Raw genomic sequence first — 114,423 nt, 5'->3', positions numbered from 1 at the left:
GTTGAGCAGCAGGTCGAACGGGCCCTCGAAGTTGTCCAGCCGCACCAGGAACCCGCCGCGCTCGGCAGCGGCTGCGGCCTCGGGCGGCGCTCCGGCGTCGGCCGGGGCGCCGGCGGGGGCCGGGGCTGCAGGGGCGGCGGCCGGCACGGGGGGCTCGGGCGCACTCGTCATGACCGGACCATCTTCACCCGGATCCGGTGCGTCCGGTGCCCCGGGCGCCCGACACGCCCGTGCCGGCCGCAGGGCGCCGTCGGCCGGCGCGGGCGGGCCGGGGGGCCGGGCTGCGCCCGGCGGGCCCGTCAGGGGCCCTGGGGGCCGCTCAGCGGCCGCGCAGCCGCCGGACCAGGATGCTCGCCTCGCCGCGCTGCTCGAGGTCGGCCAGGACCACGGAGATGGCCTCCCGGACGACGCGGCCGCGGTCGACCGCGAGTCCGTGTTCGCCGCGCAGGACGAGGCGGGCGTGCTCGAGGTCCATCAGCTCCTCGGCGGAGACGTAGACCGTGATCTTCTCGTCGTGCCGTTCCCGGCCGGAGGGGCGGCGCGCGGCGCGGCCGCGCGGCCGGGGCCGGCGGGCGGCGTCGGCCTGCTCCTCGGCGGCGGCGTGCCGGCGCGCGGCCTCGGCGGCCGCCTGCTGCTGGGCGGCCTCGGCGCCGGCGGGGGCCGCTTCGCCGTCCGCTGCGGGCTGTTCGGCGGGCCGGGCGGTCTCCGGTCTGGGCGCCTCGGCCGGCCCCAGCGAGGGCGACAGGGCCATCCCCCCGGTGGTCCGGAACAGCTCGTCGGCTCCCGGGAGACTCACTCGGCGGGGCGGCACCGGTCGAGCACCTCCCTGGCGAGCTGGCGGTAGGCGGCGGCGCCGACCGAGTTGGTCGCGTACGTGGTGATCGGCTCGCCGGCCACGGTGGTCTCCGGGAACCTGACGGTCCGTCCGATGACGGTGTGGAAGACGTGGTCCCCGAACGCCTCGACGACCCGGGCCAGCACCTCGCGGCTGTGCACGGTGCGGGAGTCGTACATGGTGGCGAGGATGCCGTCCAGGCGGAGCTCGGGGTTGAGCCGCTCGCAGACCTTCTCGATGGTCTCGGTGAGCAGCGCGACGCCGCGCAGGGCGAAGAACTCGCACTCCAGCGGGACGATGACGCTGTGAGCCGCCGTCAGGGCGTTGACGGTGAGCAGGCCGAGCGAGGGCTGGCAGTCGATGATGACGTAGTCGTAGTCGGGCAGCAGCGGCTTGAGGGCCCGGGCGAGTGCGGACTCGCGGGCGACCTCGCTGACCAGCTGCACCTCGGCGGCCGACAGGTCGATGTTGGAGGGCAGCAGGTCCATGCCGGGGACGGCGGTCTTCAGCAGCACCTCATCGGCCGTCAGGCCCCGCTCCATGAGCAGGTTGTAGACGGTGACGTCGAGCTCCATCGGGTTCACCCCGAGGCCGACGGAGAGGGCACCCTGCGGGTCGAAGTCCACCAGCAGCACCCGGCGGCCGTACTCGGCCAGCGCGGCACCCAGGTTGATGGTCGACGTGGTCTTGCCGACGCCGCCCTTCTGGTTGCACATGGCGATGATCTGCGCGGGGCCGTGCTCGGCCACCGGCGCGGGGATCGGGAAGTACGGCAGCGGACGGCCGGTCGGGCCGACCCGCTCGCGGCGCTGCCGGGCGGCGTCGGGGGCCAGGGTGGCGGCGTACTCCGGGTCCGGCTCGTACTCGGCGTCCGGGTCGTCGTAGGGGCCGTACGCGAGGTCGGCGTAGGCCAGGCCGTACGCGCCGAGCTCGGCGTCGAAGTCCGCGCCCGCCACGGCGCTGCTCTGGCGGGCCTCGAAGGTGCGGACCGCGACCGAGCCGACCTCCGCCGTGCCCACCGTCGCCTGCCGCGCGTACTCGTCGTTCGGCTGTCCGGTGGCGAGCTCCGCCAGTCCTGGCTGACCACCCCCGGGAGCAAATGTCGACTCATTCACAAGTCGTCTTACCTCCTTGGGCTTCCAGGACTCTATGTCGATACGTCAGCGTGGCAGCTTGCCGACGGTTTGCGACTCTAGGCCGTTCCAGGCGTTCGCAGCAACACAATCCACGGTAGTGGGCATGATGTGTCGGCTCCCGGACCGCGCGCTGTCAAGGCTTGCGAGGGCCCGGAACCCTCACGATTCCGGGGTGGTCGCGCCCCGCGGCGGCGTCACCCGGGGTGACCGGGTCCGCAGGGCGGGTGACACGTCGCACATGAATTGACATCAGCTGTCCACCGGCTGGTCACCCGTCTGCGGGGCCCACCGCTCCCGACCTGCGGGTCCGTCGCGGGCCGCCTGCGCGCGGGCACGCCGAAGCCCCCGGCCCGGGGGGAGAGGGCCGGGGGCGTTCGGCGGGTGCCGGAGCGTCAGGCGAGGACGCTGTCCAGGGACACGGCCTCCAGGTCGAAGGCGTCGGCGACGGCCTTGTAGGTGATCTGGCCCTCGTGCACGTTCAGGCCCTTGGCCAGGGCCGCGTCACGGCGCAGCGCCTCCTTCCAACCGCGGTTGGCCAGCTCGACGATGTACGGCAGCGTCGCGTTGGTCAGCGCGTAGGTGGAGGTGTTCGGGACGGCGCCCGGCATGTTGGCCACGCAGTAGAAGACCGAGTTGTGGACCTGGAAGGTCGGCTCGGCGTGCGTGGTCGGACGGGAGTCCTCGAAGCAGCCGCCCTGGTCGATGGCGATGTCGACGAGCACGGAGCCCGGCTTCATGCGGGAGACCAGCTCGTTGGTGACGAGCTTCGGGGCCTTGGCGCCCGGGATCAGCACGGCGCCGATCACCAGGTCGGCCTCGATGACGGCCTTCTCCAGCTCGAAGGAGTTGGAGGCGATGGCCTTCACCTTGGTGCCGAAGATGCGGTCGGCCTCGCGCAGCTTGTTGATGTCGCGGTCGAGCAGGGTGACCTCGTAGCCCATGCCGATGGCGATGGTCGCCGCGTGCCAGCCCGAGACGCCGCCGCCGATGACGACGCACTTGGCCGGGTGGGTGCCGGGGACGCCGCCGGGGAGCACGCCGCGGCCGCCGGCCGGGCGCATCAGGTGGTAGGAGCCGACCTGCGGGGCCAGCCGGCCCGCGACCTCGGACATCGGGGCGAGCAGCGGGAGGGCGCCGTTGGCGAGCTGCACGGTCTCGTAGGCGATCGCGGTGGTGCCGGAGGCCACCAGGGCCTCGGTGCCGGCGCGGTCGGCCGCCAGGTGCAGGTAGGTGAAGAGGGTCTGGCCCTTGCGGAGGCGGTGGTACTCCTCGGCGATGGGCTCCTTGACCTTCAGCAGGAGGTCCGCGGTCGCCCACACCTCGTCTGCCGTGGGGAGGATGGTGGCGCCGGCGGCCACGTACTCCTCGTTGGGGATCGAGGAGCCGACACCGGCGTTGTCCTCGATGAAGACCTCGTGTCCGTTGCGGACCAGCTCATGCACGCCGGCAGGCGTGATGGCCACGCGGTACTCGTGGTTCTTGACCTCGCGGGGGATGCCGACCTTCACGGCTAAACACGTCCCTCTTGCCTGGGGGTCCCGGCCGGGGAAAGACCGGCGGGCGGCGCGCACGGGGAAGTCCTCCGGGGAACGCCGGGGCACGTATCGCTGCGCGACTGGTGTCGAGTGTAATGAAGCCCAGCGCTTCCGTCAGCCTTCCAAAGTGAATAAATAAGCTGGACTCATTGGCAGGTTCGTAGGCTTGCACCTCGTTCTCGTGGCCAAAGGCCAACGACTGCCGCATATCAGACACTACTCCGCAATAGGGTGATTCCACTCCGCTGCGAGCTGCCGCTGGAGGCGGTCCAGGGCCCCGCCGACCAGTGCCGCACCGCGCTCGTCGCCGAGCCGCCGGAGCATCCCGAGCGCCGCCCGGTACTCACGCAGCGCCTCCTCGAAGCGGCGCTGCGCGATGTGTGCCTCGGCCACCCGGGCGAGCAGCCGGGCCTCGGCCGCGGCGTCGCCGGACTGCTGGCGCAGGGCCAGCGCGCGGCCGTACGAATCTCCGGCGCGCACCGCGTCCCCGAGCGCCCGGTAGCACCCCGCCGCGCTCTCCAGCGCGCGGGCGCAGCCCGCCTCGTCGCCCGCCGCCCGGGCCCGGTCGAGGGCTGCCCGGTACCGCTCCGCGGCCTGTTCCCAGCGGCCGGCGGCGGCCTGCAGGTCGCCCAGGTTCAGCAGTGCGGCCGCGGCGCGCCGGGCCGCGCCACCGCGTTCGGCGACCTCCAGCACGAGCTCGTGCAGCCGGTGCAGGTCGGCGGGTGCGGTGCCGGGCGCCAGCGGCAGGGCGCGCAGCAGGGCGGTCACCAGCCGGCCGGCCGAGCCGTCCAGGTCGCCCTGGCCGATGGCGTCGCCGACGGCGGTGAGCAGCTGGTCGCGCTCCTCGTCCAGCCAGCCGGCGGCCTGGGCGGCGGTGCGCAGCCGCAGCGGGCCCGGCAGCGGGTCGGGCACGGGGCCGGCGCCGGGCGCCAGCAGGGCCTGCGCGGAGTCGACCAGGCGGACGAGCCGTTCCAGCAGGCGGGCGCGGCCGAGTTCGGTCTCCGAGGGGCGGTCGGCCTCGTCGCGGAGTTCGACGAGGCGGGGGTACAGCCAGCCGGGCACCCGGTAGCGGGGGGTGCCGTCGTCGGCCGGGACCTCGACGGACAGCAGTTCCCGCTCGGCGAGGTCGGCGAGCAGGCCGGCCGCCTCCGGGGCCGGGCGGCCCACCAGGGCGGAGGCGGTGCGCAGGTCGGCGAGCTGCGCGGGGGCCAGGGTGAGCATGCGCAGCATCCGGGACTGCGCGGGGCTCAGCGTGCGGTAGAGGAGTTCGAAGGCGCCGCCCAGCGGGTCGCCCTCCGGCACCGGGACGGGGGCGTCGTCCGCCTGCGGGGGGCGGGCCTCCGCGGCCGGGGCGTCCTTCCCCTCGGTACGGCGCCGGGCGGGCCGGGCGGCGCGGGCCGGCCGCTCCGCGGGGGCGTTCTGGTCGGTGCCGGCGGCGGGGCGGCCGGTGGCGGCGGCGAGTTCGGCGGCCGCGTCGGTGACGGCCGCCCCGGCGTTGGCGCGCAGCCGGACGGCGGTGAGCCGCAGGGCCGCCGGGCGGCAGGCGCAGGCTTCGGCGAGGTCGGCGGCGCCGACCGGGTCGCAGCTGATCCGCGTGCCGCCGACCAGGTCGCCGAGGAGGGTCACGGCGGAGGCCTGGTCGAGTCCGCCGAGGATGACCGGGTCGACGTCCTCGATGCCGGTGAGCGGCCCGGCGGTGACGGCGAGCAGCAGGGTGCCGGGGCCGGCCCCCAGCAGGGGCCGCAGCTGGGCCGCGTCCCGGACGTCGTCGAGCAGCAGCAGCACGCTGCGGTCGGCGAGGGCCTCGCGCAGTGCGGTGCAGGCCGGGTCCTCGGCGTCCGGTGCGGCGGGCGGCAGCAGGCCGGGCGGGACGGCGTCGAGCTGCTCCAGCAGCCGGCGGGCGGTGCGGCCCGGCGGGACGCGGGTGCCGTCCGGCGCGGAGAGCCGGGCGTGGAGGACGCCGTCCGGGTACTGGCCGGCGACCGAACGGGCGTACCGGAGGGCGAGGGCCGTCCGGCCGGAGCCGGGGCGGCCGGCGAGGACGACCAGTCGGGCGGTGGTGGTGCCGGTGGCGCGGGCCGCGGCGGCGAGGGCGGCGAGTTCGGTGCGGCGCCCGGCGAAGGCGGCCGGGCCGGCGGGCAGGCGGCCTTCCGCGGGTCCGGCCGTTCCGGGGCCGGCCGACCGCTCGTCGATGGTCGCCGTCTTCCTCGCCACCCGTGCCCACTTCCGTCGGTCGCCCCGCACCGGGGCCGGTACAGGCCCCTGCGCGAAGCGTAGTTCCGCCACCGGCCCCCGCCGAGAGACACCCGCCCCACCCGCCCCCGGATCACCCCCGCGGGCCAACCCTCCGGGACGCAGGGTGACCCCCGAGGGGCATGGGGAACTGCGCAATACGGAAGCGGGTCACCGTACGGACCAGGGCCGGCCCCGTCGGCCGCGAGCACCGCCTCTGGGTCGCGCAGTTCCCCGCGCCCCTGGTGGTTCATCCCGCCGGCTGTGAGCACCGCTCCCGGATTGCGCAGTTCCCCGCGCCCCCGAGGGGTCGACCCGTCCCGGGTGGGTTCCTAGTCCTGGCGGAAGGGGCGGGCGGGCCAGGGGGAGTCGGCGGGGCGGAGGGCGTCCAGGCCGGGGCCGGTGAGGGCGGCGTGGAGGGCGAGGGTGCCGGTGATCAGGGTGGGGTTGTGGAGTTCACCGGCGAGGACCAGGCGGATGAGCTCCTCCAGCGGCACCCGGGCGGTCTCGATCTCCAGTTCCTCGCCGTGGGCGGCGTAGCGGTCCCCCTCGGCCTCGGAGAGGTCGGTGGCGAGGAAGAGGCGCAGGGCCTCGTCGGTGCCGCCGGGCGAGGTGTAGAAGTCGACGAGCACCCGCCACTCGCCGGCCTTGCAGTGCGCCTCCTCGAAGAGCTCCCGCTGGGCGGCGTGCAGCGGGTTCTCGCCGGGCACGTCCAGCAGGCCCGCGGGCAGCTCCCACAGCCGCTGGCGGACCGGGTGGCGGTACTGCCGCAGGATCAGGACGCGCTGCTGGTCGTCGACGGCCAGGACGGAGACCGAGCCCGGGTGGGTCTGGTAGTCGCGGCGGGCCCAGGTGCCGTCCGGCATCTGCACCTCCTCGGTGCGGACTCCGGTGACCCGGCCCTTGAAGGGCGTCTCGCCCGCGCGGACGGGCCACTGCTCGGCGGCGTCCCTGATCTGCTGCTGAAAGTCCATCGCACTCCCCTTTTCGTCAGTATGACACAATCTAACCCGGCGCACCCTCAGCCTGCGGCCACATTCGTCCGCGAACAGCCGGACGGCGGCCGTGCGGGGGAATCCGCACGACCGCCGTCCGGTCACCGAGAGGACACCGGGGGTGTCCGCCGCGTCACTGCGCCTCGGTCTTGATCTTGATGGCCGCGGCGACCAGGCCCGCGAACAGCGGGTGCGGGCGGGTCGGGCGGGACTTCAGCTCCGGGTGCGCCTGGGTGGCGACCAGGTAGGGGTGCACCTCGCGCGGGTACTCGACGTACTCGACGAGGTCGCCCTTCGGGGAGAGGCCGGAGAACTGCAGGCCGGTCTTCTCGAGGTCGGCGCGGTAGGCGTTGTTGACCTCGTAGCGGTGGCGGTGGCGCTCCTCGACGTACTGCTCGCCGCCGTAGACCTCGCGGACGATCGAGCCCTCGGCGAGCTTCGCCGGGTAGAGGCCCAGGCGCATGGTGCCGCCCAGGTCGCCCTTGCCGTCGACGATGGCGAGCTGCTCGGCCATCGTCGAGATGACCGGGTACTTGGCGGCCGCGTCGAACTCGGTCGAGTTCGCATCGGGCAGGCCGGCCAGGTTCCGGGCGGCCTCGATCACGACGCACTGCAGGCCCAGGCACAGGCCCAGCAGCGGGATCCTGTTCTCGCGGCCGTAGGTGATGGCGGCGACCTTGCCGTCCACGCCGCGGTCGCCGAAGCCGCCGGGGATGCAGATCGCGTCCACGTCGCCCAGGTGCTCCTGTGCGCCCTCCGGCGTCAGGCAGTCGTCCGAGGTGACCCACTTGATCTCGACGCGGGCGTTGTTGGCGAAGCCGCCGGCGCGCAGCGCCTCGGTCACCGACAGGTAGGCGTCGGGCAGGTCGATGTACTTGCCGACCAGGGCGACCTTGACGATGTGCTGCGGCTCGTGGACGCGGCGCAGCAGGTCGTCCCAGGTGGTCCAGTCGACGTCGCGGAACGGCAGGTCGAGGCGGCGCACCACGTAGGCGTCCAGGCCCTCGCCGTGCAGCACCTTCGGGATGTCGTAGATCGACTTGGCGTCGATGGCCGCGACCACGGCCTCCTCGTCGACGTCGCACATCAGCGAGATCTTGCGCTTGATGGCCTGCGGGACCTCGCGGTCGGCGCGCAGCACGATCGCGTCGGGCTGGATGCCGATGTTGCGCAGTGCGGCGACGGAGTGCTGGGTCGGCTTGGTCTTCAGCTCGCCCGAGGGGCCGATGTACGGCAGCAGGGAGACGTGCACGAAGAAGACGTTGTCCCGGCCGACCTCGTGGCGGACCTGGCGGACGGCCTCCAGGAACGGCAGCGACTCGATGTCGCCGACGGTGCCGCCGACCTCGGTGATGACGACGTCGACGTCCTCGGTCGCCATCCGGCGGATCCGGGACTTGATCTCGTTGGTGATGTGCGGGATGACCTGGACGGTGTCGCCCAGGTACTCGCCGCGGCGCTCCTTGGCGATGACCGTCGAGTACACCTGGCCGGTGGTGACGTTCGCCGAGCCGTGCAGGTTGGTGTCCAGGAACCGCTCGTAGTGGCCGATGTCGAGGTCGGTCTCGGCGCCGTCGTCGGTGACGAAGACCTCGCCGTGCTGGAACGGGTTCATGGTGCCCGGGTCCACGTTGAGGTACGGGTCGAGCTTCTGCATCGTCACGCGCAGGCCGCGCGCCTTGAGCAGCGCGCCGAGGCTGGAGGCGGTGAGGCCCTTGCCGAGCGAGGAGGCGACACCCCCGGTGACGAAGAGGTGCTTGGTCGTCACGGCGCGGCCGGCGGCCGACTTACCGGAATGGGGCTGTGCCAAGAGGGGGCTCCCGTGGGTCGCGGTGTCGAGGGTGACTCCCGGTGGCCGGACCTCCCGCTCGTCCGCGCGCCGACGTATCTGCACGCCGGGGCTCCGGCGGGGTCGTCGAATCGGCGGATCGGGGGTGGCCCTCAGCTGTGTGCTGCCCACCAGTCCACGGGATACCAGGGTATCAGCGCACCGGGCGGGACGCGGTCCGGGCCGGTGCGGCGCGCCTGCGCGGGGCCCTGCGACCGCGGTGGAAGGATCAGCTCCGGATGGCTCGGACGGATCACCGGTGATCACCCGGGCGGGTCAGCCCGCCTGGTCAGTTCGGTGCGAGTACGCCAAAGGGCCACCCCTGCGCGTGCCTCCGGGCCTGCTCCGGACGTATTCTTCTCGGACGCATCGCCGACAGCAGAGCACGCGGAGGGCGAGGGGGTCCGGTCGACTCCGCTCGGTCCCGGTGCGCGACCCGGAGGCCCCCCGTCCCACCCCGGCGCCCGGCCCACGGCCAGGGGCCCATCGGCCCCGTCCGGGCACTCCACGAGCCTCCCGCCACCCCAACGGACCTCGCGAGTGCCCCGGCCCCAGGCCCTCCGGCGGGCGGCTCCGGCCCTGCCGTGCCCGCCGTCGACGCAGCCACATCGCGAACTGGAGACCCACGTGGCCGGCCGTATCGAGGACTACGCACTCATCGGGGACATGCAGACCGCCGCCCTGGTCAGCAGGGACGGGGCGGTCGACTGGCTGTGCCTGCCCCGCTTCGACTCGCCGGCCGTCTTCGCCGGCCTGCTGGGCACCGACGAGCACGGCTTCTGGCGGATCGGGCCCGCCGAGGCGGTGGAGGGCGCACCGGCCCCCGCCGAGCACCTGGACCACACCTTCCACGCCGACCACTCGGTCGCCGCCGGCCAGGACACCGGCGAGCTGCGGCTCCCGCCGGCCACCGCCGCCGCCCCCGCGCTGCCCGCCGACCGCCGCACCTACCGCGGCGAATCGCTGATCCTCGAACAGGAGTGGGACACCCAGGGCGGCACCGTCCGGGTGATCGACTTCATGCCGCCCCGCCACCTGCTCGGCACCCCGGACGTCCCCCAGATGATCCGCATCGTCGAGGGCGTCGCCGGCCGCGTCCGGATGCGCTCCGCGGTGCGGATGCGGTTCAGCTACGGCAAGGTCGTGCCCTGGGTCCACCGGATGGAGCAGCCCGACGGCGGCCACCGCACCGTCGCCGTCGCCGGCCCCGACTCGGTCTGGCTGGACGGCGAGGCCGAGACGTACGGCCGCGACCTCACCACCTACGCCGACTTCACCGTCACCGCCGGCGAGCGGATCGCCTTCGCGCTCACCTGGCAGGCCTCGCACCTGCCCGCGCCGACCCCGCCCGACGCGGAGGGCGCGCTGGAGGCCACCGAGCGGTTCTGGCAGGAGTGGGTCGGCCACTGCACCCACCAGGGCCCCTACCGGGAGGCCGTGGTCCGCTCCCTGATCACCCTCAAGGCGCTCACCTACGCCCCCACCGGCGGCATCGTCGCCGCCCCCACCACCTCGCTGCCCGAGGACATCGGCGGCGAACGCAACTGGGACTACCGCTACACCTGGCTGCGCGACGCCGCGATCACCCTCTCCTCGCTGCTGCGCACCGGCTACCGCGAGGAGGCCCGCGCCTGGCGCGAGTGGCTGCTGCGCGCCGTCGCCGGCGACCCGGAGAACCTGCAGATCATGTACGGCATCGCCGGCGAGCGCGAGCTCACCGAGTCCACCCTGGACTGGCTGCCCGGCTACGAGGGCTCACTGCCCGTCCGGGTCGGCAACGGCGCCGCCGGCCAGCTGCAGCTCGACGTCTACGGCGAGGTGGTCGAGGCCCTGCACCTGGCCCACATGACCGGCCTGGTCCGCAACGACCACGCCCACCAGCTGCAGCTCAAGCTCATCAGCTACCTGGAGAAGCACTGGCGCGAGCCGGACGAGGGCATCTGGGAGGTCCGCGGGCCGCGCCGGCACTTCGTGCACTCCAAGGTGATGGCCTGGGTCGCCGTCGACCGCACCATCCGGCTGCTGGAGGACACCGGCACCGAGGGCCCGCTGGAGCGGTGGAAGGCGCTGCGCGAGGAGATCCACGCCGACGTCTGCGAGAGGGGCTACGACGAGGAGCGCAACACCTTCACCCAGTACTACGGCGGCCGCGAGCTCGACGCCTCCCTGCTGCTCATCCCGCAGGTCGGTTTCCTCCCCGCCGACGACAAGCGGGTGATCGGCACCATCGAGGCCATCCAGCGCGAACTGTCCACCGAGGACGGCTTCGTGCTCCGCTACCCGACCCACGACGCCGAGGGCGACAACGTCGACGGTCTCTCCGGCCACGAGGGCGCCTTCCTCGCCTGCTCCTTCTGGCTGGCCGACGACCTGGCGATGATCGGCCGGGTCTCCGAGGCCCGCGAACTGTTCGACCGGCTGCTCGCGCTGCGCAACGACGTCGGCCTGCTCGCCGAGGAGTGGGACCCGCGCGCCAAGCGCCAGGTCGGGAACTTCCCGCAGGCGTTCAGCCACGTGCCGCTGATCGACACCGCGCTGCGCCTCACCGCCTGCGGCGGCGCGTACGGCGCCGGCCAGCCGGAGCAGCACCGGCTCTGAGACGCCCGACGGCGGAGCCGCCGCGGCCAGGTGCCGCGGCGGCTCCGCCGTTGTGTCCTGCTTGCGGTCGAACGTCAGCCGCGCTGGACGAGCTCGTCGTAGGTGGACAGCACCTGGGCGACCGTGGCCGCCTCGTCCGGCCAGGTCAGCTGCTGCTGGCGGCCGGCCTCGGCCAGCGCGGCGGCCCGCTCCGGGTCGGCCAGCAGCGACCGGACGGCCCCGGCGAGGGCCGCGGCGTCGCCGTACGGGACCAGCACGGCCGCGTCGCCGACCAGCTCGGGGATGCCGCCGACCGCGGTGGACACCACCGGCACGCCCGCCCGCATCGCCTCCTGCACCACCAGGGAGCGGGCCTCCCAGCGGCTGCAGACCACCACCGCGTCGGCGGCTGCCAGCAGGTCGGGCACGTCGGTGCGGTAGCCGGTCAGCTTCACCGGCAGGCCGTCGGCGGCCACCCGCTCGCGCAGCGCCGGGCCGTCCGGGCCGTCACCGGCGATCACCACCAGCGGCTCGAGGTCGCCGAGCCGGGCGGAGGCGTCCAGCAGCAGGCCGAAGGACTTCTGCGGCACCAGCCGGCCGATGGCGAGCACCACGGGCCGCCCGGGCTCGTCCTTGCCGCCGAACAGCGCGGCGCGGGCCGCGTCCCGGTCGAGGGTCGCCGGCGGCAGCGGCGGGGCCGCGATCGGGCCGAGCCGGGCGTCGGTGGCGCCGAGCTCGCGGGCCCGGGCGACCAGGTCGGAGGAGGCGCCGAGCACCAGGTCGGCGGCGCGGGCCACCCGCCGCTCCATCAGCCGCTGCAGGCGGCGGTCCAGCCCGGTGGCCAGCATGGCGTGGTGCGAGGTCACCACCAGCGGGGTCTCCGGGCGCAGCCCGGGGAAGCGGCCGGCGGTGCGCAGCGCGAGGTCGGCGAGCAGGCCGGCCCGCAGGCCGTGCGCGTGCACCACGTCGGCGCCGGTGAAGGCGCGGCGCAGTTCGCCGATCGCGGCGGCGTCGCTGCGGGCGCCGGCGGTCGGGGTGATGTCCACGGGGTGGAACCGGGCGCCGGTGCGGGAGAAGCCGAAGCGGGTGTCCGCGCTCTCCGGGGCGCAGACCGTGACGGTCACCCCGTGTGCGACCAACCCCTGGGCGAGCGAGCGCACATGGGCGCCGATGCCTCCGGTGCCGGCCGACAGGACGAGCACCACGCGCAGCTGGCCCGGTTCTTCCTGGGCCGCTGCAGCGGCCCTTGCGGCGGAATGGTCCACGTCGTCTCGCTCCGACTCGTTCAGGTGACGAGCACCGTTGCCGAACCCCCTGCCCCGGCCCGGTCGGCCGACAGCTGTCCCCGCCCGCCGGTGGGCGGGGAAGGGCGGGTCCCGCGGACGGTCCTCGGGACTGGAAAGCCATTGTCCAGCCGCCACCATGCCAGGTCGGGCCGGGTCTTGGACAGTCGGCGCCGTGTGCTGGCGCGTCGGGGCCGCTCCCCGGGAGGGGGAGCGGCCCGCGAGTGGCCTACCGTCAGCGGCCGCGCGGCGCGCGGGCCGCGGCGAGCAGCTCCTCGGCGTGCGCCCGGCCGAGCTCGGAGTCCTCCAGGCCGGCGAGCATCCGGGAGAGCTCGCGGACCCGCTCCTCGTCGGTCAGCGCCTTGACGCCGCTTCGGGTGACGGTGCCGTCGTTGGTCTTCTCCACCACCAGGTGCCGGTCGGCGAACGCGGCGACCTGCGGCAGATGGGTGACCACCACGACCTGTGCGGACTCGGCGAGCTTGGCGAGGCGGCGGCCGATCTCCACCGCGGCCTTGCCGCCGACGCCGGCGTCGACCTCGTCGAAGAGGTAGGTGGGCACCGGGTCGGCGCCCGCGAACACCACCTCGACCGCGAGCATCACCCGGGACAGCTCACCGCCCGAGGCGCCCTTGGCGATCGGCCGCGGCTGCGCACCGGGGTGCGGGGCGAGCAGCACCTCGACCTCGTCCACGCCGTGCGCGCCGTACGCGACGGTGCGCTCGCCGACCTCGATGCCGGACGGGTCGTCGACCTGGGTGATGGAGAAGCTCACCCGGGCGTGCGGCATGGCGAGTTCGGCGAGTTCGGCGGAGACGGCGGCGGCGAAGCGGTCGGCGGCGGCGTGCCGGGCGGCCGACACCTCGGCCGCGAGCTCCGCCAACTCGGCCCGCAGCTCGGTCTCCTGGGCGCCGAGCTCGTCGATCCGCTCGTCGTCGCCGTCGAGTTCGGCGAGCCGCAGCGCGCCGGCCCCGGCCCACTCCAGCACCTCGGCGAGGGTGCCCTCCGGGCCCGCGTACTTGCGCAGCAGCTGCGTGAGGACGGCCCGGCGGTCCTCCACCGCGGCGAGCCGGACGGGGTCGGCGTCCAGGTCGTCCGCGTAACCGGCGAGGTCGCCGGCGACGTCGGCCAGCAGGTAGCCGACCTCGTTGAGGCGGTCGGCGAGGGCGGCGAGCCGCTCGTCGTGGTGGCGGACGGCGTCCAGGGCGCGGCGGGCCTGGGCGACCAGGGTGCCCGCGTCGACCGCGTCCGGGTCGGCCGGGTCGCCGGCCAGGGCGGCGTGCGCCAGCGTGGCCGCCGAGGAGAGCGCGTCGGCGTGGCCGAGCCGCTCGGCCTCGGCGGAGAGCTCGGCGTCCTCGCCGGCGACCGGCTCGGCGGCGGCGACCTCCTCCAGGCCGAAGCGCAGCAGGTCGGCCTCCTGGGCGCGTTCGCGGGCCCGGGTGGTCAACTCCTCCAGGGTGGCCGACACCTCGCGCAGCCGCCGGTAGACCTCGCGGTAGCGGGCCAGCGGCTCGGCGACGGCCTCGCCCGCGTACCGGTCGAGCGCGCCGCGCTGCCGGGAGGGGCGCAGCAGGCGCTGCTGGTCGGTCTGGCCGTGGACGGCCACCAGGTCCTCGCCGAGCTCGGCCAGCAGGCCCACCGGCACGGCACGACCGCCGACGTGGGCGCGCGAGCGGCCCTCGGCGGAGACCGTGCGGCTGATGAGCAGTTCGCCGTCGTCCAGTTCGGCGCCCGCCTCGACGGCGCGGGCCACCACCGGGGAGCCCTCGGGCAGGCTGAGCCGGCCCTCGACCACGGCCCGGTCCGAGCCGTTGCGCACCAGCGCCGGGTCGGCGCGCCCGCCGAGCAGCAGGCCGAGGCTGGTCACCACCATGGTCTTGCCCGCGCCGGTCTCGCCCGTCACGGCCGTGAACCCCGGTGCCAGTTCGACCACGGCGTCATCGATGACGCCCAGATCCCGTATCCGCATCTCGTCCAACACGGTGACGACCTTACGAGGTCCCACCGTCGATGCGCGACGAGCCCGGCCCCCACGGCCACAAGTTCATCCCTTCCGGGCCGGTTCGGCCGGTTGCCCGCCCGCTCGCGTCAGCGACCCTTCGGCTCGGGGCTGGGCGGGCCCGTCCGCGGTCAGGCCGCGGGCCCTTCGGGGACGGTGCACCAGCGCAGGAAGAACTGGGCGAGCGGGCCGATGGCCAGTGCGTAGGCGATCGTGCCGGCGCCGAAAGTGCCGCCGAGGAGAATGCCGGCGGTGAGGACGGTCAGCTCGATGCCGGTGCGGATCAGCCGCAGCGAGCGGCCGGTGCGCCGGTGCAGGCCGGTCATCAGGCCGTCGCGGGGGCCGGGCCCGAGCCGGGCGCCGATGTAGAGGCCGGTGGCGAGGCCGTTGAGGACGATGCCGAAGACCAGCAGCGCGATCCTGGCGGGCAGGGCACCGGGGCCGTCGACCAGCCGCAGGGTGACGTCCATGGCGGCGCCGAGCACCAGCACGTTGCCGACCGTGCCGACGCCCGGCTTCTGCCGCAGCGGCACCCACAGCAGCAGGACGCAGGCGCCGACCACGGTGACCCAGGTACCCACGCTGAGGCCGAAGTGGCGGGCGAGGCCCTGGTGGAAGACGTCCCACGGGTTGCCGCCGAGGGAGGCCCGCAGCATCAGCCCCATGCTCACGCCGTACAGCACCAGGCCGGTCGCCAGCTGGGTGAGGCGGCGGCCGAGCCGGGCCCGGGTGCGGGCGGGCGGCGGGGCGGTGGGGGCGGCGGTCGTGGCGGCCATCGGGACTCCCTTGCGGTGATGCGCGGACTGGCGCCATCATGGGCGGTCCGCAGGGCCGCATCCAGGTCCAATTCGAATCAGGTGGACTGGTAATCCGATGTCCGAGTGGCACACCACGATCACCCCGCCCGCCTTCGCCCGCCTGCTGCGGTCCGCCCGGCTCCCGGCGGACCCGGGCCGCCGCTCGGCCTACCGCACCCTCGCCGGGCAGGTCCGCGCCCTGGTCGCCGACGGCCGCCTCCCGGTGGGCACCCGGCTGCCCGCCGAACGCGAACTCGCCGCCGAACTCGCCCTCAGCCGCACCACCGTCGCCACCGCCTACGAGGCCCTGCGCGCCGACGGCTACCTGCGCAGCCGCCGCGGCGCCGGCAGCTGGACGGTCCTCCCCGAGGGCACCCGGCCGCCCGCCGACGCCCTGCAGCCCGTGCCGCCGGACGAACGCGACAGCATCATCGACCTCGGCGTGGCCGCGCTGCCCGCCCCGCAGCCCTACCTCGGCCGGGCCGCCGCCCGTGCGCTGGAACAGCTGCCCGCGTACGCCGCCGGGCACGGCCACTACCCCACCGGCGTGCCCGTCCTGCGCGAGGCGGTCGCCCGCCGCTTCACCGCCCGCGGCCTGCCCACCACCCCCGACCAGATCCTCGTCACCACCGGCGCCATGGGAGCCCTGCACATCGCCCAGCGCGCCCTGCTGACCCGCGGCGACCGGGTCGCCGTGGAGGCCCCCAGCTACGCGCACACCCTGCAGCTGCTGCGCCGCGGCGGCGCCCGCCTGGTCCCCGTGCCGTTCGCCGACCGGGCAGGCCGCGGCGCCGTACCGCAGTGGGACTTGCGCGAATGGCGGCGCGCCCTGCGCGAGGCCGCGCCCAGGGCCGCCTACGTCGTACCGGACTTCCACAACCCGACGGGCGCCCTCGTCCCCGAGGAGCAGCGCCGCGCCCTGCTCGCCGCCGCCCGCGCCGCCGACACCGTGCTGCTGGTCGACGAGACCACCGCCGAACTCGGCTGGGGCGTCGACGACTCGGCCCTGCCCCGGCCCACCGCCGCGCTCGACCGCGCCGCCAGGGTGCTGACCGTCGGCTCGGCCGGCAAGCTCCTCTGGGGCGGTCTGCGGATCGGCTGGCTGCGCGCCGCGCCCGCCCTGGTCCGCCAGTTGGCCGCCGACCGGGTCTTCAGCGACGTCGGCACCGCCGTCCTCGACCAGCTGATCGCCGCCGAGATGCTCACCGAGGAGCTGGACGCCGTCCGCGCCCACCGGCTGGACCGGCTGCGGGCCAGCGCCGAGGCACTCGCCGCCGAACTCCGACAGCGGCTCCCCCACTGGGAGTTCACCCTGCCGCCGGGCGGACTCGCGCTGTGGCTGTCCACCGCCGGCACCTCCGGGACGGCCCTCGCCCGGGCCGGCGAACGGGTCGGCGTACGGCTCGCCGCCGGCGCCCGGTTCGGCGTGGACGGCGCGTTCGAGGACTACCTGCGCATCCCCCTCACCGTGCCGCCCGCCGCCGCCCCGGCCGCCGTCGAACGCCTCGCGGAGGCCGCCGACCGGGCCGGGCGCACCGCCCGGGCCAACGGCGGCGACACCCAGCCGCTCGCCGTCTGACCCGTCGTCGGCCGACCGATCGTCAACCCGCCCGCGGTCCCGTACGGTTGCGGACGGTCAGTGGTGGTTGCCCGCCCGGCCGCGCCAACCTGTCACCGGCAACGCGAACTTGGCCACCAGCCGGTCGGTGAACGGCGCCCGGTGCAGCCGGGCGAGCCGCACCGGCGTCTTCCCCTTGCGCACCTCCACCCGCGCCCCGGCCGGGAGTTCGACCGAACGCCGGCCGTCCAGCCACAGCACCCCGTGCGGGGTCTTCGGCTGCACCTCCACCGCCAGCACCGACTCCGGCGAGGTCACCAGCGGACGCGCGAACAGCGCATGCGCACTGATCGGCACCATCAGCAGCGCCGCGACCTCCGGCCACACCACCGGGCCGCCGCCGGAGAACGCGTACGCGGTCGACCCGGTCGGCGTCGCACACACCACCCCGTCGCAGCCGAAGTTGGACACCGGCCGGCCGTCGACCTCGGTCACGACCTCCAGCATCCGCTCCCGCGCCGCCTTCTCGATCGACGCCTCGTTCAGCGCCCAGTCCTCGTGCACCACATCGCCGTTGGTGCGCACCAGGACGTCGATCGTCATCCGCTCCTCGACCTCGTAGTCCGCGTCGACCACCCGCTCGACCACGACCGCCAGGTCGTCCCGCTCCGCCTCGGCCAGGAAGCCGACCCGCCCCAGGTTGATCCCGAGCATCGGCAGCCCCGACTCGCGGGCGAGCTCCGCCCCGCGCAGCAGCGTGCCGTCCCCGCCCGCGACCAGGATCAGCTCGCAGCCGTCCGCGGCCCCGTGCCCGCCGGGCACCCGCTCGACCCCCTCCGGCAGGTCGAGGCCGACCGCCTCGGACGCCAGCAGCCGGATTCTGATCCCCGCCTTCAGCAGGCCGTGCACCAGCCCCTCCACGCTGCGCAGCGCCGCCTCGCGGCCGGTGTGCGCGATCAGGAAGACCGTACGTTCCTCGCTCATGCCCGCTGCCCTCTCCCTCAACGCCTGCCGGATCGTCGTCGACCCGAACGGCCGCCACCACGCTGCGGTGGCGGCAGGACGTCCGCCAAGCACCCTATCGGGGGCCCTCGGCGACGGCCCGGTCCGCCTCTGACGGGTCCAGCTGCGGCGCGTCCCGGCGCAACCACAGGAAGTACTCCACATTGCCGGACGGCCCCGGCAGCGGGCTCGCGGTGACCGCCCGCACACCCAGCCCGAGCTGCCACGCCTGCCCCGCGACCTGACGGATCGTCTCCGCCCGCAGCTCCGGACTGCGCACCACACCGCCGCTGCCGAGCCGGTCCTTGCCGATCTCGAACTGCGGCTTGACCATCATCACGAGGTCCGCGTCCGGCGCGCAGCAGCCCGCCAGGGCCGGCAGCACCAGGCCCAGCGAGATGAACGACAGGTCGCCGACCACCAGGTCCACCGGCGTGCCGCCGATCAGGTCGGGGGTGAGCTCGCGGACGTTGGTGCGGTCCATCACGGTGACCCGCTCGTCGCTCTGCAGCGACCAGGCCAGCTGCCCGTAGCCGACGTCCACCGCCAGCACGTGGGCCGCCCCGGCGCGCAGCAGGACGTCGGTGAAGCCGCCGGTGGAGGCGCCGGCGTCCAGCGCCCGGCGACCGGCGACCACCAGTCCCTGCGGCACGAACGCAGCGAACGCCCCCGCCAGCTTGTGGCCGCCGCGCGACACGTAGTCCGGGTCGCTGTCGTCCTTCGCCACCACGACCGCCGCCGAGGTCTCCACCTGGGTCGCCGACTTGGTCGCCGTGGTGCCGCCCACCGTCACCCGGCCTGCCGCGATCAGCTCGCTCGCGTGCTCCCGCGACCGGGCCAGCTTGCGGCGCACCAGCTCCGCGTCGAGTCGGCGTCGTGCCACTGCCACTGCTGTTCCATCTCCTACGTGCCCCTCCGGCCGGCACGGCCGGGGCGGGCGGTCACTCGTGGTCGAGGGCGGCCAGGATGTCGGTCAGCCGCTGGTGAACATCTTCGTACACCTCGGGGTGCGCCTCGGTGTCCACCCCGTCCAAGGCCCCCAGCCGGGCGAGTGCATCGTCCACGGCCGGGTGGCCGGTGCTCGCGGGCTCAGGCACCGCCGTCCTCCTTCGGGGCCGGGCGGCGGGTCACCGTCTTCTTGACCACCGTCTTCTTCGCGGTCGCCTTCTTCACCGCGGACGGCTGCGCCGCGGTGCGCTTCGCCGTGGCCTTGCGGGTGGTCGTCTTCTTCGCCGTGGTCTTCTTCGCCGTGGTCTTCTTGGCCGTGGTCTTCTTCGCCGCCGCCTTGCGCGCCGCGGCCGGCTGCGCGGACGTCTTCTTCGCGGGTGCGCGCTTCGCCGCCGGCTTCTGCGCAGTGGCGGCTTCCTCGGCACCGGCGGCAGGGCCCTCGGCGGCGTCAGCGGCCTCGGCGGCCTCGGCGGCGGGCGCCTGCGCGGCCGGCTCCGGCAGCGGCTCGGCGAACACCACCTCCGGCCCGGGCGCCCCGTCCACACCGTCGTCCCAGCCGTCGTCGAACAGGCCGTCCGCCCGGTTCCCCCGCTTCGCCGGGCCGCCGGCCGCGGGCTGCTCCTCGTCCTCGACCGCCCGGAGCCTGCTCTCCAGGTAGCTCAGCACCACGCCGACCTTCACCGCCTGGTCACCGACGCGCTCGAAGACCCGCTCGACCTCGCTGCGGGCCACCCCGACCGCCAGGTCCACCCCGGCCCGGCCGACGGTCACCGCCTCGTTCGCCAGGGTCTGCAGCGACTGCACGGACGGCGGGAGCTGCTCGGCGATCCGCCGCTCCACCGCCGCCACGTCCACCCCGCCGCGCTCCAGCAGGCCGACGGCCGCACCGACCACCCGGCGGCCCGCCTCCTCGGCGATCCCCGCCGCGACCACCACCACGCCCCGCACCGCATCACGCAGCATCCGAACGCCTCCTCCGCTTGCCCGGGTCCGCTCCGACGCTACCCCGTACCCACCCCGCGCCGCTGCACCGCCGGACCGGCCGGGACCCCGACCGGGTTAGCGTGGGGCGCACGGACGGCCGCCCGGCCGATCCTCAGCACGCAACGGGGAGCAGCACGCCGATGGCCACCGTCGAGGAGTGCCGCGAGGCACTGGACCAGCTCAGCCGCAACATGGCGGGCGCCGAGGGCGACGTCCGCAAGGCGGCCGCGATGGACCGCTCGCTGACCTGCCACCTGACCGACCTCGCCCTGACCTTCTCCGGCAGGCTGCGCGACGGCCGGATCGCCGATGTGGTGGAGATCCCCGGCCCGCCTCCGGCCAAGGCCGACATCCGGCTCACCATGACCGGTGACGACCTGGTCGCCATGGTCGGCGGCCGGCTGAACTTCGCCTCCGCCTGGGCCTCCGGCCGGGTCCGCCTCGAAGCCGGCTTCCGCGACCTGCTCCGCCTGCGCACCCTGCTCTGACCGGCCCCGCCGGCGACGGCACGTGGGAGCCCGTAAGGGGCGCGTGGGGGTACCTCCCGGCCGAAGCTGGGAGGTACCCCCACGCGCCCCTTGTCGGGCACCCGAACGGTCTCAGAACCCCAGCGCGGCGAGCGCCTTCCGCCCGTCCGACGGCGCGCCCTCCCGGTCCAGCGCCGTCCAGGACGCCGCGCAGAGCGCCCGCAGCCCGTCGTGGCGGTCGCCGGAGCCGTCCAGCCGCAGCTCCCCGTCCTGCGCGCGGGCCGTCCAGCCGCCGCACGCGTACCCGCCGTCCACCGCCGCGACCTCCGGCTGGGCGGTGAGCAGGCCGCGCAGGTCTGCGGAGAGGTAGGTCGGCCGGTGCTCGGCCGGTGCGGCCAGCAGCAGCGCGGGAGTCGTCACACCGGTGAAGACCAGCAGGCTGTCCACCCCGCCGTTGTGCGCGCCCTCGATGTCGGTGTCCAGGCGGTCGCCGACCACCAGCGGCCGCTTCGCGCCGGTGCGGATCACCGTCTCCCGGTGCATCGGCGGCAGCGGCTTGCCGGCCACCTCGGGCTCCGCCCCGGTCGCCGCGCGGACGGCGGCGACCAGCGAACCGTTGCCCGGGGCTATGCCGCGCCCGGTGGGCACCGTCAGGTCCGTGTTGGACGCCACCCAGGGCAGCCCCGCGGCCACCGCGTACGAGGCCTCCGCGAGGTCCTGCCAGCCGAGCGACGGGTCGAAGCCCTGCACGACCGCCACCGGCTCCTCGTCCAGCGAGCGGACGGCCACCAGTCCGCGCTCGGCCAGCGCCTCCACCAGCCCGGCACCGCCGCACACCAGCACCTTGGAGCCGGCCGGCACCTTGGCAGCGACCAGCCGAGCCGCGGCCTGCGCCGAGTTGACGACCTCCGAGGGCTCGGCCGGCACCCCCAGCTCGGTGAGGTGCTCGGCCACCACCCGCGGCGGCCGGGAGGCGTTGTTGGTGACGTACGCCAGGCGCATCCCCGCCTCCCGCGCAGCCGCCAGCGACTCCACGGCGTGCTCGACCGCCCGCGACCCGGCGTACACGACACCGTCCAGGTCGAGCAGCGCGGTGTCGTACTCCTCGGTCAGCGGGCGCACCGAGGCGCCCGGCGAGGTCCGCACCCGGGGGGCCGGTCCGGCCCCGGTGGCTCTGGCGGTCGTGGTGGTCGCGGTGGTCGCCCCGGTCGCGGTGTCCGTCATCGTCTGCTCGTCCTCGTTCCGTCCGTCGTTCCGTCGATCCGTCGTCATGCCCCGTCGTGCGGGCCGTCCGGCGGCGCCAGGTAGCCCGGCGCGCCCGGCAGCAGCGGCCCGTAGGCCCCCGCACGGGCGGCGAGCGTGGCTCTGGTCTGCCGCAGCGCCGCCCGGTAGTGGGCGTTCTCCGGCCGCATCGCGACCGCCAGTGCCAGGTGCTCGGCCGAGGACTCGAAGTCACCCAGCCGGGCCGCCGCCACGCCCCACCCGAACTGAGCGTAGTCGTCCGACGGATCGGCCAGCGCCACCGTCCGGAAGCTGTCCAGGGCGGCCGCGTACGACCCCGCGTCGTACTGCGCACGGGCGAGCGCCTCCCGGATCGACCGCGACCCGGGCTCCGCCTCCGCCGCCCGCGCCAGCAGCTGCACCGCCGCCGCCGGGTGCCGCTGCTCCAGCAACTGCACACCGCGCCGGAACCAGTCGTACACGTCGCCCTCCGGCACACCCGTGCCCTCGGTCCCGTCCACCCGCTCCTGGCCACCGCTCATGCGTACCTCGCTCCCCGGTCGCGGCCCGGCCCGGCGACGGCACCGGGCACTGCCTCTCCCACGCTCTGCCAACACGGACTACGAGGGGAACATGCCCGCATCCTGCGGTGGTTTCCCCTCCGGCCGGACAGGCGCCGACGCCGGCGGTGTGTGCACCGATACCGATACGGAGGGACGCCGCCGCGCCTGCTGAGATCCTGTACGTGAACACCGGCCCCCCGATCGGAGGCAGGGGTTTCCACGCGAGGAGATTCGATGAGTGCACCCAGTGCGGACAGCGGAGCCGCGGCTCCGGCGGGCGGACCCGGCGACCCCGGTCACGTCGCGACCGCAGGGCTGTCCCTGTCCCCCTTCCGCGGCCTGCGGTACGTCCCCGACCGGGTCGGTACCCTCGCCGCGGTCACGTCGCCCCCGTACGACGTGGTCGACCCCGGACGCCGGCTGGACCTGGAGACCGCCGACCCGCACAACGTGGTCCGGCTGATCCTGCCGCGCCCCGAGCCCGAGGACAGCGGCGACCGCCCCGACCGCGACACCCGCTACCGGCACGCCGCCCGGCTGCTCGCCGAGTGGCAGCAGGAGGGCGTCCTCGCCCCCGACCCGGCACCCGCCCTGTACGTCTACGAGCAGCGCACCCACGAGCCCGGCGGCGGCTCCCTGCAGCGCGGCCTGATCGGCGCCCTCGCCGTCAGCGGCCGCGAGGCCGGCGTGGTGCTGCCGCACGAGGACGTCATGCCCCGGCCGGTCGCCGACCGGGTGGGCCTGATGCGCACCACCCGCGCCAACCTGGAGCCGCTGCTGCTCACCTACCGCGGCAACGGCGGCGCCGCGGGCGTCGTCGAGCGGGCGGCCGCCGGCGAGCCGCTGCTGGCCACCACGACCAGCGACGGCACCGACCACCGGCTGTGGGCGGTCACCGATCCCGCCGAGCTCGCCGAGGTCACCCGCGACCTCGCCACCTGCCGCGCGCTGATCGCCGACGGCCACCACCGCTGGGAGATGTACCTGCGGCTGCAGCGCGAGCACCGTCACCTGCCGCGCAGCCCGTGGGACCGGGGCATGGTGCTGCTCGTCGACACCGCCCGCTACCCGCTGCGGGTCCGGGCCATCCACCGCGTCCTGTACCGCCTCCCGGTGGCCGAGGCCGTGGCCGCGCTCGGCCCGCACTGGCAGGTCAAGGAGGTGCCCGGCCCGCTGGACGCGGCGCTGGCGGCCCTCGCCGAGGCGAAGCAGCACGGCGGCAACGCCTTCCTGCTCACCGGCGGCGAAGGCGTGTACCGCCTGGTCAGCGAGCCGGACGAGGAGCGGATCGCCGCGACCGTCCGCACCGACCGGCCCGAGGAGTGGCGCCGGCTGGACGCCACCGTGCTCCACGAGACCCTGCTGGAGCACACCTGGCACGTACCGGACGCCCCCGACCACATCGGCTACCTGCACACCGCGGCCGCCGCCGAGCAGGAGGCCGCCCGCAGCGGCGGCACCGCCGTGCTGCTGCACCCCGTTGCGGAACGAGTGGTCCGCAGGCTCGCCGAGCAGGGCGTCACCATGCCCCGCAAGTCCACGTCCTTCGGCCCGAAGCCCGCCACCGGCCTGGTGCTGCGCTCGCTCGCACTGGGCTGAGCCCGGCCGAACGGCACAACGACGGAGGGCCCCACCACGGACGTGGTGGGGCCCTCCGGCTTCGCTGCGGCGTCAGTCGCGCTTCGGCGCGTCCTCGTCCTCGTCCTCGTCCTTGGCCTCGACGTCGTCGACCTCGTCGATCTCGAGGTCGTCCTCGTCGTAGTACTCCTCGACGTCCTCGTCGTCCTCGTAGATCACCCGGTCGTCGCCGATCTCGTCGTGGGCGATCTTGCGGGAGGGGGCCTCGGACTGCTCGGCCGCCTCCTCCGCCTCGTCCTCCTCCAGGGCGTCGACGAACTCGAGGCCGTCGATCTCGGCCAGCCGCTCGGAGGCGTTGGTCGCGCCGTCCGTGTCGGCCTCGGCCGCCTTGGCGAACCAGTCGCGGGCCTCCTCGCCACGGCCGGCGGCGATCAGCGCCTCCGCGTACGCGTAGCGCAGGCGGGCGGTCCACGGCTGGACCGAGTTGGAGGCCAGCTCCGGGCTCTGCAGGGTCACGACCGCGGCGTCGTACTGCTCCATGTCGCTGCGGGCACCGGCGGCGACCAGGCGCATCTCGACCTGGCCGGCCTTGTCCAGCTGCTTCACCTCGGGCTCGCCGGCCATCGCCAGCGCACGCTCCGGACGGCCCAGGCCGCGCTCGCAGTCCGCCATCACCGGCCACAGGTCCGCACGGCCCGTCATCCGGCGGGCGGCACGGAACTCGGTCAGCGCCTCCGAGTAACGCTGCGTCATGTAGGAGGCGAAACCGGCCGCCTCACGGACGCTCGCAACGCGCGAGGCCAGCCGCAGCGCGACCCGCGAGTACTTGTAGGCCTCCTCCGGCTCGCTGTCGAGCAGGCGGGCGACCATCACCAGGTTGCGGGCGACGTCGTCCGCGAGGGTCTTCGGCAGGCTCTTCAGGTCCTGGCGCACATCGGCGTCGATCTCGAACCCGGTGACCTCGTCCGGGATCGGCAGCCGCTGGACGGGCTCCTGGCTGCCACGGCGGTCGTCGTAGTCCCGACGGTCGTCACGGCGCCCCTCGAAGCGGCCGCCGCGGTCACCCCGGTCGCCGTACGGCCGGCCACCGCGGTCGTCACGACCCCGGTAGCCGCCACCCGACGGACGGTCGCCGTAGGAGGGGCGGTCGTCGCGACGCGGACGGTCCCCGTACGACGGGCGGTCGTCACGACGGAACTCCCCACGCGGGCGGTCGCCGCCGCGCTCACGGTCACCGTAGGAGGGACGGTCGTCGCGACGCGGACGGTCCCCGTACGACGGGCGGTCGTCACGACGGAACTCCCCACGCGGGCGGTCGCCGCCGCGCTCACGGTCACCGTAGGACGGACGGTCGTCGCGACCGCGGTAGCCGCCACCGGACGGGCGGTCGCCGTAGGAGGGGCGGTCGTCACGGCGCGGACGGTCACCGTACGACGGACGGTCGCCGCCGCGGTTGAAGTCACCACGCGGGCGGTCGCCGTACGACGGACGGTCGCCGCCACGCGGACGGTCCCCGTACGACGGGCGGTCGTCACGACGGAACTCCCCACGCGGGCGGTCGCCGCCGCGCTCACGGTCACCGTACGACGGACGGTCATCGCGGCCGCGGTAGCCGCCACCGGACGGACGGTCGCCGTAGGAGGGACGGTCGTCACGGCGCGGACGGTCACCGTACGACGGACGGTCGCCGCCACGCGGGCGGTCACCGTACGACGGACGGTCGCCACCACGCGGGCGGTCGTCACGGCGCTCACGGTCACCGTACGACGGACGGTCGCCGCCGCGGTTGAAGTCACCACGCGGACGGTCTCCGTACGAGGGGCGGTCGCCGCCACGCGGACGGTCGCCGGACGGACGGTCGCCGTAGGACGGGCGGTCATCACGGCGCGGACGGTCGCCGTAGGACGGGCGGTCATCACGACGCGGGCGGTCACCGGACGAGGGACGGTCGTCGCGACCGCGGTAGCCGCCACCGGACGGACGGTCACCGTACGACGGACGGTCGCCGCCACGCGGGCGGTCACCGTACGACGGACGGTCATCGCGGCCGCGGTAGCCGCCACCGGACGGACGGTCGCCGTACGACGGACGGTCGTCACGACGCGGACGGTCACGGTCGTCTCGGCGGTAGCCGCCCTCACCGCGGTCGTCACGGCGCGGGCCGCGGTCGCGGTCGTTCGACCAGCCCCCGCGCGACCGGGGCTGGTAGCCGCGGCCGTCGTCCGATCGACGCTCGGGACGGTCCTGGGGCGGGTTCGACATTCCGGTGACTCCTTCTGCTGCTTCAGCTCAGCCGTTTCGACGTCCGTCGGCAGCGACACCAACGCCCTCTACGGCCCGGTGCCGGCCCTACGGCCAGGCACCTCTTCCATTGTCCGGCATCGGGTGCCGAGCCGCGTCCGGGCTCGAACTCCCTTGCCGTGGTTGCTCGTTCGTGTCCGCGAAAAACACAAAAGGCCGCGGCCCCAGCGAATCGCTGGGGCCGCGGCCTTTGAAGAATTGTTCGGCGGCGTCCTACTCTCCCACAGGGTCCCCCCTGCAGTACCATCGGCGCTACGAGGCTTAGCTTCCGGGTTCGGAATGTGACCGGGCGTTTCCCTCGTGCTATGACCACCGAAACCCTATCGGGTATTCAGCGAAACACACTTTTCAGTTGAATAAGTGTTACTTCGTTCGCCGGCGATAGCTGTTCGCTACCCGGGAACCACACAGTGAACGCGAGCGTCTGAGGACAAGCCCTCGGCCTATTAGTACCGGTCAACTCCACCCCTCACGGGGCTTCCATATCCGGCCTATCAACCCAGTCGTCTACTGGGAGCCTTACCCTCTCCAGGAGGTGGGAGTGCTCATCTCGAAGCAGGCTTCCCGCTTAGATGCTTTCAGCGGTTATCCCTCCCGAACGTAGCCAACCAGCCATGCCCTTGGCAGGACAACTGGCACACCAGAGGTTCGTCCGTCCCGGTCCTCTCGTACTAGGGACAGCCCTTCTCAACACTCCTACGCGCACAGCGGATAGGGACCGAACTGTCTCACGACGTTCTAAACCCAGCTCGCGTACCGCTTTAATGGGCGAACAGCCCAACCCTTGGGACCTACTCCAGCCCCAGGATGCGACGAGCCGACATCGAGGTGCCAAACCATCCCGTCGATATGGACTCTTGGGGAAGATCAGCCTGTTATCCCCGGGGTACCTTTTATCCGTTGAGCGACGGCGCTTCCACAAGCCACCGCCGGATCACTAGTCCCTACTTTCGTACCTGCTCGACCCGTCAGTCTCACAGTCAAGCTCCCTTGTGCACTTACACTCAACACCTGATTGCCAACCAGGCTGAGGGAACCTTTGGGCGCCTCCGTTACCCTTTAGGAGGCAACCGCCCCAGTTAAACTACCCACCAGACACTGTCCCTGATCCGGATCACGGACCCAGGTTAGACATCCAGCACGACCAGAGTGGTATTTCAACGTCGACTCCACCCAAACTGGCGTTTGGGTTTCAAAGTCTCCCACCTATCCTACACAAGCCGAACCGAACACCAATATCAAGCTATAGTAAAGGTCCCGGGGTCTTTCCGTCCTGCTGCGCGAAACGAGCATCTTTACTCGTAATGCAATTTCACCGGGCCTGTGGTTGAGACAGTCGAGAAGTCGTTACGCCATTCGTGCAGGTCGGAACTTACCCGACAAGGAATTTCGCTACCTTAGGATGGTTATAGTTACCACCGCCGTTTACTGGCGCTTAAGTTCTCAGCTTCGCCCGACCGAAATCGGACTAACCGGTCCCCTTAACGTTCCAGCACCGGGCAGGCGTCAGTCCGTATACATCGCCTTACGGCTTCGCACGGACCTGTGTTTTTAGTAAACAGTCGCTTCTCGCTGGTCTCTGCGGCCACCCCCAGCTCGGAGTGCAAGACTCGTCACCGGGGCTGGCCCCCCTTCTCCCGAAGTTACGGGGGCATTTTGCCGAGTTCCTTAACCACAGTTCACCCGAACGCCTCGGTATTCTCTACCTGACCACCTGAGTCGGTTTGGGGTACGGGCCGCCATGAAACTCGCTAGAGGCTTTTCTCGACAGCATAGGATCATCCACTTCACCACAATCGGCTCGGCATCGGGTCTCAGACTATGTGTCACGCGGATTTGCCTACGTGACGTCCTACACCCTTACCCCGGGACAACCACCGCCCGGGCTGGACTACCTTCCTGCGTCACCCCATCGCTCACCTACTACCACCTTGGGCCGCCGGCTCCACCACTCCCCTTCACCCGAAGGATCCGGGGCGGCTTCACGGGCTTAGCATCAGAGGGTTCAGCGTTGGCGCTTCACAGCGGGTACGGGAATATCAACCCGTTGTCCATCGACTACGCCTGTCGGCCTCGCCTTAGGTCCCGACTTACCCTGGGCAGATCAGCTTGACCCAGGAACCCTTGGTCAATCGGCGCAAGAGTTTCCCACTCTTGTATCGCTACTCATGCCTGCATTCTCACTCGTGAACCGTCCACGACTCGATTCCTCGGCCGCTTCACCCGGCACACGACGCTCCCCTACCCATCCACAGCGCCGTTGGGCGTATTCTGTGAATGACACGACTTCGGTGGTGTGCTTGAGCCCCGCTACATTGTCGGCGCGGAATCACTTGACCAGTGAGCTATTACGCACTCTTTCAAGGGTGGCTGCTTCTAAGCCAACCTCCTGGTTGTCTCTGCGACTCCACATCCTTTCCCACTTAGCACACGCTTGGGGACCTTAGTCGGTGTTCTGGGCTGTTTCCCTCTCGACCATGGAGCTTATCCCCCACAGTCTCACTGCCGCGCTCTCACTTACCGGCATTCGGAGTTTGGCTAAGGTCAGTAACCCGGTGAGGCCCATCGCCTATCCAGTGCTCTACCTCCGGCAAGAAACACGCGACGCTGCACCTAAATGCATTTCGGGGAGAACCAGCTATCACGGAGTTTGATTGGCCTTTCACCCCTAACCACAGGTCATCCCCCAGGTTTTCAACCCTGGTGGGTTCGGTCCTCCACACGGTCTTACCCGCGCTTCAACCTGCCCATGGCTAGATCACTCCGCTTCGGGTCTTGGGCATGCAACTCGAACGCCCTATTCGGACTCGCTTTCGCTACGGCTACCCCACACGGGTTAACCTCGCTACACACCGCAAACTCGCAGGCTCATTCTTCAAAAGGCACGCAGTCACAGTCCGAAGACTGCCCCCACGGCTTGTAGGCACACGGTTTCAGGTACTATTTCACTCCGCTCCCGCGGTACTTTTCACCATTCCCTCACGGTACTATCCGCTATCGGTCACCAGGGAATATTTAGGCTTAGCGGGTGGTCCCGCCAGATTCACACGGGATTTCTCGGGCCCCGTGCTACTTGGGAAATAGGCAAGCAAGCCGCTGATGTTTCGTCTACGGGGGTCTTACCCTCTACGCCGGACCTTTCGCATGTCCTTCGACTACACCAACGGTTTCTGACTCGCCGACCGGCCGGCAGACCGATCAAGCCCACTCCCACAACCCCGTCACGGCAACCCCTGCCGGGTCTCACACCATGACGGTTTGGCCTCATCCGGTTTCGCTCGCCACTACTCCCGGAATCACGGTTATTTTCTCTTCCTGCGGGTACTGAGATGTTTCACTTCCCCGCGTTCCCTCCACATACCCTATGTGTTCAGGTATGGGTGACAGCCCATGACGACTGCCGGGTTTCCCCATTCGGACACCCCCGGATCAAAGCTCGGTTGACAGCTCCCCGGGGCCTATCGCGGCCTCCCACGTCCTTCATCGGTTCCTGGTGCCAAGGCATCCACCGTGCGCCCTTAAAAACTTGGCCACAGATGCTCGCGTCCACTGTGCAGTTCTCAAACAACGACCAGACACCCACCCTCGGCAACCCGAAGGCTGCGTCGCATGGGACCGGCATCCACGAGGAAACCATCGTTCCCTCAGGACCCAACAGCGTGCCCGACCCACCCGGCGGTGATCCACGTTCCACGCCCCGAAGAGCAGTACTGGTGACCCCTTACCGTGTGTGCCGAATAGTCAACGTTCCACCCATGAGCGAGCACTCCGGAACACTCGTCCGAAGCTGCTGTGTGCTCCTTAGAAAGGAGGTGATCCAGCCGCACCTTCCGGTACGGCTACCTTGTTACGACTTCGTCCCAATCGCTGGTCCCACCTTCGACGGCTCCCTCCCAAGGGTTAGGCCACCGGCTTCGGGTGTTACCGACTTTCGTGACGTGACGGGCGGTGTGTACAAGGCCCGGGAACGTATTCACCGCAGCATGCTGATCTGCGATTACTAGCAACTCCAACTTCATGGGGTCGAGTTGCAGACCCCAATCCGAACTGAGACCGGCTTTTTGGGATTCGCTCCGCCTCGCGGCATCGCAGCCCTTTGTACCGGCCATTGTAGCACGTGTGCAGCCCAAGACATAAGGGGCATGATGATTTGACGTCGTCCCCACCTTCCTCCGAGTTGACCCCGGCAGTCTCCTGTGAGTCCCCGACATTACTCGCTGGCAACACAGAACAAGGGTTGCGCTCGTTGCGGGACTTAACCCAACATCTCACGACACGAGCTGACGACAACCATGCACCACCTGTACACCGACCACAAGGGGGCTGATATCTCTACCAGTTTCCGGCGTATGTCAAGCCTTGGTAAGGTTCTTCGCGTTGCGTCGAATTAAGCCACATGCTCCGCTGCTTGTGCGGGCCCCCGTCAATTCCTTTGAGTTTTAGCCTTGCGGCCGTACTCCCCAGGCGGGGAACTTAATGCGTTAGCTGCGGCACCGACGACGTGGAATGTCGCCAACACCTAGTTCCCAACGTTTACGGCGTGGACTACCAGGGTATCTAATCCTGTTCGCTCCCCACGCTTTCGCTCCTCAGCGTCAGTAATGGCCCAGAGATCCGCCTTCGCCACCGGTGTTCCTCCTGATATCTGCGCATTTCACCGCTACACCAGGAATTCCGATCTCCCCTACCACACTCCAGCCTGCCCGTATCGAATGCAGACCCGGGGTTAAGCCCCGGGCTTTCACATCCGACGCGACAGGCCGCCTACGAGCTCTTTACGCCCAATAATTCCGGACAACGCTCGCACCCTACGTATTACCGCGGCTGCTGGCACGTAGTTAGCCGGTGCTTCTTCTGCAGGTACCGTCACTTGCGCTTCTTCCCTGCTGAAAGAGGTTTACAACCCGAAGGCCGTCATCCCTCACGCGGCGTCGCTGCATCAGGCTTTCGCCCATTGTGCAATATTCCCCACTGCTGCCTCCCGTAGGAGTCTGGGCCGTGTCTCAGTCCCAGTGTGGCCGGTCGCCCTCTCAGGCCGGCTACCCGTCGTCGCCTTGGTAGGCCATTACCCCACCAACAAGCTGATAGGCCGCGGGCTCATCCTGCACCGCCGGAGCTTTCCACCCACCCCCATGCAGGGGCGGGTCGTATCCGGTATTAGACCCCGTTTCCAGGGCTTGTCCCAGAGTGCAGGGCAGATTGCCCACGTGTTACTCACCCGTTCGCCACTGATCCACCCCGAAGGGCTTCACCGTTCGACTTGCATGTGTTAAGCACGCCGCCAGCGTTCGTCCTGAGCCAGGATCAAACTCTCCGTGAATGATGACCCGTTATCGGGTGCACACTCGCGTTGAGCGGCACGGCAACCACCGGAATAGGGTGATCCCGCGCACTGCGTCCTCGCTGTGTTATTTCCAAAGGAATCTCCAACCGATCCGCGAAGGACCGGCCGGGGATGTCAACATATCTGGCGTTGACTTTTGGCACGCTGTTGAGTTCTCAAGGAACGGACACTTCCTTCGGACCGCCTTCCAGCGGACCCTCCGGGCGTTTCGCTCTTTCGTGTTTCCAGCTTATCAGATCCGCCATCCGGCGCTTTCCGACTCGCTTTCCGCCTTTCGGCGCCCCCGAACTCTAGCAGAGTTTTTCGCGCGCATTTCCCGCCGATTTCTCGAATGGGCATGCGACGGTCGACTCGTCAGAGAGGGAGGGGGCCGTTACCGGTTCGCAACCAGTTTCGGCGACTCGTCCAACGTTACGGCACCGGGCAGTGACCGTCAAACACGCGGGGCCGGATCTGGCTGGATCCGGCCCCTGTGGGGTGTCGTGGCAGCTCAACCGCACTGCGGTTCCGGCCACTTGACGTCAGGTCTGCGACCTCACTTCGCGGCGACCTCGACCGCGGCGAGGTTGCGCTTGCCGCGCCGCAGGACGAGCCAGCGGCCGTGCAGCAGGTCCGACTCGGCCGGCACGGCCTCCTCGTCGGTGACCTTGGCGTTGTTCAGGTAGGCGCCGCCCTCCTTGATGGTGCGGCGGGCACCCGAGCGGCTCGGGGCGAGCCCGGTCTCGACCAGCAGGTCGACCACCGGCTGCAGCTCCGCGACCGAGGCCTTCGGGACCTCGGCCAGCGCGGCGGCCAGGGTGGCCGGCTCCAGGTCGGCGAGGTCGCCCTGGCCGAAAAGCGCCTTGGAGGCCGCCACCGCACGCTCGTACTGCTCGGCGCCGTGCACCATCGTGGTGAGCTCCTCCGCCAGCGCCCGCTGGGCGAGGCGGGCGGCGGGGCGCTCGGCGGTGTCCCGCTCCAGCTGCTCGATCTCCTCGCGCGAGCGGAAGGAGAAGATCCGCAGGAAGTTGGAGACGTCCCGGTCGTCCGCGTTCAGCCAGAACTGGTAGAAGGCGTACGGGGTGGTCAGCTCGGGGTCGAGCCAGACCGTGCCGGACTCGGTCTTGCCGAACTTGGTGCCGTCGGCCTTGACGATCAGCGGGGTCGCGAGCAGGTGCACGGACTTGCCCTCGGCCTTGCGGATCAGGTCGCTGCCGGCGGTGAGGTTGCCCCACTGGTCGCTGCCGCCGGTCTGCAGGGTGCAGTTGTAGCGGCGGTTCAGCTCCAGGTAGTCCATGCCCTGGAGGATCTGGTAGCTGAACTCGGTGTAGCTGATGCCGGCGTCGGAGTTCAGCCGACGGGCGACCGCCTCCTTGGCGATCATGTTGTTGACCCGGAAGTACTTGCCCACGTCGCGCAGCAGGCTGATCGCCGACATGCCGGACGTCCAGTCCAGGTTGTTGACCATGCGGGCCGCGTACTCGCCCTCGAAGTCGAGGAACTTCGAGATCTGGGCGCGCAGGCGGTCCACCCAGCCGGCCACCGTCTCGGGGTCGTTCAGGACGCGCTCGGCGGTCGGCTTGGGGTCGCCGATCAGACCGGTGGCGCCGCCGACCAGGCCGAGCGGCAGGTTTCCGGCCAGCTGCAGGCGCTTCATGGTGAGGATCTGCACCAGGTTGCCGAGGTGCAGGCTGGGCGCCGTCGGGTCGAAGCCGCAATAGAACGTGACCGGGCCGTCCGCGAACGCCTTGCGCAGTGCGTCCTCGTCGGTGGAAAGGGCGATCAGCCCACGCCACCGCAGCTCGTCGACGATGTCCGTCACGGTCACGCTTCTCCTTCGGTCGCGTCCGGCGGTGTCCGCGGCCCGCCGTGGGCCCCGCGCCTGGACGACTCCAGCGTTCTAGAGAGTACGCGCATCGGGCCAGCGGGTTTCTGCACGGCCGCGGGGCGGACGGAAAACCCGTTGTTGCGGCGCCCGCCGCCGTTCACAGTGGACCCACCGCCGAGAGCGGCAGTGACGGGACGGCCGTGCCACTCGGCGCGGCCGCGCAGGGGAGGTGGCCGGAACAATGCGCAACACGCTGGTACTCAATGCGAGCTACGAGCCGCTGACGACGGTGTCGCTGAAGCGCGCCGTGGTGCTCGTCCTGCAGGACAAGGCAGTCGTCGAGCACGCCCATCCGCTGCGGATGGTGCGCGGTACCGGTGTGTCCGTCCCGGTCCCCCGGGTGATCCGGCTCAACCGCTACGTACGGGTGCCCTTCCGACAACGCGCCCCGTGGTCGCGGCGCGGTGTCCTCGTCCGCGACCAGCACCTGTGCGCCTACTGCGGGCGCCGGGCGACCACCGTCGACCACCTGGTGCCCAAGTCGCGCGGCGGCGCCGACAGCTGGCTGAACACCGTGGCCGCGTGCCCCGAGGACAACCAGCGCAAGGCCGACCGGACACCGGAGCAGGCCGGGATGAAGCTGCTGCGCCGGCCGTTCGAGCCGACGCCGGAGGCGACGCTGATGCTCGCCCTCGGCCTGCGCGACACCGAGATGCGCGAGCTCGCCGCCTGGCTTCCCGCGACCGCCTGAGCGGCGGCGTGCCCGGCCGTCGGCACGGGCACCGGGAAGTGAACGGCCGAGGGCCGGCCCGATCGGGGGACGGGCCGGCCCTCGGCGTGTGTTCCTGGCGTCAGCCCTTGGCCTGGAAGGCCGTCGCCGTGCCGAAGTTGGCCGAGTGCTCGGGCAGCACCACGACCTTGCCCGCGCCGGACAGCACCCGTCCGGAGCCGAGCAGCGAGCCCGTCCCCTGCGGGAAGGCGCCGCCCTCCGTCTCCGCGCCGCCCGCGACGGCGAAGCGGCTGATGTGCGCCGGCTTGTCGAGGCGCTCGTCGACGGCGAGCAGCAGCCCGCCGCCGTCCAGCCCGACCGCGCGGGACTTGCGCTTCTCCGCGATCGCGGTCGTCCAGGTCGGCTTGCCGGTGGCGAGGTCGTAGGCGGTGACCGCGGTGGCGATGCCGCCGTCGGCCGGGCCGACGGTGGTGACCAGGGTGTTCTCGTGGAAGAAGACCGTCGGGGCGACGTCGAAGGTGCCGCGGGCGGCGTCCAGCCGGCCGGCGTCGCCCGTGACGGGGAACTCGGCGGCCGGGTCGCCCTTGGGACCCCAGGCGAAGATCCGGTCGTCGGTGGGCTTCTCACCGGTGGTGGCGAAGACGGCGGGCTCGGCGGAGAGCACCGTCACCGTCTTCGGCTTGTTGTTGAGCCCGCGCCACCAGGTGACCTTGCCGTCGGCGGCGTTGAGCGCGACGGCCTGGTCGACGGGGGTGCTGTCGGCGCAGCTGCTGTGCAGCACCACGGTCGCGCCGGTCGCGCCGCCGGAGAGGCTGCAGAACTTGCCCTGGCCGGTGTACTGCCAGAGGTCCTTGCCGTCGGCGGAGGCCCAGGCGAAGACCTTGTCCTCGCCGACCGCGATCACCTTGTCGGCGAGGACGGAGACCTTGGCGTCGTAGCCGTCCTTGGTGTCGGAGAGGTTCTTCGTCCAGAGCGTCTTGCCGGTCTTGGTGTCGACGGCCGCGAGCACGGTGCAGGGGCTCTTCGGGTCGCTGCCGGTGCGGAACAGCACGCCGCCGATGCCGGCGGTGTTGACCGTCGGCGAGAGGCCGCAGGGGGCCGCGCCCTGGGAGGGGGCGGCGACCGTCCAGGTCGGCTTGCCGTCCGCGAGGGCGTACGCCTGCACGCCCGACCCGTCGGCGCGGACGACCGCGTCCGCGGTGATCCAGGCCCCGCCGAGGCTGTCGTCGGTGGGGGCGGCCTGGGCCGGCTTGGCCGTCCAGGCCTTGGCGTGGGCGACGGTGTAGGCGCGTGCGGCGGCCGCGTCCTCCCCGCCTGCGGAGCTGTCGCCGTCGTCGCCGCCGGTCGCCAGGATGCCGGCGGTGACCAGGACGGCGAGGGCGGCGGCTCCGGCGCCGGCCCGGATCAGCAGGGTGCGGCGGCCGGGCCCGTGGTCGGCCGAGACGACCGCCGTGGCGGCGGCCTTGGCGCGGTCGGCGAGCGAGGGCTTCCCCGCGGGTGCCCGGCCGGTGCCGTCCTCGGCATCGTCCCAGTCGGAGGTGACGGTGTACGGGCTGAGCGTGGCGGTCGCGGCCGGCTCGTCCGCGGCCTGCGGGAAGGCGGCCCGGTACGGGTCGGTCTCCGGGAGACCGGTCTCCGTGAAGCCTGTCTCGGGGAAGCCGGCGGGCAGGCCGGTCTCCTGCTGGTACGGCGTGTGGGTGCCGTATCCGGCGTCGGCGCCCGCGGGGGTGTAGACCGGCTGCTCGGGAATGCCCGCCGCGTACGGGTCCGCGGTCGTCGCGGTGCCGTACGCCGCGTAGGGATCGGTGTACTGGCCGGCGGCCGGGTCGGCGTACTGGCCGGCCCCGGCGTACGGGTCGGCCTGCGGCTGCTGCTCGTAGCCGGTGGCGTAGTAGCCCTGCGGGTAGGCCTGGGTGTTCTGGGTGCCGTCCCAGGCGGCCTGCTGCAGCGGCTGCTGCTGCCAGGCCTGCTGGTCGGCCCCCGCCTGGTACGCCTGCTGCTGGCCGGCCGCCCCCCAGGGGTCGGCGGGCTGCTCCGGCTGGGGCTGGTACCAGGTCTGCTGCTGGTGGTCGTGGCCGACGTCGGGCTGCTGCCCGGTGCCGTGCTGCGGGTACCCCTGGTCGTACGTCCGGGGAGGGTCCTGAGCCATGAAATCCGTCCGTCCCGACTGCTGCTGCAAGCGCCCAGCATCTCATGACGGCCCGAGCACCCCGCCGGAACGGGGTGCGCAGCGGGCTGACCGGGACTCAGGAGGTGGTGCGCAGCACTTCGTCGATGCGGCCGGCGAGGGTGGTGTCGAGGCCGGTGAGGCCGCCGGCGCTGTGGGTGGAGAGGGCGAAGCGCAGGGTGCGCCAGCGGATGTCGATGTCGGGGTGGTGGTCGAGTTCCTCGGCGGCGACGGCGACGGTGTCCACGACCCGGATCGCGGTCATGAAGCTGGCGGTCTCGGCGGTGCGGACGATCGCCTCGCCCTCCCGGTGCCACTCGGGCAGGGCGGCCAGGGCGGCGGTGATCTCGTCCTCGGTCAGCCGGGTTCGGCTCACGGGTGCTCCCGGGGGTCGGTGGCGGCCCCGCGGCGGGCAGGCGCCGCCGCGGGTGGTGCGTCTACCAGGAGCATAGGAAGGCGGCGGCCCGTGGGGCGGGCGACACTGCGCGGGGCCGGGGCGTTCCCCCGGCGGGCCGACGTGACGTCAGGCGAGCAGGAGGCGGGTGACGGCGGCCAGGCCGACGACCACGATGACGGAGCGCAGCACCGGCGGCGGGAGCCGGCGGCCCACCCGGGCGCCGATCTGTCCGCCGACGACGGAGCCTGCGGCGATCAGCAGGACGGCCGTCCAGTCGATCTCGGCGACGAAGAGGAAGAAGACCGCGGCGACGCCGTTGACGATCAGTGCGAGGACGTTCTTGGTGGCGTTGATCCGCTGCATGTCGTCCTGCAGCAGCATGCCCATCAGAGCGAGCAGCAGGACGCCCTGGGCCGCGCCGAAGTAGCCGCCGTAGACGCCGGCCAGCAGGACGCCGGCGAACAGCAGGAGGCCGCCCTCGGCGGTGCCGCCGCCGGTGCCGCGGCGGGCCGCCATCGCCCGGGAGACGCGGGGCTGGATCACCACGAGGACCAGGGCGCAGAGGATCAGCGCGGGGACGATGGCGTCGAAGGCCTTGCTGGGGAGCTTGGTCAGCAGGTAGGCGCCGGTGAGGCCGCCGATCAGCGAGGCGGTGCCGAGGCGGAGCAGGCGGCGGCGCTGGCCGGCGAGCTCGCGGCGGTAGCCGATGACGCCGCTGATCGATCCGGGCACCAGGCCGAGGGTGTTGGAGACGTTGGCGGTGACGGGCGGCAGGCCGAGGGCGAGCAGCACGGGGAAGGTGATCAGCGTGCCGGAGCCGACCACCGTGTTGATGGTGCCCGCTCCCACGCCGGCCAGCAGGACTGCCAGCGCTTCCCAGTACGTCATTCGCGATTCCCTCCTTCGGTCCTGTCATGAGGATCATGCCGGAGGAGTGGCCGGACCTGCCAGGGGTGATCCACGATCCGGACCGGCACGTGTCGGGCCCCGCGGGTCGCGGTGTCCCGCGGGGCCCCTTCCCGTGGTGGGCTACGCCGTGCCGGGCCGGACCCGGGCGGTCTGCTGGGCCAGCCAGTCGGCGAAGGGGAGGGTGCCGCGGGCGTCCGGGCTGGCGGTGGTGAGCCCGCCGGCGCGCAGGGCCCGGCCGATCGCGCCGGGCAGCGGCACGGGCAGCTGGAGGGCGCGGCGGCCGGTGACGGAGCGCCACGTGCGGGCGAGGTCCCGGGTGTCGACGGTCTCGGGGCCGGCGACCTCGATCCGGCCCAGCCGCGGCGGCTGCCCGGCGGCGTCGGCGACCGCGCGGGCGGCGTCGGCGCAGGCGATGGTCTGCAGCCGGGCCCTGGGCACGGGCAGCAGGCGGAAGCGGCCGAGCGCCGTGAAGGCCTCGCCGAGCAGCTCGTGGAACTGGGTGATGCGGACGACCGTCCACGGCACCGGGCCCTCGGTCACCGCGCGTTCCTGGGCGGTCTTGACCTTGTAGTAGCCGAGCGGCACCCGGTCGCAGCCGACGATGGACACGCAGACGTGGTGGCCCACGCCGACGGCGCGTTCGGCGGCGAGCAGGTTCCTCGTGCCGTCGACCAGGGTGCGTTCGGCGTCCTTGGTGGACGCTCGGCTGTTGCTGGCGTCCACGACGGCCTCGCAGCCGACCAGGGCGGCGGTGAGGCCGGCCCCGGTGGTGAGGTCCACGGGGTGGTCCGGCGAGCGGCGGCTGAGCACCCGCACCTCGTGACCGTGTGAGCGCAGTTCTTCGGTGACGCGGTGCCCCAGCGTCCCGGTTCCTCCGACGACGGCGATTCTCATGCCAGGGGGACGACGCAGCCCGCCGGAATGTGACAGACGGCTCCGGCCTGCGCCGATCCCCTTCGGGAGGCGCAGGCCGGAGGTGGTGCTGCAGGTGCTACGGCCGGGTCACTCGGGGTCGATCCGGGGGTACTCGCGGGTGGTCTCGGTGCGCGGGCGGCCGACGCTCTTGGTCTCGGTGTCGACCCGCGGGGCGGGTGCGGCGCCGTTGCCGGTCAGGCCGGTGAAGGCGCCGCCGAGGCCCTTGAGGGCGTCGCCGACCTCGCTGGGGATGATCCACAGCTTGTTGGAGTCGCCCTTGGCGAGCTCGGGCAGGGTCTGCAGGTACTGGTAGGCGAGCAGCTTCTGGTCGGCGTCGCCCTCGTGGATGGCCTCGAAGACGGTGCGGATCGCGGCGGCCTCACCGTCGGCGCGGAGCACCGCGGCCTGCGCCTCACCCTCGGCCTGGAGGACGGCTGCCTGCTTCTCACCCTCGGCGCGCAGGATCTGGGCCTGCCGGGCGCCCTCGGCGGTGAGGATCGCGGCGCGCTTGTCGCGGTCGGCGCGCATCTGCTTCTCCATCGAGTCCTGGATGGAGGTCGGCGGCTCGATCGCCTTCAGCTCGACGCGGTTGACGCGGATGCCCCAGCGGCCGGTGGCCTCGTCGAGGACGCCGCGCAGGCCGGCGTTGATGACCTCGCGGGAGGTCAGCGTGGACTCGAGGTCCATCGAGCCGATGATGTTGCGCAGGGTGGTGACGGTGAGCTGCTCGATGGCCTGGATGTAGCTGGCGACCTCGTAGGTCGCGGCCCGCGGGTCGGTCACCTGGTAGTAGATGACGGTGTCGATGTTGACAACCAGGTTGTCCGAGGTGATGACCGGCTGCGGCGGGAACGGCACGACCTGTTCGCGCAGGTCGATGCGGTTGCGGATGGTGTCGATGAACGGCACCACGATGTTGAGGCCCGCGCTCAGCGTGCGGGTGTAGCGGCCGAAGCGCTCCACGATCGCCGCGCTGGCCTGCGGGATCACCTGGATCGTCTTGATCAGTGCGATGAAGGCCAGCACGACCAGGACGACCAGCACGATGAGGACGGGTTCCACGTTTCTCCCCTAGACGACCAGGGCGGTCGCGCCCTGGATTTCGACGACGTCGACCTGCTGCCCCGGCTCGTAGACACTGCCGGGGTGGAGCGCGCGGGCCGACCAGATCTCGCCGTTGAGCTTGATCCGGCCGCCCTCCCCGTCGACCTTCTCCTGAACGACTGCCGTGGCGCCCTCGAGCGCCTCGATGCCCGTCTTGATCGCCGGGCCCTTCTGCAACTGGCGGTACGCGATGGGCCTGACGAACACCAGCAGCGCCACCGAGACCACGACGAACACCAGGAACTGCGGCACCACCCCGGCCCCGAGGGCCGCGGTGAGCGACGCGGCGCCGGCCCCGATCGCGAACATGGCGAACTCGGGCATCGCCGTGATCACCAACGGTATACCCAGGCCAACGGCGGCCAATAGCCACCAGATCCAGCTGTCCACGAAGCCATCCTAGGGAGGGGAACGCTTGTGACGCGTAGCTTCCCGCAGGTGAACAGGCGGAAACCGGTCGTACGTGCGGACGGCCCGGGGTTCAGCGGAGTTCAGTGGTTCAGGCCCGGAGCGGCGGACGGGCCGCGCACCCGCCCGAGCAGGTGCGCGGCCCGTCCGGCCGCCGAAACCGGGTCAGCCCATCGGGAGGCCCTGCGCGGACCAGCGGTCGCCGTGCCGCTCCAGGGTCAGCGGCAGGCCGAAGCAGAGCGACAGGTTGCGGGCGGTCAGCTCGGTGTCGATCGGACCGGCCACCAGCACCTTGCCCTGACGGATCATCAGGACGTGGGTGAAGCCAGGCGCGATCTCCTCGACGTGGTGCGTGACCATCACCATCGAGGGCGCGTACTCGTCCTGGGCGAGCGCACCCAGGCGGCGCACCAGGTCCTCGCGGCCGCCCAGGTCGAGGCCGGCCGCCGGCTCGTCCAGCAGCAGCAGCTCGGGGTCGGTCATCAGGGCGCGGGCGATCAGGGTGCGCTTGCGCTCGCCCTCGGAGAGGGTGCCGAACCTGCGGGTGGTGTAGCCGGCCATGCCGAGCCGGTCCAGCAGCGCCAGCGCCCGGGCCTCGTCGGCCACGTCGTACTGCTCGTTCCAGCTGGCGGTCATGCCCCAGGCCGCGGTGAGCACCGTCTGCAGGACGGTCTGCTCGCCCGGCAGCTTGTCGAACATCGCCGCGCTGGCGAGGCCGATCCGCGCGCGGAGCTCGAAGACGTCGACCGAGCCGAGCTTCTCGCCGAGGACGGCGGTGGTGCCGGTGGTCGGGAAGAGGTACGTGGAGGCGACCTGCAGCAGCGTCGTCTTGCCCGCGCCGTTCGGGCCCAGGACCACCCAGCGCTCGCCCTCGGCGACCGACCAGGACACCCGGTCGATCAGCGGGCGCCCCTCCCGGAGCACGGAAACGTCGACGAGCTCCAGCACGTCACTCATGCCTAGCCTTCCCCAATGCAGATGTCGGCCGTCCGAGGGCCGGCGGCATCGGGCCTCGGGGTGCGGTCCAGTCGTCTCGACAGTCGGTGCGCGCGGGCAGCGTACTCCGCCGGTCCGGAGGGGCGGGACGGGGTGCGCGGCACGGGCACAGCCCAAACCTACGCCACGCGGATGGCGGACTTGTCCGTAGGCTGGCGGGATGCTCGCCACACCCGCCGACAAACCGTTCCAGGAGCCGCGTTCGGCCCGGCTCACCGCCTGGGGCAACGCCCTGCTCGCCGGCAGCGTGCCGCCCGACGACGCCGCGGCCGCCGTCCTCGGCGACGACGAGTCGCACCGCGTCACCGGACTGCCCGGCGACGCCGACGGCGAGCTGCACGGCCTCACCTGGGCACTCGGCCGGCTCCGCGTCCTCGGCGTCCGCGGTCTGCGGCTCGCCCTCCCCACCGCCGGACACCCGCTCGGCCTGACCGGGCCCGCCGCGTTCAACGCCGAGGCGCTGGCCGCCGGCGAGGCCGTGCTCGCCGTCGGGGTGCCGATCGGGCTGGTGCCGGACGTCCAGGTGTTCGGGCCGGAGGGGGACCGCTCCGCGACCGTGCTGTGGCGCTGCTCCACGGTCAACGACGGCCCGCCGGCGGACGTGCCCTCGCTGCACGAGGCCGAGTTCGAGCTCGCGGACGGCCTCCGGCAGGCCACCGTGCTGCTCACCCGCCTGGACGTCGCCGGGGCCGGGCCGGAGGCGCTGCGGGCGCTGGAGGCGTACCGGCGGCGCGGGCACTCCGAACCGCTGGCACCGGGGTACCCGCCGCGGGCCGTCCGCGTGCTGGAGTCCGCCCGGCAGGTGTCCGCCCTGCTCTCCATCGCCTCCGGCGGGCACGGGGCGGCGGTGTCCGCCTCCGAGATGGCGGCCCGCCGCGAAGTGCTCGCCCCGCTGGAACACACCGCCCGCCGAGCCCAGGTCGCCGCCTACAACGCCCTGATCGACGAACCGCGGTAGCCGCTACGCACTGGGAGCACGCCTAGGGGCGCTGGGGGCACCTCCCGGCCGAAGGCTGGGGGCGGAACTGCGCAATCCGGGGGCGGGTCTCACTACGTACTTGGGCCGGCCTCTGACCAGTGCAGTGACCCGCATCCGGATTGCGCAGTTCCCCGCGCCCCTACGGGTCCCCTACGCTTCGGCGTTGCGGACGGCCCAGAGGGCGGCCTGGGTGCGGTCGGCGAGGTCGAGTTTCATCAGGATGTTGGAGACGTGGGTCTTCACCGTCTTCTCGGACAGGTGCAGGCTCCGGGCGATCTCCCGGTTGGAGCGGCCGTCCGCGATGTGGCCGAGGACCTCGCGTTCGCGGTCGGTGAGGGTGCCGCCGCGGCCCTGTGCGGGCCGCGGCCCCTCGTCCGAGAGCAGCGCCTCGGCGAGTTCGGGCTGGAGCAGCACGTGCCCGGCGTGCACCGAGCGGATGGCGCCCGCGAGTGCCTCCGGGTCGACGTCCTTGTACACGTAGCCGGCGGCGCCGGCCCGCAGGGCGGGGACGACGGTGCGGTGCTCGGTGAAGCTGGTGACGATCAGGACCTTGGCCCGGTTGCCCTGGTCGCGGAGCATCTTGAGGGCCTCGATGCCGTCGACGCCCGGCATCTTGAGGTCCATAAGGACGACGTCGGGGGCGAGCTGCTGGGCGAGCGCGGCGCCCTCGGCGCCGTCCGCGGCCTCGCCGACCACCTCGATGTCGTCCTGGACCTCCAGGAAGGTGCGCAGGCCGCGCCGCACCACCTGGTGGTCGTCGACCACCAGCACGCGGATCATTGACCGGGTGTCAGGCACCGGGGACCTCCAACTCCACGACCGTCCCCTTGCCCGGGGCCGACTCCAGCGTGAGGGTGCCGCCGACGGCGGCCGCGCGGTCGCGCATCGAGACCAGTCCGAGGTGGCGGCCGGCCCGCCGGACGGAGTCCGGGTCGAAGCCGCGGCCGTCGTCGGTGACCCGCAGGACGGCGCCGCGGGCGGGCGTGCCGGTGAGCTCGACCTGGACGCTCTGTGCCCCGGAGTGCCGCAGCGCGTTGTGCAGGGCCTCCTGGGCGACCCGCAGCACGGCGGCCTCCTGGGCGGCGGGCAGGACCTTGACGTGCTGGGCGGTGAAGGCGACGGCGGCGGTGTGCGCCCGGTCGAGGACCTGGACCTGGGAGGCGAGGGTGGCGGTGAGGCCGTCCTCCTCGAGGGCGGCGGGCCGCAGTTCGACGACGACGGCGCGCAGTTCGTCGGCGGCCTCGGCGGCGAGCCGGGCGACTTCGGCGAGTTCGGCGCGGGCGCGGTCCGGGTCGCGGTCGACGAGGGTGGCGGCGGCCTTGGCGGTGAGGCGCAGCGAGAAGAGCTTCTGCGAGACGGCGTCGTGCAGGTCGTGGGCGATGCGGGCGCGTTCGCCGGCGAGGGTGAGTTCGCGGCTGCGCTCGTAGAGGCGGGCGTTGGAGAGGGCGAGGGCGGCGTGCGAGGCGAGGATGCGCAGGAGTTCCTCGTCGTGGGCGGTGAAGCCGCCGGCCTTGTTGGCGAGGAAGACGGCGCCGAGGATCTCGTCGCCGTCGACGATCGGCATGCCGAGGAAGTCCGTGAGCTCGGGGTGGGCGGCGGGCCAGCCCTCGAAGGATGGGGCGGTGCGGACGTCGGCGAGCCGGGTGGGTGTCAGTTCGTGGAGCATGGCGGCGAGGACGCCGTGCTGGCGGGGCAGCGGGCCGATGGCGCGCCACTGCTCGTCGGTGACGCCGTCGACGACGAACTGGGCGAAGCCGCCGTGGTCGTCGGGGACGCCGAGGGCGGCGTACTCGGCGCCGAGCAGGGTGCGGGCGGAGGCGGTGATCCGGCGCAGGACCTCGCGGACCTCCAGGTGGCGGCTCATCGCGAGCACGGCGGCGCTGATCGCCTCGATCCCGCCCAGGCAGGGGTCGCAGGCGGGGGCGGGTTCCTCGGGCGGCATGTCCCCACGCTACCGCCGGGCGGGCGGCGCCGGCATGAGGCGACCGGCCTAGGTCCGGGGACGTACGGCGGGTACGGCGACGGGCGGCACCCCCGGCCAGGGGGTGCCGCCCGTCGTGTGCGGTGCGGGGTGTCAGCCCTTCTGCATGACCTCGGGCTCGTGGCGGCGCAGGAAGCGCTGGATGAGGAAGGCCAGGCCGACCGAGATGGCGATCAGGGCGAACCAGTTGAGGAAGAGGTGGCCGACCGTGTGGTCCCACAGCGGGTCGACGACCGGCGTGGGCGGGCGGACGTCGGAGTTGTAGGTGACGGCGGAGGTGTGTGCCAGGTCGAGGGTGTTGCCGCTCGCGGCGAGGCCCCAGCGGCCGGGCATCAGCCAGGCGAACTGCTCCAGGCCGGGCTTGTCGAAGACCTGGAAGATGGCGCCGGTGAAGACCATCTGGACGATGGCGAACATGACCAGCAGCGGCATGGTCTTCTCGGCGGTCTTCACGAGCGCCGAGATGGTCAGGCCGACCAGCATCGAGGTGAAGCTCAGCAGGATCACGCCGATCGCCATCTCGGCGGCGGGCATGCTCTTCAGGAGCAGGCCCTCGGCGGGCAGGGTGCGGGTCTTGAAGGCGATCGCGGAGATGATGCCGCCCTGGAGGAAGCTGACCAGGCCGAGCACGACGATCTTGGAGACCAGGTAGGCGGAGCGGGATAGGCCGGTGGCCCGTTCCCGTTCGTAGATCGCCCGTTCCTTGATCAGTTCTCGGACGGAGTTCGCCGAGCCGGAGAGGCAGGCGCCGAAGGCGACCACCAGCAGGATCATCTTGGCGATGTCGTTCCGGCCGGAGGCGCAGGCGGCCAGGCCGCACTTGTCGGGGATCAGCACCGAGACGCCGCCGAGGACGAGCGGCAGCAGCAGGGACAGCAGCATGAAGCCCTTGTCGGAGCCGACGACCGCGAGATAGCGGCTGATCAGCGTCCACAGCTGGGAGCCCCAGCTCTGCGGCTTCGGCGGGCGGACCTGGGCTAGCGGCACGCTCGGGGTGGCGTGCTGCACAGGGGCGTCCACGTCGGCGGAGTACTGCCGGTAGTGGACGGAGCCCTTGTAGCGGCCGGCCCAGTCGTGGTCGGGGTAGTTCTCGAAGGCCTGGAAGACGTCGGCCCAGGTCTCGTAGCCGAAGAAGTGCAGGGCCTCGGACGGCGGGCCGAAGTAGGCCACCGAGCCGCCCGGCGCCATGACCAGCAGCCGGTCGCAGAGGGCGAGTTCGGCCACCGAGTGGGTGACGACGAGGACCGTGCGGCCGTCGTCGGCCAGACCCCGGAGGGTCTGCATGACCTCGCGGTCCATGCCCGGGTCGAGGCCGGAGGTGGGCTCGTCCAGGAAGATCAGCGAGGGCTTGGTGAGCAGCTCCAGGGCGACCGAGACGCGCTTCTGCTGGCCGCCGGAGAGGGCGGTGATCCGGTTGTCGGCGCGCTTGTCCAGGCGCAGCTCGTACAGCACCTCGTCGATGCGGCGCTCGCGCTCGGCGGCCTCGGTGTCGCCGGGGAAGCGCAGCCGGGCCGCGTACTTGAGGCCGCTGCGGACGGTGAGCTCCTTGTGCAGGATCTCGGACTGCGGCACCAGGCCGATGCGCGAGCGGAGCTCGGCGAACTGCTGGTACAGGTTCTGGTTGTCGTACAGCACCTCGCCGCGGTCGGCGGGGCGGTAGCCGGTCAGGGCGCGCAGCAGGGTGGACTTGCCGGAGCCGGACGGGCCGATGACGGCGACCAGGGACTTCTCCGGGACGGAGAAGGAGACGTCGTTGAGCAGGACCTTCTTGCCGCCCTTGAACTCGACCTCGACGGTCAGGTGGCGGGCGGAGAAGGTGACGGCGCCGGTGTCGACGAACTCCTGCAGCTGGTCGCCGACCAGGACGAAGCTGGAGCGGCCGACCGTCAGGCGGTCCTGCGGGCCCATCAGCTGACGCTGCACCGGCTGGCCGTTGAGGAAGATTCCGTTGTGGCTGCCGAGGTCGACGATCTCCCAGCGGCCGTCGGCGAGCTGCCGCAGCTCCGCGTGGTGGCGGGAGACCTGCAGGTCGGAGACGACGATGTCGTTGTCCAGGGCGCGGCCGATGCGGATGGTGCGCATGCCGGCGGTGAGGTTGCGCACCATCGTCGGGTTGCCGAGGCCGTTCGGCAGCGGCTGGGCCTGGTGCGGCACGTGCGCCTGCGGCGGCACCGGGGCGTGCTGCGGGTGTCCCTGGTGCGGGTGGCCCTGGTGCGGCACGGCGGGCTGCGGGGCCGGGGTGTCCCACTGCTGGTGGACGGGCGGCTGCGCCCACGGCTGCTGGGCGGCCGGGGGCTGCTGGGCCATCGGCGGCGGCGCGGCGCGGCTGGTCACGGCCTCGTGCACGTTGGCCTGCGGCGCGGGGGCCTGGGCGGGCGCCGAGAAGGCGAGCCGCGGCCCGTTGTCGGCGTTGCCGAGGTGCACCACGCCGCCCGGGAACAGCGGCACGTGCTGGGTGCGGGCACCGCCCGCGTAGGTGCCGTTGGTGGAACCGTGGTCCTGCAGCTGCCAGCCGGCCCCGTCGAAGGAGATGGTGGCGTGCCGCCAGGAGACCCTGGCGTCGTCGAACGCGAAGTCCGATGCCGGGTCCCGTCCGATGGTGTACGCGCGGCCCGGCTCCAGGACGGTCTGCTGCCCGTTGAGCTCCAGTACGAGTTGCGGCACGTCCGCCTGCCCCCGCTCTCTCGGTCCCCCGATTGGCTCCCCTGGCGGGGAGTTGCGCATGTGAATCTGACGGGGGAATCATTCCAGCCCCGCTGCCGTACCTGAAAGTCACCTCGGGCTTTGTGACCGGCCGGCAACGAAACCGGGGCAGCGGTGTCGTCCCAGCGTGCGGACGCGGGGCGTGGCCGGGGCACTCGGGCGGGTAGCGTGGGAGGCACCATGAACGCGACTGATCCGGCCGCCGAGCCCCTCCCCGCCCCGCAGCCACGGACCGACGGCGAGCGCACGCTGCTCGTCAAGGTGTTCGGCAAGGACCGCCCCGGCATCACGGCGGGCCTGTTCGCCACGCTCGCCGAGTTCGGCGTGGACGTGATCGACATCGAGCAGGTCGTCACCCGTGGCCGGATAACGCTGTGCGCCCTGGTGACGCCGCCGGCCGCCGGCGGCTCGGAGGGCGAGCTGCGCTCGACCGTGCACCGCTGGTCCGAGTCCCTGAAGCTGCAGGCCGAGATCATCTCCGGTACCGGCGACAACGCGCCGCGCCGCGAGGGCCGTTCGCACGTCACCGTGCTCGGCCACCCGCTGACCGCGGAGGCGGTGGCCGCGCTGGCCGGCCGGATCAGCGAGGCCGGCGGCAACATCGACCGGGTGTTCCGGCTGGCGAAGTACCCGGTGACCGCCGTGGAACTGGCGGTGTCCGGTCTGCCCACCGAGCAGCTGCGCGCGGAGCTGGCCCCGGAGGCGTCCGCGCTGGGTGTGGACATCGCCGTGGTCGGCGCCGGCCTGCACCGCCGGGCCAAGCGCCTGGTGGTGATGGACGTCGACTCGACGCTGATCCAGGACGAGGTCATCGAGCTGTTCGCGGCGCACGCCGGCTGCGAGGCGAAGGTCGCCGAGGTGACGGCCGCCGCGATGCGCGGCGAGCTGGACTTCGCGGAGTCGCTGCGGGCCCGGGTCGCGCTGCTGGCCGGGCTGGACGCCGACGTGGTGGAGAAGGTCCGCGCCGAGGTGCGGCTGACGCCGGGCGCCCGCACGCTGATCCGCACCCTGAAGCGGCTCGGCTACCAGGTGGCGATCGTCTCCGGCGGGTTCACGCAGGTCACCGACCACCTGGTGGAGCAGCTGGGGCTGGACTTCGCGGCCGCCAACACCCTGGAGGTGGCGGACGGCAAGTTCACCGGCCGGGTCACCGGCGAGATCGTGGACCGCGCGGGCAAGGCCCGCTGGCTGGCCCGGTTCGCCGAGCAGGCCGGGGTGCCGCTGGCGCAGACGGTGGCGATCGGCGACGGCGCCAACGACCTCGACATGCTGAACGCGGCCGGGCTCGGCGTGGCGTTCAACGCCAAGCCGGTGGTCCGCGAGGCCGCGCACACCGCGGTGAACGTGCCCTTCCTGGACACCGTGCTCTACCTGCTGGGCATCACCCGCGACGAGGTCGAGGCGGCCGACGAGCTCGACGGCAGCACCGCGGACTGACACCCCGGACGGCACACGAGGGTGGCCCGTGCCGGGCCACCCTTCGTCGTTCCCGCAGTCTCAGTCCTGCGGGGTGTGGTACGAGTCCAGCTTGGCGATGCCGGGCTCGACCGACTTCCACTCCCCGGTGAAACTGAGCACCGCGATGGCCGCGGTCGGGAAGCTGCTGAGCCGGAGCCGGTTGAGCGCGTCGGCGTCGCCCTCGTCCCCGGCGAGGACCTGGGTGAGGCCGAGAACGCCCGGGTTGTGGCCGACCAGGATCAGGTCGGCGAACTCGTCCGGGGTCTCCTGGAGCACCGCGATGATCTCGCCCGGACTGGCCTCGTACACCCGGTCCTCGTAGACCGTCCGGCGCGGGCGCTTGGGCAGTTCGTGCGCGGCGAGCTTCCAGGTCTCCCTGGTGCGCAGCGCGGTGGAGCAGAGCACGTAGTCGGGGTTGATGCCGGAGTCGGCCAGCCAGCGGCCCGCCTCCGGCGCCTGGTGCCGGCCGCGGTCGGCCAGCGGCCGCTCGTGGTCGGCCACCTGGTTCGGCCAGTCGGCCTTGGCGTGACGGAGAACGATGATCCTTCGGGGTGTGTCGGCGCTCATACCCCTAGAGCTTTGCAGAAAATGTGCCGCCGGGCGCGGGGTCCGGGAGGTCGCCACCCGCAGGAGTGGAGCGCGCCGGGCGGGCCCGTCAGCCCTGGCGGGCGGCGACCATGGCGATCACGGCGACGACGACGACCACACCGGCGATCACGGCCATGAGCTGGAGCAGCTTCTTCTGGCCGTCCTGCGGCTCGGGTTCGAGAACTGGCATGCGCCGAGTGTCGCACTCCGGACGCTCCGGCCGGAAACCGGGGTCACGCGTTTGCCGGGACGCGCGGCAGCTCGTCCTCGATGTGCCGGGGCCGGCCGGCCATCGCACCGAACACCATCTGCGGCACCAGCAGCAGGGCGAGCAGGCCGAGCGGCAGGTACCAGCTGCCGGTGGCCTGGTAGACGGCGCCCACCAGGATCGGCCCGGGGATGGAGATCAGGTAGCCGACGCTCTGCGAGAACGCCGAGAGCCGGGCGACACCGCCGGGCGTCCGGGCCCGCAGGCCGATCATGGTGAGGGCGAGCGGGAAGGCGCACATCGACAGCCCGACCAGGCCGGCCCACAGCCAGGACGCGGTGCCCGCGGCGAACGCCAGCCCGCTGTACCCGGCGATGCCGCACAGCCCCAGCACCACGACGAACAGCCGCTGGTCGCCGCGGCGGGCCGCCAGGTTCGGCAGCACGAAGGAGGCCGGCACGCTGACCGCCATCACCACGGCGAGCAGCACGCCGGAGGCACCGTCCGACACACCGGCGTCCTGGTAGATCTTGGGCAGCCAGCCCATCGTGGCGTACGCGCTGGTGGCCTGCAGGCCCAGGAACACGGCCAGCGCCCAGGCGGTACGGCTGCGCACGATGGACACCCGGGGCCCGTCCGCCGCGGGCTCCTCCCCCGCTGCCGCGGACGGCTCCCGGCGCAGCAGGGCCACCGCCAGCCAGAGCAGCACCGCGGCGCCGCCGAGCACCGCCCAGATGCCGAGGCCGGCCCGCCAGCTGCCGCCCATCGCGGCGGCCAGCGGCACGGTGGCGGCGGCCGCCAGCGAGGTGCCGACCGACAGGGCCATCGAGTACAGGCCGATCATCGGGCCGACCCGGTGCGGGAAGTACCGCTTGATGACGACCGGGAGCAGCACGTTGGAGACCGCGACACCGGCCAACGCCACCGCCGTGAGCAGCAGGAAGACCGCGGTGCCGCCGGCGAAGGAGCGGGCCGCCACGCCGAGGGTGATCGCACCCATGCCGGCGGCGACCACCGCGATCGGGCCGATCCGGCGGGCCAGCGCCGGGGCCGCCAGACCGAACAGCGCGAAGCAGAGCGAGGGCACGGCGGTGAGCAGGCCGGCGGTGCCGGCGCTCATGCCGAGGTCGGCGCGCACGTCGTCGAGCAGCGGGCCGAGACTGGTGACGACGGGGCGCAGGTTGACGGCGGCCAGCGCGACGGCTGCGGTCAGCAGCAGGACGAGCAGGCGGGCACGGGCGGGTGGTGGCGCGGCCGGGACGGGCTCGGCGCGGCGGTGGGTGGCGGTGTCCGCAGCGGTCGACATAGCGCCCATCATAGAATGATGGGATGAATGCTGGCACCAGGCTTTCCCGAAACGGATAGGGTCTGAGGCCCTCCCACAAGGAGCCAGGATCAGGAGTAGGAGTCCGAGTCCCATGGCGCTGTCGAGCACCCGCCGCACCCCGCTGTCCGATCAGGTCATCGCGCAGCTGCGGGCCCAGATCACCTCGGGCGAATGGCCGGTCGGCTCCCGCATCCCCACCGAGGCCGCGCTCGTGGAGCAGCTCGGCGTCGCCCGCAACACCGTCCGCGAGGCCGTCAAGGCGCTCGCCCACAACGGCCTGCTCGACATCCGGCAGGGCTCCGGCACGTACGTCCTGGCCACCAGTGAACTCGCCGGCGTCATGCACCGGCGCTTCGCCGACGCCGACCAGTCCCAGGTCGCCGAACTCCGCGCCACCCTGGAGATGTCCGCCGCAGGGCTCGCCGCGGCCCGGCGCACCGACCGCGACCTCGAGCTGCTGGCCGGCGCACTCGACCGGCGCGAACACGCCTGGCACTCCGGCGACCCCGAGGCCTTCGTCCAGGCCGACGCCGCCTTCCACCAGGCCGTGGTCGCCGCCGCCCACAACGAGGTGCTCGCGGCCGTGTACGCGGACCTCGGGGAGGTCATGCGGGCCCACCTGCGGCACGACGTCGGCCCGGAGCTGATCGCCGAACGGTACGTCGGCCACGACGGCATCCTCGACGCCATCCGCCACAACGACGCCCAACGCGCCTCGGCCGAGGCCGGCCGCGCCATCGGCGCCTGCAACGAATAGGGATCACCCCCGCACGGGGCCGACCGCAAAAGGGGCGCGGGGAACTGCGCGAATCGGAAGACAGCTGAGCTCTGTCTCTTCCGTCTCGCGCAGTTCCCCGCGCCCCTATGGGTTCACCCTTCGCGCGGGGTGAGCCCCGCGTCCTGGTGGCTCACCCTTTGCGCGGGGGCGGCCCCGTCAGGCACCGATGGCGTGGAGGCCGCCGTCGACGTGGACGATCTCGCCGGTGGTCTTGGGGAACCAGTCGGAGAGCAGGGCGACGACGCCGCGGCCGGCCGGCTCCGGGTCGGAGAGGTCCCACTTGAGCGGCGCGCGGGTGTTCCAGGTGTCGGCGAGCTCGCCGAAGCCCGGGATGGACTTGGCGGCCATCGAGCCGATCGGGCCGGCCGAGATCAGGTTGCAGCGGATGTCGCGCTCGCCGAGGTCGCGGGCGAGGTACCGGTTGGTCGCCTCGAGGGCGGCCTTCGCCGGGCCCATCCAGTCGTACTTCGGCCAGGCGAACTGCGCGTCGAAGGTCAGGCCGACCACCGAACCGCCGTCCTGCATCAGCGGGAGCAGCGCCATGGTCAGCGACTTCAGCGAGAAGGCGGAGACCTGCATGGCGGTGGCGACGGACTCCCACGGGGTGTTGAGGAAGTTGCCGCCGAGCGCGTCCTGCGGGGCGAAGCCGATCGAGTGGACGATGCCGTCGAGGGTCGGCAGGTGCTCGCGGACCTTGTCGGCGATGCCGGCCAGCTGCTCCTCGCTGGAGACGTCCAGCTCGAGGACCTTCACGGGCTTGGGGAGCTTCTTGGCGATGCGCTCGGTGAGGCTGGGCCGGGGGAAGGCGGTGAGGATGATCTCCGCGCCCTGCTCCTGGGCCAGCTTCGCGGTGTGGAAGGCGATGGACGACTCCATCAGCACACCGGTGATCAGGATGCGCTTGCCCTCAAGGATTCCACTCATGGTTCAGTGACCCATGCCCAATCCGCCGTCGACGGGAATGACGGCTCCGGTGATGTATGCGGCTTCGTCGGAGGAGAGGAAGCGGACCGCGGCGGCGACCTCGGCGGGCGCGGCGTAACGGCCGAGCGGCACGCCGGAGACGATCTCCTTGCGGCGCTCGTCGCTGAGCACGGCGGTCATGTCGGTGTCGACGAAGCCGGGCGCGACCACGTTGATCGTGATGCTGCGGGAGCCCAGCTCGCGGGCGAGCGAGCGGGCGAAGCCGACCAGGCCGGCCTTGGAGGCGGCGTAGTTGGCCTGGCCGGGCGAGCCGAGCAGGCCCACCACGGAGGAGATCAGCACGACGCGGCCCTTGCGGGCGCGGAGCATCTTGGTCGCGGCGCGCTTGACCACCCGGAAGGTGCCGGTGAGGTTGGTGTCCAGGACGGAGGTGAAGTCGTCCTCGGACATGCGCAGCAGCAGGGTGTCCTTGGTGATGCCGGCGTTGGCCACCAGCACCTCGACGGCGCCGTGCTTCTCCTCGATCTCCGCGAAGGCGGACTCGACCTGCGCCGCGTCGGTGATGTCGCACTTGACGGCGAGGACCTCGTGCGCGGCCAGCTCGGCCGGGACCTCGCCCGAGCGGCTGGTGATGGCGACCTTGTCGCCGGCTTCGGCGAAGGCCTTGGCGATCGCGAGGCCGATGCCCCGGTTGCCTCCGGTGACGAGAACCGAGCGGCTCAACGATCCACCTCTCTCCGTAGTTGGCGGCGGCCCGTCGGGAGCGGCGGCCGGTGGCCGCCGGGCCGCAGCGGTACGCGGTGACGCGTACGCACTGTGACGCTATCGGTCCGTGCGAGTCCGCGACGAATCGACCTCCCACAGGTCCGTCCTGCGGGAACTGTGGCATCCCGACAACGCGTCCGACTTGGACGGGAACAACGGGCCGGGCCGTACCCGTTGCCCTCTGGGCGTCCCGGTCGCGGGCCGCACCATCAGCGAGGCCCGGCACACGGTCGGTGACGAGAGAGCGGGAGCACGATGACCGAGGCACAGCCCCCCAGTTCCACCGGGCGGCGCGGCCGCCTGCTGACCCTCACCGCGCTGGCCGCCGCCGTCGGCGGCGCCGCGTGGGCGCTGCGCGACCTGCCGGCGGCGTTCGGCGGGCGGCCGGACGGCGAGCGCGAGGAGCGCATCCGCCGCTCCCCGCAGTACCGGGACGGCGTCTTCCACAACGCCCCCTCCGACCTGGCGCGGGCATCCACGCCCGGTGCCGAGACGGTCCGGCGGATGCTGTTCGACCGCGAGGGCCGTACGCCCTCGCTGCCGGTGCCGACCGTGCGGCCGCAGCACTCCGGGCGGGCCGCGGAGGGCGTGGAGATCGTCTGGTACGGGCACGCCTCGGTGCTGGTCGAGATCGAGGGCAGCCGGGTGCTGCTGGACCCGATTTGGAGCGACCGCTGCTCGCCGTCGGCGCACGTCGGCCCGAAGCGGCTGCACCCGGTGCCGGCGGACCTCGCGGAGCTGCCGCCGGTGGACGCGGTGCTGATCTCGCACGACCACTACGACCACCTCGACATGGCCACCGTGAAGCGCCTGGTGGTGCTGCAGTCGGCGCCGTTCCTGGTGCCGCTCGGCATCGGCAGCCACCTGCGCCGCTGGGGCGTGCCGGAGCACCGGATCATCGAGCTCGACTGGGACGAGACCTGCACCCTCGGCTCGCTGGCGCTCACCCTGACCTCGGCGCACCACTTCTCCGGCCGCGGCACCACCCGCAACACCACGCTGTGGGGCTCGTGGGTGATCGCCGGGCCGAGCCGCAAGGTGTACTACACCGGTGACTCCGGCTACTTCGAGGGCTATGCGCGGATCGGCGAGCAGCACGGCCCGTTCGATGCGGCGCTGGTGCAGATCGGCGCGTACGACGAGGCGTGGGCCGACATCCACATGACCCCGGAGGACGCCGTGCGCGCCCACCGCGAGCTGCGGGCGGAGCTGCTGGTGCCGGTGCACTGGTGCACCTTCAACCTGGGCCTGCACCCGTGGTCGGAGCCGATCGAGCGGCTGCTGGTGGAGGCGAAGGCGCAGGCGGTGCCGCTGGTGGTGCCGCGGCCGGGCGAGCGGGTCGACGTCGACCAGCCGCAGGAGCTCGACGGCTGGTGGGAGACGATCGCCTGACGGGCCGTCCGTCCGGGTGCCGTGCGCGGGGGGCGCGCGCGGCACCGCGGGTGACACGCCGCGGGTAAATCGGCTGGCCCCAAAAGCGCTCGACGGGCCATGATGCGGTGCGGGAGCCCCTCGTGCCGGGGCTACCGCCCGACCCTCGTCCGTTCGACCCAGGGAGCCCGATGCCGCCCACATCCCGCGCCGTCGACCCGCTTTTCCTCGGCTATCCGCTGCACGCCCTCGCCGACGCCGCCCTCGGCCGGGCCCGCGAACTCGGCGCCGCACACGCCGACTTCCGGCTGGAGCGGGTGCGCAGTGCCGCCTGGCGGCTGCGCGACGCCCGCCCCTCGGGCACCTCGGACTCGGTGCAGCTGGGCTTCGCCGTCCGGGTGCTGCTGGACGGCGCCTGGGGCTTCGCCGCCGGGGTCGACCTCACCCCCGACGCGGCGGCCCGGGTCGCCGAGCAGGCGGTGGCGGTGGCCCGGCTGTCCGGCGGGATCAGCCGCGCGGCGGGCTCCGAGGACGTGGTGGAGCTGGCCGATGAGCCCGTCCACGCGGACGCGGTGTGGGTGTCCTCGTACGAGGTCAACCCGTTCGAGGTGCCGGACGCGGAGAAGACCGCGCTGCTCGCCGAGTGGAGCAGCCGGCTGCTGGCCGCCGAGGGCGTCTCGCACGTGACGGCGGCTCTGCTGACCGTCCAGGAGAACAAGTTCTACGCGGACACCGCGGGCACCGTCACCACCCAGCAGCGGATCCGGCTGCACCCCTCGCTGGAGGCGACCTCGGTCGACGAGCGCACCGGCGCCTTCGACTCGATGCGCACCCTGGCGCCGCCGGCCGGCCGCGGCTTCGAGTACCTGCGCGGCACCGGCTGGGACTGGGACGCCGAACTCGCCGAACTTCCGGTGCTGCTGGCCGAGAAGATGAAGGCGCCGAGCGTCGAGGCCGGCCGCTACGACCTGGTGGTCGACCCGTCCAACCTGTGGCTGACCATCCACGAGTCGATCGGCCACGCCACCGAGCTGGACCGCGCACTCGGCTACGAGGCCGCCTACGCCGGCACCTCCTTCGCCACCTTCGACAAGCTCGGCACGCTGAAGTACGGCTCCGAGCTGATGCACGTCACCGGCGACCGCACCGCCGAGCACGGCCTCGCCACCACCGGCTACGACGACGAGGGCGTCGCCACCCAGTCCTGGGACCTCGTCAAGGACGGCGTCCTGGTGGGCTACCAGCTGGACCGGGCGATGGCCCGCCTCAAGGGCCTCGGCCGCTCCAACGGCTGCGCCTTCGCCGACTCCCCCGCGCACGTCCCGGTGCAGCGGATGGCGAACGTCTCGCTGCAGCCCGCGGCCGGCGGCCCCGACACCGACGGGCTGATCTCCCAGGTGGAGAACGGCCTGTACATCGTCGGCGACCGCTCCTGGTCGATCGACATGCAGCGCTACAACTTCCAGTTCACCGGCCAGCGCGCCTACGCGATCAGGAACGGCCGCCTCGCCGGGCAGGTCAAGGACTTCGCCTACCAGGCGACCACCACCGACTTCTGGGGCTCGATGAGCGCCGTCGGCGGCCCGCAGACGTACGTGCTCGGCGGTGCCTTCAACTGCGGCAAGGCCCAGCCGGGCCAGGTCGCGGCGGTCAGCCACGGCTGCCCGTCCGCGCTGTTCCGCAACGTCAACGTGCTCAACACCCAGCAGGAGGCCGGTCACTGATGAACGCCGTCAAGCCCCACGAGCTGGTCGAGCGCGCCCTGGAACTCTCCCGGGCGGACGGCTGCGTCGTCATCGCCGACGAGGACTCCACCGCCAACCTCCGCTGGGCCGGCAACGGCCTCACCACCAACGGCGTCACCCGCGGCCGCCGCCTCACCGTGATCGCCACCGTGGACGGCGCCGAGGGCACCGCCTCCGGCGTGGTCTCCCGCGAGGCCGTCACCCCCGACGAGATCGAGTCGCTGGTGCGCGCCGCCGAGGCCGCCGCCCGCGACGCCGGGCCCGCCGAGGACGCCCAGCCGCTGATCCCCTCCCGCCCGGCCTCGGCCGACTTCACCGCGCCGCCCGCGGAGACCTCCGCCGAGGTGTTCGCGGCCTTCGCCCCGGCTCTCGGCGAGGCCTTCGCCCGGGCCCGCAAGAACGGCGAACTGCTGTACGGCTTCGCCCGGCACGAGGTGACCAGCAGCTACCTCGGCACCTCCACCGGCCTGCGGCTGCGGCACGACCAGCCGACCGGCACGGTCGAGCTGAACGCCAAGACCGCCGACCTCACCGGCTCCGCCTGGGCCGGCGCGGCCACCCGCGACTTCACCGACATCGACGTCACCGAGCTGCACACCGGGCTGACCCGGCGGCTCGGCTGGGGCCGCAAGCGGATCGACCTGCCGGCCGGCCGCTACGAGACGCTGCTCCCGCCGTCCGCCGTCGCCGACCTGCTGGTCTACCTCAGCTGGTCGTCCGGCGGGCGGGACGCCTTCGAGGGCCGCACCGTCTTCTCCAAGGCCGGCGGCGGCACCCGGATCGGCGAGCGGCTCAGCCCGCTGCCGCTGACCCTGCGCTCCGACCCGGCCGAACCGGGCATCGAGGCCGCGCCGTTCGTCCTCGCCCACTCCTCGGGCGACAACGACTCGGTGTTCGACAACGGCCACCCGCTCACCGCCACCGACTGGATCCGCGACGGCGAGCTGGTCAACCTGCTCACCACCCGGCACTCGGCCGGCCTCACCGGCCTGCCGCTGCAGCCGCCGGTGGACAACCTCGTCCTGGAGACGGCCGACCAGGCGTCGGCGCCGACCCTGGAGGAGATGATCGCCCGCACCGAGCGCGGCCTGCTGCTGACCTGCCTCTGGTACATCCGCGAGGTCGACCCGGCGACGCTGCTGCTCACCGGCCTCACCCGGGACGGCGTGTACCTGGTGGAGAACGGCGAGGTGGTCGGCGCGGTGAACAACTTCCGGTTCAACGAGTCGCCGGTCGACATCCTCGGGCGGATCACCGAGGTCGGCCGCACCCAGCGCTGCCTGCCCCGCGAGTGGGGCGACTGGTTCACCCGTGCGGCGATGCCGCCGGTGCGGGTGTCCGACTTCAACATGAGTTCGGTCAGCCAGGCCTCGTAAGGGCCGGGCGGACGGGGGAGGTACGCCTTGATGGACGAGAAGCAGACGGTCAGAGTCTCCAAGCGGCTGTCCCGCATCCTGCGGCACGACCCGGCCTCGGTCGGGATCGACCTGGACGGGGCCGGCTGGGTGCGCATCGACACCCTGCTGGCCGCGCTGGCCCGACACGGCCGCGCGGTCAGCCGGGCCGAGCTGGACCACGTCGTGGAGACCAACAACAAGCGCCGGTTCGCCTTCTCCGAGGACGGCCTCTCCATCCGCGCCAGCCAGGGCCACACGGTCGACATCGACCTGGGCCTGCCGCCCAGCGACCCGCCCGCGGTGCTCTACCACGGCACCACCGGGCGGGTCATGGAGGCGATCTTCCGCGAGGGGCTGCGGCCGATGGCGCGCCGGGACGTCCACCTCTCCGCGGACACCGAGACGGCCGTCCGGGTCGGTTCCCGGCACGGCCGCCCGGTGGTCCTTCTGGTGGACGCCGAGGCGATGGCCCGGGACGGCCACGAGTTCCGGGTGAGTGCGAACGGCGTCTGGCTCACCGACGCCGTTCCGCCCGCGTACCTGCGAAAAGCCTGAGCCCCGAGCACCCTGTGACGGCCGGCACGGCGTACCGTGAAGAGGCCGCATCCACGGGGGCGCGGTGACGGACGAAGGCGGTAGTGATGGCGAAGAGCACCGGCAACGGGCAGGTCTTCCGGATCACCGGGGCGCGCAGCAGCCTCACGGAGGACGTGCGGGGCCGCCAGCGGCGGTACGTGATCTCGATGCTGGTCCGCACGCTGTGTGTGCTGCTGGCAGTGGTGCTCTGGGACGTCCAGCGGGTCCTGGCGTTCATCGCGCTGGCCGGCGCCGTGCTGCTGCCGTACTTCGCGGTGATCATCGCCAACGCCGGCCGCGAGCGCGCACCGGGCCTGCCGAGCACCTTCGCGGTGCCGCCGGAGACCCCGCTGATGCTCGGCCCCGGCGGGACGGGCGGCGGCGGACGCCCTGCGGAGGGCGCCGGCGCGGGCCCGCACTCCGGGCCGGACGGCGCCGGGGAGCCCGCGTCCGACTGAGACGCACACGGACCAATTGCCCGACTCGTCCGCTTCTGCTGCCTTTTGCCCGGTAGAAACCTCAGCAGAGGCTCAGATTAATCATGAAAGGCCTAGCCACGCGGGGGTTGTGGCGTGACATACTGCGTACGCGCTCCGCATCCCCCGTCGGAGCGACAGACCGACGCCGGGCGGCTCCCCCCGTGGCTGCCCGGCGTCGTCATGCCCGCGTACGGGCGGTGGCCCCGCAGGTGCAAGACTGGCCGTGACATCCCCGGCAGCACCCCACAGGACGGCCCACCATGGACACCCCCTCGCTCGGACTCTTCGGCACCGCGGACGCCGCGGAAGGCCCGGACGGTGCAGCGGTCTGCTCCGCGAAGGGCTGCCGCGAGGCCGCCGGCTGGGTGCTGGTGTGGAACAACCCCAAGCTGCACACGCCCGACCGCCGCAAGACCTGGCTCGCCTGCGACGACCACCGCGAGCACCTGTCCCAGTTCCTGGGCGTCCGGGGCTTCCTGAAGGAAGTCGTCCCCTTCGCCGACTTCAAGGGCTAGCGGCCCGCGTCAGGGGCGGAGAACCGTTTCAGCCGCCGATGGCGGACATGGGGCGGTCGGGCTGGTGGAAGGTGGGGTCGTCGATGCCGGCGCCGGCCTTCTTGCCCCACATCGCCTTGCGCCAGAGTTCGCCGATCTCCTCGTCGCCGGCGCCCGACCGCATCGCCTCCCGCAGGTCGGTCTCGTCGGTGGCGAACAGGCAGTTGCGGACCTGGCCGTCGGCGGTGAGCCTGGTCCGGTCGCAGGCCCGGCAGAACGGGCGGGTCACCGAGGCGATCACGCCGACCCGGGCGGGGCCGCCGTCGACCAGCCAGCGTTCGGCGGGGGCGGCGCCACGGGCCGCGGTCGGCTCCGGGGTGAGCTCGAAGCGGGCCCGCAGCAGGGCGAGGATCTCCTCCGCGGTGACCATCTGCGAGCGGTCCCAGCCGTGCTGGGCGTCCAGCGGCATCTGCTCGATGAACCGCAGCTCGTAGCCGTGCTCGATGCACCAGGCGAGCAGGTCGGCGGCCTCGTGGTCGTTGACGCCCCGCATCAGGACGGCGTTGAGCTTGACCGGGCTGAGCCCGGCGGCCTCGGCGGCGGCCAGCCCGGCCAGCACATCGTGGTGGCGGCGGCGCCGGGTGAGGGTGTGGAAGGTGTCCTCGTCGAGGGTGTCGAGCGAGACGTTGACCCGGTCCAGGCCTGCCTGCTTGAGCGCGGCGGCGGTGCGGGCGAGGCCGATCCCGTTGGTGGTGAGGGAGAGTTCGGGGCGCGGCTCGAGTTCGGCGCAGGCGGCGACGATCCCGACCAGGCCGGGGCGCAGCAGCGGCTCCCCGCCGGTGAAGCGGACCTCCCGCACGCCGAGGTCGCGCACCGCGATGCCGACCAGGCGGACGATCTCCTCGTCGGTGAGCAGCGAGGGCTTGGCCAGCCACTGCAGGCCCTCCTCGGGCATGCAGTAGGTGCAGCGCAGGTTGCACCGGTCGGTCAGGGACACGCGCAGGTCCACGGCCTGCCGGCCGAAGGTGTCGAGCAGCATCGCGACCCCCTTCCTGGTGGTCCGTGGTCGACGGGTCGTCCGTGGTCTCCGAAAGCCCGCGGGCCCGGCCGCCGTTGCGGGCGGGCCGGGCCAGCTTATCGATCGGGACGTCACCCGTCCGGGGTACGTCCGCTCAGTGGGCGCCGAGCCCGGTGAGCGATCGCACCTCCAGTTCAGCGTACTTCGCCGGATCGGCGGTCTCCCTGGAGAGCAGGGTGCCGATCCAGCCGGCGAGGAAACCGACCGGGATGGAGACCAGGCCGGGGTTCTCCAGCGGGAACCAGTGGAAGTCGCTGTGCGGGAAGAGCGAGTTCTTGCCGCCGGAGACGACCGGGGAGAACACCACCAGGGTCACCGAGGTGATCAGGCCGGCGTAGACGGAGCTGACCGCGCCGGCCGTGTTGAACCGCTTCCAGAACAGCGAGTACAGCAGGGTGGGCAGGTTGGCGGAGGCGGCCACCGCGAAGGCGAGCGCCACCAGGGCCGCGGCGTTGAGCTTGTCCGCGAAGATCGAGAGCAGGATGGCGATCGCGCCGATGGCCACCGCGGCCAGCTTGGCGGAGCGGACCTCCTCCTTCTCGCTCGCCTTTCCCCGCCGGATCACGTTGGCCCACAGGTCGTGGGCGAAGGAGGCCGAGGAGGCCAGGGTGAGGCCGGCGACCACGGCGAGGATGGTGGCGAAGGCGACCGCCGAGATCACCGCCAGCAGGATGGCGCCGCCGGTGGAGCCGGCGCCGCCGCCGAGCTCCTCGGCGAGCAGCGGGGCCGCGGTGTTGCCGGCCGCGTTGGAGGCCTTGATGGCCTTGGGCCCGACCAGGGCGGCGGCGCCGAAGCCGAGCGCCAGGGTCATCAGGTAGAAGCCGCCGATGATGCCGATCGCCCAGAGCACCGACTTCCGGGCGGCCTTGGCGGTGGGCACGGTGTAGAAGCGGACGAGGATGTGCGGCAGGCCGGCGGTGCCGAGGACGAGGGCCAGGCCGAGGCTGAGGAAGTCCAGTTTGGTGGTGCCGGTGATGCCGTACTTGAGGCCCGGTTCGAGGAAGGCGGCGCCCTTGCCGCTGGCCTCGGAGGCGGCGCCGAGCAGGCTGGAGAGGTTGAAGTGGTACTTGGCCAGCACCAGGACGGTCATCAGGGCGGTGCCGGCGATCAGCAGCACGGCCTTGACGATCTGCACCCAGGTGGTGCCCTTCATGCCGCCGACGGCGACGTAGATCACCATCAGCGCGCCGACCGCGACGATCGTCCAGCGCTTGGCGCCGTCGCCGCTGACCCCGAGCAGCAGGGCGACCAGCGAGCCCGCACCGACCATCTGGGCCAGCAGGTAGAAGATCGAGACGATGATGGTGGAGACGCCGGCGGCGGTGCGCACCGGGCGCTGGCGCATCCGGAAGGCCAGCACGTCGGCCATGGTGTAGCGGCCGGAGTTGCGCAGCGGCTCGGCGACCAGCAGCAGGGCGACCAGCCAGGCCACCAGGAAGCCGATGGAGTAGAGGAAGCCGTCGTAGCCGAAGAGCGCGATGGCGCCGGCGATGCCGAGGAAGGACGCGGCGGACATGTAGTCGCCGGAGATCGCGAGGCCGTTCTGGAAGCCGGTGAAGCCGCGGCCGCCGGCGTAGAAGTCGGCGGCGTCCTTGGTCTGCCGGCCGGCCCAGATCGTGATGCCGAGGGTGGCCACCACGAACAGGCCGAACAGGGTCATGGTGAGGCCGCGGTGGTCGCTCGCGGCGCTGGCGAGGTGGTTCATTCGGCGGCCTCCCGGGGGGCGTGGACGGCGGCTGCGGCGCGGCTGTCGCGGATCGCCTCGGCGGGCGGGTCGAGGCGGCGGTCCGCGTAGCGGGCGTACCAGGCGGCGATGGCGAAGGTGGAGGCGAACTGCAGCAGGCCGAGCACCAGCGCGGTGTTGATGTGGCCGACGACCTTGGCGGCCATGAACGCGGGCGCGTAGCTCGACAGCAGGACGTACAGCAGGTACCAGAGGATGAAGCCGATGGTGACCGGGAAGGCGAAGCTCCGGAAGGCGGACCGCAGGCCGCGGAACTCCGCGCTCTCCTCGATCCGTTGCACGTCTGCGGCGGCGGCCTCGGCGGCCGGCGGGGTGTCCACGCGGTGTCTCCTGACGTCGGCGGGTGCGCGGGTGGATCACTGAGGTGTGAGGGGCATCACAGGCACGGTGCGGCTGCATGCTAGATCCACCGCACCGCGCGCGACAGCGTCCGCGCACGATCGGACTCAGGCTGTCGCCGATCTGGCCGAAAACCGTCAGGAAACGGCGGCGGGGCGGCACCGGATGTGCGGTGCCGCCCCGCGGGGCCGGACGGTGACGGTCCGTCAGGACACTCAGAAGGTGATGCGGACCTTGAGGGCCGAGCGGTCGTGCATCGCGCGGTAGCCGTCCGGGACGCCGTCGAGGCCGACCGTGCGGTCGAAGACCAGGCCCGGGTCGATGGCGCCGGAGAGCACGTCCGGGAGCAGCTCGGGGATGTAGGCGCGGGCGGGGGCGACGCCGCCGCCGAGCGCGACGTTCCGGCCGAACATCTGGGCGATGTCGACGCCGGCGCTGCCGCCGTGCGGCACGCCCACGTAGCCGACCGCGCCGCCGTCGCGGGCGATGGAGATCGCGGTGCGCATCGACTCCTCGGTGCCGACGGCCTCCAGGACGGCGTGCGCGCCCTGACCGCCGGTCAGCTCCTTGACCGCCTCGATCGCGGCCTCGCCGCGCTCGGCGACCACGTCGGTGGCACCGAAGCTGCGGGCGATGGCGGTGCGCTGCTCGTGGCGGCCCAGTGCGATGATCCGGCCGGCGCCGAGCCGCTGCGCGGCGAGCACACCGCACAGGCCGACCGCGCCGTCGCCGACCACGGCGACCGTGGCGCCGGGCCGGACCTTCGCCGCGACCGCGGCGTGGTGGCCGGTGCTCATCACGTCGGACAGTGCGAGCAGGCCGGGCAGCAGCTTCTCCTCGCCGGCCGCCTCCTTGGGCAGCTGGACCAGGGTGCCGTCGGCGAACGGCACGCGGACGGCCTCGCCCTGGCCGCCGTCGGAGCCGACCTCGCCCCAGAAGCCGCCCTCCGGGCAGGAGGTGTGCAGGCCCTCGCGGCAGTAGTCGCAGGTGCCGTCGGACCAGACGAACGGGGCCACCACGAAGTCGCCCGGCCGGAAGCCGCGCACCTCGGAGCCGACCTCCTCGACGATGCCCAGGAACTCGTGGCCGATCCGCTGCCCGGCCGTCCTGGCCGCCACACCCCGGTACGCCCACAGGTCGCTGCCGCAGATGCAGGCGTTGACGACCCGCACCACGGCATCGGTCGGCCGCCGGACCACCGGGTCGGGCACCTCCTCGATCCGGATGTCGTTGGGGCCGTGGATCACGGTGGCGCGCATGGGGATTCCTTACGGGTGGGGGTCGGCCGTCGGGGATGCTGACGGCCCGCGGGGGGTCGCGAGGATGTACGACCACTCCGACGACCACTCTATTCCGGCCGGGTCGGGCCCACCGCCCGCTGCCGATCGGCCCTGCCACCGCTCCTTCCCCCGCCCCGGGTGTCGGTCGGCCTTAGAGTGGTTCACCATGCATGCGATCCAGTCCCCGCGGGACGGCCTGGCCGCGTCCGCGTCCCTGCCGGCGCCGCGCCCCGCCGCCGAGGCCGACACCGGCTTCGCCGTCGTCGACGTCGAGACCACCGGGCTCGGCCGCGCCGACCGGGTCGTCTCGGCGGGCGTGTACCAGCTGGACGCGCAGGGCGAGGTGACGGGGCACTGGTACACGCTGGTCAACCCGCTGCGCGACCCGGGGCCGGTGTGGATCCACGGACTGACCGCCGACATGCTCGCGGACGCGCCGACCTTCCCCGAGATCGCCGGGGAGCTGGCCGACCGGCTCCGCGGCCGGGTGATGGTCGCGCACAACGCGCTCTTCGACTGGAACATGATCTCCCGCGAGTTCTCCCGCGCCGGGCTGCACGCCCCCGTGGAGCAGCGGCTGTGCACCATGGTGCTCTCCCGCGACCTGGGCCTGCCGCTGCCCAACGGCAAGCTGGCCTCGCTGGCCGCGCACTTCGGCGTGCAGCAGCAGCAGGCGCACAACGCGCTGGACGACGCCCGGGTGCTCGCCGAGGCGTTCCGGCCGAGCCTGCAGCTGGCCCGGAAGTTCGGGGTGCCGCTGCCGCTGACCTCCTGCGTGGCCGTCACCGACCTCGGCGAGGACTCCCCCGTCCCGGCGCGCGGCTCCTGGTCCTCCTCGTACCGGCCGAGCCGCAAGCGGCCGCCGTGCCCGTACCCGAACCCGGGGCGCTGGCGGGACGGCACGCCGCTGATGCAGGGCATGCGGGTGGCGATCACCGGCGACACCGCCACCGAGCGGGAGCTGCTGGAGGACCGCGCGATCGAGGCCGGCCTGCACATCGCGACCTCCGTGAGCCGTCTCACGTCGCTGCTGGTCACCAACGAGCCGGACAGCTGGAGCGGGAAGGCCCGCAAGGCCCGGGAGCACGACACGCCGGTGGTCGGCGAGGACGCCTTCCTCCAGTTGCTGCGGGAGGTCGCACCCCACCCCGGTGTCCGCTCCACGGATCAGTAGGGCGTAGCGTGCCGGGTGTGTACCGATTTCTGCTGTCCCGGCGCTGGGCGGTCATCGCGCTGATCGTACTGCTGCTGATCCCCGTCATGGTGCGGCTGGGATTCTGGCAGCTGCACCGGCACGAGGCCCGTGTCGCCCGCAACGAGCTGATCGGCCGCAGCCTGAAGGCGGCGCCGGTCGCCTTCGACTCGCTGTCCTCCCCGGGCTCCGCCGTGCCGGGCGACCTGACCTGGCGCACGGTGACGGCGACCGGCACGTACGACGCGGCGCACGAGTTCGTGATCCGCGGCCGCACCGAGCCCGGCGGCAGCAGCATCGGGTACTTCGTGGTGACACCGCTGAAGCTGGCCGACGGCCACGGCTCGGTGCTGGTCAACCGGGGCTGGGTGGAGCCCGGATCGGACGCCACCAGCTACCCGGCCGTCCCGGCGCCGCCGAGCGGCGAGGTGACGGTCACCGGCCGGCTGCGGGCCGACGAAACCACCGCCAGCAGCGGCATCCGCGACCGCGGCGGGCTGCCCGACCGCCAGTACAAGCTCATCAACAGCAGCCAGCAGGCGAAGGCGACCGGCGCCACCGTGCTCGGCGGCTACCTGGAGCTGGTGTCCTCCACCCCGGCCGCCGGCAGCGCCCCCGTCCTGCTGGCCGAGCCGAACCACTCCGACATCGGCCCGCACATGGCGTACGCCGTGCAGTGGTGGCTGTTCGCCGGGCTGCTGCCGGTCGGCCTGGTGATCCTGGCCCGCCGCGAGGCCAAGGAGCAGGCCGCCGAACGGGCCGGGGCACCGGCCGAGGAGCTCGCCTCCGCCTAGTGCGTGCCGGGCAGCCGGGCGCGCCCTGTGGGTCGGCCCGTGCACTCGCGTGTCAGTGCTGGGTGTTCCAGAAGCCGATGGCGAGGGCGCCCCACCAGCCGAGCTGGGAGACCAGGGCGGAGAGCGCCCCGCGCAGCAGCAGCCGGCGCTGGGGACGGCCCCGGCCCCCGGCCTCCAGCCGCTTGGTGAGGGCGGTGGCGTGCACCCCGTTCAGGGCGATCAGCAGTACCAGCAGCAGCTTGACCTGCGTCAGCGGGGAGTCGAGCTGCGGCTCCAGCAGCATGCCGCTGGCGGTCAGGCCGGCCAGGCCCGCCCAGACCGGCACGTGCAGCGGGCCGGTGGACTCCACCACCTGGGCCAGCGTGCGGCGGCCGAGCAGCCACAGGGCGCCCGTGTAGTCCACGGCGAGGACGGCACCGAAGCCGATGACCAGCGCCACCAGGTGCACGAAGAGCGCGACGGTGTGCAGCGAGGCGTCGGTCTGCACATGGCCGGCCGTCCAGGCGCTGCCCGCCCACAGCGCACAGAGCCCCACCGAGACCAGGAGGCAACGGGCGACTGTCCCGGACAGCGGGGCGAGCTCGTCGGACTCAGGCATGGTGGTGCTCCGTGGGGGGGTGGGGGAGGGTGAAAGCGAGGTTAGGTTTTCCTAAGTTCTCCCTGTACGTCAACCCGGCGCCATGAGGTGAGACCCGATCGACGCCCGGAGCCCCGACCGGGGAGGATGGGCGCATGGATCTCGGACTTCAGCAGAAGGTGTACGTACTGACCGGCGCCACCCGCGGCCTGGGCCTCGCCTCCGCCCGCGAGCTCGTCGCCGACGGCGCCCGCGTGGTGGTGAGCGGTCGGACCGAGGAGTCGGTGGCCGCCGCGGTGAAGTCGCTCGGCGGCGAGGAGCACGCGTTCGGCGTGGTCGCCGACAACGGCGACCCGGACAGCGCGGACCGGCTGGTCGCGGCGGCCCGCGAGCAGTTCGGCCGCCTGGACGGCGTGCTGGTCAGCGTGGGCGGCCCGACCGCGGGCCCGGTGCTCCGCACCGGGGACGAGGCGTGGCGCGGCGCCTTCGAGTCGGTCTTCCTCGGCGCGCTGCGGATCGCCCGGACGGCCGCGGACGCGCTCGGCGAGGGCGGTGTGATCGGCTTCGTGCTGTCCGGCTCGGTCCGTGAGCCGATCGCCGGCCTCGGCATCTCCAACGGCCTGCGCCCCGGCCTGGCGATGGCCGCCAAGTCGCTGGCCGACGAGCTGGGTCCGCGCGGCATCCGGGTGGTCGGTCTGATGCCGGCCCGGATCGACACCGACCGGGTGCGCGAGCTGGACGCGCTGAGCGGCGACGCGGAGGCCGCCCGGGCGCGAGCGAGCGCGGCGATCCCGCTCGGCCGCTACGGCACGCCGGAGGAGTTCGGCAGGGTCGCCGCCTTCCTCCTCTCCCCCGCAGCCTCCTACCTGACGGGCGTGATGGTGCCGGTCGACGGCGGCGCACTGCGCGGGCTCTGACGGAGCGTCCGTCCGACCGTGCGTCAGACGACGCGGGGCGGTTTCGGCCCGGCGCCTGGGCGCCGGGCCGTCGCCCGAAGCCGGATCTCGGTCGGCAGTTCGGCGAGTCCGAGGCTGGTCCGGGCGTTCTCCAGCGGGCCCGCGTCGAGGCTCTGCAGCGCCTCGCCCGGGTGGGTGCCGGGCAGCAGCCGGACGACGGCGCGCAGCGACAGCCGGTGGGAGCCGCCGGTCGCCCTGACGGTGACCTTGTCGACGCCGGGGAGTTCGACGATCTCGCTCTCCACGGCGTCCTGCAGGGCGCTGTTGCGCATCCGCAGCGCGACCCCGTCGCCGCCGGGCACCGGCACGGTGACCGTTCCCGGGCCGACCCGGTGCAGTTGGACCCAGAGCCAGGCGAGTCCGCCGATCACCACCAGGGCGGGGACGGCGATCGCCACCGGCCACCACCAGTCCTGCCCGGACCAGCGGGCGCGGGAGGCCTCGCTGAGCACCGGCTGGTCCGGCGAGGTGAGCGGCCAGCCGTCCGGCACCGCGGTGTCGAGCCTGTCGTAGAGGTCGAACCCGCCGGCGAGCAGCAGCAGTCCGCCCCCGATCAGGACGATCCCGACGACCAGGAGGATCGTCCGGTTCACCGCGGATCTGCTCATCGGGGCTCCTGGGCGAGGCGCCGGTGACCGTGCCGCCGCTCCTCCGGCGGCCCGGGCCTGAGGGGCTGGATGCGCAGGTCCAGCCGGTACGGCCCGGCGAGCGGGAACTTCGCCAGCTCCTCGCGCAACTCCCGGTCCACCAGGGCCGGTTCGGCGCTTCCGGTGACGGTGGCGACGGCCTTGTGGCGGCCGGCCCGGACGGTGCAGCGCTCGATGCCGGGGATCTCCTGACCGCGGGCCGCGAGCAGCGCGGCGACGCCGGCACGGTCGATCGCCGCGCCCGGCCGGCGCAGCGCGAGCCAGCGGCGCAGGCCCGGCGCCAGGGCCAGCCAGCAGAGCAGCAGGCCGACCGCGACGGCGCCCCCGGCGATGCCGAGCACCCACGGGTCGTCGAGGTGACGGGTCGACAGTTCGTCGGTGAAGTCGGCCCGCCAGCGCCTGGCGGCGTGTCCGGTGGCGACGGCGACGGCGTCGTACAGCGCGGCGCCGGCGAGCACCAGCAGACAGGTGACCACCGCGCCGGTGACGGCAGTGCGGGGCGCGCGCGGGCGGTGCGGGTGCCCGGGCGGCACGGTCGGCGGCCACTCCTTGGGCCCGGCCTCGCCCGGCGGTGCGGCGGCGTGCCCGAACTCGGCTTCCAGGCCGACCAGTTCGGGCATGGCCACGCCGGACGCGACGAGCTCTGGCGGAATGTCCACGGGCTCGGTCGGCTGCAGCGCGATCGGCTCGGTCGGCTCCTCGGACGGCCCGGGCCCGGGTTCGCCCGGCCCGGGTTCGCCGGGCTCCGGTGCGCCGTCCTGCGGGCGGTCCGGGGGCGGCCCGTTCACTGCGCCCCTCCCGTGACGAGCTTCTCCACCTGCAGCGCGACCTCGGAGACCGGTGTGCCGGTGAGCCGGGCGATCTGCACGGCGACCGCGTCCCGGCAGGTGTGCGAGAGGGCGGCGAGGTCCGCCGGGTAGGGGAACTCGAGGTGCAGGGTGATCCGGGCCTTTCCGCCGACCACCAGCACGCGGGCCTTGGGCGCCGCGCCGCGCAGGCCCCGTTCGGCCCAGATCTCGGCGAGCGCCTCGCGGACGGCCTGTCGGGCGAGCCCGGCGTAGACCCGGTCGGCGATCCTGAGCCGCCCCCGCCGGGCCGGAACGGTCGCTGCGGCGGCCATCAGCGCCGCCGCTCCCTGCCGCGGAGGAGGTCGCCGAGGGCCCCGAGGTCGACGTCGCCCTCCAGCAGCCGCCCGACCACGAAGCCGACCGCACCGAGGACGGCGACCAGCAGGAAGGCGGCGAAGCCTCCGAAGTACCCGGCGAAGCCCAGGGCCATGCCGGCCACCAGGCCGACCAGGGCCAGGTTCATCCGCTCCTCCTCGTGTGCGGCGGCGGGTGCCGCGTCGGTGCGCTACTGGACCCGGCCGGGCTCCGACTCCTCGTCCGGCTCGTCCGGCAGGTGGACGTCGTTGACCGCGATGTTGACCTCGACGACCTCCAGGCCGGTCATCCGCTCGACCGAGTCGATGACGTTGGCCCTGACCTCGGCGGCGAGCGACGGGATGACCACGCCGTACTCGACGACCAGGGCGATGTCGATGGCGGTCTGCTTCTCGCCGACCTCGGCCTTGACGCCCCGCCCGGCCCCTGAGCGGCCGCCGGGGACACGGTCGCGCACCGCGCCGAACGTCCGGGTGAAACCGGAGCCGAGGGCGTGGATGCCGGGGATCTCCCGGGCCGCCATCCCGGCGATCTTCTCAATGACGCCGACGGCCATCGCGGTCCGGCCGCGCTCGGAGGCGAGGGTCGCCTCGTCGGGCGGCGACTGGTTCTTCTGCAGGTCGGCGGGGGTCGGGGTCTGCGGCATGGCGGGGTCTCCTGTGTCGTCTCCAGCTATATCGCAAATCAGCCCAACTCTGACATTTCGCCGCACGCCCCGCGCGTCGGGCCCGTCAGGGGGCAGCCGGAAACACGAAGGGGCGCGGGGGACTGCGCGCAGCGGAGGAGGCCGATCTCAGCCGTCTTCCGCCGCGCGCGGTCCCCCGCGCCCCTGGTGGTTCACCCCTCGCGCAGGGTCATCCCCGCACTCGGGACGCCGGTCAGTCGCCGATGCCGGCGAGGTCGCGCATCCGGCGGTGCTGGGCGGCGCGCTCGGCGGCGCGCTGCTCGTCGTAGGAGCGCCCGCCGGCGCCCTGCAGCAGGGCCTTGGTCTCGATGACCGCGTTGCGCGGTGCGGCGAGCAGGGCGGCGGCCAGGTCGCGGGCGGCGCCCTCCAGCTCCTCCGCGGGAACGGCCAGGTTGGCCAGGCCGATCGCGACGGACTCCTCGGCACCGACCCAGCGGCCGGTGGCGCAGATCTCCAGTGCCCGGCCGTAGCCGACCAGGTCGGTGAGCGGCTTGGTGCCGGCGAGGTCGGGGACGAGGCCGAGCGAGGTCTCCTTCATGGAGAACTGCACGTCCTCGGCGACCACGCGCAGGTCACAGCCGAGCGCCAGCTGGAAGCCGGCGCCGACGGCGTGGCCCTGGACGGCGGCGATGGTGATCACGTCCGGGCGGCGCCACCAGGTGAACGCCTCCTGGTACTCGGCGATGGCGGCACCGGTCTCCTCGTCCGAGCCGGCGGCGAGCTTGAGGAAGGAGTGTTCGCCGGGGATGCCTTCCGGGGTGAACATCTGGCGGTCCAGGCCGGCCGAGAAGGAGACGCCCTCGGCACGGAGCACCACGACACGGACGGTGCCGGGCAGGGTGCTGCCGACGGCGGCGAGCGCCCGCCACATGGCCGGGCTCTGCGCGTTGCGGCGGGCCGGGTTGCAGAGCGTGACCAGTGCCAGCTCGCCCTCGACGTCGAGGCGGACGCCGACCTGCGCCCAGTCCTGGGGGTCGGTACCGACGGCGGGAGCGGTCATGGGGGTTACCTCCAGCGGGGGACAGTAGAGCTACTGGAGAGTAACAAAAGCGGGGACGGCCGAACAGAGCCGCGCCGGAAACGACGAACGGCGGCCCGGAAGACCCGGCCGCCGTACCGTCCGCGTGTGTCGGATGCACCGTGCGCGCCGCGGCCGACCGCACGGGGGCCGATCCGGCGCGGGCTGCTCCACCGCCGGGACGGCCACTCCTCCGCCGCCGGGCTGGACCGCCCGACGCGAAGCCGATCTGTCTGATGAACCGTCAGGAACTCGCCGCAACAGTCGCCTTGCTCTTGCCCCGCGTCGCACCGCCGCGGCCCCGGAGGATCACTCCGGACTCGCTGAGCATACGGTGCACGAAGCCGTAGGAGCGGCCCGTCTCCTCCGCAAGCGCGCGAATGCTCGCCCCGGAGTCGTACTTCTTCTTGAGATCGGCCGCGAGCTTCTCACGCGCGGCACCTGTCACCCGGCTGCCCTTTTTCAGAGTCTCGGCCACCCGTGCCTCCTCGTAGCTGTGCTCGGTCAGATTCCCATGATCACCCATAGCCAGGCTCCTGGCCACCCATTCGACAAGGTCGATACCGGGAAAGCGCAGTCTGCCGGTGGTGCCCGCAGTGCACAAGGGCGCTCACCCTGGGTGCACGCGCCCCCGGAACGGGCCCCGGAACAGGGTGAACGGGCTGATCAGCACGGACGGCCCCGCCGCGGAAATGCGGCGGGGCCGTGGTCAACGGAATGCGCGGTGCCGGCATTCCCGGGCCCTCGCGGGGACCGGGATTTCTACGACGGAGAGCTGATCCGGCGTCTACTCGGAACTCAGGCCAGCGAGACGAGATCCGCGTACGCGGGGCTCCACAGGTCCTCGACGCCGTCCGGCAGCAGGATGATCCGCTCCGGCTGGAGCGCGTCGACCGCGCCCTCGTCGTGGGTGACCAGGACGACCGCGCCGGTGAAGGAGCGCAGCGCGCCGAGGATCTCCTCCCGGCTGGCCGGGTCCAGGTTGTTGGTCGGCTCGTCGAGCAGCAGCACGTTGGCACTGGAGACCACCAGGGTGGCCAGGGCCAGCCGGGTCTTCTCGCCGCCGGAGAGCACGCCGGCCGGCTTGTCGACGTCGTCGCCGGAGAACAGGAAGGAGCCCAGGATCTTGCGGATCTGCACCAGGTCGGTGTCCGGCGCGGAGGAGCGCATGTTCTCCAGGACCGTGCGGTCCGGGTCCAGGGTCTCGTGCTCCTGGGCGTAGTAGCCGATCTTCAGGCCGTGGCCGGGGATCACCTCGCCGGTGTCCGGCTTCTCCACGCCCGCCAGCATCCGCAGCAGGGTGGTCTTGCCGGCGCCGTTGAGGCCCAGCACGACCACCTTGGAGCCGCGGTCGATGGCCAGGTCGACGTCGGTGAAGATCTCCAGCGAGCCGTACGACTTCGACAGGCCGGAGGCGGTCATCGGGGTCTTGCCGCAGGGCGCCGGGTCCGGGAAGCGCAGCTTGGCGACCTTGTCGGAGACCCGCGCCTGCTCCAGGCCGGACAGCAGCTTCTCGGCGCGGCGGGCCATGTTCTGCGCGGCCACCGTCTTGGTCGCCTTGGCGCGCATCTTGTCGGCCTGCGCGTTCAGCGTGGCGGCCTTCTTCTCGGCGTTGGCGCGCTCGCGCTTGCGGCGCTTCTCGTCGTCCTCGCGCTGCTGCTGGTACTGCTTCCAGCCCATGTTGTAGACGTCGATGGCGGCGCGGTTGGCGTCCAGGTAGAAGACCTTGTTGACGACCGTCTCGACCAGGTCGACGTCGTGCGAGATGACGATGAAGCCGCCCTTGTAGGTCTTCAGGAAGTCCCGCAGCCAGGCGATCGAGTCGGCGTCGAGGTGGTTGGTCGGCTCGTCCAGCAGCAGGATGTCGGCGTCCGAGAAGAGGATCCGGGCCAGCTCGACGCGGCGCCGCTGACCGCCGGAGAGGGTGTGCAGCGGCTGGTTGAGGATGCGGTCCGGCAGGCCCAGTGCCGCCGCGATGGTGGCCGCCTCCGCCTCGGCGGCGTAGCCGCCCTTGGTGAGGAACTCGGTCTCCAGGTTGGCGTACTTCTTCATGGCCCGCTCGCGGGTGGCGCCCTGGCCGTTCGCCATCCGGTCCTCGTTCTCGCGCATCTTGCGCAGCACGGTGTCGAGGCCGCGGGCGGAGAGGATGCGGTCCTTGGCGAGGACGTCCAGGTCGCCGGTGCGCGGGTCCTGCGGGAGGTAGCCGACCTCGCCCGTCCGGGTCACCGTGCCGCCGGCCGGGATGCCCTCACCGGCCAGCACCTTGGTCATCGTGGTCTTGCCGGCGCCGTTGCGGCCGACCAGGCCGATCCGGTCGCCGGGGGCGATGCGGAAGGTGGCGGACTCGATGAGGACGCGGGCGCCGGCGCGCAGCTCGAGGGCGTTCGCGGAAATCATGGCTGGGTCTCTCCAGGGGCGGGGGCGGGGCCCGGCGGCCGGGCGGAATGCAGGCGGAAGGGCGGGGCGGCGGCGGGCCTTCGAAAGCTCGCCGTCCGGCGCCTAATGCCCGGGGAACACAGCCATACGGCCCAGTCTACCGGGCGCCCGGACACTGCCCGGTGTGTGCCGCGGCACGTCCGCTCAGCCCGCCGCCGGGCAGCCCTCCTGCGGAGCGACCGCCGCGAACGGCAGCCCGGGGCTGGTGCACGCCGTCTCCGGCGCACCGCGCCGGGTGTCGAAGACCTTGGTGCCGAGCACCGGGCCGTCCTCGACGGTCACCCGGTGCCCGTCCAGGCGCTTGAGCACCACGTCGGGACCGGCGTTGATCTGCCAGCCGCGGCCGGCCAGCCGGAAGCCGTTGATGCCGCCGGGCAGCAGCTTGCCGGTGCCGGCCCCGGTGAGGCAGGTGCGCGGCACCAGCACCGCGTTGTCGGTGTGCACCGTGCGCAGCGGGTCGTAGCTGCAGCCCTGTGCCGGGCGGGAGTTGAACCGCAGGTCGCCGTCGCGGTCGCGGAAGCCCATGGTCAGCGACGGGGTGACCACGGCCACCCACGGCTCGCCCTCCAGGGCGGGCTGGAGCGCGGCGGCGGCCCGTCGAACCGCGGTGGCCTGCTTCTCGGCGTCGGTGCGGTCGGCGGTGCCCGGCTCGCCCTCGGCGCGCAGCCAGTCGGCCAGGCCGGGCACGGCCCGGTGCCAGCGCACCTGGTGGTCGCTCGGACGGACGGAGGTGACCAGCCCGTCGTCCCAGACCACCACGGCGCTCTCGCCGGCCATCGCCAGGTGCAGGGCGGTGGCGTCCTCGCGGCGGTAGGACCACAGGTGGTCGCCGCTCGTCCGGTCGTAGGCCTCCAGGCCGGGACCGACCCGCAGCTCCAGCACACCGGTGTCCAGGGCCTGCGCGCCCACCGGGCTGGCGTCCGCGATGCCGGGCTCGGCCAGCCGGTCGCCGAACGGCACCGGACGGTTGGCGTGCGCAGCGGCGCCCGCCCCGAGCACCAGGAGTGCGGCGAGCACCGGGAGCACGGATCGGCGGGTCAGGCTTCGCAGCGGCTTCCAGGACACGGGCGGAGCGTACCCGCCGCACGCCAGTACGTCAGCCGGAATTCGGGGGACCCCCGCACGTGCGGTCCGTCACGGACCGGCCCGGTCGGGTGGGGCGACCTGCGGCTTCGGCCGCCCGCCGCGGCCCGCTCGGACGCCCGGTGGCAGGAGGGACTGTTACACAGGTGGTACAGGGTGCGGCGGAACGATCACTGTCCGTACCGATCCGGAGGGTCACCCGCCGGTACGCCTCCGGCCCGCGGCCCGCTCGCCCGTGCGAACTGCCACTTTCGGGTGATATGGGATATTTCTGACGCCCCGTGGGCTACTGTCGGGTCACCCGCCCCCGCACCGCGCCCGGAGTGCCCCATGCGATTCGGCCGTCTCGCGCTGGCCGCCGCCGCGCTGCTGCTGGTGACGACGGCGAGCGTGCCCTCCGGTACGCCGCTCAGCCAGACCGCACGGCACGACCCCTTCTCCGCGGACACCCTGGGCGGGCAGCGCGGCACCGCACCGAAGCCGGCCGTGCTGCGGCCCCCGCACGAGGTCCCGTTCGGCGCCTTCGTCGGCTCCTGGGACAACTACATCCCGCAGATCGCCGAGCTCTCCGCCTGGCTGCACGGCGCCGAACTGCAGGTCGGCCACACCTACCTGGCCGGCAACGGCTGGGCCGACATCGAGGGCGAGAACCAGGTGCTCGGCCTGTGGTCGCAGTGGCGGCTGGCCCGCCCCGACCGCACCCTGGTGCTCGGCGTGCCGATGCTGGTGCCCAACGAGGGCAACCTCGGCGACAGCCAGGTCGCCGCCCTGCTGGCCCGCGGCAACAAGGGCGAGTTCGACCGGCACTTCCTCAAACTCGCCCGCAAGCTGGTCGCGTTCGGCGGCGGCGACACCGTCGTCACGCTCGGCTGGGAGATGAACGGCACCACCTACACCTCCCGCTGCCGGCCCGACCCGGCCGCCTGGAAGGCCTACTGGCGGCGGATCGTCACCGTGATGCGCTCGGTGCCCGGCCAGCACTTCCGCTTCGACTTCACCCCCACCCGCGGACTCGACGCCGTGCCCTGGACCCGCTGCTACCCCGGCGACGACGTGGTCGACATCATCGGGATGGACGCCTACGACATGCCGGCCGGGGCGGGCTTCGACGAGATGGTGAACGAGCCGTACGGGCTGCAGGACCAGGTGGAGTTCGCCGCCAGGCGCGGCAAGCCGGTCTCGTACCCGGAGTGGGGGCTGTTCCGCAACGGCGACAACCCCGAGTACGTGCGGCGCATGGTCGAGTGGATGCGCACCCACGACACCGCCTACCAGACCGTCACCGACTACTGCCCGCACGGATTCTGGGGCTGTGCCCGCAACCCCCGCTCGGCCGCCGTCTACCGCGAGCTGATGTCCGGCTCCAAGGGCGCGCCCGGCGGCCCGCCCTCAGCTGCGGCGGCGGGCCGCCAGTAGCGCCTTCAGCCGCGGCAGCCTGGCGGTCAGCACCCCCACCGCCGCCTGCCGCACCAGCACCTTCAGCCCGAGCAGGGCGGCGGCCGGGGCGAAGCCGGGCGGGCCGACCACCAGCCGCTCGCTGCGCTGCCCCTCCGGGCGCCAGTGCTGCTTGTACGGCTCCTGGCCGCGCAGCAGGCTCAGCACCGGGATGCCGCGGGCCCGGACCTCGTCCAGCGCGGCAGCGAACAGCAGGCCGGCGATGTCCAGGCGCTCGCGCAGCAGCGGATGCGCGCCGTACAGGTAGAGGCCGCCGAAGGACGGGCAGAGCACCACCAGGTTGACCGCCACCACCTCGCCGTCCAGCCGGAAGCGGTGCACGGCGGCGCGGCCGCGGGCCACCATGCCGGTGGTCGACTCGGTCAGGTGGGCGGCGAACCGCGCGGTGCGGTGCTCCGGCGTCACCCCTCGGCCCTGCCACTGCAGGAAGTGCAGCCGCAGCAGGTCCCCGACCGCCTGCGGGACCTCCTCCGGCGGCGCCGCGTCCACTTCCACCCCGGAGGCCGCGATCTTCCGCAGCTTCACCCGGGTGCGCTGCGCGGACTTCCCCGGCAGCCGCTTGATCAGCTCCTCGACCGGCAGGGCGGGGAGGGACTGGCAGAGCGAGTCCCGGTAGCGGCGGGTGGTGCCGCGGTGGTGGGCCAGCACCCGCCGGACGGCCGCCTCGGGGTGCACCTCGCGCAGCTCCAGGCGGTGCCAGGGGCGCCGCAGCGGCAGGGCGGCGGCGAGCTCGGCGGCGGCCCGCTCGGCGCAGTCGTCGTCCAGCAGCACGTCGGTGAAGTCCACCAGGCCGCCGCCGAGGTTGGTCAGCCCGCCGGACCGGCCGCGTCGGCACAGGGCGGCCGCACCGACCAGCCGGCCGTCCCGGCGCACCAGCACGAGGACCAGCCCGCCCGGCCGGCCGTACCGGCGCCACCAGGAGCGCAGCCAGCCGCCGTCCTGGAAGGGCGTGGCGGTGCGGCAGCGGGCGGTGAGGCCGTCCCACTCCTCGGCGATCCGGTCGAGCGCGTCGTCGCCGCGGTCCACCTCGGCCGTCCAGAGCGCGGCCGCGACCGCCCGGGCGGGGGTGTCGGTGGTCATCGGACGGCCCCGGTGGGTCGCCGTTCCAGCGGCTGACCGGGGAACACGGCGGCGGCCGGGCCCCCGGCCTCCGCGGCGGGGCGGCGGCGGGCGGCCGTCACGAGCGCGCCGACCAGGACGCCGGCCGCGGCCCCGACCGCGGTGTCCAGGGCGGCGGAGGGCGAGGAGGGCCCGTCCGGGGAGGCCGCGCGGGCCAGCGGGACGAGCTTGACGCCGGTGTCCTGGCTGCTGGTGTTGGCGAAGGCGATCAGCGAGGTCGCCACCGCGTCCGCGGCCTGCACGGCGTCCCCGGGCAGCGGCCCGGTGCCGGTGATCTCGATCATCGGGGCGTCCGGCGAGGTGGTGCCGCGGACCATGTCCTCCAGGGCGGAGACCGTCCGGCCGGTCCTGGCGGCGGCCGCGGCCAGCACCTGCGGCTGCCCGGCGAGCCGGCCATACGCCTGGGCGAAGTTGACCGCGGTGGCGCCCTCCCCCGGGTTCTGGGCGACCACCACCACGTAGGAGTTGGCGGTGTAGGAGGTGGGCGCGACGGCGGCGTACCCGGCGCCGGCGCCCGCACCCAGCGGGACGGCGAGGACCACCGGCCACCAGCGGCGGACGGCGGCCCGGGGGGATCGGCGCGGATCGGACATCGGTGACTCCTTGGCTCGGACGGTACGGGGGCGCAGTCAGACCCGCAGGGCGGCGGGCCGGTGCGCGGCGGGGGCGGGGCCGAACCGGTCGTAGAGGTCGGCGAGTTCGGCGGCGATCCGCGCGATGTCGTAGTGCGCGACGGCAGGCGGCTGCGGGAGCCTCCTCCGCGGGGCGTCCCGCAGGCCGGCGAGCGCCGCGGTGTACGCCTCGGCGGTGCCGGGCAGCCGGACGGCGCCGGGCGCGGCGTCCGGGCCCAGGCCGTCCAGGGCGGGGCAGGCCGTGCACAGCACGGGCAGGCCGGCCGCCAGGCCCTCCAGCACGGTCAGGCCGAAGGTCTCCTCGGCCGAGGGGGCGGCCAGCACGTCCATGGCGGCGAGCAGTTCGGGGACGTCGTCGCGCTCACCGGTCGGCAGCAGGGCGTCCGCCACGCCGGCCCGCGCGGCCAGCGCCTCCAGCGCGGGCCGCTCCGGCCCCTCCCCCACCAGCAGCAGCCGCACCGGGCGGCCGCCGGGGCGGGCGGCGAGCGCGGCCAGCGCCCCGACCAGGACGTCGAACCGCTTGCCGGGCACCAGCCGGCCGACCGCGCCCACCACGAAGGCCTCCGGCGGCAGGCCCAGGGCGGCCCGCACCGCCTCCCGGGTGCCGGCCGGCACGGCGTAGCGGGCCGCCTCGATGCCGTTCGGCAGCAGGTGGACGCGGTGCGGCGGCACGCCCCAGTCGTGCAGGGTCGCCGCCACCTGCCCGGAGACGGCGAGCGTGGTGCGGCCGAGCCGCTCGGCGGCCAGGTAGAGCGCCCGTACGCCGCGGCCGGCCGCCCGGCCCTCGATCACCCCGGGGTGCAGCGAGTGCTCGGTGGCCAGCACCGCGGGGACGCCGGCCAGTCGGGCGGCGATCCGGCCGTACAGCCCGGCCCGGTACAGGTGGGTGTGCACCGCCTGGTAGCGGCGGGCCCGGATCAGCCGGGTGAGCCGGGGCAGCACCGCGAGGTCGCGGTTGCCGCGCATCGCGAGGTCGTGCACCACGAAACCGTCGGCGCGCAGCGCCTCGGCGACGGTGCCGGGGTTGGTGAGCGCGGCCACCTCGCAGTGGTGGCGGTCCGGCAGGTGCCGCAGCAGCAGGTGGAGTTGGCGCTCGGCCCCGCCGGCGGCGAGGCCGGTGACCACGTGCAGGACCTTCACCGGGCGGCCTCCTCGCGGGCGGCGGGCACCGGGCTGCGGCCGCGCAGGCCGGTCAGGGCGTCCCGCCAGCGGTGCCGGCCCTGCTTGGCGAGCAGGCGCAGCGCGCCGTCGCGGTCGCCGACGTAGCAGCGCGGCAGGGCGAACCGGCCGGTGAGGTCGCTGTGCCCGATCGCGCAGGCGTACTGGTACCCGGCGTCCCTGACCGCCTCGGTGGCCGGGCGGTCGACCGCGCCGTACGGGTAGCAGAAGCCGGTTACCGGGCCGCCGACCAGCTGCTCCAGCGCGCGCCGGCTGCCGCGGGCCTGGTCGGCGAGCTCGTGGGCGGGCAGCCCGGGCAGGGCCCGGTGGGAGAGCCCGTGCGAGCCGATCTCCCAGCCGGCGGCGGCGAGTTCGACGACCTGGTCGACGGTGAGCAGCGGCTTGCGGGGGCCTTCCGGGTCCCAGCCGTTCTGGCCGCCGAGCAGGTCGGGCACCACGTACGCGCTGGCGGTGAAGCCGAAGCCGCGCAGCACCGGAACGGCGTACCGGGCGAAGTCGGCGTAGCCGTCGTCGAAGGTGAGGCCGACCAGCCGGGCCCCGGTGCCCGCGGCCCGGGCCCGCAGCAGCTCGCGGACGCTGACCCCTCGCCGGCCGCTGCGGGCCAGCCAGGCCATCTGCGCGGCGAACCGCTCGGGGCTGACGGTGAGCAGGTAGGGGTCGTGGTCCTCGTACGCGATCGAGTGGTACATCAGGATCCACGGGGCCGTTCTGGCGGCGTCGGCCTGGGCAGGCACGGTGGGGCGGCGGGCCGGTTCAGCGTCCATGGGGCTTCCTCTCAGCAGCCGGGGTGACCGGGCCCGCGGCCCGGAGGAGCGCGCGGATCGGGCCGCGGACCTCGGGGGCGCCGAGGGCCGTGCCGAGCCCGGCGAAGACGAGGGCGACGGTCACGCCGCCGACCAGGGTGGCGGGCAGCGGCGCGGACAGCCGGGAGGCCGCCAGGGCGCCCGCGGCCGCGGCGCCGACCGCCGCGGCCAGCAGCCGAGCCTGCCCGCCGAGGACGAGCCCGAGGCGCAGCGCGATGCCGCGCAGCAGGAGCCCGCGCAGCAGCAGGACGGCGGCCGCGGTGATGCCGGCCGCATTGCCGGCGGCCAGCCCGAGCGCGCCGAACCGCGGGGTGGCGGCCAGCCCGACGCCCGCGGTGACCAGCAGCCCGGCGGCCATCGCCGCGACCGGGTACCAGTCCAGCGGCCGGAGCCCGCTGCCGGCCGGCGCGGGGTCGTCCGCGCGGCGCACCACCGGCCGGACGGAGAAGTACGGGCGCACCATCACGCCGATCAGCGCCTGCGCGGGCAGCCCGAAGCTGTACACCCGGATGACCTCGGCGGTGGCGGCGGTGTCGTGCGGGCCGAAGGCCCCGCGCTGGAAGAGCAGGGCGACGACGGAGGGCGCGCAGGCCATCAGGAAGGCGGTGCCGAGCAGGACGACGGCGGCGGCCTGGCCGAGGTCCCTCTCCACCCGATCGCGGGCGGCGTCGAGGTCGCCGGCGGCGAGCGCCCTGGCGACCAGCGGGAAGGTCACCGTGACGATCAGGATGCCCGCCGTCATGGCGAGCTGGGAGACCTTCGCGGCGTAGTTGAGGTGCGAGATGGTGCCCGGCGGCAGGCCGGAGCCCAGGTAGCGCTCGATGAACACCTGGGCCTGCCGGGTGAGCGTGAACGCGGCCACCGGCAGTATCGCCAGCGGGATGAGCACCAGGCCGCCGGCGGCCGCCCCGCGCACCCGGCCCGGGCGGCGGCGGGCGGTGCGGCTGCGCAGGCGGCGGGCGGCGGCCAGCAGCAGGCCCGCCATCAGCAGGCTGCCGCAGGTGACGCCGAGCGCGGCGGACTTCACCCCGAGCAGGGTGTGCCCGGCGAGCAGCACCGCCAGGATGCCCAGGTTGTACGCCACGTAGATGCAGGCCGGGGCGGTGAAGGTGTGGTGGGCGCGCAGCATCGAGCAGAGGTAGCCGACCACGCCGAACGGCAGGACGGTCAGCGCGGTGATCCTGGTGCAGGTGACGGCGAGCGCGGGGTCGGCGAGGCCGGGGGCGAGCAGGCCGACGAGCGGGCCGGCGCCGAGCGCGGCGGCCAGGGTGAGGGTGCAGAGCGCGAGCAGCAGCCAGGGCAGCGTGGCCCGGACCAACTGCCGTACCGGGTCCGGCCCGTGGGGGCGTTCCTCGCGCAGCACCAGGGCCAGGCTGAAGGCCGGGACCATCAGGAAGGCCATCGCGTCCTCGATCAGCAGGGGTGCCGCGGTCTCCGGCACCGTCCAGGCGACGAGGAAGGCGTCGGTGCCCTGGCTGGCGCCGAAGTAGCGGGCCAGCAGCAGGTCGCGGAGCAGCCCGAGGCCCGAACCGGCGGCGCTCAGCACCGCGGTGACGCCGAAGGCGCGGGCGACGAAGCCGCCGCGGCGGCGCCGGGCGGCGGCGTGCCGCGGCCCGGGGACGGCGGCCCCGGCGGGCGGTGCGGAGGCGGTCGGCCGGTCGCTGCTCATACGGCCTCCGCGTCCGGTGGCGGCGGGAAGGCCGTACGGGCGGCGAGGCCGAGCACCACGGAGGTGAGCACGGTGGTGGTGCCGCCGATGTCCGCGTAGAGGAAGTCGACCAGCGTCCAGGCGAGCAGGGCGAGTGCGGCGAGCCCGCTGCCGCGGGCGCGGCGCAGGCAGCCGATCAGCAGAGCGAGGAAGAGCGCGGCGTACGCGACGATGCCGATCAGGCCCTGCTCGCTGAGGACCAGGAAGTACATGTTGTGCGGGGAGAGCAGCGGCTCGCGCTGGAAGCCGATCGTGGCGTCGGCCGCGTCGCTGCCCGAGGAGAGCCTCAACGGGGCGTGGCTGTCGCGGAGTTGCTGGAAGGCCTTGGGACCGGCGCCGGTGGCCGGGTGGTCCTGCCAGATGCGTTCGGCGGTGGCCCACAGGTCGTACCGGTCGCTGACCGACTGGTCCGGCGCGGCCTGGACGGAGCCGATGCTGCCGAGCCGCTCGGCGACGCCCGAGGCGCCGAGGCCGAAACCGCCGACCAGCACCACGGCGGCGGCCGCGGTCACCACCGCGCCGCGCAGGGCGAGCCGCGCGTCGGCGCGCAGCAGCAGGACGGCGGCCGCGGCGGCGCAGGCGATCCAGCTGCCGCGGCTGAAGGAGACCGCGAGCGGGAACAGCAGCAGCGCGGCGGCCGCGGCCCAGGCCCGGCGGTGCGCGGGCCGGCCGCCGGGGCCGCGTTCGGCCAGGGCGAGCGCGAGGGCGGCCAGCAGGCCGAAGCTGACCACGGTGGACATCGCCATGATGTCCAGGGCGCCGAAGGTGCCGACGGCGCGCACGGGCTGTCCGGCGTACGAGGCACCCGTCCGGGTGAGGAACTGGTAACCGCCGACCGCACCCTCGATCAGGGCGGCGGCGACGAACGCACCCAGCAGCAGCCGCTGTTCGCCGCGGGTGCGGACGGCGCAGGCGACCGCGGCCGGCACCAGCACGAAGATCTGCACCAGCCGGACGAACCCGGTGGTGCTCGCCGCCGGGTCGATGGACGCCAGGGTGGCGGCGGCCGCCGCACAGACCACCGCCCCGAACAGCAGGCAGACCGTACGGTCCAGCCGCGCCCGGCCGCGCAGCAGGTCGAGCCCGACCAGGCCGACCAGCAGCAGCGAGGCGAGGTCGGCCGGCGTGACGTGGAAGGAGGCGGCGACGTCCTTCTCCCCGGTCGGGACGCACACCAGCAGCACCGTTGCGGCCACCGCCGCAGCGGTCGGCCGCGGCAGCCCGGGAACGCGCCGCAGGAGAGGCGCCCTGCGGACGGCCCGGTGCGCGGGTGAGCAACTGAGGGCCATGTCAGCTCCCGTCCGGGTGGGCCATCACGGCTGGGCGCAGGACAACCCGCCCCGAGCCGAAGGGCCCGCCGGTGTCGAAAGTGAGGAGCGAGGGAGCGCAGCGACGGAGCATGGGGGCACCTCCCGGCCGCCAGGCTGGGGGAGAGTGTCGGCGCCGGGTCGGGAGGGCCCGGAGGCGAGCGGGCGAATAACCAGCCATGTCAGCTCCCGTCCGGGTGGAGCATCAGGGCGGCGGTCCGCAGGAGGATCTTGGCGTCCTGCCAGAGGCTCCAGCTCTCGATGTAGCGGTTGTCGAAGCGGGCCCGGTCCTCGATGGAGGTGTCGCCGCGCAGGCCGTTGACCTGGGCGAGGCCGGTGAGGCCGACCGGGACGCGGTGGCGGTCCTGGTACTCGGGGTAGGCCTGGCCGAACCGCATGACGAAGTAGGGGCGCTCGGGGCGCGGTCCGACCAGGCTCATATCGCCGCGGACCACGTTCCACAGCTGGGGCAGTTCGTCCATCGAGGTGCGGCGCAGCAGGCGGCCGACGGCGCCCATCCGGTGGTCCTGGGAGATGTTCCAGCGGGTGGCCGACTCGTGTTCGTTGCTGGGCCGCAGGGTGCGGAACTTGAGCAGGGTGAAGACCTGGCCGTCGAGACCGGTGCGCTGCTGGCGGAAGAGCACGCCGGGGCCGGTGTCGAAGCGGACGGCGAGCGCGCAGGCGGCGAGCACCGGCGACAGCAGCACGAGGCCGAGGCCGGCCGCGGCCACGTCGAGGGCCCGCTTGAGGGCCCAGGAGGGGCGGCGCAGCGCCGGGAGCTCCAGTGGGACGCAGGGGAAGCCCCAGAGCTGGTCGGTGCCGCGCCGGCCGAGGGCGGCGTACTCGCGCAGCTGGGGCACCACCCAGACCCGGCAGCCGAGCCGGGCGGCCCTGCGCAGGGCGGCGGCGGTGGCGGCGTTGTCGGCGGTGCCCTCGGTGGCGACCACGTGGTGGATGCGCTTGCGGCGGATCTGGCTCTCGAGGGCGTCGAGGCCGCCGAGGAGGCGCAGCGGGGCGTCGGGGGCGAGCAGTACCGGCTGGCTGTCGAGGTGGCCGACCGGGCGCAGCCCGTACTCGCGGTGTTCCAGCAGGGCGGCGGCGACGCGCTGGCCGAGCTGGCCGGCGCCGAGCACCAGGGTGGGGCTGGGGCGGCGGCGGCGGGCGCGGCGGAGCAGGGCGTAAACGGCGCCGCGGGCGAGGCAGGCCAGCAGGGTGAAGGCGGCGAGCAGGGCGGCGAGCCTGAGCAGCGGGGCGGGGCCGGCGAGGGTGACGGCGAAGGCGACGGAGACGGCGGCGCGGGCGGCGAGGGCGGGGAGGTCGTCCAGTGCGGAGACGGTGAGCCGGCTGCGGTAGAGGCCGCCGGAGGCGTTGAGCGGGACCAGGACGGCGAGCAGGGCGACGGCGGTGAGCGGCGGGCGGCCGGGGGCGGTGAGGACGACGGCGGCGGCGAGGGCGAGGGCGTCCGAGCCGAGCAGTCCGGCCGGGAGGGCGACCCGAGAGCGGAACGGCCGGCGGTGGCGGCCGACCTGCGACGCCGTGCGCACCCGGAGGCCGGCGGCGGGCCGGTCGAGCAGCTCGGTACCGAGGTGCCGCCGGGCCGACAGTGGTCCGCCCGGCCGCGGCACGCTCTCGTGGTCAATGGTCATCGGTGCGCGAACTCCCCTGTGGTGTATCCGCCGTCGCGGGGCGGCCGATCGGCTCGTACGGTCCGGCGCGGGGCACGGCGAATCCGGCCCTCCGAACATGTACGAAACAGGCAAAATCAGACAGTAGCGATCGCCGTTGTCACTGCGGCGAGTTGACGTGCCGTGTCATTCCACCTGCGCATTCGTCGGACTGTCGGACGACTCGTTACGCGGCACCCCCCGACCCGGCGGCGGCTGCGGACTCGGCAGCGCCCGCGAGGGCTCCCACGGTCGGATAAACGATCAGAATCCGTGGGAGACACGGGAATCAGGGCCGAGCGGTGCCCGCACGGGGAGGACGGCGCGGTACACCGCGTCGACCTGCGCCACCGTGTCGCGCACGTCGTGCCGCCGTTCGACGTGCGCCCGGGCCGATTCGCCGCGGCGCGCACAGGCGTGCGGATCGGCCAACTGCCGGACCAGGTGCGCGGCCAGTGCATCCGGCTCCTCCGGCGGCACCGGCTCGGCCGCGTCGGGCGGCGGCGGCAGGCATTCGCGGGCGCCGGGTACGTCGGTGAGCAGCACCGGCCGGGCGGCCGCCATCGCCTCCAGCGGGGCCAGTGCCATCCCCTCCCAGCGCGAGGGCAGCACCACCAGGTCGGCGGCGGCCAGCCAGGGCCGCGGGTCGGGGACGTCGCCGGCCAGCAGCACCCTGCGCGGTCCGGGCAGGGCGTCGACCCGCTCGGCCAGCGCCGGTGCGTCCGGCCCGCCGCCGACCAGCGCCAGCCCGGCCCCGGGAAGCGCCGCGGCGACCTGCGGCCAGGCGTCGAGCAGGACGTCCTGGCCCTTCTGCCGACACAGCCGGCCCACGCAGACCGCGAGCGGGGCCTGCGGATCGAGCCCTGCGGCAGCGAGGCCCAGCTCGGCGCGGGCGGCACTGCGGGCGGCGGCGTCCGCAGGGGCGTGGTGGTCGAGGTCGACGCCGTTGGGCACCACCTGCCAGGCGCCGGCCACGCCGGCCGCCTCGCCGTCGGCCCGCTCCTGCTCACTCACGCACAACAGGGCGGCGGCCCAGCGGGCCGCGTGGCGCTCCCACCGCCTTGTCGCCTCCGCCATCGGGCCCCGGACGGCCGCGAACGACCAGGCGTGCGGCTGGAAGACGGTCGGCACCGACCCGCGGACGGCGAGCCGCCCGGCCAGTCCGGCCTTGGCGCTGTGCAGGTGGAGCACGTCCGGTTCGGCGGCCCGGACGATCCGGCGCAGCCGCCGCACCTCGCCGACGGTGGCCGCCCCCGGCGAGCGCCCGGCCGGCCAGTCCAGTAGCTCCGCGCCCGCGGCAGCGGCCTCGGCGCCGAGCCGGCCGCCGTGCGGGCAGGCCAGCAGCACCCGGTGGCCCGCCGCCCGCTGCCCGCGGACGAGGTCCACCACCACCCGGGCCACGCCGCCGTCGACCGGCTGCGCGACATGAAGGATCGTCAGATACACGGCCGCGAGCCTAGGTTGGGGTCGGCTCCGGCAGTCGTGATGTCACCCTCCCGGGGAGGGGCACCACCCGTACGGCGCGGGCTGGGCCGTACGGGTGAGCGAGGGCCGTACGGTCACTCGACCTCGGTGGCGAGCTTGGCGAGCAGGGCACCGTGGATGCGGTTGAGGCCCTTGGGGGCGAAGGTGCGCTCGAAGAAGCCGCCGATGCCGGTCGCGCCCTGCCAGGAGGCGTCGACCGCGACCCTGGCGCCCTCGCCGGCCGGGGTGACCGTCCAGGTGATCACCATGCTGGAGTTGGCGTCGGTCTCGACCAGCGTCTGCGGGCGCGGCTCGGTGACGTCGAACAGGCAGTCGCGGACCCGCTTCTCGGTGGCCTGCAGCCGCCAGTGCACCTGGGTGCCGGCGCCGGTGCCGCCCGCGCGGACCTCGTACTCGCTGTACTGCTCGGGCAGCAGCCGGGGCCGGACGGTGCTGTAGTCCGCGAGCGCCTCGTACACCCGCTGCGGGGACGCCTGGTAGACCCGCTCGGTGGTGGCCTGGACCTTGCCCATGGGGGGCTCTCCTTCACTGGACTTCGCCGCCGCTCGGGGCGCCGGCCGAACGCGCCCAAGCCAACCACACGGGCCCCCGGGTTAGGCTTGCCGGTGTGCTCGATCAGGTGACCGCCCTCCGCTACCTCGATCCGCTCCGCGCCGGCGGCTCGGTGCCCGGCGTGGTCGAGACGGACGACCTGGGCACCTACGTGGTGAAGTTCACCGGCGCGGCGCAGGGGCCGAAGGCCCTGGTGGCCGAGGTGATCGTCGGCGAGCTGGCCCGCCGGCTGGGCCTGCGGGTGCCGCCGCTGGTGCTGGTCGACTTCGACCCCGGCGTGGCCGCGCACGAGCCGGACGCCGAGATCCAGGACATCCTGCGGGCCAGCGCCGGGCTCAACCTCGGCATGGACCTGCTCCCCGGCGCCCGCGACTTCACCCCGGGCGCACTGGCCGTCGACCCGCAGGAGGCCGGCCGGGTGGTCTGGCTGGACGCGCTGACCGGCAACGTCGACCGCACCGTGCACAACCCCAACCTGATGGTCTGGCACGACCGGCTGTGGCTGATCGACAACGGTGCCGGGCTGATCTTCCACCACCGCTGGTCCGGCGCCGCCGCCTCGGTGCTCAAGCCGTACCCGATGAACGCGCACGCGCTGGGCGCGTTCCGTCCGGCGGTCGCGGCGGCCGACGCCGAGCTGGCCCCGCAGGTCACCGGGGAGCTGCTGCGCGAGGTGGTGGGCCTGGTGCCGGACGCCTGGCTCGCCGACGAGCCGGGCTTCGACTCGGCGGCCGGTGTCCGGGAGGCGTACGTGGCGCACCTGGCCGAGCGTGCCGCGGGCTCCGCCGCCTGGCTGCCCACCGAGTTCGCCTCGCCCGAGGAGCTGCGCGCCGCCGAGGAGCGGCGGGCGGCCGCCACGCTGGCGGGCCTGCCTGGCTCAAGCAGGTGCCCAACCGGCACGGTCTGGCCCGGGTCGAGTCGGACTGGAGCCGGCACGTCGGCTGATCCTTCGCCGAAGGGCCGGGCCGGGGGCGCGTGGGGCCCTGAGGTATCCCTCCGCATCCGGCGCCGGAACGGCCCTGCCCCGCCCGGGAGGAAATTCCCGGGCGGGGCAGGGGAGTTCGTCCGTCGCTCAGCGGGCGGACGTCACAGGCGCCACCACTGCGCGGCCTTGGCGGCGTTGACGATGCCCGCGCCGTAGAAGCCGTTGTTGTGGCTGTTGCCCTCGCAGGCCGCCTTCCAGGCGCCGTCGCCGCTCGGGTCGAAGGCCGCCGGGCAGGCGTGCTCGTCGGCCTGGTTCTGCAGCATGGCGCGCAGCTCGTCCGGGCCCGCCCAGGGGTGGGTGGAGGCGAGCAGCGCGGCCACGCCCGCCGCGTGCGGGGACGCCATCGACGTGCCCTGCATGTAGGCGTACTTGTTGCCGCGGACGGTGGACAGCACGCGGCCGTTCTTGTCCGGAGTGTCCGGCAGCTGGTAGCGGGAGTCGCCGCCGGGGGCGGCGACGGTCGCCTTGCCGAGGCCGTAGCTGGAGTAGAAGGACTTGTCGCCCTTGTTGCCGACGGAGGTGGTCACCACGATGCCCGGCAGCTCGGTCGGCAGCGACAGGCAGTTGTCGTCGATCGGCCGCGGGACGGGGGTGGTGTCGTCGGGGCTGGTGGTGTCGGTGGTCTTGTGCGCCAGGTCGATGTTCTCGTTGCCGGCCGCGGCGACGCTGAGCACGCCGTTGCGCTGCGAGAAGGCGACGGCCCGCTTGACCGCGGTGACGATGGCGGCCTGGTCGGGGTCGGTCTTGCAGTTGAACAGCCACGGGTCGATGTAGTAGCTGTTGTTGGTCACCTGGAAGTGGTGCTCACCGGCCCACATGAAGCCGCAGATCGCGTACTCGGGGTAGATGAAGCCGCCGTCGTCGACGACCTTCACCGCGGCCAGGCGGACGTTCGGGGCGATGCCCTCGATGCCCTTGCCGTTCTTGGCGGCGGCGATGGTGCCGGCCACGTGGGTGCCGTGGTCGCTGGAGGTGGGCTGCCAGGACTGCCACGCGGTGTCCGCCTTGCCGCCGTTGATGCAGGAGGCCGAGAGCGAGGCGTCGACGTTGGGGGCGAGGTCCTCGTGGGTGGCGTCGATGCCGGAGTCGAGGACGCCGACGACCACGCGGCGGCTGCCGAGGGTGGTCTCGTGCGCCTTGTCGACGCCGATCTGGCGCATGTCCCACTGGTTGGCCCACAGCGGCTCGGAGCCGTCGGCGGGCGCGGCGGCTGCGGCGGCGGCCGGCTCGGCGACCTCCACGTCGTTGTTCTGCACGATGCCGGCGGTGCGGCTGGCACCGACCGAGTCGACGGTCTTGGACGCGCGCAGCTTGGCCGCGAAGTCCTTGTCGGTGGACCGGGCGACGACCACGCCGATCTGCTCGTAGGAGACGACCACGGTGCCGCCGAGTGCGGCGATCTCCCGCTCGGCCTTCTTCACCTGGCCGTGGTTGGCCTTGGTGTTCACCACGTAGCTGAGCAGGGGGCCGGGCGCGTCCGCGGCGCCGGCCGCGGCGGCGGTTCCGGACGGCAGCGCGATGGCTCCCGCCGTGGCGAGGGTGATGCCCAGCGCCGCCAGCCTGGTCCGGCGTATCCGAGGAACACTCATAGGGGTTGACCCTCCCGAGTCTCGTCGTGTGCCCCGCTGTTGGCGGTGGCACGTGAGTGGTCGGACGCTATTGGCCGTACGTGGTGATCCGCAAGAGGTCGGGTACACGAAATGCACACAACGCGGGTGCCCGGCCCGCTGTCAGTCGGGCCGGGCACCTGGTCTGCCGGTTCTCCGTCAGGTCCCGGGGGCAAACCCGGGCCGTGTGTCAGGAGTTGAAGAGCTCTCCGTAGGTGGCGAGGGCGGTCGCGATGTCCGCCTGCGCCCAGAACCGGTGGTACGTGAAGGTCGGCGCGGCGCCGCCGTCCAGGTAGGCCTGGACCTTGGCGAAGGCCGGGTCGTTCTTGTAGAAGGAGCGGATCGAGAGGAAGGTGGACGCCGAGTTGATCGCGTCGCCGTTGGGCATGGTGCCCGTCCAGCCGGACGGCACGGACACCGAGTCCTTGAACCGGCTGTAGTCGGTGCGGGTCTCCGGGACGGAGATGCCCAGCGCGTCCTGGTTGTTGGCCCACATGCCGTCGAGCAGCTTCTGCGCGGCCGTCTTCGCCGCGGCGTTGCCGGACTTGGCGGCGTAGTAGGACAGCAGCTTGGCGTAGGAGCCCGCCACGCCCACGTCGCTGGTCTGGTCGACCACGGTCACGTGCAGGCCGGTGTTGCTGCCGGGCGCGCTCGCGTTCCAGGTGTCCGGCTTGCCGGTCCAGGCCAGCGTGGACGGGATCTTGAAGGTGCCGTCGCTGTTGAACGTGGTGTTCGCCAGCGCCCAGGTGACCCACTTGTCCAGCACGGCCTTGGCCTTGATGTCACCGCTCGCGTAGTAGTACTCCGCGAGCCGCTCCACGCCCCAGGCCTGGAAGCCGAACCACTGGTTGGACGGCGGGTCGTGGTAGACCGGCGCCTCCTCGTAGTACATCCCGTAGAAGGTCGGGGTGCCGGCCGGCGGGGTGCCGTAGGCGCCGTCCCAGCTGTTGGTGGCACCGCCCGCGATGGCGCCCTCACTGGACTGCAGCCACTGCAGGAACTCCACCTGGCGGCCCAGGCTGGTCGTCCAGTCGGTCTTGCCGGTGGCCGACTTGGGCGCCATGGCGGCGTTGTTCACCAGGGCGTAGGCGGCCATCGGGTTCTGGTAGCCGCCGTGCGCGGCGCTGTCGCCGATGCGCCAGGCCCAGCCGGCGCTGCTGTCGGTGGCGCCGCCCCAGGCGTAGTACCAGGACAGCAGGTAGTGCTCGCTGCTCTTGCCGGAGCCGGCGGCGCAGACGGTCGGGCCGACGCAGTTCCCGATCTTCTTGAAGTACTTGTCGAAGAACGAGTAGCGCAGGTAGTCGCCCATCTTGCCGGCCTTGGCCACGCTGGTCGCGACCTGCGAACCGTTGCCCTGGGCCTTGGCCCAGACGTCCGCCCAGTAGGCGGCCTGGATGGCGCGGGCGTCGGCGTCCGGGGCGTCGGTGAACTTCCACTGCTTGGCGTAGGACGCGTCCTTGATGAACAGGTCCAGGTAGCCGTTCTTGCCGCCGTAGGCGAACTTGTCGCAGGTGGGCTGCGGGATCGTCTCCCACACCGACTCCTGCGGGCCGCGCTGGTAGGTGTTGATGTAGGACGGGCCGGTGTCGGTCGGGCCGGCCTCGCACTTGCCGGGCGAGTTGCCGTAGCCGTACACGTTGTCGACGTCCTGCAGCCAGTGCATGCCGTAGATGTCGTCGGTGCCGTAGGCGGACTTCAGCTCCGCGGCGATCGGGTCGTTGCCCGGCGTCACCGAACTGTCCATCTGCGACGGGTAGTCGCTGGGCAGCGGGTGCTCGGGCGCATAGGTGGCCGGCTTGCTCGCGTTGTAGAAGCTGTTGGTGGGCTGGTCGGCGTGCGTGGGGATCATGTACGTCTCCATGAGCGTCCACGCCGCGTTGAACTTCGACCAGTCCTTGGTGACCCGGCCGTACTGCGCCTCCAGCCACAGCAGGTAGCTGTAGGCCTCGGAGGTGGTCTCGTGGCCGTGGTCCGGCGCCTCGACCAGGAGGGTCTCCACCGAGTGGTAGGGGATGCCCTCGGGCGAGAAGTAGCCGTTCGCCGGAGCCTTGATCTTGTTGTAGAGCTGCAGGAAGCGGTCGTCGTACACGCCCGTCCCGGCGGCCAGTTCGGTCACCGTGACCACCGAGCTGGTGTAGCCGGTGGCGGTGGAGGTGAAGCTCGCCGAGCCGGTCGAGGAGGCGTCCGCGGCCAGGGTGACGGTCTGCGCGGTCGACCAGTTCGACGGGGTGAAGGTGAGCGTGGCCCCGGAGCTGATGGAGAGCCCGGTGTTGCCGGAGGTGCGGGTGGTGGTGACGGTGACGTTGCCGCTCGGCTGTGAGGACAGCTTCAGCGCGAAGGTGCCCGTCTTGCCCTGGGTGACCGACAGCGTGGTCGGCACCGCGGTGATCGACGGCCCGGCCGCGACGGTGATGCCGGCCGGGGTCGACTCACTGGTCGCACCGAGGCTGTCGTACGCCTTCGCGTACACCGAGTGGTTGCCGGAGGAGGCACCCGTCCAGCTGAAGGTGTACGGGGCGGTGGTGGCCGTGCCGATCAGCGTGGTGTTGTCGTAGAACTCGACCTTGCTGATCGAGGCGCCGTCCGCCGCGGCGGCACTGGCCGCCAGCGGGATCGCCGCGCCCGCCGCGTAGTTGGCACCCGCGGAGGGGCTGGTGAGCGCCACGGTGGGGGCGGCGTGCGCACCGGTGCAGGCGGTGCCGTTGACCGCGAAGGCGGTCGGCGCCGTGTTGGTGCCGCTGTACGAGAAGTTGGCCCCGGCGGTCACCGACTGGCCGGCGCCGATGCCGGCGGCCCAGGCCGGGTTGGTGACGGTGACGTTCTTGCCGGTCTGCGACCAGGTGCCGTTCCAGCCGGTGCCGGAGAGCGTCTGGTTGCCGGTGTACGCGTAGGTCAGGTTCCAGCCGTTGATGGCGTCGGAGCCCTTGTTGCTGATCTTCACGTTGGCGGTGAAGCCGCTGCCCCAGTCGTTGGTGCTGTAGTCGACGGAGCACTGCAGGGCGGCGGCCGCGGCCGGGTTCGCGACCATCGTGGTGAGGCCGGCCGCAAGCACGGCCAGCGAGACGCCGAGCGTGGACAGACGGGTGGTGCGCGAGGTGGTGGGGGGAGACATGCACGGCTCCTGAAGGTGGGGGAGATCGACGGCGAGGCGGCGATTCACGGCTCTCGCTTCAGTGCGTGGATCTGTGGGAGCGCTCCCAAGGATGAGGATGCGTTACAGGCATGTCAAGAGATTGCGCAGCAGGGAGGCTTGGCAACTCCCGCACCAGTGGCTATGTTTCGGGGCGGGCCTGTGGGAGCGCGCCCATGAAGCACTCTCATCGAGGAGCGGACATGTCCCTCCGCACCACCGCCCTGGCGCTCGGGTCGGCGCTGGTGGCGACCGCCGCCGCAGGGCTCGCCATGGTGGGCCCCGGCACCGCCGCGGCAGCCACCACCGCCTGCACGGTCGACTACACGACCAATGACTGGGGCTCCGGCTTCACCGCCAATGTGAAGATCAACAACCTCGGCTCCACCGCCGTCACCGGCTGGACGCTGACGTACTCCTACACCGGCAACCAGACGCTCTCCGGCACCGGCTGGAACGGCACCTGGTCGCAGACCGGCAAGAACGTCACCGTCACCAACCCGGCCTGGGCCGCCGGCATCGGCGCCGGCCAGTCGGTGACCGCCGGGGCCAACTTCTCGTACAGCGGCACCAATGCGGCCCCCACCTCGTTCGCGCTGAACGGCCTCGCCTGCACCGGCAGCGGCCCCACCGCCTCGCCGTCCCCCACCCCCAGCCCCTCGGCCTCCGTCTCGGCCTCGCCGAGCAGCTCGGCCTCCCCCAGCGCCTCGCCCAGCGCCTCCGTCTCGCCGACCGGCAGCAGCGGCGCCCCGGCCCTCCACGTGTCGGGCACCTCCCTGGTGAACGAGGCCGGCACGCCGGTCACCCTGCACGGCGTCAACCGCTCGGGCACCGAGTTCATGTGCGTCCAGGGGTACGGCTTCTTCGACGGACCGGTGGACGCCGCCGCCATCGCAGCGATCAAGAGCTGGCACGCCAACGCCGTCCGCATCCCGCTCAACGAGGACTGCTGGATCGGCACCGGCAACGTCAAGCCCGAGTACGCCGGTGCCAACTACCGTGCCGCGATCAAGGGTTGGGTCGACTCACTGCTGAACGCCGGGCTCACCCCGATCGTCGAGATGCACTGGAGCCGCGGCCAGTACACCGGCTACTCCTCCGGCTGCTCGGACGTCAACGCCACCTGTCAGAAGCCGATGCCCGGCGCCAACGCGGTGCCGTTCTGGAGCTCGGTGGCGGACACCTTCAAGGGCACCGACCAGGTCGTCTTCGACCTGTTCAACGAGCCCTACCCGGACCGCTCCGAGTCCTCCACCACCCAGGGCTGGCTGTGCTGGCGGGACGGCGGCAGCGCCTGCCCCGGCATCCCGTACGAGGTCAGCGGCTTCCAGAAGCTGGTGGACACCGTCCGGGCGACCGGTGCGAAGAACGTCATCCTGCTCGGCGGCGTGGCCTACTCCAACGACCTCGGCCAGTGGCTGACGTACAGGCCCACCGACCCGACCGGCAACCTCGCCGCGGCCTGGCACGTGTACAACTTCAACACCTGCTCCAGCAGCACCTGCTGGGCCTCCACCCTGGAGCCGGTGGCCGCCAAGGTCCCGCTGGTCGCCGGTGAGATCGGCGAGAACACCTGCAGCCACGGCTTCATCGACCAGGTGATGGCCTGGTTCGACGCCCGGAAGCTCGGCTACCTGGGCTGGACCTGGAACACCTGGGACTGCGGCTCGGGCCCGTCGCTGATCAGCAACTACGACGGCACCCCGACCAACTTCGGCATCGGCCTGCGGGACCACTTCCGCGCGATCGGCTAATGCCACAGGGGCGTCCGGCAGCCCTTGGAATCGCCCCTTCAGATTCCGTAGAGCCGGCGGGCGTTGCCGTGGCCGAGGGCTGCGCCGATCTGCAGTGCGTCCTCTGCGGTGCAGTCCCCGGCCGCCCGCCAGTCGTCCAGCACCGTGCCGAGCGCGCGCTGGAACTGTGCGGCGCCCACCGGGTACAGCTCGGGCAGCCCGTAGGCGTCGGTGGAGAACAACACCTTGCCGAACGGTGCCAGTTCGAGCACCTCGCCGAGTACCGCGGCGGCCCGCGGCCCGGTGTAGGAGAGGGTCAGCCCGACGTCCGCGTACACATGGGGGAAGGCCTGGGCCAGCCATGCGGCCTGCCGGTGGTAGGGGTAGCCGTGCAGCAGCACCAGCGGTACGCCGTCCGGCTCCACCGCTCGGACGAAGTCCACCAGCATTGCCGGGTCGGCCCGGTGCAGCCGCAGGTCCGGGTCGCCGAAGCCGGTGTGCAGTTGGATCGGCAGCCCGAGCCCGACCGCCGACCAGAGCAGGTGCCGCAGCAGCACCGGGTCGGTGATCCGCCCGTCCGTCCGGGCGCCGGCGGCGCGCACCACCTCGGAGCGGTCGGGCGGGCCGCCGGGGATGTCGAGCCCCGCGCGGTAGGCGAGCACCGACTTCACCGCGACCGCCTCGGCGCAGGCCTCGGCCAGGGCCTCGGCGACCGCCTCCGGCCACGTCGGCGCGGGCGCCCGGACGGCGGCGGCCACCGACTCCAGCCGGACGACCTCGTGCAGCCGGGCGCCGGCCAGGGCGGCCAGTTCGGCCGGCGGCAGCAGCGGTCGGCCGCGGGCCTCGGTCAGCCCGGTGTCCACCAGCAGGTCGGTGAGGCCGGCCGCGGCGAGCATCCGGGCGGTGGCCGCGTCGGCACCGACGGCCCGGCGGGCCTCCAGGTACGCATCGGCCCCGACGAGCGCGGCGAGCCCCAGCAGCGGTGGGCACCAGCGGCGGACGGCGAGCCCGATCGCGCTGTCGAAGGGCGAGGTGCCGGCGGCTGGGGGCCGGTCGGACTCGGTGATCAGCGCGGCGAAGGCCGCCTCGTCCAGTTCCTCGGCGACGACGCTGTGGCAGTGGTGGTCGACCAGCACCGGTCAGTACCTCCACCGGGTCGCCGCCACGGTCTCCTCCGGGCTGCGTTCGCGGAACAGGGCTGCCTCGGCGCCGCGGACGTCGAGCACCGCGCGGTAGAGCTCCTCCCCCATCGCCGCCCGCAGCGGCGCGCACGCCCGGAAGGCGGCCAGCGCGGCGGTCTGGCTGTGCGGCAGCCGTTCGACGCCGTGGCTGCGGGCCGGGTCGTCCGGCACCTCGGGCGGCAGCCGGAGGCCGGCGTCGATCCCGGCGAGCCCCGCGGCGAGCACCCCGCCGACCGCGAGGTAGGGGTTGGCCGCCGCGTCGAAGCACTTCACCTCGGCGTTGGCCTGCTCCGGCGCGGAGCCGGTGATCAGCCGCAGGGCGGCCTCCCGGTTCTCGAGACCCCAGCAGCGGTAGGGCCCGGCCCAGCGGCCGGGGACGAGGCGCAGCGGGGAGGACGGTGCGGGTGCGCCGAGCACCAGCAGCGCGGGCAGTTCCTCCAGGACGCCGGCGAGGAAGGCCTCCGCCTGCCCGGTGAGGCCGTGCGGGCCGGGCCCGCCGGCGTGCAGGTTGTGCCCGTCCTGCCAGAGGCTGAGGTGCAGGTGGCAGCCGTTGCCGACGCCGTCGGGTGCCACCACCGGGGCGAAGGAGACGCGCAGTCCGTGGCGTGCGGAGACGGCCCGGACGGTCTGCCGCACCAGGAGGGAGGTGTCGGCCGCGCGGACGGGCGAGTCCGCGGCGACGGAGACCTCGAACTGGCCGGGTGTGTACTCGGGGTGGATCTGCAGGACGGCGAGGTGCTGCTCGGTGAGGGCGCGCAGCACGTCGCGGAGGTAGTCGGAGCGGTCGATCAGCCGGTCCATGCCGTAGGCGGCGCCGCCCTCGGGCTCGCCGGGGCGGTCGACGACCCATTCGATCTCGAAGCCCGCGCGGACGGCGAGCCCGCGGGCGGCGAGCGCCTGCTCGGTGCGGCGGGCGAACCAGCGCTGGCAGCCGGGGTGGGGGGCGCCGTCCTGGGTCCGGCGGTCGACCGGGGCCCAGGCCCAGCCGGGCTGGGCAGCGAGCGGCACCAGGCCGTCGAGGTCGGGGACGAGCCGGAGGTCGCCGACCGGGCCGCCGCCGGGGGCCATCGAGTCGTCGACCAGGAAGGAGTCGAAGCAGGGCGAGGCGCCGATGCCGTGCCTGACGGCGTGCGGCAGCTGGGCCACGGGGACGGCCTTGGCCCGGGTGATGCCGGCGTTGTCGACCCAGCCGAGTGCGACGGCGTCCACGCCGGCCGCGGCGAGTTCCGCGGCTGCCTCCTCTGCCCGTTCCGCCTGCCCGGCCCTGGTCTGCGCGCTACCCATGGGCCCATGCTGCCGTCCCCGGCGTCCGGGGGGGGAACGCCCCGCGGTGGGAGCCGCCCGGGAGGGTGAAATCGGCCATCTTCGAATGGCGTGACGCAGGTCACATCGGAAGGGGAATTTCCGGGGACCTGCTCCCCGTTTAACCCCGTGTCCGCACAAACGGGGAACGAGTCCCCGGAAGGGAAGGGAGTCCGATGACGACCGTCAGCACCAAGCCGGCCGGCCAGCGGCTCCGCGCGGACGCCAGCCGCAACCGCGCGCGGATCATCACCGCCGCCCGCGAGGCGATCGTGGAGCACGGCGCGGAGGCGCCGCTCGACGAGATCGCCCGCCGGGCCGGGGTCGGCAACGCCACGCTCTACCGTAACTTCTCCGACCGGCGCGAGCTGCTCTACCACGTGACCCTCTCGGTGCTGACCCGGGTGTTGGAGCACGCGGAGGCCGGACTCGCGGAGCCGGACGCCTTCGAGGGCCTCACCCGGTTCACGCACGCCGCCGCGGACGAGCGCATCGGCGCGCTCTGCCCGATGGTCTCCGACCACATCGACCACGACGACCCCGAACTGGAAGGGGCGCGGCTGCGGCTGAAGGCGGCCACGACCGAGCTGATCGCGCGCGCCCACGCGAGCGGGCAGCTGCGTTCCGACATCGGCGTCGGCGACTACTTCCTCGGCATCACCCAGCTCACCCGCCCGCTCCCGGGCACCGGATGCATCGACCTCGACGAGTTCGTCCATCGCCACCTGCAGGTCTTCCTGGACGGCCTGCGAGCCCCGGCGACCTCCGTACTTCCCGGCCGCGCCGCGTCCTTCGAGGACCTCAAGCGCGCCGACTGACCGACCCGACCGCACGCTACGCACGTTAGTGGGTACCCCCATGTCCGAAACCGGCCTCCAGGCCGATCCGCGCCGCTGGAAGGCACTCGCCTTCATCGGCCTGGCCCAGCTGATGGTCGTCCTCGACGCGACCGTCGTGAACATCGCACTGCCCTCCGCCCAGCACGACCTCGGCATCTCCGACGGCAACCGCCAGTGGGTGATCACCGCCTACGCGCTGGCCTTCGGCGGACTGCTGCTGTTCGGCGGCCGGATCGCCGACCTGTGGGGCCGTAGGCGGACCTTCATCATCGGCCTCACCGGCTTCGCCCTGGCCTCCGCGCTCGGCGGCGCCGCCGTCAACACCCCGATGCTGCTCGGCGCCCGCGCCCTCCAGGGCGTCTTCGGCGCGCTGCTCGCCCCGGCCGCACTGTCGCTGCTCGCGGTGATGTTCACCGAGGCGAAGGAGCGCGCCAAGGCCTTCGGCATCTACGGCGCCATCGCCGGCGGTGGCGGTGCCATCGGCCTGATCCTCGGCGGTCTGCTCACCGAGTACCTGAACTGGCGCTGGACCTTCTACGTCAACATCCCGTTCGCGGTCGTCGCGATCCTCGGCGCCGTGCTGGTCATCCGCGAGCCGGTCGGCAGCCGCAACCGCAACAAGCTGGACATCCCCGGCGTGCTGCTGGTCACCTCCGGCCTGGTCGCCCTGGTGTACGCGTTCACCCGCGCCGAGTCGGACGGCTGGAGTTCCGGCATCACCGTCGGCCTGTTCGCCGCGGCCGCCGTGCTGCTCGCCGCGTTCGCCGTGGTGGAGAGCAAGGTCTCCGCGCCGCTGCTGCCGCTGCGCGTGGTCACCGAGCGCAACCGCGGCGGTGTCTACCTGTCGCTCGGCCTCGCCGTGATCGGCATGTTCGGCCTGTTCCTCTTCCTCACCTACTACCTGCAGGTGGTGCTCGGCTACAGCCCGGTCACCAGCGGCCTGGCCTTCCTGCCGATGGTGGCGGGCATGATCACCGGCTCCACCCAGATCGGTGCCCGGCTGATGACCCGCGTCCCGCCGCGCTACCTGATGGTGCCCGGCTTCCTGGTCGCCTCGCTGGGCATGCTGATCCTCACCCAGATCGACGTGAACAGCTCCTACCCGGCGCTGATCCTGCCCGGCCTGATCCTGATGGGCCTCGGCATGGGCACCGCGTTCATGCCGGCGATGAGCCTGGCCACGCACGGCGTCGAGCCGCGCGACGCCGGTGTCGCCTCGGCCATGGTCAACACCTCCCAGCAGGTCGGCGGCGCCATCGGCACCGCGCTGCTGAACACCATCGCGGCCAGCGCCACCACCGCGTACCTGACCTCGCACGCCAAGGACGGCGCGCCGCAGCAGCTGCTCCAGCTGCAGGGCATGGTGCACGGCTTCTCGACCGCGATCTGGTGGTCGTTCGGCATCCTGGTGCTGGCCGCCACCGTGGCCGCCGTCCTGATCAACACCGGTCGCCCCGAGATGCACGCGACCGTCGAGGGCGCGGCCAAGGAGGACGCCGTCCCCGTGATGGCGCACTGACCCCTCCCACCGCCGCAGCGGCCCGCCGGGTTCTCCCGGCGGGCCGCTGTGCGTTCTGCGCCCGGGCCCGGTGTGTTTTTCCGACCAGCGCGGCGCTCTTCCTACTGGGCGGTAACTCCGCTACAGTGACCCGCACGTACCAGCGCCGGGCCTCGGGAGCCGCACCGGCGTGGTCGGCGCCGCGGCATCACGCGGCTGCCCCGGTGCGTGGTCTCCGGCCCCAGCGGCCGTCTCTTCTCCCTGCATCGGTTCAGCGCCGCCTGTCCTTCTGTCAGCGCGCCTGAGCACTTCGGCACACCCGCGGCACGACCGGAGCGGACCGGTCCGTGCTCCGCGGGGCCGTCCCCGCCTTCCCGCACTCCCGTGCCGCCGCACCCTCCTCCAGCGCACCCTGCCGCCGCTCGCCGCCGAGCGCCCGGCTGCGCCGGAGCGCGGCACGGGCCCATGACAAGGAGTCAGGACAATGGAGCGTCCCTTCCCCACTGTCGCCGTGGTCGGCCTCGGCACCATGGGTGCCGGCGTCGCCGTCGCCGTCGCGAAGAGCGGCCGCCGGGTGCTCGGCATCGAGGCCGACGCCGATGCGGCGGGCCGGGCGCTGGCCCGGATCGAGGAGACCACCGCCAACGCGGTCCGGCGCGAGCGGATGACCGCCGAGGAGCGCACCGCGCTGCTCGCCCTGATCTCGGTCGGCGACCGGCTCGACGCCGCGGCCGGCGCCGACCTGGTGATCGAGGAGGTGCCCGAGCAGCTGGAGCTGAAGCGGGAGATCTTCGCCGAGCTGGACCGCATCTGCCCGCCGGAGACGGTGCTGGCGACCGGTACCACCGCCCTGTCGGTGACCCGGATCGCCGCCGCCACCGCCCGCCCGGAGCGCGTGCTCGGCCTGCACTTCTTCAACCCGGTGCACACCATGAAGCTGGTCGAGGTCGTCCGCACGGTGCTGACCTCCCCGCAGGCCGCCGAGGACGCCGCCGCCTTCGCCCGCGACCTGGGCAAGGAGCCGGTCGCGGCCGGCGACCGGGCCGGCTTCATCGTCAACGGCCTGCTCTTCGCCTACCTCAACCAGGCCGCCGCGATGTTCGAGTCGCGGTACGCCACCCGCGAGGACATCGACGCCGCGATGCGGCTCGGCTGCGGCCTGCCGATGGGCCCGCTCGCCCTGCTCGACCTGATCGGCATCGACACCGCCCGCACCGTGCTGGAGGCGATGTACGAGCAGTCCAAGGACCGTCTGCACGCCCCGGCGCCGATCCTCGGCCAGCTGGCGGCGGCGGGCCTGCTCGGCCGCAAGTCCGGCCGCGGCTTCTACAGCTACGAGGCGCCCGGGTCCTCCCGGGTGGTCGCCGAGGCCTCGGCCGCGGCCGGCACCCGGGTCGCGGGCCGGACCGTCGCGAGCATCGGCGTCTGCGGCTCGGGCACCATGGCGACCGGCATCGTCGAGGTGTTCGCCAAGGCCGGCCTGCCGGTGCTGCTGGCGGCCCGCAGCCAGGAGAAGGCGGACCGCGCCAAGGCGCAGCTGGAGAAGTCGCTGGAGCGTTCGGTCTCCCGGGGCCGGCTCAGCGCGGAGCAGCGGGACGCCGTGCTGGCGCTGGTCACCCCGACCGGCAGCTACGCGGACCTGGCCGGCGTCGACCTGGTGGTCGAGGCGGTCGCCGAGGACCTGGAGATCAAGCGCGAGCTGTTCGCCACCCTCGACAAGATCGTGAAGCCGGGCGCGGTGCTCGCGACCACCACCTCCAGCCTGCCGGTGATCAGCTGCGCGACCGCGACCTCGCGGCCGCAGGACGTGATCGGCATGCACTTCTTCAACCCGGCGCCGGCCATGAAGCTGGTCGAGGTGGTCTCCACCGTGCTCACCGCGCCGGACGTCACCTCCACCGTGCTGGAGCTGTGCGCGAAGGTGAAGAAGCACGCGGTGGAGTGCGGCGACCGGGCCGGCTTCATCGTCAACGCGCTGCTCTTCCCGTACCTGAACGACGCGGTGCGGATGCTGCAGGAGCACTACGCGACGGTGGACGACATCGACACCGCGATGAAGCTCGGCTGCGGCTACCCGATGGGGCCGTTCGAGCTGCTGGACGTGGTCGGCCTGGACGTCTCGCTGACCATCGAGCAGGTGCTGCACCAGGAGTTCCGCGAGCCCGGCCTGGCGGCCGCGCCGCTGCTGGAGCACCTGGTCGCGGCGGGCTGCCTGGGCCGCAAGACCGGCCGCGGCTTCCGCGACCACGCGCGGCGCTGACGCACCGGGGGCCGTCCCCCGCCGGCCCGCCGCGGCCCGCGGGGGGCGGCCCTCCCCGCACATCACGGACACGATCGGCCGCCGAGCTGCAAGGAGTCGCAGATGAACACCGAGCCCGGAGGCAGACTGCCTCGGAGCAACGTCGCACCGGCCGGCCGGCCGGCGTGGAACCAGAGCGCGGTGCCGCCCCGCTGGCCCCGGCCCGCGGCCGTGCCGCCGGTGGCGCCCGTCCGCAGGGCGCGGCCGGCCGGAGCGGCGCCCGGGACGTGTAGCGTTCCGGGCATGGATCGGGAACAGTCAACCGCGCAGCCCCAGCCGCCCCGCGAGCCGGTGGACGGCGCCCGCCCCGCCGAGCCCGGCCCGGGCGGGAGGCGTGCCGCGGCGCAGCGCCGGCAGATGCGCCAGGAGCTGGCGGCGGCGGCCATGGACCTGTTCGCCAACCAGGGGTACGAGGAGACGACGGTCGATCAGATCGCCGCCGAGGCGGGCGTGGCGCGGCGGACGTTCTTCCGCTACTTCCGCTCCAAGGAAGAGGCGATCTTCCCGGACCACGACGACACCCTCGTCCGGGTGGCCGACCTGCTGGCCAGCGCCGAGCCGGACGAGCACCCGCTGGACGTGGTCTGCCGCGGCATCAAGGAGGTGCTGCGGATGTACGCCTCCACGCCGGGCGTCTCGGTGGCGCGCTACCAGCTGATCCGCCAGGTGCCGGCGCTGCGGGAGCGCGAGATCGCGGTGGTGGCCCGGTACGAGCGGCTGTTCACCCGCTACCTGCTGGGGCGCTTCGACGCGGCCGAGCAGATCCCGCCGGGCTGGCAGCGCGGCGGGGACGACGACTCGATGCTGGCCGAGGTGTCGGCGGCGGCCGTGGTCGCGGCCCACAACCACGTGCTGCGGCGCTGGCTGCGGGCGGGCGGGCACGGCGACGTGGAGGCCCAGCTGGACCACTCCTTCGAGGTCATCAGGGGCACCTTCTGGGCGACCGCGCCGACCGGGGTGCGACGCCGTGGCACTCTTGTGGCACCGGGTGCCACAGGTGACACCGGTTCAGCCCTGGAGGCCGCCGCGGTGAGTGCCCTCAGTGCCAGCCCCGGAGGTGAGGTCCTCATCACAGTGGCCCGCACCGACGCCCCGCTGGACCTCGTCCTGGACTCGATCAAGTCCGCCCTGGGCGGTGCCAGAACGGCCTGATTCCAGGCTTTTTCGCAGGTGGAAGCGGTTTTCGAGGCCCGTCCCGGCTGTCCGGGGCGGGCCTCTTCGCGTGGTGCACCCGGCCGGCCCGGACAGCGATCCACATCACTCGAACTGATGACACCCGGTGCCTTTACGAGTGGCACAGGGTGCCATTACCTTGTTACCCACCAGTCGCGGCGCCGCGGCTCCCCACCTCGGCGCGCCGTGTCCGGCGTCCCCACACCTCGGGGGCAAGCACGACTTCGGCGACACCACATCCGTCGCAGACCGTCGAACCAATCCCACCCAGACCCTCAGCGAAGCCGGTGTCCGCTCCCGGCTCCCCCAGACGCCCTGTGCCCTCACACAGGTACGCCTTCGGAGGCAGCCATGAACGAAATCCTCGACGCGATCCTCAGCTCCGACAGCACCTCGGCGGACTTCGCCGCGATCAAGCTGCCGGAGTCCTACCGGGCGGTGACGCTCCACAAGGACGAGGAGCAGATGTTCGCCGGCCTCACCAGCCGCGACAAGGACCCCCGCAAGTCCCTCCACCTGGACGAGGTCCCCCTCCCCGAGCTCGGCCCGGGCGAGGCCCTGGTCGCCGTCATGGCGAGCTCCGTCAACTACAACACCGTGTGGAGCTCGATCTTCGAGCCGGTCTCCACCTTCGGCTTCCTGGAGCGCTACGGCCGCCTGTCGCCGCTGACCAAGCGCCACGACCTGCCGTATCACATCCTCGGCTCCGACCTCGCGGGCGTCGTCCTGCGCACCGGCGCCGGCGTCAACGCCTGGAAGCCCGGCGACGAGGTCGTCGCGCACTGCCTCTCGGTCGAGCTGGAGTCCCCGGACGGCCACAACGACACGATGATGGACCCGGAGCAGCGCATCTGGGGCTTCGAGACCAACTTCGGCGGCCTCGCCGAGATCGCCCTGGTGAAGACCAACCAGCTGCTGCCCAAGCCGAAGCACCTCACCTGGGAGGAGGCCGCCTCCCCGGGCCTGGTCAACTCCACCGCCTACCGCCAGCTGGTCTCCCGCAACGGCGCCGGCATGAAGCAGGGCGACAACGTGCTGATCTGGGGCGCCAGCGGCGGCCTCGGCTCCTACGCCACCCAGTACGCGCTGGCCGGCGGCGCCACCCCGATCTGCGTGGTCTCCAACGACGCCAAGGCCGAGATCTGCCGCGCCATGGGCGCCGAGGCGATCATCGACCGCTCCGCCGAGGGCTACAAGTTCTGGAAGGACGAGAACACCCAGGACCCGCGCGAGTGGAAGCGCCTGGGCAGCAAGATCCGCGAGTTCACCGGCGGCGAGGACGTGGACATCGTCTTCGAGCACCCGGGCCGCGAGACCTTCGGCGCCTCGGTCTACGTCACCCGCAAGGGCGGCACCATCGTCACCTGCGCCTCCACCTCCGGCTACATGCACCAGTACGACAACCGCTACCTGTGGATGTCGCTGAAGCGCATCGTCGGGTCGCACTTCGCCAACTACCGCGAGGCGTTCGAGGCCAACCGCCTGGTCGCCAAGGGCAAGATCCACCCGACCCTCTCCAAGGTCTACTCCCTGGAGGAGACCGGCCAGGCCGCCCTCGACGTGCACCACAACAAGCACCAGGGCAAGGTCGGCGTGCTCTGCCTGGCCCCCGAGGAGGGCATGGGCGTCCGCGACCACGAGCTGCGTGCCAAGCACCTGCCGGCGATCAACCGCTTCCGGGACATCTGATGGCAGACCGTGAAGGTGTCCAGCGCGACCGTCCGTGGCTGATGCGGACCTACGCCGGCCACTCCACCGCGAGCGACTCCAACGCGCTCTACCGGCGGAACCTGGCGAAGGGTCAGACGGGCCTGTCCGTCGCCTTCGACCTGCCCACGCAGACCGGCTACGACTCGGACCACGTCCTCGCCCGCGGCGAGGTCGGCCGGGTCGGCGTGCCGGTGGGCCACGTCGGCGACATGCGCACCCTGTTCGACGGCATCCCGCTCGAGCAGACCAACACCTCCATGACGATCAACGCCACCGCGATGTGGCTGCTGGCGCTCTACCAGGTGGTCGCCGAGGAGCAGGGCGCGGACATCGCCAAGCTCACCGGCACCACCCAGAACGACATCGTCAAGGAGTACCTGTCCCGCGGGACGCACGTCTTCCCGCCCGGGCCGTCCGTCCGGCTGATCACCGACATGATCGCCTACACGGTCGCGAACATCCCCAAGTGGAACCCGATCAACATCTGCAGCTACCACCTGCAGGAGGCCGGGGCCACCCCGGTCCAGGAGATCGCGTACTCCATGTGCACCGCGATCGCCGTCCTCGACGCCGTCCGCGACTCCGGCCAGGTGCCGGCCGAGCGGATGGGCGAGGTCGTCGGCCGGATCTCCTTCTTCGTGAACGCGGGCGTCCGCTTCGTCGAGGAGATGTGCAAGATGCGGGCCTTCTCCCGGCTCTGGGAGAAGGTCACCCGCGAGCGCTACGGCATCGAGGACGCCAAGCAGCGCCGGTTCCGCTACGGCGTGCAGGTCAACTCGCTCGGCCTCACCGAGGCCCAGCCGGAGAACAACGTCCAGCGCATCGTGCTGGAGATGCTCGCGGTCACCCTCTCCAAGGACGCCCGCGCCCGCGCCGTCCAGCTGCCCGCGTGGAACGAGGCCCTGGGCCTCCCCCGCCCGTGGGACCAGCAGTGGTCGCTGCGCATCCAGCAGGTGCTCGCCTACGAGTCCGACCTGCTGGAGTACGGCGACATCTTCAACGGCTCCGCCGTGATCGAGGCCAAGACCGACGAGCTGCTCGCCGGCGCCGAGGCCGAGATCGCCAAGGTGCTGGAGATGGGCGGCGTCATCCCGGCCGTCGAGTCCGGCTACCTCAAGTCCAACCTGGTCGCCTCGCACGCGGCCCGCCGCGCCCGGATCGAGGCCGGCGAGGACAAGATCGTCGGAGTGAACTGCTTCGACACCACCGAGGAGAGCCCGCTCACCGCGGACCTCGACACCGCGATCATGGTGGTGGACCCTGCCTCCGAGCGCTCCGTACTCGCCGGCCTGGAGAAGTGGCACGCCGAGCGCGACGAGGCGGCCGCCCAGGCCGCCCTGGAGCAGCTCAAGGCCACCGCGGTGACCACCGACAACCTGATGCCGGCCACCCTCGCCTGCGCCCGCGCCGGCGTGACCACCGGCGAGTGGGCCTTCGCCCTCCGCGAGGTCTTCGGCGAGTACCGCGCCCCCACCGGCGTGGGCGGCGCCCCGGTCGCGGTGGCGGCCGAGCCCGGCGGCGAGCTCGCCGCCGTCCGCGAGGCGGTCGCCGCAACGGCCGCCGAGCTCGGCACCGGCAAGCTCCGCCTGCTGGTCGGCAAGCCGGGTCTGGACGGGCACTCCAACGGCGCCGAGCAGATCGCCGTCCGGGCCCGCGACGCCGGCTTCGAGGTGGTCTACCAGGGCATCCGGCTCACCCCGGAGCAGATCGTCTCCGCCGCCGTCGCGGAGGACGTGCACTGCGTGGGCCTGTCCATCCTCTCGGGCGCCCACCCCGAGCTGGTGCCCGACGTCCTGCAGCGGCTGAGGCGCGCGGGGGTGGAGGATGTGCCCGTGATCGTCGGTGGCATCATCCCCGCTGCGGATGCCGAGGCCCTCAAGGCCGCCGGTGTCGCCGCGGTCTTCACCCCGAAGGACTTCGGCATCACCACCATCATCGGCCGGATCGTGGACGAGATCCGGCTGGCCAACAGGCTCCAGCCGTGGGCCGCGGCGCCGCACACGACCGCGACCAGCTGACCCGGGAAGGAATCACCACCCTCATGACCACCGTCAACCGCCTCCGGCCGCGCCGCTCCTGCCTGGCCGTGCCCGGCAGCAACCCGCGCTTCCTGGAGAAGGCCCAGGGCCTTCCCGCCGACCAGGTCTTCCTCGACCTGGAGGACGCCTGCGCCCCGCTGGTCAAGGAGAGCGCCCGGCACAACATCGTCGACGCCCTCAACAACGGCGACTGGGGCAACAAGACCAAGGTCGTCCGGGTCAACGACTGGACCACCCACTGGACGTACCGCGACGTCATCACCGTCGTCGAGGGCGCCGGCCCCAACCTCGACTGCATCATGCTGCCGAAGGTCCAGGACGCGGAGCAGGTCAAGGCTCTCGACCTGCTGCTCACCCAGATCGAGAAGACCATGGGCTTCGAGGTCGGCAAGATCGGTATCGAGGCGCAGATCGAGAACGCCAAGGGCCTGATCAACGTCGACTCGATCGCGACCGCCTCGCCCCGGCTGGAGACCATCATCTTCGGCCCGGCCGACTTCATGGCCTCCATCAACATGAAGTCGCTGGTCGTCGGCGAGCAGCCGCCCGGCTACGACGCGGACGCCTACCACTACATCCTGATGCGCATCCTGATGGCCGCCCGCGCCAACGACCTGCAGGCCATCGACGGCCCCTACCTGCAGATCCGCAACCAGGACGGCTACAAGGCGGTCGCCCGCCGCGCCGCCGCCCTCGGCTTCGACGGCAAGTGGGTGCTCCACCCGGACCAGGTCTCCGCCGCGAACGAGATCTTCTCGCCCTCGCAGGAGGACTACGACCACGCCGAGCTGATCCTCGACGCCTACGACTGGTGCACCTCGGAGGCCGGCGGCGCCAAGGGCTCCGCGATGCTCGGCGACGAGATGATCGACGAGGCCAGCCGCAAGATGGCCCTGGTCATCGCCGGCAAGGGCCGCGCCGCCGGCATGGAGCGCACCTCGAAGTTCGAGCCCCCGCAGGCCTGACCCGCCCCTCCCCCTTTCTTCATAAGGACACCCCCATGCAGTTCGGACGCACCTACGAAGAGTTCGAGGTCGGCGCGGTCTACAAGCACTGGCCCGGGAAGACGGTCACCGAGTACGACGACCACCTCTTCTGCCTGCTCACCATGAACCACCACCCGCTCCACATGGACATCAACTATGCGGAGAAGACGACGGACTTCGGCAAGAACGTCGTCGTGGGCAACTACATCTACTCCCTGCTGCTCGGCATGTCCGTCCCGGACGTCTCCGGCAAGGCGATCGCCAACCTGGAGATCGAGTCGCTGCGCCACGTCGCCCCGACCTTCCACGGCGACACCATCTACGGCGAGACGACCGTCCTCGACAAGTGGCCGTCCAAGTCCAAGGACGACCGCGGCATCGTCTACGTCGAGACCAAGGGCTACAAGCAGGACGGCACGGTCGTCTGCATCTTCCGCCGCAAGGTGATGGTGCCGACCGAGACGTACACCAAGGAGCGCGGCGGCGAGCAGCCCGGCCGCCCGACTCCTGCTTCCTGAGACCCCGGACGGGTAGGCCGCCGTCATCGGCCTCACCCCACCCGGCACGGGGGCCCTGCTGCCGCAGCCACGCCGGCAGGGCCCCCGACAACGACTTCCGCGCTTTGCCCCGACCTCCCCCCACCCTCACGCCTTCAGATAGGGAGCCGCACGATGGGACGCCTCGCACAGACCGACGGCCTCACCGAGATCCAGCGGGACATCCTCGCCACCGTGCGGGACTTCGTCGACAAGGAGATCATTCCGGTCGCGACCGAGCTGGAGCACAAGGACGAGTACCCGACCGCGATCGTCGAGGGGATGAAGCAGCTCGGCCTGTTCGGCCTGACCATCCCCGAGGAGTTCGGCGGCCTGGGCGAGTCCCTGCTGACCTACGCGCTGGTGGTCGAGGAGATCGCCCGCGGCTGGATGTCCGTCTCCGGCATCGTCAACACGCACTTCATCGTCGCGCACATGATCAACGCGCACGGCACCCAGGAGCAGAAGGACTACTTCCTGCCGAAGATGGCGGCCGGCGAGATCCGCGGCGCCTTCTCGATGTCCGAGCCGGGCCTCGGCTCCGACGTCGCGGCGATCTCCACCAAGGGCGTCAAGGACGGCGAGTTCTACGTCCTCAACGGCCAGAAGATGTGGCTGACCAACGGCGGCACCTCCACCCTGGTCGCGGTCCTCTGCAAGACCGACGAGGGCGGCAACACCCCGTACAAGAACATGACCACCTTCCTGATCGAGAAGGAGGCCGGCTTCGGCCCGAACCCGAAGGTTCCCGGCCTGACCGTCCCCGGCAAGATCGAGAAGATGGGCTACAAGGGCGTCGACACCACCGAGCTGGTGCTGCAGGACGTCCGGATCCCGGCCGACCGCATCCTCGGCGGCGTCCCGGGCAAGGGCTTCTACCAGATGATGGACGGCGTCGAGGTCGGCCGCGTCAACGTCGCCGCCCGCGGCTGCGGTGTCGCCCGCCGCGCCTTCGAGCTGGGCATCTCCTACGCCCAGCAGCGCACCACCTTCGGCAAGAAGATCGCCGAGCACCAGGCGATCCAGTTCAAGCTCGCCGAGATGGCCACCAAGGTCGAGGCCGCGCACCAGATGATGGTGATGGCCGCCCGCAAGAAGGACAGCGGCGAGCGCAACGACCTCGAGGCCGGCATGGCGAAGTACCTCGCCTCCGAGTACTGCAAGGAGGTCGTGGAGGACGCCTTCCGCATCCACGGCGGCTACGGCTTCTCCAAGGAGTACGAGATCGAGCGCCTCTACCGCGAGGCCCCGATGCTGCTCATCGGTGAAGGTACTGCGGAGATCCAGAAGATGATCGTCGGTCGCCGCCTGCTCGAGGAGTACCGCCTGGCCGACTGAGCCGGCCGGTCCCCGACTTTCCGCATGGTCGGGCACGGGCGTGCGGGCCCGTTCCCGGCCCCCTGCCGCACCGGTACGGCCTGGTCAGCCGAGGGGGGCGGTACGGCAGGTCCGGAGGCGGCCGTAAGGTGCATACCAGCAGGTACGCGCCCTGCGGCCGCCTCTGTCCACCCGGGGCGCACGGCCGGCGCGCCGGGCGCCGACACCCCGTCAGGGGCCCCGGGCCCCGGATGAGACGTGGGTCACGCGCTGCGCCCGGACCCTTTGGGAAACACCCCGCCTCGGCTACGGTCGTATACATAGCAGGCGTGGCTTGGCACCATGCCCGGCATATCCATGAACAGGCGGCTTGCCCACCTACCGCCTGGTCCCGATAGCATCCACCGGGACAGCGTCCCCATGTACCCGATCCCCGCGGTGGCCCCCGTCCAGCGGCCATGATCCCCCGCGACTAAGGTCTTCGATGCCCATCAGCCCGTCCCCTCACACCTCCGTCCAGGACGGCGACCTGTTCGCCGCGCCGACGGCAGGTCGCCGCCCGCGCGTGACCATCGCACGCGGCGCAACCCCCTGGTTCGCCCCGACCCTGGCCACCGCCGCCGTCACGACCGCCCTCACCCGGCGCAGCGGCAAGTGGGCCCTGGCGGCTGTCCCGGCCTGCGCCCTCAGTGCGGGCATGCTGTGGTTCTTCCGCGACCCGGAGCGTGAGATCGGCACCGGCAGAGTGATCTCCCCCGCGGACGGCGTGGTGCAGTCGATCGACGCCTGGCCGGACGGCCGGACCCGGGTGGCCATCTTCATGAGCCCGCTCAACGTGCACGTCAACCGGGCGCCCCTGCCCGGCACCGTGACGTCCGTGGAGCACGTCGCCGGCGGCTTCGTCCCGGCGTTCAACAAGGACAGCGACCAGAACGAGCGGGTCGTCTGGCACTTCGACACCGAGCTCGGCGACATCGAGATGGTGCAGATCGCGGGGGCCGTGGCCCGTCGCATCGTGCCGTACGTGAGCGCCGGCACCAAGGTCGAGCAGGGCGACCGGATCGGTCTGATCCGTTTCGGCTCCCGCGTCGACACGTACCTGCCGGCCGGCGTCGAGGTGGGCGTCGAGGTCGGCCAGAAGACCACCGCCGGGGTGACGCGCCTTGACCGTGACTGATCCTGAGACTCTCGTCGGCCTCGGAGACGAGGAGGAGACGGAGCTGCGGCGCCGCCGCTGGGCGCGCGACCGCGAGCTGCGGGCGCCCCGTTCGCCGCAGCACCTGTCCACCGCCGACTTCCTGACCCTGGGGAACGCCGTCTGCGGCTTCCTGGCGATCTACTCGATCACCACCGGGGTCCTGATGCCGCACCTCACCGGTGAGGCCTCCGCGCCGAACCGCAACAGCGCCGCCACCGCGGTCACGCTGCTGCTGATCGGCTCGATGTGCGACCTGTTCGACGGCCTGGTGGCCCGCAAGCTGCGCTCCTCGGCGCTGGGTGCGGAGCTGGACAACCTGGCCGACCTGATCAGCTTCGGCATCGCCCCGGCCTACTTCGTGGCGGTCTGGGGCATCGTGTCGCCGGACAGCAACCAGCAGCTCTCGGCGTTCATCGCGCTGACCGTCCTGCTGGCGGTGGTGCTGCGGCTCGCCCGGTTCTCGGCCGTCAAGATGCGGCCGGGGATCTTCCAGGGCATGCCGTGCCCGATGGGTGCGATGACGGTGATCGCCATCGTGCTCCTCGACCCGCCGTTCGTCCCGGGTCTGCTGATGATCTTCGGTGTGGCCTACCTGATGGTCAGCCGGATCGAGTACCCGAAGCCGCAGGGCCTGCTCGCCACCGCGACGCTCTGCTGGATCGTCGTCTCGATCGGCTGCCTGGCGGCCTGGGCGGCCGGTCTGCCCGGCGGCGACACGCTGATGCACATCGGCGCCACCGCCCAGATCGCGCTCGCCGCGATGGCTCCGATGCTGGTGATCCGCCGCAAGGTCGGCCAGAAGGTCGGCGACGTCCGCGCCCGCCGCGCGGAGTCCCGCGGCTGCTGAACCACACGGAAGGGGCCCGTATCCGACTCGGATACGGGCCCCTTCCGCATGTCCTGCTGCATGCCCTGCGGGAACCACCGGGGGCTCCCAACCTCTACTGCCCCGCGCCGCCGTTGTGGACGCTGAAGGCGGAGCGGCGGGCCGCACGGGCCACCGCGGGGTCGGGGTGAACGCCGGAGACGGCGGTCAGCACCGAGGCAGCCCGCGGGTGGCCGGACTGCCGGGCCCGGTTGAACAGCCGCACCGGCTCGCCGGCCGACGCGCCCTCCACGTGCGGGACCAGCAGTGCGGTGTCCCCGTGGTCGAGCAGGGCCGCCGCGGTGTCCACCCACAGCCAGGCGGCGTCCTCCGCACCCAGCACGTCCGCCGGGGCGACCGGGCCCTCGTCGGAGCGCTCGGCCAGCCACAGCAGTGCGTAGGGCCGCAGCACGGGCTCCTCCACGGCCGCGCGGACCGCCTGCTCGGCGGTGCCGCCGGCCACCCGCAGTGCCTCGAAGGCGAGGCCGCGCACCAGCGCGTCCTCCCCGCGGGCGGCGTCGAGCAGCTCGGCCACCGCGCGGTCCACCGGGCGGGCGGCCACCCAGGCCCGGTACTCGGCGCGGGCCGGACCGGGCGTGTACTCGGCGCAGGCGCTGAGCAGCTCCATGGCGCTCTGCTCGATGTGCCCGGCGGCGGTCTGCGCGACGGTGCAGATCTCCTCCAGCTTGGCGCGGACCGCCCAGTGCCCGAGCGGGGACAGCTCGGCGGCCTCGTCGCGGCGCTCCAGGGCGCCGACGGCGGCCAGGCCGTCCAGCATCCAGTCGAGGACGGCTGCGGCGTCGGCAGCGGTCGTGGGGGTGTCGATCTGCGGCTCCCGGCAGGTGCCGCGGACGGCGGACATCGCGGAGGCGGCGTGCGGCACCGGGGAGAGGCCGAGACCGCCGCCGGAGGCGCCGTGGCGGCGCTCGTCCAGGCCGCGGCGGAGCAGTTCCAGCAGCTCGCTGTCGGCGACCGGCCCGTCCACCAGGTGCAGGAAGGACAGCAGGTGCGGCGCCTGGTCGACGGCCTGCCCGGCGAGCACCGCGAAGACGCCGCGCATGGCGGCCGGCGGCACGGGGGCGAGCAGCGTCCAGGCGTCGAACAGCGCGGACCAGCCGCGGATCACCGCCTCGTCGTCGTGCTCCCAGGCGTTGAGTCGCCAGCCGGGCCCGGCACCGCCGTCGCGGAGCTCGACCAGGCCGACGAGCAGCGCCTGGCCCCAGGCCTTCGCCGCGGCGCCGACGGTCATCGCGAGGGCGCGCCCGGCGGCCCGGGCGTCGTCGGGCAGCAGCTCGCCGCGCTTGTCGACCTCGCCGAGCTCGCCGGCCCAGCGGGAGATCCGCACGGCGTCGGCGAGCATCCGGCGGGCCAGCGGGGCCAGCTCGGCGGGTGCGGGGAAGCCGTCCGGCACCGGCACCCGGCCGCGGCCCGGCTTGGGCGTGGGGGTACGGCGGCGGACTGGCCCGCCCGGAGGCGTGCTCTCGGCTCGGCGGGCCGCTCCTGGCAGACGGGTCACCGTCGCTCCGGTGCGGATCGCGGGCGGGAGCGGGGCATCACGGTCGCGCGGGTTCCGAGACGTCACGCCGAGCAGTCTTCCCCGTGTACCGGCCTTCTGTCACATCGAGTTCTACGCGCGATCGTAGGTCCGGTCCGCGGACGGGGGATGAGATCGGGCATCAGCCATCAAACCGGGTCGCCACGGCGGCCCACCTGGCATGAGCACGCCCCGGATTTCCCGGTCCGGAGGCCCACCGACGGCCCGCCGGCCGCGGCGCGGACGCGGGGGTCAGAGCAGCGGCGTGAGCCAGCGGCGCAGCGCCTCGCCGTAGCCGTCCGGGTCGGCGTTCCACAGGGCGGCGTGGGCGCCGTCCGGGACGGCGTGCAGGCTCACCAGGTCGTCCCGGCGGGCGGCGAGCCGGGCGGAGGCCGACCAGGGCGCCACGGCGTCCACCGGGCTGTGCAGCAGCAGCGCGGGCACCTGGAGGTCGGTGCCGGCCGCGAGCCTTGCGAACCCGGCCAGGTCGACCCCGGAGCGGCCCTCGGCGGCCAGCGCACCGAGCTCGGCGAGCGGGGCGGGCACGCCGGCCCGGGCGGCCTCCCTGCGGACGGTGGCGGGCCAGTCCAGCACCGGCGAGTCGAGCACCAGGCCGGCCAGCGAGTCGCGCCAGGCCGAGCGGGCCGCCGTGTGCAGGGCCATCGTGGCGCCGAGCGACCAGCCGTACAGCACGATCCGGCCGGCGCCGTGGGCGTGGGCGAAGCGGACGGCGGACTCCACGTCCCGCCACTCGGTCTCGCCGAAGTGCCCGAGCCCGTCCGGGGAGGGCGGGGCGCCCTCGTCCCCGCGGTGGGTGACCACCAGTACCGGCATGCGCAGCGCGTGCAGCACCGGCAGGACGGGCAGTGCCTGCTGCCGGTCGGTGCCGGGGCCGTGCACCAGGATCGCCCACACTCCGCGGATGCCCGGCAGGTACCAGGCGGGCATCGGGCCGAGCTCGCCGTCGACGACGGTCTCGGTGAAGTCCAGGCCGAGCGCGGAGGCCGGGTCGCCGATCTCGGTACGGGCGGTCACCCGGACCTCCGTCCCGGTGCGCAGCGTGCCGGCGCCGGTGGCGAGCAGCCGCCGGGTGACGCTCTGCGGGCCCGTGGCGAGCACGTCGCCGATCACGGCGTGGCCGCCGTCGGTCCACTCCAGGGCGTAGCGGCCGGGGCGCTCGGTCTCGACGCTGCGGGTGAGGGTGACCCGGTCGGCGGCCAGGTCCTGGACCCGGATGCCGGGGCGGGCGCCGCCGCGGCCCGACAGTCCCATCCCCGCGAAACCGGGGCGGACGGCCCGCTCGGACACCCGGCGGCCGATCAGCAGCACGGCGGCCCCCGTCCCGACGGCGGCGGCCGCGACGATCGCGGCGGTTCCCCAACGCATGGCGCTCCCCGGTGGGCGGCTGGACATGGCGCTCCCAGTCCACGCCCGGCCCCGGACCGCGGCCACCCGAACGGGTCCGTCCGGGCGGCGGTGCAGAGGTCGATCCGGGGGCCCGCGCGCCCCTGTTCGGCCGCCCGTCTGCCTTCAGGCTCTCCTAGGGCTTGTCTGACAATTCGCGTCGCATTGGCACGCGGCGTCGGGCGCCCGGCTGGGCGTGCCGCCGTATCGGCCTCGTACTGGACGTACTCGGGCGATGCGGCGGCACGTCCAGGCGGGATGATCCGGCGTCGTGTGCGCGGCGGGAATTGTCAGACAAGCCCTAGACCGGGACGTCCGTCCCCGGCCGGGACAGCAGTTCCCAGAAGCGGTCGGCGAGCGGGCGGGCCGGGGGGCGGGCGGCGTCCGGGACGGCGGAGCCCCAGTGGGCGGGGACGAGGTACTCGTCCTGGAGGTCCGCGAGGACCCCGCCGAGCACCGGGTCCGGGACGGGCACGAGCCTGGCCACCGCCCTCAGCCGGGCCTGCCAGCGGCCGTCGACGACCTGTCGCAGCAGGAGCTCCAGCTCGTCCTGACGGCCGGTCACGTGCACCAGCGCCCGCAGGGTCAGCCCGAGCGCGTGCGCCAGTGCCAGGCTCTGCTCCTCGTCGGCGTCCCAGTGGCCGGTGTCCTCGGCCCTGGCGTACGTCTGCACGCTGACCCCGATCCGGCGGGCGGCCTGCTCCCTGGTCAGCTCGCGGGACAGCCGGAAGTCGCGGAGGGTCGCCGGGCGGACGCCCATCAGCTGCGCGGGCGGGCACCACAGCGCCCTCGACAGGGCGACGAACTCCTCCTCCGAGGGCCGCAGCTCACCGGCCTCCCAGGCCGCCACATGGGCGGGCAGCAGCCGGACGCCGTGTGCGGCCATGGCCTCGGCGACCTGTTCCGGGGTCAGGCCGAGCCCGGCGCGGTGCGCCCGCGCGGCCTGCGGGGAGAACGGCACCGGCGGCGGGGAGGACGGTCTGCGTCGCATGCGACAAGAACGTACGGGCGGCCGCGCGCACCGACCCACTCGCCGAACGCACGAAGCGGGGCGCGCCGCCCGGGCCCGGGGCTGGAGGATCGTACGGGGCTCGGGGCGGCCGGAACGGCGACGGTGTGTGACCAACCCCTCCACAGGCTTTGTTGACTCCCGGTCGGAACGCGTGATGGGATCTCGGGGCCATACGGAGGCATGCAGAGGAAGCCGGTGCGAGTCCGGCGCGGTCCCGCCACTGTCACCGGGGAGCACGCTCGACCTGCATGGTCACGGCGGTCCGCGACAGGGCCGCTGGAAGGCCCGAGCGCGTGTCCGACCCGGAAGCCAGGAGACTCTCGCCGCCGGTTCGTCGATCCAGGGCGCGGACCCTGAGTGAGGACACGCCCGCCATGCAGGCTGCCCAGCGGTCACCGCTGCGCCCCGACCGGGGAGCCGGGCCGTGGCCCGTGTGAACCCCTCCCCCTACCTGCTGGGCGCCGTCGCCGGCTACCTCGCCGACACCGCGCTGGCCGACCCCCGCCGCGGCCACCCGGTCGCCCTGTTCGGCACCGCGGCCGGCCGCCTGGAGCGCCGGCTCTGGCGCGACCACCGGGGCACCGGAGCCGCCTTCACCGCCCTGAGCGTGGGCACCGTCGCGGCCGGCGCCGTCCTCGCCGACCGCGCCCTGCGGCGGCGTCCCTGGGCACGGTCGGCCCTCGCCGCGGCCTCCGCCTGGACGGTGCTCGGCGGTACCTCCCTCACCCGCGAGGCCCGGACGATCGGCCGCTTCCTGGAGGCCGGCGACCTGGCCGCCGCCCGGGAGCGT

94 protein-coding genes, 3 rRNA genes, 3 pseudogenes and 1 riboswitch (2 of these 101 running past the window's edge) are annotated in these 114,423 nt (G+C 73.0%); of the genes and pseudogenes, 33 read left to right on the top strand and 67 right to left on the bottom strand.

Features of this window, described 5'->3' with window-relative positions:
- The 7 genes from ACQ614_RS26225 to ACQ614_RS26195 all read right to left on the bottom strand — a co-directional run.
- On the bottom strand, positions 1–171 hold the beginning of the coding sequence (locus ACQ614_RS26225) for a segregation and condensation protein A (protein ID WP_431681144.1). 762 nt of this gene lie to the left of the window's left edge; 171 of the gene's 933 nt are visible here — the first part of the coding sequence; the start codon lies at positions 169–171; its stop codon lies beyond the left edge, outside the window.
- A gap of 148 nt (positions 172–319) precedes the next feature.
- On the bottom strand, positions 320–751 hold the full coding sequence (locus ACQ614_RS26220; protein ID WP_431681143.1) for a hypothetical protein: 432 nt from the start codon (positions 749–751) through the stop codon (positions 320–322).
- A gap of 41 nt (positions 752–792) precedes the next feature.
- Positions 793–1,854, bottom strand: a complete 1,062-nt coding sequence (locus tag ACQ614_RS26215; RefSeq protein ID WP_431684030.1) for a ParA family protein — start codon at positions 1,852–1,854, stop codon at positions 793–795.
- A 509-nt stretch (positions 1,855–2,363) separates the two neighbouring features.
- Positions 2,364–3,479, bottom strand: a complete 1,116-nt coding sequence (gene ald, locus ACQ614_RS26210) for an alanine dehydrogenase (RefSeq protein ID WP_431681142.1) — start codon at positions 3,477–3,479, stop codon at positions 2,364–2,366.
- A gap of 243 nt (positions 3,480–3,722) precedes the next feature.
- Positions 3,723–5,720 (bottom strand): AAA family ATPase, encoded by a 1,998-nt coding sequence (locus ACQ614_RS26205; RefSeq protein WP_431681141.1) that lies wholly within the window; start codon positions 5,718–5,720, stop codon positions 3,723–3,725.
- 350 nt (positions 5,721–6,070) lie between these two features.
- Positions 6,071–6,712: an NUDIX domain-containing protein gene (locus ACQ614_RS26200; protein WP_431681139.1), complete on the bottom strand. Its 642-nt coding sequence runs from the start codon at positions 6,710–6,712 to the stop codon at positions 6,071–6,073.
- A 154-nt stretch (positions 6,713–6,866) separates the two neighbouring features.
- Positions 6,867–8,543, bottom strand: a complete 1,677-nt coding sequence (locus ACQ614_RS26195; RefSeq protein WP_431681138.1) for a CTP synthase — start codon at positions 8,541–8,543, stop codon at positions 6,867–6,869.
- 645 nt (positions 8,544–9,188) lie between these two features.
- On the opposite strand from ACQ614_RS26195, the pseudogene ACQ614_RS26190 reads away from it, so the two are divergent.
- Positions 9,189–9,392 (top strand): annotated as a pseudogene (locus ACQ614_RS26190) (trehalase-like domain-containing protein); the annotation flags it as partial.
- Positions 9,393–9,494: 102 nt separating this feature from the next.
- A pseudogene (locus tag ACQ614_RS26185) lies at positions 9,495–11,159 on the top strand (glycoside hydrolase family 15 protein); the annotation flags it as partial.
- Between the two features lie 74 nt (positions 11,160–11,233).
- Here the strand turns inward: ACQ614_RS26185 and ACQ614_RS26180 are convergent.
- From ACQ614_RS26180 to ACQ614_RS26170, 3 genes are all read right to left on the bottom strand, one after another.
- The gene (locus tag ACQ614_RS26180; protein ID WP_431681137.1) at positions 11,234–12,403 is read right to left on the bottom strand and encodes a glycosyltransferase family 4 protein; all 1,170 of its coding nucleotides are present in this window, start codon (positions 12,401–12,403) and stop codon (positions 11,234–11,236) included.
- 253 nt (positions 12,404–12,656) lie between these two features.
- Complete coding sequence (recN, locus tag ACQ614_RS26175) at positions 12,657–14,390, bottom strand: DNA repair protein RecN (protein WP_431684029.1); 1,734 nt, start codon at positions 14,388–14,390, stop codon at positions 12,657–12,659.
- A gap of 161 nt (positions 14,391–14,551) precedes the next feature.
- Positions 14,552–15,196, bottom strand: coding sequence for a YczE/YyaS/YitT family protein (locus tag ACQ614_RS26170; protein WP_431681135.1), 645 nt, complete (start codon positions 15,194–15,196; stop codon positions 14,552–14,554).
- Positions 15,197–15,293: 97 nt separating this feature from the next.
- Between ACQ614_RS26170 and ACQ614_RS26165 the strand changes: the two genes are divergently transcribed.
- Positions 15,294–16,796 (top strand): PLP-dependent aminotransferase family protein, encoded by a 1,503-nt coding sequence (locus ACQ614_RS26165; RefSeq protein ID WP_431681134.1) that lies wholly within the window; start codon positions 15,294–15,296, stop codon positions 16,794–16,796.
- A gap of 57 nt (positions 16,797–16,853) precedes the next feature.
- Here ACQ614_RS26165 and ACQ614_RS26160 read toward each other — a convergent pair whose 3' ends face one another.
- The 4 genes from ACQ614_RS26160 to ACQ614_RS26145 all read right to left on the bottom strand — a co-directional run bounded on the left by ACQ614_RS26160 (position 16,854) and on the right by ACQ614_RS26145 (position 19,688).
- Positions 16,854–17,759 carry an NAD kinase gene (locus ACQ614_RS26160; RefSeq protein WP_363498637.1) on the bottom strand — a complete coding sequence of 302 codons (906 nt, stop codon included), beginning with the start codon at positions 17,757–17,759 and terminating at the stop codon, positions 16,854–16,856.
- A 94-nt stretch (positions 17,760–17,853) separates the two neighbouring features.
- Positions 17,854–18,660, bottom strand: a complete 807-nt coding sequence (locus tag ACQ614_RS26155; RefSeq protein WP_431684028.1) for a TlyA family RNA methyltransferase — start codon at positions 18,658–18,660, stop codon at positions 17,854–17,856.
- Between the two features lie 58 nt (positions 18,661–18,718).
- Positions 18,719–18,874, bottom strand: coding sequence for a hypothetical protein (locus tag ACQ614_RS26150; protein WP_431681133.1), 156 nt, complete (start codon positions 18,872–18,874; stop codon positions 18,719–18,721).
- Positions 18,867–19,688, bottom strand: a complete 822-nt coding sequence (locus ACQ614_RS26145) for a histone H1-like repetitive region-containing protein (RefSeq protein WP_431681132.1) — start codon at positions 19,686–19,688, stop codon at positions 18,867–18,869. The genes ACQ614_RS26150 and ACQ614_RS26145 overlap by 8 nt, the downstream gene beginning before the upstream one ends.
- A 161-nt stretch (positions 19,689–19,849) precedes the next feature.
- Here ACQ614_RS26145 and ACQ614_RS26140 point away from each other — a divergent pair, with 161 nt between their 5' ends.
- A complete protein-coding gene (locus ACQ614_RS26140) occupies positions 19,850–20,197 on the top strand; it encodes an SCP2 sterol-binding domain-containing protein (protein ID WP_431681130.1) in 348 nt (115 codons plus the stop codon).
- Positions 20,198–20,308: 111 nt separating this feature from the next.
- Here ACQ614_RS26140 and ACQ614_RS26135 read toward each other — a convergent pair whose 3' ends face one another.
- Both ACQ614_RS26135 and ACQ614_RS26130 read right to left on the bottom strand, forming a co-directional pair.
- On the bottom strand, positions 20,309–21,400 hold the full coding sequence (locus ACQ614_RS26135; protein WP_431681129.1) for an HAD-IIA family hydrolase: 1,092 nt from the start codon (positions 21,398–21,400) through the stop codon (positions 20,309–20,311).
- 44 nt (positions 21,401–21,444) lie between these two features.
- Positions 21,445–21,939 (bottom strand): tetratricopeptide repeat protein, encoded by a 495-nt coding sequence (locus ACQ614_RS26130; RefSeq protein WP_431681128.1) that lies wholly within the window; start codon positions 21,937–21,939, stop codon positions 21,445–21,447.
- Between the two features lie 255 nt (positions 21,940–22,194).
- Here ACQ614_RS26130 and ACQ614_RS26125 point away from each other — a divergent pair, with 255 nt between their 5' ends.
- Complete coding sequence (locus ACQ614_RS26125) at positions 22,195–23,559, top strand: DUF1015 family protein (RefSeq protein ID WP_431681127.1); 1,365 nt, start codon at positions 22,195–22,197, stop codon at positions 23,557–23,559.
- 72 nt (positions 23,560–23,631) lie between these two features.
- Here the strand turns inward: ACQ614_RS26125 and ACQ614_RS26120 are convergent, their stop codons facing one another.
- The 6 genes from ACQ614_RS26120 to tyrS form a co-directional block, all read right to left on the bottom strand.
- Positions 23,632–24,516 carry a hypothetical protein gene (locus tag ACQ614_RS26120; protein ID WP_431684027.1) on the bottom strand — a complete coding sequence of 295 codons (885 nt, stop codon included), beginning with the start codon at positions 24,514–24,516 and terminating at the stop codon, positions 23,632–23,634.
- Positions 24,456–25,859, bottom strand: a complete 1,404-nt coding sequence (locus tag ACQ614_RS26115; RefSeq protein WP_431684134.1) for a hypothetical protein — start codon at positions 25,857–25,859, stop codon at positions 24,456–24,458. The genes ACQ614_RS26120 and ACQ614_RS26115 overlap by 61 nt, the downstream gene beginning before the upstream one ends.
- 180 nt (positions 25,860–26,039) lie before the next feature.
- Positions 26,040–26,156, bottom strand: a 5S ribosomal RNA gene (gene rrf, locus ACQ614_RS26110).
- Positions 26,157–26,265: 109 nt separating this feature from the next.
- A 23S ribosomal RNA gene (locus tag ACQ614_RS26105) occupies positions 26,266–29,371 on the bottom strand.
- 273 nt (positions 29,372–29,644) lie between these two features.
- Positions 29,645–31,159: ribosomal RNA gene (locus tag ACQ614_RS26100) — 16S ribosomal RNA — on the bottom strand.
- Together the 16S, 23S and 5S rRNA genes form the textbook arrangement of a ribosomal RNA operon.
- A 559-nt stretch (positions 31,160–31,718) precedes the next feature.
- Positions 31,719–32,984 (bottom strand): tyrosine--tRNA ligase, encoded by a 1,266-nt coding sequence (gene tyrS, locus ACQ614_RS26095; RefSeq protein ID WP_431684026.1) that lies wholly within the window; start codon positions 32,982–32,984, stop codon positions 31,719–31,721.
- A 247-nt stretch (positions 32,985–33,231) separates the two neighbouring features.
- On the opposite strand from tyrS, the gene ACQ614_RS26090 reads away from it, so the two are divergent.
- Positions 33,232–33,741 carry an HNH endonuclease gene (locus ACQ614_RS26090; protein ID WP_431681126.1) on the top strand — a complete coding sequence of 170 codons (510 nt, stop codon included), beginning with the start codon at positions 33,232–33,234 and terminating at the stop codon, positions 33,739–33,741.
- 100 nt (positions 33,742–33,841) lie between these two features.
- On the opposite strand, the gene ACQ614_RS26085 is transcribed toward ACQ614_RS26090, so the two are convergent.
- From ACQ614_RS26085 to ACQ614_RS26055, 7 genes are all read right to left on the bottom strand, one after another.
- Positions 33,842–35,869, bottom strand: coding sequence for a PQQ-binding-like beta-propeller repeat protein (locus ACQ614_RS26085; protein WP_431681125.1), 2,028 nt, complete (start codon positions 35,867–35,869; stop codon positions 33,842–33,844).
- A gap of 97 nt (positions 35,870–35,966) precedes the next feature.
- Complete coding sequence (locus ACQ614_RS26080; protein WP_363501234.1) at positions 35,967–36,263, bottom strand: 4a-hydroxytetrahydrobiopterin dehydratase; 297 nt, start codon at positions 36,261–36,263, stop codon at positions 35,967–35,969.
- Between the two features lie 147 nt (positions 36,264–36,410).
- Positions 36,411–37,172, bottom strand: coding sequence for a sulfite exporter TauE/SafE family protein (locus ACQ614_RS26075; protein WP_431681123.1), 762 nt, complete (start codon positions 37,170–37,172; stop codon positions 36,411–36,413).
- A 141-nt stretch (positions 37,173–37,313) separates the two neighbouring features.
- Positions 37,314–38,087 carry an SDR family oxidoreductase gene (locus ACQ614_RS26070; protein ID WP_431681122.1) on the bottom strand — a complete coding sequence of 258 codons (774 nt, stop codon included), beginning with the start codon at positions 38,085–38,087 and terminating at the stop codon, positions 37,314–37,316.
- A 108-nt stretch (positions 38,088–38,195) separates the two neighbouring features.
- On the bottom strand, positions 38,196–39,170 hold the full coding sequence (locus ACQ614_RS26065) for an SPFH domain-containing protein (protein ID WP_363501243.1): 975 nt from the start codon (positions 39,168–39,170) through the stop codon (positions 38,196–38,198).
- Positions 39,171–39,179: 9 nt separating this feature from the next.
- A complete protein-coding gene (locus ACQ614_RS26060) occupies positions 39,180–39,590 on the bottom strand; it encodes an NfeD family protein (RefSeq protein ID WP_363501249.1) in 411 nt (136 codons plus the stop codon).
- Between the two features lie 195 nt (positions 39,591–39,785).
- Positions 39,786–40,577, bottom strand: coding sequence for an ABC transporter ATP-binding protein (locus ACQ614_RS26055; RefSeq protein WP_363499504.1), 792 nt, complete (start codon positions 40,575–40,577; stop codon positions 39,786–39,788).
- A 199-nt stretch (positions 40,578–40,776) separates the two neighbouring features.
- On the opposite strand from ACQ614_RS26055, the gene ACQ614_RS26050 reads away from it, so the two are divergent.
- Positions 40,777–41,574 (top strand): hypothetical protein, encoded by a 798-nt coding sequence (locus ACQ614_RS26050; protein ID WP_431681120.1) that lies wholly within the window; start codon positions 40,777–40,779, stop codon positions 41,572–41,574.
- A gap of 171 nt (positions 41,575–41,745) precedes the next feature.
- On the opposite strand, the gene ACQ614_RS26045 is transcribed toward ACQ614_RS26050, so the two are convergent.
- The 3 genes from ACQ614_RS26045 to ACQ614_RS26035 form a co-directional block, all read right to left on the bottom strand.
- Positions 41,746–42,375, bottom strand: a complete 630-nt coding sequence (locus ACQ614_RS26045) for a response regulator (RefSeq protein ID WP_431681119.1) — start codon at positions 42,373–42,375, stop codon at positions 41,746–41,748.
- Positions 42,376–42,385: 10 nt separating this feature from the next.
- On the bottom strand, positions 42,386–43,537 hold the full coding sequence (locus tag ACQ614_RS26040; protein ID WP_431681117.1) for a GAF domain-containing sensor histidine kinase: 1,152 nt from the start codon (positions 43,535–43,537) through the stop codon (positions 42,386–42,388).
- Positions 43,538–43,669: 132 nt separating this feature from the next.
- On the bottom strand, positions 43,670–46,300 hold the full coding sequence (locus ACQ614_RS26035) for an FHA domain-containing protein (RefSeq protein ID WP_431681116.1): 2,631 nt from the start codon (positions 46,298–46,300) through the stop codon (positions 43,670–43,672).
- A 159-nt stretch (positions 46,301–46,459) separates the two neighbouring features.
- Between ACQ614_RS26035 and serB the strand changes: the two genes are divergently transcribed.
- Positions 46,460–47,716, top strand: coding sequence for a phosphoserine phosphatase SerB (gene serB / locus ACQ614_RS26030; protein ID WP_431681115.1), 1,257 nt, complete (start codon positions 46,460–46,462; stop codon positions 47,714–47,716).
- A 60-nt stretch (positions 47,717–47,776) separates the two neighbouring features.
- Here serB and ACQ614_RS26025 read toward each other — a convergent pair whose 3' ends face one another.
- The 3 genes from ACQ614_RS26025 to ACQ614_RS26015 all read right to left on the bottom strand — a co-directional run bounded on the left by ACQ614_RS26025 (position 47,777) and on the right by ACQ614_RS26015 (position 49,839).
- Positions 47,777–48,304 carry a SixA phosphatase family protein gene (locus ACQ614_RS26025; protein ID WP_431681114.1) on the bottom strand — a complete coding sequence of 176 codons (528 nt, stop codon included), beginning with the start codon at positions 48,302–48,304 and terminating at the stop codon, positions 47,777–47,779.
- Between the two features lie 88 nt (positions 48,305–48,392).
- On the bottom strand, positions 48,393–48,515 hold the full coding sequence (locus ACQ614_RS26020) for an SGM_5486 family transporter-associated protein (protein ID WP_363499492.1): 123 nt from the start codon (positions 48,513–48,515) through the stop codon (positions 48,393–48,395).
- A gap of 43 nt (positions 48,516–48,558) precedes the next feature.
- Positions 48,559–49,839: a CynX/NimT family MFS transporter gene (locus tag ACQ614_RS26015; RefSeq protein ID WP_431681112.1), complete on the bottom strand. Its 1,281-nt coding sequence runs from the start codon at positions 49,837–49,839 to the stop codon at positions 48,559–48,561.
- A gap of 112 nt (positions 49,840–49,951) precedes the next feature.
- Between ACQ614_RS26015 and ACQ614_RS26010 the strand changes: the two genes are divergently transcribed.
- A complete protein-coding gene (locus ACQ614_RS26010) occupies positions 49,952–50,617 on the top strand; it encodes a FadR/GntR family transcriptional regulator (protein ID WP_431681111.1) in 666 nt (221 codons plus the stop codon).
- Between the two features lie 177 nt (positions 50,618–50,794).
- Here ACQ614_RS26010 and fabI read toward each other — a convergent pair whose 3' ends face one another.
- Both fabI and fabG read right to left on the bottom strand, forming a co-directional pair.
- Entirely contained in the window at positions 50,795–51,562 is a 768-nt protein-coding gene (gene fabI, locus ACQ614_RS26005; RefSeq protein WP_363499486.1) for an enoyl-ACP reductase FabI, read from the bottom strand.
- Positions 51,563–51,565: 3 nt separating this feature from the next.
- Positions 51,566–52,285 (bottom strand): 3-oxoacyl-[acyl-carrier-protein] reductase, encoded by a 720-nt coding sequence (gene fabG / locus ACQ614_RS26000; protein WP_431681110.1) that lies wholly within the window; start codon positions 52,283–52,285, stop codon positions 51,566–51,568.
- Positions 52,286–52,582: 297 nt separating this feature from the next.
- On the opposite strand from fabG, the gene ACQ614_RS25995 reads away from it, so the two are divergent.
- The 6 genes from ACQ614_RS25995 to ACQ614_RS25970 all read left to right on the top strand — a co-directional run bounded on the left by ACQ614_RS25995 (position 52,583) and on the right by ACQ614_RS25970 (position 58,410).
- Positions 52,583–53,719 (top strand): MBL fold metallo-hydrolase, encoded by a 1,137-nt coding sequence (locus tag ACQ614_RS25995; protein WP_431681109.1) that lies wholly within the window; start codon positions 52,583–52,585, stop codon positions 53,717–53,719.
- Positions 53,720–53,889: 170 nt separating this feature from the next.
- Complete coding sequence (locus ACQ614_RS25990) at positions 53,890–55,422, top strand: TldD/PmbA family protein (protein WP_431681108.1); 1,533 nt, start codon at positions 53,890–53,892, stop codon at positions 55,420–55,422.
- Positions 55,422–56,819, top strand: a complete 1,398-nt coding sequence (locus ACQ614_RS25985; protein WP_431681107.1) for a metallopeptidase TldD-related protein — start codon at positions 55,422–55,424, stop codon at positions 56,817–56,819. Before ACQ614_RS25990 ends, ACQ614_RS25985 begins: the two co-directional genes overlap by 1 nt.
- A 30-nt stretch (positions 56,820–56,849) precedes the next feature.
- Positions 56,850–57,395, top strand: coding sequence for an RNA 2'-phosphotransferase (locus ACQ614_RS25980; protein WP_431681105.1), 546 nt, complete (start codon positions 56,850–56,852; stop codon positions 57,393–57,395).
- 86 nt (positions 57,396–57,481) lie between these two features.
- Positions 57,482–57,874: a DUF3099 domain-containing protein gene (locus ACQ614_RS25975; RefSeq protein ID WP_431681104.1), complete on the top strand. Its 393-nt coding sequence runs from the start codon at positions 57,482–57,484 to the stop codon at positions 57,872–57,874.
- A 281-nt stretch (positions 57,875–58,155) separates the two neighbouring features.
- The gene (locus ACQ614_RS25970; protein WP_431681102.1) at positions 58,156–58,410 is read left to right on the top strand and encodes a hypothetical protein; all 255 of its coding nucleotides are present in this window, start codon (positions 58,156–58,158) and stop codon (positions 58,408–58,410) included.
- A gap of 28 nt (positions 58,411–58,438) precedes the next feature.
- On the opposite strand, the gene moaA is transcribed toward ACQ614_RS25970, so the two are convergent.
- From moaA to ACQ614_RS25950, 4 genes are all read right to left on the bottom strand, one after another.
- A complete protein-coding gene (moaA, locus tag ACQ614_RS25965) occupies positions 58,439–59,428 on the bottom strand; it encodes a GTP 3',8-cyclase MoaA (RefSeq protein ID WP_431681100.1) in 990 nt (329 codons plus the stop codon).
- A gap of 133 nt (positions 59,429–59,561) precedes the next feature.
- A complete protein-coding gene (locus ACQ614_RS25960) occupies positions 59,562–61,172 on the bottom strand; it encodes a solute symporter family protein (protein ID WP_431681098.1) in 1,611 nt (536 codons plus the stop codon).
- Positions 61,169–61,531, bottom strand: coding sequence for a DUF485 domain-containing protein (locus ACQ614_RS25955; RefSeq protein ID WP_431681097.1), 363 nt, complete (start codon positions 61,529–61,531; stop codon positions 61,169–61,171). Before ACQ614_RS25955 ends, ACQ614_RS25960 begins: the two co-directional genes overlap by 4 nt.
- A 234-nt stretch (positions 61,532–61,765) precedes the next feature.
- On the bottom strand, positions 61,766–62,809 hold the full coding sequence (locus tag ACQ614_RS25950; RefSeq protein WP_363499464.1) for a zinc-dependent alcohol dehydrogenase family protein: 1,044 nt from the start codon (positions 62,807–62,809) through the stop codon (positions 61,766–61,768).
- 187 nt (positions 62,810–62,996) lie between these two features.
- Between ACQ614_RS25950 and ACQ614_RS25945 the strand changes: the two genes are divergently transcribed.
- Positions 62,997–64,004 (top strand): DEDDh family exonuclease, encoded by a 1,008-nt coding sequence (locus ACQ614_RS25945; RefSeq protein ID WP_431681096.1) that lies wholly within the window; start codon positions 62,997–62,999, stop codon positions 64,002–64,004.
- A gap of 17 nt (positions 64,005–64,021) precedes the next feature.
- Entirely contained in the window at positions 64,022–64,816 is a 795-nt protein-coding gene (locus ACQ614_RS25940; RefSeq protein ID WP_431681095.1) for an SURF1 family cytochrome oxidase biogenesis protein, read from the top strand.
- 52 nt (positions 64,817–64,868) lie between these two features.
- Here ACQ614_RS25940 and ACQ614_RS25935 read toward each other — a convergent pair whose 3' ends face one another.
- Positions 64,869–65,414: a hypothetical protein gene (locus ACQ614_RS25935; protein ID WP_431681093.1), complete on the bottom strand. Its 546-nt coding sequence runs from the start codon at positions 65,412–65,414 to the stop codon at positions 64,869–64,871.
- Between the two features lie 134 nt (positions 65,415–65,548).
- Between ACQ614_RS25935 and ACQ614_RS25930 the strand changes: the two genes are divergently transcribed.
- Positions 65,549–66,310, top strand: a complete 762-nt coding sequence (locus ACQ614_RS25930; protein WP_431681092.1) for an SDR family oxidoreductase — start codon at positions 65,549–65,551, stop codon at positions 66,308–66,310.
- Between the two features lie 23 nt (positions 66,311–66,333).
- Here ACQ614_RS25930 and ACQ614_RS25925 read toward each other — a convergent pair whose 3' ends face one another.
- From ACQ614_RS25925 to ACQ614_RS25885, 9 genes are all read right to left on the bottom strand, one after another.
- Positions 66,334–66,957, bottom strand: coding sequence for an alkaline shock response membrane anchor protein AmaP (locus tag ACQ614_RS25925; RefSeq protein ID WP_431681091.1), 624 nt, complete (start codon positions 66,955–66,957; stop codon positions 66,334–66,336).
- On the bottom strand, positions 66,954–67,784 hold the full coding sequence (locus ACQ614_RS25920; protein ID WP_431681090.1) for a DUF6286 domain-containing protein: 831 nt from the start codon (positions 67,782–67,784) through the stop codon (positions 66,954–66,956). The genes ACQ614_RS25925 and ACQ614_RS25920 overlap by 4 nt, the downstream gene beginning before the upstream one ends.
- Entirely contained in the window at positions 67,781–68,116 is a 336-nt protein-coding gene (locus ACQ614_RS25915; protein ID WP_431681089.1) for a hypothetical protein, read from the bottom strand. Before ACQ614_RS25915 ends, ACQ614_RS25920 begins: the two co-directional genes overlap by 4 nt.
- On the bottom strand, positions 68,116–68,307 hold the full coding sequence (locus tag ACQ614_RS25910) for a hypothetical protein (protein WP_363499448.1): 192 nt from the start codon (positions 68,305–68,307) through the stop codon (positions 68,116–68,118). Before ACQ614_RS25910 ends, ACQ614_RS25915 begins: the two co-directional genes overlap by 1 nt.
- Before the next feature lie 42 nt (positions 68,308–68,349).
- Entirely contained in the window at positions 68,350–68,805 is a 456-nt protein-coding gene (locus tag ACQ614_RS25905) for an Asp23/Gls24 family envelope stress response protein (protein ID WP_431681087.1), read from the bottom strand.
- A 232-nt stretch (positions 68,806–69,037) separates the two neighbouring features.
- Positions 69,038–69,844, bottom strand: a complete 807-nt coding sequence (locus ACQ614_RS25900) for an enoyl-CoA hydratase/isomerase family protein (protein WP_431681085.1) — start codon at positions 69,842–69,844, stop codon at positions 69,038–69,040.
- Between the two features lie 262 nt (positions 69,845–70,106).
- Positions 70,107–70,340: a helix-turn-helix domain-containing protein gene (locus tag ACQ614_RS25895; protein WP_363500025.1), complete on the bottom strand. Its 234-nt coding sequence runs from the start codon at positions 70,338–70,340 to the stop codon at positions 70,107–70,109.
- A 320-nt stretch (positions 70,341–70,660) separates the two neighbouring features.
- Positions 70,661–72,259 (bottom strand): ribosomal protection-like ABC-F family protein, encoded by a 1,599-nt coding sequence (gene abc-f, locus ACQ614_RS25890; RefSeq protein ID WP_363500023.1) that lies wholly within the window; start codon positions 72,257–72,259, stop codon positions 70,661–70,663.
- 183 nt (positions 72,260–72,442) lie between these two features.
- On the bottom strand, positions 72,443–73,363 hold the full coding sequence (locus ACQ614_RS25885; protein ID WP_431681084.1) for a hypothetical protein: 921 nt from the start codon (positions 73,361–73,363) through the stop codon (positions 72,443–72,445).
- 348 nt (positions 73,364–73,711) lie between these two features.
- Between ACQ614_RS25885 and ACQ614_RS25880 the strand changes: the two genes are divergently transcribed.
- A complete protein-coding gene (locus ACQ614_RS25880) occupies positions 73,712–74,797 on the top strand; it encodes a glycoside hydrolase family 26 protein (RefSeq protein WP_431681083.1) in 1,086 nt (361 codons plus the stop codon).
- Here the strand turns inward: ACQ614_RS25880 and ACQ614_RS25875 are convergent.
- The 9 genes from ACQ614_RS25875 to ACQ614_RS25835 all read right to left on the bottom strand — a co-directional run bounded on the left by ACQ614_RS25875 (position 74,771) and on the right by ACQ614_RS25835 (position 85,245).
- Positions 74,771–75,916 carry a GNAT family N-acetyltransferase gene (locus tag ACQ614_RS25875; RefSeq protein WP_431681082.1) on the bottom strand — a complete coding sequence of 382 codons (1,146 nt, stop codon included), beginning with the start codon at positions 75,914–75,916 and terminating at the stop codon, positions 74,771–74,773. The two genes, ACQ614_RS25880 and ACQ614_RS25875, sit on opposite strands and share 27 nt — an antisense overlap.
- A complete protein-coding gene (locus ACQ614_RS25870; RefSeq protein WP_431681081.1) occupies positions 75,913–76,548 on the bottom strand; it encodes a lipopolysaccharide biosynthesis protein in 636 nt (211 codons plus the stop codon). Before ACQ614_RS25870 ends, ACQ614_RS25875 begins: the two co-directional genes overlap by 4 nt.
- 36 nt (positions 76,549–76,584) lie before the next feature.
- Entirely contained in the window at positions 76,585–77,727 is a 1,143-nt protein-coding gene (locus ACQ614_RS25865; protein WP_431681080.1) for a glycosyltransferase, read from the bottom strand.
- Positions 77,724–78,530 (bottom strand): polysaccharide deacetylase family protein, encoded by an 807-nt coding sequence (locus ACQ614_RS25860; protein WP_431681079.1) that lies wholly within the window; start codon positions 78,528–78,530, stop codon positions 77,724–77,726. The genes ACQ614_RS25865 and ACQ614_RS25860 overlap by 4 nt, the downstream gene beginning before the upstream one ends.
- Complete coding sequence (locus ACQ614_RS25855; RefSeq protein ID WP_431681078.1) at positions 78,520–80,238, bottom strand: lipid II flippase MurJ; 1,719 nt, start codon at positions 80,236–80,238, stop codon at positions 78,520–78,522. Before ACQ614_RS25855 ends, ACQ614_RS25860 begins: the two co-directional genes overlap by 11 nt.
- Positions 80,235–81,473 carry an O-antigen ligase family protein gene (locus tag ACQ614_RS25850; protein ID WP_431681077.1) on the bottom strand — a complete coding sequence of 413 codons (1,239 nt, stop codon included), beginning with the start codon at positions 81,471–81,473 and terminating at the stop codon, positions 80,235–80,237. The genes ACQ614_RS25855 and ACQ614_RS25850 overlap by 4 nt, the downstream gene beginning before the upstream one ends.
- Before the next feature lie 293 nt (positions 81,474–81,766).
- Positions 81,767–83,230 (bottom strand): sugar transferase, encoded by a 1,464-nt coding sequence (locus ACQ614_RS25845; RefSeq protein WP_431681076.1) that lies wholly within the window; start codon positions 83,228–83,230, stop codon positions 81,767–81,769.
- Between the two features lie 282 nt (positions 83,231–83,512).
- Positions 83,513–84,694, bottom strand: a complete 1,182-nt coding sequence (locus tag ACQ614_RS25840) for a glycosyltransferase (protein WP_431681074.1) — start codon at positions 84,692–84,694, stop codon at positions 83,513–83,515.
- A gap of 113 nt (positions 84,695–84,807) precedes the next feature.
- Positions 84,808–85,245, bottom strand: a complete 438-nt coding sequence (locus ACQ614_RS25835) for an SRPBCC family protein (RefSeq protein WP_431681073.1) — start codon at positions 85,243–85,245, stop codon at positions 84,808–84,810.
- Positions 85,246–85,340: 95 nt separating this feature from the next.
- Here ACQ614_RS25835 and ACQ614_RS25830 point away from each other — a divergent pair.
- Positions 85,341–86,230, top strand: a pseudogene (locus tag ACQ614_RS25830) (HipA family kinase).
- A 141-nt stretch (positions 86,231–86,371) separates the two neighbouring features.
- Here the strand turns inward: ACQ614_RS25830 and ACQ614_RS25825 are convergent.
- Both ACQ614_RS25825 and ACQ614_RS25820 read right to left on the bottom strand, forming a co-directional pair.
- A complete protein-coding gene (locus ACQ614_RS25825; RefSeq protein WP_431681072.1) occupies positions 86,372–87,859 on the bottom strand; it encodes a S8 family peptidase in 1,488 nt (495 codons plus the stop codon).
- 208 nt (positions 87,860–88,067) lie between these two features.
- Complete coding sequence (locus tag ACQ614_RS25820; protein WP_431681070.1) at positions 88,068–90,989, bottom strand: glycoside hydrolase family 48 protein; 2,922 nt, start codon at positions 90,987–90,989, stop codon at positions 88,068–88,070.
- Positions 90,990–91,210: 221 nt separating this feature from the next.
- Here ACQ614_RS25820 and ACQ614_RS25815 point away from each other — a divergent pair, with 221 nt between their 5' ends.
- Positions 91,211–92,761 carry a cellulase family glycosylhydrolase gene (locus ACQ614_RS25815; protein WP_431681069.1) on the top strand — a complete coding sequence of 517 codons (1,551 nt, stop codon included), beginning with the start codon at positions 91,211–91,213 and terminating at the stop codon, positions 92,759–92,761.
- A gap of 38 nt (positions 92,762–92,799) precedes the next feature.
- Here ACQ614_RS25815 and ACQ614_RS25810 read toward each other — a convergent pair whose 3' ends face one another.
- Positions 92,800–93,876, bottom strand: a complete 1,077-nt coding sequence (locus ACQ614_RS25810) for an amidohydrolase family protein (RefSeq protein WP_431681068.1) — start codon at positions 93,874–93,876, stop codon at positions 92,800–92,802.
- A 3-nt stretch (positions 93,877–93,879) separates the two neighbouring features.
- Entirely contained in the window at positions 93,880–95,205 is a 1,326-nt protein-coding gene (locus ACQ614_RS25805; RefSeq protein ID WP_431681067.1) for a glutamine synthetase, read from the bottom strand.
- 194 nt (positions 95,206–95,399) lie between these two features.
- Between ACQ614_RS25805 and ACQ614_RS25800 the strand changes: the two genes are divergently transcribed.
- From ACQ614_RS25800 to ACQ614_RS25750, 11 genes are all read left to right on the top strand, one after another.
- The gene (locus tag ACQ614_RS25800; RefSeq protein WP_431681065.1) at positions 95,400–96,041 is read left to right on the top strand and encodes a TetR/AcrR family transcriptional regulator; all 642 of its coding nucleotides are present in this window, start codon (positions 95,400–95,402) and stop codon (positions 96,039–96,041) included.
- Between the two features lie 40 nt (positions 96,042–96,081).
- Positions 96,082–97,581, top strand: coding sequence for an MFS transporter (locus ACQ614_RS25795; RefSeq protein WP_431681064.1), 1,500 nt, complete (start codon positions 96,082–96,084; stop codon positions 97,579–97,581).
- Positions 97,582–98,044: 463 nt separating this feature from the next.
- On the top strand, positions 98,045–99,820 hold the full coding sequence (locus ACQ614_RS25790; protein WP_431681062.1) for a 3-hydroxyacyl-CoA dehydrogenase family protein: 1,776 nt from the start codon (positions 98,045–98,047) through the stop codon (positions 99,818–99,820).
- 282 nt (positions 99,821–100,102) lie between these two features.
- Positions 100,103–101,011, top strand: a complete 909-nt coding sequence (locus tag ACQ614_RS25785) for a TetR family transcriptional regulator (RefSeq protein ID WP_431681061.1) — start codon at positions 100,103–100,105, stop codon at positions 101,009–101,011.
- Between the two features lie 372 nt (positions 101,012–101,383).
- On the top strand, positions 101,384–102,721 hold the full coding sequence (ccrA, locus tag ACQ614_RS25780) for a crotonyl-CoA carboxylase/reductase (RefSeq protein WP_431681060.1): 1,338 nt from the start codon (positions 101,384–101,386) through the stop codon (positions 102,719–102,721).
- Positions 102,721–104,760 (top strand): protein meaA, encoded by a 2,040-nt coding sequence (locus ACQ614_RS25775; protein ID WP_431681058.1) that lies wholly within the window; start codon positions 102,721–102,723, stop codon positions 104,758–104,760. The genes ccrA and ACQ614_RS25775 overlap by 1 nt, the downstream gene beginning before the upstream one ends.
- A 23-nt stretch (positions 104,761–104,783) precedes the next feature.
- Positions 104,784–105,746: an HpcH/HpaI aldolase/citrate lyase family protein gene (locus tag ACQ614_RS25770; protein ID WP_431681056.1), complete on the top strand. Its 963-nt coding sequence runs from the start codon at positions 104,784–104,786 to the stop codon at positions 105,744–105,746.
- Positions 105,747–105,781: 35 nt separating this feature from the next.
- The gene (locus ACQ614_RS25765) at positions 105,782–106,285 is read left to right on the top strand and encodes a MaoC family dehydratase (protein ID WP_431681055.1); all 504 of its coding nucleotides are present in this window, start codon (positions 105,782–105,784) and stop codon (positions 106,283–106,285) included.
- Positions 106,286–106,438: 153 nt separating this feature from the next.
- Positions 106,439–107,641, top strand: a complete 1,203-nt coding sequence (locus tag ACQ614_RS25760) for an acyl-CoA dehydrogenase family protein (RefSeq protein WP_363499419.1) — start codon at positions 106,439–106,441, stop codon at positions 107,639–107,641.
- A 463-nt stretch (positions 107,642–108,104) separates the two neighbouring features.
- Complete coding sequence (locus tag ACQ614_RS25755; RefSeq protein ID WP_431681053.1) at positions 108,105–108,797, top strand: phosphatidylserine decarboxylase; 693 nt, start codon at positions 108,105–108,107, stop codon at positions 108,795–108,797.
- Positions 108,784–109,665: a CDP-alcohol phosphatidyltransferase family protein gene (locus tag ACQ614_RS25750; RefSeq protein WP_431681052.1), complete on the top strand. Its 882-nt coding sequence runs from the start codon at positions 108,784–108,786 to the stop codon at positions 109,663–109,665. The genes ACQ614_RS25755 and ACQ614_RS25750 overlap by 14 nt, the downstream gene beginning before the upstream one ends.
- Before the next feature lie 94 nt (positions 109,666–109,759).
- Here the strand turns inward: ACQ614_RS25750 and ACQ614_RS25745 are convergent, their stop codons facing one another.
- The 3 genes from ACQ614_RS25745 to ACQ614_RS25735 all read right to left on the bottom strand — a co-directional run bounded on the left by ACQ614_RS25745 (position 109,760) and on the right by ACQ614_RS25735 (position 113,612).
- On the bottom strand, positions 109,760–111,199 hold the full coding sequence (locus tag ACQ614_RS25745) for a hypothetical protein (protein WP_431681051.1): 1,440 nt from the start codon (positions 111,197–111,199) through the stop codon (positions 109,760–109,762).
- A 270-nt stretch (positions 111,200–111,469) separates the two neighbouring features.
- The gene (locus tag ACQ614_RS25740; RefSeq protein WP_431681050.1) at positions 111,470–112,603 is read right to left on the bottom strand and encodes an alpha/beta hydrolase family protein; all 1,134 of its coding nucleotides are present in this window, start codon (positions 112,601–112,603) and stop codon (positions 111,470–111,472) included.
- A gap of 319 nt (positions 112,604–112,922) precedes the next feature.
- The gene (locus tag ACQ614_RS25735; RefSeq protein WP_431681049.1) at positions 112,923–113,612 is read right to left on the bottom strand and encodes a helix-turn-helix domain-containing protein; all 690 of its coding nucleotides are present in this window, start codon (positions 113,610–113,612) and stop codon (positions 112,923–112,925) included.
- A gap of 207 nt (positions 113,613–113,819) precedes the next feature.
- Positions 113,820–113,952, top strand: a riboswitch (cobalamin riboswitch).
- A gap of 105 nt (positions 113,953–114,057) precedes the next feature.
- Between ACQ614_RS25735 and ACQ614_RS25730 the strand changes: the two genes are divergently transcribed.
- Positions 114,058–114,423 carry the beginning of a cobalamin biosynthesis protein gene (locus tag ACQ614_RS25730; protein WP_431681048.1) on the top strand. 723 nt of this gene lie beyond the right edge of the window, so the window shows 366 of its 1,089 coding nt (coding positions 1–366); it begins with the start codon at positions 114,058–114,060; the stop codon falls past the right edge of the window.

Source organism: Kitasatospora dryopteridis (assembly GCF_050749075.1).
GTDB lineage: Bacteria > Actinomycetota > Actinomycetes > Streptomycetales > Streptomycetaceae > Kitasatospora.
This window is presented reverse-complemented; position numbering and strand designations above follow the sequence as displayed.

Excerpts from the sequence above, each read along its gene's own strand:
- ACQ614_RS26050 (WP_431681120.1), top strand. The coding sequence starts at position 40,777 with ATGCTCGCCACACCCGCCGACAAACCGTTCCAGGAGCCGCGTTCGGCC.
- ACQ614_RS25975 (WP_431681104.1), top strand. The coding sequence starts at position 57,482 with ATGGCGAAGAGCACCGGCAACGGGCAGGTCTTCCGGATCACCGGGGCG.
- ACQ614_RS25760 (WP_363499419.1), top strand. The coding sequence starts at position 106,439 with ATGGGACGCCTCGCACAGACCGACGGCCTCACCGAGATCCAGCGGGAC.
- ACQ614_RS25915 (WP_431681089.1), bottom strand. The coding sequence starts at position 68,116 with ATGGCCGCCGCAGCGACCGTTCCGGCCCGGCGGGGGCGGCTCAGGATC.
- ACQ614_RS25925 (WP_431681091.1), bottom strand. The coding sequence starts at position 66,957 with ATGAGCAGATCCGCGGTGAACCGGACGATCCTCCTGGTCGTCGGGATC.
- ACQ614_RS25835 (WP_431681073.1), bottom strand. The coding sequence starts at position 85,245 with ATGGGCAAGGTCCAGGCCACCACCGAGCGGGTCTACCAGGCGTCCCCG.
- ACQ614_RS25815 (WP_431681069.1), top strand. The coding sequence starts at position 91,211 with ATGTCCCTCCGCACCACCGCCCTGGCGCTCGGGTCGGCGCTGGTGGCG.
- ACQ614_RS25825 (WP_431681072.1), bottom strand. The coding sequence starts at position 87,859 with ATGAGTGTTCCTCGGATACGCCGGACCAGGCTGGCGGCGCTGGGCATC.
- ACQ614_RS25910 (WP_363499448.1), bottom strand. The coding sequence starts at position 68,307 with ATGAACCTGGCCCTGGTCGGCCTGGTGGCCGGCATGGCCCTGGGCTTC.
- ACQ614_RS25800 (WP_431681065.1), top strand. The coding sequence starts at position 95,400 with ATGACGACCGTCAGCACCAAGCCGGCCGGCCAGCGGCTCCGCGCGGAC.
- ACQ614_RS26220 (WP_431681143.1), bottom strand. The coding sequence starts at position 751 with ATGGCCCTGTCGCCCTCGCTGGGGCCGGCCGAGGCGCCCAGACCGGAG.
- ACQ614_RS25985 (WP_431681107.1), top strand. The coding sequence starts at position 55,422 with ATGAACGCCGTCAAGCCCCACGAGCTGGTCGAGCGCGCCCTGGAACTC.
- ACQ614_RS25960 (WP_431681098.1), bottom strand. The coding sequence starts at position 61,172 with ATGAACCACCTCGCCAGCGCCGCGAGCGACCACCGCGGCCTCACCATG.
- ACQ614_RS25860 (WP_431681079.1), bottom strand. The coding sequence starts at position 78,530 with ATGGACGCTGAACCGGCCCGCCGCCCCACCGTGCCTGCCCAGGCCGAC.
- ACQ614_RS26085 (WP_431681125.1), bottom strand. The coding sequence starts at position 35,869 with ATGGCTCAGGACCCTCCCCGGACGTACGACCAGGGGTACCCGCAGCAC.
- ACQ614_RS26075 (WP_431681123.1), bottom strand. The coding sequence starts at position 37,172 with ATGACGTACTGGGAAGCGCTGGCAGTCCTGCTGGCCGGCGTGGGAGCG.
- ACQ614_RS25775 (WP_431681058.1), top strand. The coding sequence starts at position 102,721 with ATGGCAGACCGTGAAGGTGTCCAGCGCGACCGTCCGTGGCTGATGCGG.
- ACQ614_RS25900 (WP_431681085.1), bottom strand. The coding sequence starts at position 69,844 with ATGACCGCTCCCGCCGTCGGTACCGACCCCCAGGACTGGGCGCAGGTC.
- ACQ614_RS26035 (WP_431681116.1), bottom strand. The coding sequence starts at position 46,300 with ATGCGCAACTCCCCGCCAGGGGAGCCAATCGGGGGACCGAGAGAGCGG.
- ACQ614_RS25930 (WP_431681092.1), top strand. The coding sequence starts at position 65,549 with ATGGATCTCGGACTTCAGCAGAAGGTGTACGTACTGACCGGCGCCACC.
- ACQ614_RS25740 (WP_431681050.1), bottom strand. The coding sequence starts at position 112,603 with ATGCGTTGGGGAACCGCCGCGATCGTCGCGGCCGCCGCCGTCGGGACG.
- ACQ614_RS26165 (WP_431681134.1), top strand. The coding sequence starts at position 15,294 with ATGTCCGAGTGGCACACCACGATCACCCCGCCCGCCTTCGCCCGCCTG.
- ACQ614_RS26040 (WP_431681117.1), bottom strand. The coding sequence starts at position 43,537 with ATGCCGCCCGAGGAACCCGCCCCCGCCTGCGACCCCTGCCTGGGCGGG.
- ACQ614_RS25880 (WP_431681083.1), top strand. The coding sequence starts at position 73,712 with ATGCGATTCGGCCGTCTCGCGCTGGCCGCCGCCGCGCTGCTGCTGGTG.
- ACQ614_RS25845 (WP_431681076.1), bottom strand. The coding sequence starts at position 83,230 with ATGACCATTGACCACGAGAGCGTGCCGCGGCCGGGCGGACCACTGTCG.
- ACQ614_RS26010 (WP_431681111.1), top strand. The coding sequence starts at position 49,952 with ATGGCGCTGTCGAGCACCCGCCGCACCCCGCTGTCCGATCAGGTCATC.
- ACQ614_RS26145 (WP_431681132.1), bottom strand. The coding sequence starts at position 19,688 with ATGCTGCGTGATGCGGTGCGGGGCGTGGTGGTGGTCGCGGCGGGGATC.
- ACQ614_RS26090 (WP_431681126.1), top strand. The coding sequence starts at position 33,232 with ATGCGCAACACGCTGGTACTCAATGCGAGCTACGAGCCGCTGACGACG.
- ACQ614_RS25875 (WP_431681082.1), bottom strand. The coding sequence starts at position 75,916 with ATGACCACCGACACCCCCGCCCGGGCGGTCGCGGCCGCGCTCTGGACG.
- ACQ614_RS26015 (WP_431681112.1), bottom strand. The coding sequence starts at position 49,839 with ATGTCGACCGCTGCGGACACCGCCACCCACCGCCGCGCCGAGCCCGTC.
- ACQ614_RS25795 (WP_431681064.1), top strand. The coding sequence starts at position 96,082 with ATGTCCGAAACCGGCCTCCAGGCCGATCCGCGCCGCTGGAAGGCACTC.
- ACQ614_RS26130 (WP_431681128.1), bottom strand. The coding sequence starts at position 21,939 with ATGAGCGGTGGCCAGGAGCGGGTGGACGGGACCGAGGGCACGGGTGTG.
- ACQ614_RS25870 (WP_431681081.1), bottom strand. The coding sequence starts at position 76,548 with ATGTCCGATCCGCGCCGATCCCCCCGGGCCGCCGTCCGCCGCTGGTGG.
- ACQ614_RS25935 (WP_431681093.1), bottom strand. The coding sequence starts at position 65,414 with ATGCCTGAGTCCGACGAGCTCGCCCCGCTGTCCGGGACAGTCGCCCGT.
- ACQ614_RS25905 (WP_431681087.1), bottom strand. The coding sequence starts at position 68,805 with ATGCCGCAGACCCCGACCCCCGCCGACCTGCAGAAGAACCAGTCGCCG.
- ccrA (WP_431681060.1), top strand. The coding sequence starts at position 101,384 with ATGAACGAAATCCTCGACGCGATCCTCAGCTCCGACAGCACCTCGGCG.
- ACQ614_RS25765 (WP_431681055.1), top strand. The coding sequence starts at position 105,782 with ATGCAGTTCGGACGCACCTACGAAGAGTTCGAGGTCGGCGCGGTCTAC.
- ACQ614_RS26135 (WP_431681129.1), bottom strand. The coding sequence starts at position 21,400 with ATGACGGACACCGCGACCGGGGCGACCACCGCGACCACCACGACCGCC.
- ACQ614_RS25970 (WP_431681102.1), top strand. The coding sequence starts at position 58,156 with ATGGACACCCCCTCGCTCGGACTCTTCGGCACCGCGGACGCCGCGGAA.
- serB (WP_431681115.1), top strand. The coding sequence starts at position 46,460 with ATGAACGCGACTGATCCGGCCGCCGAGCCCCTCCCCGCCCCGCAGCCA.
- ACQ614_RS26025 (WP_431681114.1), bottom strand. The coding sequence starts at position 48,304 with ATGAGCGCCGACACACCCCGAAGGATCATCGTTCTCCGTCACGCCAAG.
- ACQ614_RS25755 (WP_431681053.1), top strand. The coding sequence starts at position 108,105 with ATGCCCATCAGCCCGTCCCCTCACACCTCCGTCCAGGACGGCGACCTG.
- ACQ614_RS25790 (WP_431681062.1), top strand. The coding sequence starts at position 98,045 with ATGGAGCGTCCCTTCCCCACTGTCGCCGTGGTCGGCCTCGGCACCATG.
- recN (WP_431684029.1), bottom strand. The coding sequence starts at position 14,390 with ATGCGGATACGGGATCTGGGCGTCATCGATGACGCCGTGGTCGAACTG.
- ACQ614_RS25735 (WP_431681049.1), bottom strand. The coding sequence starts at position 113,612 with ATGCGACGCAGACCGTCCTCCCCGCCGCCGGTGCCGTTCTCCCCGCAG.
- ACQ614_RS26170 (WP_431681135.1), bottom strand. The coding sequence starts at position 15,196 with ATGGCCGCCACGACCGCCGCCCCCACCGCCCCGCCGCCCGCCCGCACC.
- ACQ614_RS25980 (WP_431681105.1), top strand. The coding sequence starts at position 56,850 with ATGGACGAGAAGCAGACGGTCAGAGTCTCCAAGCGGCTGTCCCGCATC.
- ACQ614_RS25990 (WP_431681108.1), top strand. The coding sequence starts at position 53,890 with ATGCCGCCCACATCCCGCGCCGTCGACCCGCTTTTCCTCGGCTATCCG.
- ACQ614_RS26125 (WP_431681127.1), top strand. The coding sequence starts at position 22,195 with ATGAGTGCACCCAGTGCGGACAGCGGAGCCGCGGCTCCGGCGGGCGGA.
- ACQ614_RS26070 (WP_431681122.1), bottom strand. The coding sequence starts at position 38,087 with ATGAGAATCGCCGTCGTCGGAGGAACCGGGACGCTGGGGCACCGCGTC.
- ACQ614_RS26055 (WP_363499504.1), bottom strand. The coding sequence starts at position 40,577 with ATGAGTGACGTGCTGGAGCTCGTCGACGTTTCCGTGCTCCGGGAGGGG.
- ACQ614_RS25785 (WP_431681061.1), top strand. The coding sequence starts at position 100,103 with ATGGATCGGGAACAGTCAACCGCGCAGCCCCAGCCGCCCCGCGAGCCG.
- moaA (WP_431681100.1), bottom strand. The coding sequence starts at position 59,428 with ATGCTGCTCGACACCTTCGGCCGGCAGGCCGTGGACCTGCGCGTGTCC.
- ACQ614_RS25945 (WP_431681096.1), top strand. The coding sequence starts at position 62,997 with ATGCATGCGATCCAGTCCCCGCGGGACGGCCTGGCCGCGTCCGCGTCC.
- abc-f (WP_363500023.1), bottom strand. The coding sequence starts at position 72,259 with ATGATTTCCGCGAACGCCCTCGAGCTGCGCGCCGGCGCCCGCGTCCTC.
- ACQ614_RS26020 (WP_363499492.1), bottom strand. The coding sequence starts at position 48,515 with ATGCCAGTTCTCGAACCCGAGCCGCAGGACGGCCAGAAGAAGCTGCTC.
- ACQ614_RS26160 (WP_363498637.1), bottom strand. The coding sequence starts at position 17,759 with ATGAGCGAGGAACGTACGGTCTTCCTGATCGCGCACACCGGCCGCGAG.
- ACQ614_RS25805 (WP_431681067.1), bottom strand. The coding sequence starts at position 95,205 with ATGGGTAGCGCGCAGACCAGGGCCGGGCAGGCGGAACGGGCAGAGGAG.
- ACQ614_RS25820 (WP_431681070.1), bottom strand. The coding sequence starts at position 90,989 with ATGTCTCCCCCCACCACCTCGCGCACCACCCGTCTGTCCACGCTCGGC.
- ACQ614_RS25855 (WP_431681078.1), bottom strand. The coding sequence starts at position 80,238 with ATGAGCAGCGACCGGCCGACCGCCTCCGCACCGCCCGCCGGGGCCGCC.
- ACQ614_RS26140 (WP_431681130.1), top strand. The coding sequence starts at position 19,850 with ATGGCCACCGTCGAGGAGTGCCGCGAGGCACTGGACCAGCTCAGCCGC.
- ACQ614_RS25950 (WP_363499464.1), bottom strand. The coding sequence starts at position 62,809 with ATGCGCGCCACCGTGATCCACGGCCCCAACGACATCCGGATCGAGGAG.
- ACQ614_RS26200 (WP_431681139.1), bottom strand. The coding sequence starts at position 6,712 with ATGGACTTTCAGCAGCAGATCAGGGACGCCGCCGAGCAGTGGCCCGTC.
- fabI (WP_363499486.1), bottom strand. The coding sequence starts at position 51,562 with ATGAGTGGAATCCTTGAGGGCAAGCGCATCCTGATCACCGGTGTGCTG.
- ACQ614_RS25770 (WP_431681056.1), top strand. The coding sequence starts at position 104,784 with ATGACCACCGTCAACCGCCTCCGGCCGCGCCGCTCCTGCCTGGCCGTG.
- ACQ614_RS26045 (WP_431681119.1), bottom strand. The coding sequence starts at position 42,375 with ATGATCCGCGTGCTGGTGGTCGACGACCACCAGGTGGTGCGGCGCGGC.
- ACQ614_RS25995 (WP_431681109.1), top strand. The coding sequence starts at position 52,583 with ATGACCGAGGCACAGCCCCCCAGTTCCACCGGGCGGCGCGGCCGCCTG.